92 protein-coding genes and 1 pseudogene are annotated in these 103,811 nt (G+C 68.1%); 38 read left to right on the top strand and 55 right to left on the bottom strand.

Annotated elements, in window-relative coordinates:
* On the top strand, positions 1–1,686 hold a 1,686-nt coding region (locus tag VGT00_11015), incomplete at its 5' end, for an ABC transporter substrate-binding protein (protein HEV8531937.1).
* A 269-nt stretch (positions 1,687–1,955) separates the two neighbouring features.
* On the opposite strand, the gene VGT00_11010 is transcribed toward VGT00_11015, so the two are convergent.
* Positions 1,956–4,310 (bottom strand): TIM-barrel domain-containing protein, encoded by a 2,355-nt coding sequence (locus VGT00_11010; protein HEV8531936.1) that lies wholly within the window; start codon positions 4,308–4,310, stop codon positions 1,956–1,958.
* Positions 4,311–4,415: 105 nt separating this feature from the next.
* On the opposite strand from VGT00_11010, the gene VGT00_11005 reads away from it, so the two are divergent.
* Positions 4,416–5,519 carry a heparan-alpha-glucosaminide N-acetyltransferase domain-containing protein gene (locus tag VGT00_11005; protein HEV8531935.1) on the top strand — a complete coding sequence of 368 codons (1,104 nt, stop codon included), beginning with the start codon at positions 4,416–4,418 and terminating at the stop codon, positions 5,517–5,519.
* 172 nt (positions 5,520–5,691) lie between these two features.
* On the opposite strand, the gene pssA is transcribed toward VGT00_11005, so the two are convergent.
* Positions 5,692–6,303 carry a CDP-diacylglycerol--serine O-phosphatidyltransferase gene (pssA, locus tag VGT00_11000; GenBank protein ID HEV8531934.1) on the bottom strand — a complete coding sequence of 204 codons (612 nt, stop codon included), beginning with the start codon at positions 6,301–6,303 and terminating at the stop codon, positions 5,692–5,694.
* Between the two features lie 146 nt (positions 6,304–6,449).
* Between pssA and VGT00_10995 the strand changes: the two genes are divergently transcribed.
* A complete protein-coding gene (locus VGT00_10995) occupies positions 6,450–7,115 on the top strand; it encodes a nitroreductase family protein (GenBank protein HEV8531933.1) in 666 nt (221 codons plus the stop codon).
* 10 nt (positions 7,116–7,125) lie between these two features.
* On the opposite strand, the gene VGT00_10990 is transcribed toward VGT00_10995, so the two are convergent.
* Entirely contained in the window at positions 7,126–8,565 is a 1,440-nt protein-coding gene (locus VGT00_10990) for a M20/M25/M40 family metallo-hydrolase (protein HEV8531932.1), read from the bottom strand.
* 222 nt (positions 8,566–8,787) lie between these two features.
* Between VGT00_10990 and VGT00_10985 the strand changes: the two genes are divergently transcribed.
* The 4 genes from VGT00_10985 (at position 8,788) to VGT00_10970 (ending at position 12,274) form a co-directional block, all read left to right on the top strand.
* Positions 8,788–9,525: a class I SAM-dependent methyltransferase gene (locus VGT00_10985; GenBank protein HEV8531931.1), complete on the top strand. Its 738-nt coding sequence runs from the start codon at positions 8,788–8,790 to the stop codon at positions 9,523–9,525.
* Between the two features lie 133 nt (positions 9,526–9,658).
* Positions 9,659–10,018, top strand: coding sequence for a hypothetical protein (locus VGT00_10980; GenBank protein ID HEV8531930.1), 360 nt, complete (start codon positions 9,659–9,661; stop codon positions 10,016–10,018).
* A gap of 190 nt (positions 10,019–10,208) precedes the next feature.
* Positions 10,209–11,252: a glycosyltransferase gene (locus VGT00_10975; protein HEV8531929.1), complete on the top strand. Its 1,044-nt coding sequence runs from the start codon at positions 10,209–10,211 to the stop codon at positions 11,250–11,252.
* A complete protein-coding gene (locus VGT00_10970) occupies positions 11,249–12,274 on the top strand; it encodes a glycosyltransferase (GenBank protein HEV8531928.1) in 1,026 nt (341 codons plus the stop codon). The genes VGT00_10975 and VGT00_10970 overlap by 4 nt, the downstream gene beginning before the upstream one ends.
* On the opposite strand, the gene dusB is transcribed toward VGT00_10970, so the two are convergent.
* A complete protein-coding gene (gene dusB, locus VGT00_10965; GenBank protein HEV8531927.1) occupies positions 12,271–13,248 on the bottom strand; it encodes a tRNA dihydrouridine synthase DusB in 978 nt (325 codons plus the stop codon). The genes VGT00_10970 and dusB overlap by 4 nt on opposite strands.
* A 346-nt stretch (positions 13,249–13,594) precedes the next feature.
* Positions 13,595–14,269, bottom strand: a complete 675-nt coding sequence (locus VGT00_10960; protein HEV8531926.1) for a hypothetical protein — start codon at positions 14,267–14,269, stop codon at positions 13,595–13,597.
* Between the two features lie 209 nt (positions 14,270–14,478).
* Here VGT00_10960 and VGT00_10955 point away from each other — a divergent pair, with 209 nt between their 5' ends.
* Positions 14,479–15,279, top strand: coding sequence for a fumarylacetoacetate hydrolase family protein (locus VGT00_10955; GenBank protein HEV8531925.1), 801 nt, complete (start codon positions 14,479–14,481; stop codon positions 15,277–15,279).
* 79 nt (positions 15,280–15,358) lie between these two features.
* A complete protein-coding gene (locus VGT00_10950) occupies positions 15,359–16,981 on the top strand; it encodes an NAD(P)/FAD-dependent oxidoreductase (GenBank protein ID HEV8531924.1) in 1,623 nt (540 codons plus the stop codon).
* A 60-nt stretch (positions 16,982–17,041) separates the two neighbouring features.
* On the opposite strand, the gene VGT00_10945 is transcribed toward VGT00_10950, so the two are convergent.
* Both VGT00_10945 and VGT00_10940 read right to left on the bottom strand, forming a co-directional pair.
* Positions 17,042–18,298: an MFS transporter gene (locus VGT00_10945; protein ID HEV8531923.1), complete on the bottom strand. Its 1,257-nt coding sequence runs from the start codon at positions 18,296–18,298 to the stop codon at positions 17,042–17,044.
* A complete protein-coding gene (locus VGT00_10940; protein ID HEV8531922.1) occupies positions 18,295–19,191 on the bottom strand; it encodes a polysaccharide deacetylase family protein in 897 nt (298 codons plus the stop codon). The genes VGT00_10945 and VGT00_10940 overlap by 4 nt, the downstream gene beginning before the upstream one ends.
* A 41-nt stretch (positions 19,192–19,232) precedes the next feature.
* Between VGT00_10940 and VGT00_10935 the strand changes: the two genes are divergently transcribed.
* Positions 19,233–19,634, top strand: a complete 402-nt coding sequence (locus VGT00_10935) for a RidA family protein (GenBank protein ID HEV8531921.1) — start codon at positions 19,233–19,235, stop codon at positions 19,632–19,634.
* 28 nt (positions 19,635–19,662) lie between these two features.
* Here the strand turns inward: VGT00_10935 and VGT00_10930 are convergent, their stop codons facing one another.
* Positions 19,663–21,063, bottom strand: a complete 1,401-nt coding sequence (locus tag VGT00_10930) for an adenylosuccinate lyase family protein (protein HEV8531920.1) — start codon at positions 21,061–21,063, stop codon at positions 19,663–19,665.
* Between the two features lie 117 nt (positions 21,064–21,180).
* On the opposite strand from VGT00_10930, the gene VGT00_10925 reads away from it, so the two are divergent.
* The 3 genes and pseudogenes from VGT00_10925 (at position 21,181) to VGT00_10915 (ending at position 22,864) form a co-directional block, all read left to right on the top strand.
* The gene (locus tag VGT00_10925) at positions 21,181–22,038 is read left to right on the top strand and encodes a TauD/TfdA family dioxygenase (GenBank protein ID HEV8531919.1); all 858 of its coding nucleotides are present in this window, start codon (positions 21,181–21,183) and stop codon (positions 22,036–22,038) included.
* A 215-nt stretch (positions 22,039–22,253) separates the two neighbouring features.
* Positions 22,254–22,442 (top strand): annotated as a pseudogene (locus VGT00_10920) (glutaredoxin family protein).
* Positions 22,439–22,864 (top strand): ferredoxin-thioredoxin reductase catalytic domain-containing protein, encoded by a 426-nt coding sequence (locus tag VGT00_10915; protein HEV8531918.1) that lies wholly within the window; start codon positions 22,439–22,441, stop codon positions 22,862–22,864. The pseudogene VGT00_10920 and the gene VGT00_10915 overlap by 4 nt, the downstream one beginning before the upstream one ends.
* A gap of 8 nt (positions 22,865–22,872) precedes the next feature.
* Here the strand turns inward: VGT00_10915 and VGT00_10910 are convergent, their stop codons facing one another.
* Positions 22,873–23,685, bottom strand: coding sequence for a phytanoyl-CoA dioxygenase family protein (locus VGT00_10910; GenBank protein ID HEV8531917.1), 813 nt, complete (start codon positions 23,683–23,685; stop codon positions 22,873–22,875).
* Between the two features lie 166 nt (positions 23,686–23,851).
* Between VGT00_10910 and VGT00_10905 the strand changes: the two genes are divergently transcribed.
* Complete coding sequence (locus tag VGT00_10905; GenBank protein HEV8531916.1) at positions 23,852–25,045, top strand: MFS transporter; 1,194 nt, start codon at positions 23,852–23,854, stop codon at positions 25,043–25,045.
* Here the strand turns inward: VGT00_10905 and VGT00_10900 are convergent.
* The 3 genes from VGT00_10900 to VGT00_10890 form a co-directional block, all read right to left on the bottom strand.
* Positions 25,035–25,895: a carbohydrate ABC transporter permease gene (locus tag VGT00_10900; protein ID HEV8531915.1), complete on the bottom strand. Its 861-nt coding sequence runs from the start codon at positions 25,893–25,895 to the stop codon at positions 25,035–25,037. The genes VGT00_10905 and VGT00_10900 overlap by 11 nt on opposite strands.
* Positions 25,888–26,820 carry a sugar ABC transporter permease gene (locus tag VGT00_10895; protein ID HEV8531914.1) on the bottom strand — a complete coding sequence of 311 codons (933 nt, stop codon included), beginning with the start codon at positions 26,818–26,820 and terminating at the stop codon, positions 25,888–25,890. The genes VGT00_10900 and VGT00_10895 overlap by 8 nt, the downstream gene beginning before the upstream one ends.
* A 71-nt stretch (positions 26,821–26,891) precedes the next feature.
* Positions 26,892–28,310 carry an extracellular solute-binding protein gene (locus tag VGT00_10890; protein ID HEV8531913.1) on the bottom strand — a complete coding sequence of 473 codons (1,419 nt, stop codon included), beginning with the start codon at positions 28,308–28,310 and terminating at the stop codon, positions 26,892–26,894.
* A 225-nt stretch (positions 28,311–28,535) separates the two neighbouring features.
* Between VGT00_10890 and VGT00_10885 the strand changes: the two genes are divergently transcribed.
* From VGT00_10885 to VGT00_10865, 5 genes are all read left to right on the top strand, one after another.
* Positions 28,536–29,504, top strand: a complete 969-nt coding sequence (locus VGT00_10885; protein HEV8531912.1) for an ABC transporter substrate-binding protein — start codon at positions 28,536–28,538, stop codon at positions 29,502–29,504.
* Between the two features lie 43 nt (positions 29,505–29,547).
* Entirely contained in the window at positions 29,548–30,402 is an 855-nt protein-coding gene (locus VGT00_10880; GenBank protein HEV8531911.1) for an N-formylglutamate amidohydrolase, read from the top strand.
* Positions 30,403–30,602: 200 nt separating this feature from the next.
* Positions 30,603–31,133 (top strand): mismatch-specific DNA-glycosylase, encoded by a 531-nt coding sequence (locus VGT00_10875; protein ID HEV8531910.1) that lies wholly within the window; start codon positions 30,603–30,605, stop codon positions 31,131–31,133.
* Between the two features lie 109 nt (positions 31,134–31,242).
* Positions 31,243–31,647 carry a secondary thiamine-phosphate synthase enzyme YjbQ gene (locus tag VGT00_10870; protein ID HEV8531909.1) on the top strand — a complete coding sequence of 135 codons (405 nt, stop codon included), beginning with the start codon at positions 31,243–31,245 and terminating at the stop codon, positions 31,645–31,647.
* Between the two features lie 3 nt (positions 31,648–31,650).
* A complete protein-coding gene (locus VGT00_10865; GenBank protein HEV8531908.1) occupies positions 31,651–32,412 on the top strand; it encodes an SDR family NAD(P)-dependent oxidoreductase in 762 nt (253 codons plus the stop codon).
* A 64-nt stretch (positions 32,413–32,476) separates the two neighbouring features.
* Here VGT00_10865 and VGT00_10860 read toward each other — a convergent pair whose 3' ends face one another.
* The 10 genes from VGT00_10860 to VGT00_10815 form a co-directional block, all read right to left on the bottom strand.
* On the bottom strand, positions 32,477–34,120 hold the full coding sequence (locus tag VGT00_10860) for an NAD(P)/FAD-dependent oxidoreductase (GenBank protein HEV8531907.1): 1,644 nt from the start codon (positions 34,118–34,120) through the stop codon (positions 32,477–32,479).
* 21 nt (positions 34,121–34,141) lie between these two features.
* Positions 34,142–34,987 (bottom strand): carbohydrate ABC transporter permease, encoded by an 846-nt coding sequence (locus VGT00_10855; protein ID HEV8531906.1) that lies wholly within the window; start codon positions 34,985–34,987, stop codon positions 34,142–34,144.
* A 2-nt stretch (positions 34,988–34,989) separates the two neighbouring features.
* Positions 34,990–35,976, bottom strand: coding sequence for a sugar ABC transporter permease (locus tag VGT00_10850; protein ID HEV8531905.1), 987 nt, complete (start codon positions 35,974–35,976; stop codon positions 34,990–34,992).
* Between the two features lie 15 nt (positions 35,977–35,991).
* The gene (locus VGT00_10845; GenBank protein ID HEV8531904.1) at positions 35,992–37,305 is read right to left on the bottom strand and encodes an extracellular solute-binding protein; all 1,314 of its coding nucleotides are present in this window, start codon (positions 37,303–37,305) and stop codon (positions 35,992–35,994) included.
* Between the two features lie 113 nt (positions 37,306–37,418).
* Complete coding sequence (locus VGT00_10840) at positions 37,419–37,703, bottom strand: EamA family transporter (GenBank protein ID HEV8531903.1); 285 nt, start codon at positions 37,701–37,703, stop codon at positions 37,419–37,421.
* Positions 37,700–38,935 (bottom strand): amidohydrolase family protein, encoded by a 1,236-nt coding sequence (locus tag VGT00_10835; protein ID HEV8531902.1) that lies wholly within the window; start codon positions 38,933–38,935, stop codon positions 37,700–37,702. Before VGT00_10835 ends, VGT00_10840 begins: the two co-directional genes overlap by 4 nt.
* Positions 38,936–38,962: 27 nt before the next feature.
* The gene (locus VGT00_10830; protein HEV8531901.1) at positions 38,963–40,489 is read right to left on the bottom strand and encodes an ABC transporter substrate-binding protein; all 1,527 of its coding nucleotides are present in this window, start codon (positions 40,487–40,489) and stop codon (positions 38,963–38,965) included.
* A gap of 27 nt (positions 40,490–40,516) precedes the next feature.
* Entirely contained in the window at positions 40,517–40,948 is a 432-nt protein-coding gene (locus tag VGT00_10825; GenBank protein HEV8531900.1) for a GNAT family N-acetyltransferase, read from the bottom strand.
* Between the two features lie 7 nt (positions 40,949–40,955).
* On the bottom strand, positions 40,956–41,783 hold the full coding sequence (locus tag VGT00_10820; GenBank protein ID HEV8531899.1) for an ABC transporter permease: 828 nt from the start codon (positions 41,781–41,783) through the stop codon (positions 40,956–40,958).
* Positions 41,780–42,706, bottom strand: coding sequence for an ABC transporter permease (locus tag VGT00_10815; GenBank protein ID HEV8531898.1), 927 nt, complete (start codon positions 42,704–42,706; stop codon positions 41,780–41,782). Before VGT00_10815 ends, VGT00_10820 begins: the two co-directional genes overlap by 4 nt.
* A gap of 219 nt (positions 42,707–42,925) precedes the next feature.
* Between VGT00_10815 and VGT00_10810 the strand changes: the two genes are divergently transcribed.
* Entirely contained in the window at positions 42,926–43,159 is a 234-nt protein-coding gene (locus tag VGT00_10810; protein ID HEV8531897.1) for a hypothetical protein, read from the top strand.
* Between the two features lie 569 nt (positions 43,160–43,728).
* Here the strand turns inward: VGT00_10810 and VGT00_10805 are convergent.
* From VGT00_10805 to VGT00_10760, 10 genes are all read right to left on the bottom strand, one after another.
* Positions 43,729–44,259 (bottom strand): GNAT family N-acetyltransferase, encoded by a 531-nt coding sequence (locus VGT00_10805; protein ID HEV8531896.1) that lies wholly within the window; start codon positions 44,257–44,259, stop codon positions 43,729–43,731.
* Complete coding sequence (locus VGT00_10800) at positions 44,246–44,797, bottom strand: DinB family protein (GenBank protein HEV8531895.1); 552 nt, start codon at positions 44,795–44,797, stop codon at positions 44,246–44,248. The genes VGT00_10805 and VGT00_10800 overlap by 14 nt, the downstream gene beginning before the upstream one ends.
* Positions 44,798–44,802: 5 nt before the next feature.
* Complete coding sequence (locus tag VGT00_10795) at positions 44,803–45,354, bottom strand: DinB family protein (protein HEV8531894.1); 552 nt, start codon at positions 45,352–45,354, stop codon at positions 44,803–44,805.
* Positions 45,355–45,363: 9 nt separating this feature from the next.
* Positions 45,364–45,867: a hypothetical protein gene (locus VGT00_10790; GenBank protein ID HEV8531893.1), complete on the bottom strand. Its 504-nt coding sequence runs from the start codon at positions 45,865–45,867 to the stop codon at positions 45,364–45,366.
* A 5-nt stretch (positions 45,868–45,872) separates the two neighbouring features.
* Positions 45,873–46,394: a class I SAM-dependent methyltransferase gene (locus tag VGT00_10785; protein HEV8531892.1), complete on the bottom strand. Its 522-nt coding sequence runs from the start codon at positions 46,392–46,394 to the stop codon at positions 45,873–45,875.
* A gap of 158 nt (positions 46,395–46,552) precedes the next feature.
* A complete protein-coding gene (locus VGT00_10780; GenBank protein HEV8531891.1) occupies positions 46,553–47,500 on the bottom strand; it encodes a hydroxymethylglutaryl-CoA lyase in 948 nt (315 codons plus the stop codon).
* Between the two features lie 9 nt (positions 47,501–47,509).
* The gene (locus VGT00_10775; protein HEV8531890.1) at positions 47,510–48,448 is read right to left on the bottom strand and encodes an MBL fold metallo-hydrolase; all 939 of its coding nucleotides are present in this window, start codon (positions 48,446–48,448) and stop codon (positions 47,510–47,512) included.
* Positions 48,449–48,659: 211 nt separating this feature from the next.
* A complete protein-coding gene (locus tag VGT00_10770; protein HEV8531889.1) occupies positions 48,660–49,823 on the bottom strand; it encodes an acyl-CoA dehydrogenase family protein in 1,164 nt (387 codons plus the stop codon).
* 108 nt (positions 49,824–49,931) lie between these two features.
* The gene (locus tag VGT00_10765) at positions 49,932–50,726 is read right to left on the bottom strand and encodes an enoyl-CoA hydratase-related protein (protein ID HEV8531888.1); all 795 of its coding nucleotides are present in this window, start codon (positions 50,724–50,726) and stop codon (positions 49,932–49,934) included.
* Positions 50,710–51,903, bottom strand: a complete 1,194-nt coding sequence (locus tag VGT00_10760; GenBank protein ID HEV8531887.1) for a CoA transferase — start codon at positions 51,901–51,903, stop codon at positions 50,710–50,712. The genes VGT00_10765 and VGT00_10760 overlap by 17 nt, the downstream gene beginning before the upstream one ends.
* 118 nt (positions 51,904–52,021) lie before the next feature.
* Here VGT00_10760 and VGT00_10755 point away from each other — a divergent pair, with 118 nt between their 5' ends.
* On the top strand, positions 52,022–54,313 hold the full coding sequence (locus tag VGT00_10755) for a DUF2339 domain-containing protein (GenBank protein ID HEV8531886.1): 2,292 nt from the start codon (positions 52,022–52,024) through the stop codon (positions 54,311–54,313).
* Positions 54,314–54,596: 283 nt separating this feature from the next.
* On the opposite strand, the gene VGT00_10750 is transcribed toward VGT00_10755, so the two are convergent.
* From VGT00_10750 to VGT00_10725, 6 genes are all read right to left on the bottom strand, one after another.
* On the bottom strand, positions 54,597–55,556 hold the full coding sequence (locus VGT00_10750; GenBank protein HEV8531885.1) for an oligopeptide/dipeptide ABC transporter ATP-binding protein: 960 nt from the start codon (positions 55,554–55,556) through the stop codon (positions 54,597–54,599).
* Between the two features lie 7 nt (positions 55,557–55,563).
* A complete protein-coding gene (locus VGT00_10745) occupies positions 55,564–56,550 on the bottom strand; it encodes an ABC transporter ATP-binding protein (GenBank protein ID HEV8531884.1) in 987 nt (328 codons plus the stop codon).
* A gap of 10 nt (positions 56,551–56,560) precedes the next feature.
* The gene (locus VGT00_10740; GenBank protein ID HEV8531883.1) at positions 56,561–57,496 is read right to left on the bottom strand and encodes an ABC transporter permease; all 936 of its coding nucleotides are present in this window, start codon (positions 57,494–57,496) and stop codon (positions 56,561–56,563) included.
* Entirely contained in the window at positions 57,483–58,406 is a 924-nt protein-coding gene (locus tag VGT00_10735; protein HEV8531882.1) for an ABC transporter permease, read from the bottom strand. The genes VGT00_10740 and VGT00_10735 overlap by 14 nt, the downstream gene beginning before the upstream one ends.
* A 120-nt stretch (positions 58,407–58,526) precedes the next feature.
* Complete coding sequence (locus VGT00_10730; GenBank protein HEV8531881.1) at positions 58,527–60,131, bottom strand: ABC transporter substrate-binding protein; 1,605 nt, start codon at positions 60,129–60,131, stop codon at positions 58,527–58,529.
* Between the two features lie 39 nt (positions 60,132–60,170).
* Entirely contained in the window at positions 60,171–61,775 is a 1,605-nt protein-coding gene (locus VGT00_10725) for an ABC transporter substrate-binding protein (protein HEV8531880.1), read from the bottom strand.
* A 434-nt stretch (positions 61,776–62,209) separates the two neighbouring features.
* Between VGT00_10725 and VGT00_10720 the strand changes: the two genes are divergently transcribed.
* From VGT00_10720 to VGT00_10710, 3 genes are all read left to right on the top strand, one after another.
* A complete protein-coding gene (locus tag VGT00_10720) occupies positions 62,210–63,922 on the top strand; it encodes an ABC transporter substrate-binding protein (protein ID HEV8531879.1) in 1,713 nt (570 codons plus the stop codon).
* Between the two features lie 29 nt (positions 63,923–63,951).
* Positions 63,952–64,956 (top strand): ABC transporter permease, encoded by a 1,005-nt coding sequence (locus VGT00_10715; GenBank protein ID HEV8531878.1) that lies wholly within the window; start codon positions 63,952–63,954, stop codon positions 64,954–64,956.
* A 116-nt stretch (positions 64,957–65,072) separates the two neighbouring features.
* Positions 65,073–65,978 carry an ABC transporter permease gene (locus VGT00_10710; GenBank protein ID HEV8531877.1) on the top strand — a complete coding sequence of 302 codons (906 nt, stop codon included), beginning with the start codon at positions 65,073–65,075 and terminating at the stop codon, positions 65,976–65,978.
* Positions 65,979–65,990: 12 nt separating this feature from the next.
* Here VGT00_10710 and VGT00_10705 read toward each other — a convergent pair whose 3' ends face one another.
* Positions 65,991–67,184 carry a cytochrome P450 gene (locus VGT00_10705; protein HEV8531876.1) on the bottom strand — a complete coding sequence of 398 codons (1,194 nt, stop codon included), beginning with the start codon at positions 67,182–67,184 and terminating at the stop codon, positions 65,991–65,993.
* Positions 67,185–67,580: 396 nt separating this feature from the next.
* On the opposite strand from VGT00_10705, the gene VGT00_10700 reads away from it, so the two are divergent.
* Together VGT00_10700 and VGT00_10695 are read left to right on the top strand one after the other, a co-directional pair.
* On the top strand, positions 67,581–68,471 hold the full coding sequence (locus tag VGT00_10700) for an ABC transporter substrate-binding protein (GenBank protein ID HEV8531875.1): 891 nt from the start codon (positions 67,581–67,583) through the stop codon (positions 68,469–68,471).
* 45 nt (positions 68,472–68,516) lie between these two features.
* Positions 68,517–69,710, top strand: a complete 1,194-nt coding sequence (locus VGT00_10695; protein HEV8531874.1) for a formyl-CoA transferase — start codon at positions 68,517–68,519, stop codon at positions 69,708–69,710.
* A 65-nt stretch (positions 69,711–69,775) separates the two neighbouring features.
* Here the strand turns inward: VGT00_10695 and VGT00_10690 are convergent, their stop codons facing one another.
* The 3 genes from VGT00_10690 to VGT00_10680 form a co-directional block, all read right to left on the bottom strand.
* A complete protein-coding gene (locus VGT00_10690) occupies positions 69,776–70,474 on the bottom strand; it encodes a haloacid dehalogenase type II (protein ID HEV8531873.1) in 699 nt (232 codons plus the stop codon).
* 112 nt (positions 70,475–70,586) lie between these two features.
* Positions 70,587–71,615, bottom strand: coding sequence for an alpha/beta hydrolase (locus VGT00_10685; protein ID HEV8531872.1), 1,029 nt, complete (start codon positions 71,613–71,615; stop codon positions 70,587–70,589).
* Positions 71,616–71,632: 17 nt separating this feature from the next.
* The gene (locus tag VGT00_10680; GenBank protein HEV8531871.1) at positions 71,633–71,941 is read right to left on the bottom strand and encodes a DUF962 domain-containing protein; all 309 of its coding nucleotides are present in this window, start codon (positions 71,939–71,941) and stop codon (positions 71,633–71,635) included.
* 50 nt (positions 71,942–71,991) lie between these two features.
* Here VGT00_10680 and VGT00_10675 point away from each other — a divergent pair, with 50 nt between their 5' ends.
* From VGT00_10675 to VGT00_10650, 6 genes are all read left to right on the top strand, one after another.
* Positions 71,992–73,263, top strand: coding sequence for a crosslink repair DNA glycosylase YcaQ family protein (locus VGT00_10675; GenBank protein HEV8531870.1), 1,272 nt, complete (start codon positions 71,992–71,994; stop codon positions 73,261–73,263).
* A gap of 144 nt (positions 73,264–73,407) precedes the next feature.
* On the top strand, positions 73,408–74,571 hold the full coding sequence (locus VGT00_10670) for a hypothetical protein (GenBank protein ID HEV8531869.1): 1,164 nt from the start codon (positions 73,408–73,410) through the stop codon (positions 74,569–74,571).
* Positions 74,572–74,609: 38 nt separating this feature from the next.
* Positions 74,610–74,954, top strand: coding sequence for a hypothetical protein (locus tag VGT00_10665; GenBank protein ID HEV8531868.1), 345 nt, complete (start codon positions 74,610–74,612; stop codon positions 74,952–74,954).
* A gap of 143 nt (positions 74,955–75,097) precedes the next feature.
* Positions 75,098–76,708, top strand: a complete 1,611-nt coding sequence (locus VGT00_10660) for an ABC transporter substrate-binding protein (GenBank protein HEV8531867.1) — start codon at positions 75,098–75,100, stop codon at positions 76,706–76,708.
* Positions 76,709–76,711: 3 nt separating this feature from the next.
* The gene (locus VGT00_10655; protein HEV8531866.1) at positions 76,712–77,659 is read left to right on the top strand and encodes an ABC transporter permease; all 948 of its coding nucleotides are present in this window, start codon (positions 76,712–76,714) and stop codon (positions 77,657–77,659) included.
* A gap of 25 nt (positions 77,660–77,684) precedes the next feature.
* Entirely contained in the window at positions 77,685–78,581 is an 897-nt protein-coding gene (locus tag VGT00_10650; GenBank protein HEV8531865.1) for an ABC transporter permease, read from the top strand.
* A 251-nt stretch (positions 78,582–78,832) separates the two neighbouring features.
* Here VGT00_10650 and VGT00_10645 read toward each other — a convergent pair whose 3' ends face one another.
* From VGT00_10645 to VGT00_10625, 5 genes are all read right to left on the bottom strand, one after another.
* On the bottom strand, positions 78,833–78,961 hold the full coding sequence (locus VGT00_10645; GenBank protein ID HEV8531864.1) for a hypothetical protein: 129 nt from the start codon (positions 78,959–78,961) through the stop codon (positions 78,833–78,835).
* Positions 78,962–79,362: 401 nt separating this feature from the next.
* Positions 79,363–80,115 carry an SGNH/GDSL hydrolase family protein gene (locus VGT00_10640; protein HEV8531863.1) on the bottom strand — a complete coding sequence of 251 codons (753 nt, stop codon included), beginning with the start codon at positions 80,113–80,115 and terminating at the stop codon, positions 79,363–79,365.
* Positions 80,112–80,864 carry a class I SAM-dependent methyltransferase gene (locus VGT00_10635; GenBank protein ID HEV8531862.1) on the bottom strand — a complete coding sequence of 251 codons (753 nt, stop codon included), beginning with the start codon at positions 80,862–80,864 and terminating at the stop codon, positions 80,112–80,114. Before VGT00_10635 ends, VGT00_10640 begins: the two co-directional genes overlap by 4 nt.
* Before the next feature lie 77 nt (positions 80,865–80,941).
* Positions 80,942–82,177 carry an LL-diaminopimelate aminotransferase gene (locus tag VGT00_10630; GenBank protein HEV8531861.1) on the bottom strand — a complete coding sequence of 412 codons (1,236 nt, stop codon included), beginning with the start codon at positions 82,175–82,177 and terminating at the stop codon, positions 80,942–80,944.
* A gap of 76 nt (positions 82,178–82,253) precedes the next feature.
* Positions 82,254–85,760: an adenylate/guanylate cyclase domain-containing protein gene (locus tag VGT00_10625; protein ID HEV8531860.1), complete on the bottom strand. Its 3,507-nt coding sequence runs from the start codon at positions 85,758–85,760 to the stop codon at positions 82,254–82,256.
* Between the two features lie 166 nt (positions 85,761–85,926).
* On the opposite strand from VGT00_10625, the gene VGT00_10620 reads away from it, so the two are divergent.
* On the top strand, positions 85,927–87,174 hold the full coding sequence (locus VGT00_10620) for an MFS transporter (GenBank protein HEV8531859.1): 1,248 nt from the start codon (positions 85,927–85,929) through the stop codon (positions 87,172–87,174).
* A gap of 106 nt (positions 87,175–87,280) precedes the next feature.
* A complete protein-coding gene (locus VGT00_10615; GenBank protein ID HEV8531858.1) occupies positions 87,281–88,156 on the top strand; it encodes an EamA family transporter in 876 nt (291 codons plus the stop codon).
* Positions 88,157–88,205: 49 nt separating this feature from the next.
* On the opposite strand, the gene VGT00_10610 is transcribed toward VGT00_10615, so the two are convergent.
* Entirely contained in the window at positions 88,206–90,593 is a 2,388-nt protein-coding gene (locus VGT00_10610; GenBank protein HEV8531857.1) for an ATP-binding protein, read from the bottom strand.
* The gene (locus VGT00_10605) at positions 90,590–91,402 is read right to left on the bottom strand and encodes a phosphate/phosphite/phosphonate ABC transporter substrate-binding protein (GenBank protein ID HEV8531856.1); all 813 of its coding nucleotides are present in this window, start codon (positions 91,400–91,402) and stop codon (positions 90,590–90,592) included. Before VGT00_10605 ends, VGT00_10610 begins: the two co-directional genes overlap by 4 nt.
* Positions 91,403–91,628: 226 nt before the next feature.
* Between VGT00_10605 and VGT00_10600 the strand changes: the two genes are divergently transcribed.
* Positions 91,629–92,267 carry a hypothetical protein gene (locus tag VGT00_10600; GenBank protein ID HEV8531855.1) on the top strand — a complete coding sequence of 213 codons (639 nt, stop codon included), beginning with the start codon at positions 91,629–91,631 and terminating at the stop codon, positions 92,265–92,267.
* A gap of 77 nt (positions 92,268–92,344) precedes the next feature.
* The gene (locus VGT00_10595; protein HEV8531854.1) at positions 92,345–93,052 is read left to right on the top strand and encodes a sulfite exporter TauE/SafE family protein; all 708 of its coding nucleotides are present in this window, start codon (positions 92,345–92,347) and stop codon (positions 93,050–93,052) included.
* Here the strand turns inward: VGT00_10595 and VGT00_10590 are convergent.
* From VGT00_10590 to VGT00_10580, 3 genes are read right to left on the bottom strand one after another with little or no spacing between them, the layout of a single operon-like run.
* A complete protein-coding gene (locus VGT00_10590) occupies positions 93,042–93,821 on the bottom strand; it encodes a DUF2459 domain-containing protein (GenBank protein HEV8531853.1) in 780 nt (259 codons plus the stop codon). The two genes, VGT00_10595 and VGT00_10590, sit on opposite strands and share 11 nt — an antisense overlap.
* On the bottom strand, positions 93,799–95,301 hold the full coding sequence (locus VGT00_10585; GenBank protein HEV8531852.1) for a YncE family protein: 1,503 nt from the start codon (positions 95,299–95,301) through the stop codon (positions 93,799–93,801). The genes VGT00_10590 and VGT00_10585 overlap by 23 nt, the downstream gene beginning before the upstream one ends.
* On the bottom strand, positions 95,298–95,960 hold the full coding sequence (locus VGT00_10580) for a hypothetical protein (GenBank protein HEV8531851.1): 663 nt from the start codon (positions 95,958–95,960) through the stop codon (positions 95,298–95,300). The genes VGT00_10585 and VGT00_10580 overlap by 4 nt, the downstream gene beginning before the upstream one ends.
* A 226-nt stretch (positions 95,961–96,186) precedes the next feature.
* On the opposite strand from VGT00_10580, the gene VGT00_10575 reads away from it, so the two are divergent.
* Positions 96,187–97,269, top strand: a complete 1,083-nt coding sequence (locus VGT00_10575) for a linear amide C-N hydrolase (protein ID HEV8531850.1) — start codon at positions 96,187–96,189, stop codon at positions 97,267–97,269.
* Between the two features lie 36 nt (positions 97,270–97,305).
* Here the strand turns inward: VGT00_10575 and VGT00_10570 are convergent, their stop codons facing one another.
* Together VGT00_10570 and VGT00_10565 are read right to left on the bottom strand one after the other, a co-directional pair.
* On the bottom strand, positions 97,306–98,466 hold the full coding sequence (locus VGT00_10570) for a phage tail sheath subtilisin-like domain-containing protein (GenBank protein HEV8531849.1): 1,161 nt from the start codon (positions 98,464–98,466) through the stop codon (positions 97,306–97,308).
* A 140-nt stretch (positions 98,467–98,606) separates the two neighbouring features.
* Entirely contained in the window at positions 98,607–100,982 is a 2,376-nt protein-coding gene (locus VGT00_10565) for a molybdopterin-dependent oxidoreductase (GenBank protein ID HEV8531848.1), read from the bottom strand.
* A gap of 343 nt (positions 100,983–101,325) precedes the next feature.
* Between VGT00_10565 and VGT00_10560 the strand changes: the two genes are divergently transcribed.
* The gene (locus VGT00_10560; protein HEV8531847.1) at positions 101,326–101,985 is read left to right on the top strand and encodes a peroxiredoxin-like family protein; all 660 of its coding nucleotides are present in this window, start codon (positions 101,326–101,328) and stop codon (positions 101,983–101,985) included.
* Between the two features lie 230 nt (positions 101,986–102,215).
* On the opposite strand, the gene VGT00_10555 is transcribed toward VGT00_10560, so the two are convergent.
* The gene (locus VGT00_10555; GenBank protein ID HEV8531846.1) at positions 102,216–103,556 is read right to left on the bottom strand and encodes a cytochrome P450; all 1,341 of its coding nucleotides are present in this window, start codon (positions 103,554–103,556) and stop codon (positions 102,216–102,218) included.
* Between the last annotated feature and the right edge of the window lie 255 nt (positions 103,557–103,811).

Here is a 103,811-nt window from a genome sequence, read left to right as displayed (position 1 = left end):
CGCGCCGCCCAGAACGACAAGCTGCTCTACTGGGATTACACGGGCACCAAGCTCGTGCCCAATATCGCCAGGGCCTGGGAGGTCAGCCCGGACGGAAAGATCACCACGCTGTCCCTCCGCCGCGGGATGAAGTGGAGCGACGGTCATCCCTTCACCGCCGATGACTTCGTCTTTTGGTTCCAGGACGTCTACAACAACAAGGATCTGGTTCCCACGCCGCTGTCGGTGATGACCATCGGCGGCAAGCCCATCGCCATCGAGAAGATCGACGCCACCACCATCCGGTTCGTCTCGCCCGAGCCGTACTACGCGCTGCCCACGGTGCTCGCATCGGTGTGGGGCATCGGCCACCATGCGCGATGGGGACGCTCCGCCCTCGGCGGGTTCGCGCCCGCCCACTACCTCAAGCAGTTCCATCCCAAGTACACCTCGAAGGATGATCTCGCGAAGAAGGTGACGGAGCTGAACTTCGACAGCTGGGTCACCATGTTCAAGAATCGCAACGACGCCTGTCGCAACGTCGACCTTCCCGTGGTGACGCCCTGGAAGACGACCTCTCCGCTGACCACGCCCACGTGGATCCTGGAGCGGAATCCCTACAGCGTGTGGGTCGACACCGACGGCAACCAGCTTCCCTATATCGACCGGATCCGGATGACGCTCGGGGAGAACCTGGAGGTGATCAACCTGCGAGCCATCGCGGGCGAGTACGATTCCCAGGCTCGGCACATCGACATCAGCAAGCTGCCCGTGCTCCTCGAGAACCAGAAGAAAGGGGGATACCGCGTCTACCTGGATCCCTCGGACCAGGGCGCCGATGTGGGGCTCTTCTGCAATCAGACCTACGAGAAGGACCCAGAGATCGCCAGGTGGCTCAGCAGCCGCGAGTTCCGGATCGCGCTGTCCCACGGCATCGACCGCGCGCAGATCAACGAGACCTTCCTCCTCGGGCTCGCCCAGACCGGCTCGGCTGCTCCCGGAGAGCGGACGCTCTACTACCCGGGTCCGGAGTACAAGACCCTGCACACCGGCTATGACGTCAAGAAGGCGAACGAGACGCTCGACAAGCTCGGGCTCAGCAAGAAGGACAGTGAAGGGTACCGCTTGCGGGCCGATGGCAAGGGCCGGCTGCGCCTGGCCCTGACCACGTACCTGGGCTTCCTTCCCTTCACGAAGATCGCCGAGATGATGACCGAGCAGTGGAAGAAGATCGGCATACGTGGCGAGGTCCAGGAGATGGAGCGCGGCGCGGCCACCAAGCGGGTGCAGACCAACGAGCACCAGATCTACTTCGAGACCCAGTGGGGCGCCGACAACATCTACGGGCACTTCCCGTTCGTCTTTCCCGCCGACGAGGGAAGCCCGATGGGGCCGCTCTACGGCCTCTGGTACTCGAGCGCGGGGGCCCAGGGAAAAACCCCGCCTGCGCGCATGCGGGAGCTGATGGACAAGTACCGCAAGTCATTCAGCGTCAAGGATCAGGAGCGGACGCGGATGGCCAAGGACGTGTGGAAGATCGCGCTGGACGAGATGTGGATGATCCCAATCGTATGCGGCTCACCCGCCTCACAAGGGGTGCGGGTCATCAAGACGAACATGGGCAATATCCCCGAGCGGCTCTGGAACAGCGCGGTCAGCGACAATCCGCACATCGCTCACACGGAGACCTGGTACTTCAAGTCCTAGTCACGGCTATCGGAGAAATCAACGCCACCCTCACCCAACCCTCTCCCTCTCCGAGGGAGAGGGATCTGTTTCAATCTCCACCATTGGAGCAGAGGGCGGGGTTACGGATCTGTTTGGATCCCCTCACCCTGCCCTCTCCTCACAGGGGAGAGGGATAGAGGATGCTGCAGCATCCCTCTCCCCCATTGGGGGAGAGGGCCGCAGTTCGAGCTGAGACGCTCGCTTCGAGCGACGAGGCGAGGGCTGAGTGGGTGAGGGGGCGATCCAGCCTACGTCACGGTGACGGCGAGGGTCGGCCGAAAGGGAGGACGGATGACAATGAACCCGTTTGGGTCTTCCCACCAAGCGGCGCTGTTTCCAGTCGGAGTTGACCCTCGCGGCAACACCCCGTGCCCCTCGACGGCCACCGCTCTCGCCCTGTCCATCCGCAGACGGATCAGATAGCGCCGGTTCGCCGGCACCACCGACCGATCCCCGACGGGTTCGCCGATTTTCAGCGTCACGTCCTTCGGGCCCGTCACGCATTCGAAGCGTGTGAGCGCGCGATGACCTTCGCGATAGGCATTCGACCGGCCATCGTCCTCGTAGAGCTCGAAGCTGGATGCGCCTTCCGGATAGACCAGCAGGGTGATCTCGTCGAGCGGCCGCTCACCCGTGTGCTGGACCACGGGCCCCAGCGGCACGATGGCCCCGGCGCGCACCAGGAGCGGCAGCCGGTCGAGCGGCGCATCGAGGGTGATGCCGCCCGGCCCTTCGTACCGCGCGCCGCTCCAGAAATCGTACCAGCCACCCGCGGGCAGATAGACGGGCCATGTCCGCGCGCCTTCGCGCGTGACAGGCGCCACCAGCAGGTCGTCGCCCCAGAGGAACTCGTGGCCAAGCTGCCAGACTCGGGGATCGTCCGGATAGTTTAGGACGAGCGGACGCATGAACGGGAGACCGAGCGTGTGCGCCTGCCATGCCAGCGTGTACGTGTACGGCAAGAGCCGGTAGCGAAGCTCCGCGTAGTCGCGGCAGATCTTTTCCACTTCCGCGCCGTGCGCCCACGGCACGTGCTCGCGCCACACCCAGCCGTGGGAGCGGAAGATGGGGCTGAAGGCGCCGAGCTGGAACCAGCGAGCATAGAGCTCGCCCGTCTCCGTCACCGGATGGAAGAAGCCGCCCACGTCCGTGCCCCAGTACGGCACGCCGGACAGGCCGGTATTGAGCCCCAGGGGAATCTGCGCATCGAGCGTCTCGAAGTCGTTGTTGATATCGCCCGACCAGCACGTCGCCCCGAATCGCTGCATCCCCGCCCCCCCCGAGCGGCAGAGCAGGAAGACGCGCTGGTCGGGCCGATCGGCCGCCTCTCCGACGGCGAAGGCCTCGTGGCGGAACCGGTCGTAGATGTTGTGGAGGAGCGTGCCCTCACCGGCGTGGAGCTTGGCCGTGGCGGGCGGTCCCTCGCCCCCGTCGAGCCACCAGCCCGCGACGCCGAGCTTGACCAGCTCGCGGTGGGCCGCCCACCACCAGGCGCCCACGGCCGGGTTCGAGAAGTCCAGGTAGCGCTGGCCCTCGCGATAGTTGGCGCTCCGCCGCGCGGTCTCGCTCGCTCGGCCATAGCCCTCGTCGAGCAGATACCCGTTGGCCTCGGCCTCGGCGAAGAGGGGCGACTGTTCGTGGAGCACGGGGTACTCGTGAGTGATGATCTCGAAGTGCTGCTGCCTCGCCTCGTCGATCAGCGCGGGCGGATCCCGCCAGAGCGACGGCTGAAAGCCGAGATGGCCCACGCCGCGGTTCCAGCCCTGGGCCTCGCCGTAGGTCGAGAGATAGATGAGGCCGTCGCAGGGAATTCGCTTCTCGCGAATCGTCCGCGGAAGCCGACGCAGCTCCTCGGTGTCGTCGAAGTGGCGGGTCGACTGGAGGAATCCCAGCGCCCAGCGGGGCGGGAGGGGCGGCCGGCCGAGCAGCTCGGCTACTTCGAACATGACTCCACGTAGGTCGCGGCCAATGAGGAAGTACCACACGAGCCGCCCGGCTTCGGCGGTGTAGGTGATCCGGACTCCGCCATCCGACCGGCCCACCGAGAGCATGGCATCGCTCGTATTGTCGAAGAAGAGCGCGTAGCCGCGATTGGACACCAGGAGCGGGATGCCCATGTCCGACCCCGGCCCGTGCCCGATATGCGTGTTCCAGAGCTGGCGGGCGATACCGAGCCGGTCGAGCTGCCGTCCGCCCTGGCCCAGGCCGTAGAAGTGCTGCTCGTCGGAGAACTCGAAGGAGGCGCGGAGGCGGCGGCGCGTGTCGCCCACCGATTCCGAGAGCATTCCGCCGTGCGCGGGTTCTCTCAGCAGCCACGCGCCCGCCGCGTCGAAGAGGGTGAGGCGCACCGGTCTCGTCGACGTCTCGACCTGGAGATGGGCCGTGGACAGACGGATGCGCTCGCCTTCGAGGATCTCGAAGGGCGAGCCGGCCCAGCTCCGCGGGCCGACGTACGAGGGACCGGCCACGTCCCGTTCATCGGCCAGCTCGATGCGGACGATGCGCGAGGTGCAGATGGTGACCGCCACGAGCGCGCCGTCATGGTAAAACCGGACGGTCGATCCGCTGCGCTCGAATCGTGATGGAACGGTACGGTCGGACATCCACTCTCCCGGGCAAGCTCGAGGTCAGTGAGCCGCGAGGCCGCATCATAGCAGACCGATGCCGCTCGATTGACCGCTCGGTGGCGATCTGGCACGATCGGCGCCATGTCATCCGCGGAACGACGCCCCCCCATCGCGAGCCGGCTCAGCTTCCTCGACGGCCTGCGTGGCGTCGCCATCATCCTCATGGTCGTCAATCACACGTCCCGCGACTGGATGGACGTGCCCATGGGGTGGGCCCGCTATCATCTCGTCTACGGCAGCCTCATCTGGCCGGCCTCCATCTTTCTCTTTCTCGTGGGCTTCTGCCTGCCCATCTCGTATCATCGCCGCGGAGAGAGCGAGGGTGTCCTGGGGGACCTGCGCAAGTACTTCCGGCGCGGAATCGGCATCATCGCCGCGGGGTATGTTCTCAATGTCATCATGCTGCCCCGTGGCCCCGTGCCGCCGGAGGAGCGATTCTGGCACGGCGGCGTGCTGCAGACGATCGGGCTCGGCATCATCGTGCTCGGACCGCTCGTGCCGGTGCTGCGCCGGCGCTGGGCGCGCTGGATGCTGCTGGCCCTGGCCGTGCTCATCTATCTCTCGTACGGCTGGTCACGCCCGACCCTCGCGCGCTGGAGCGCGGCTCATCCCGTCGTGGGCGTCATGCTCTTCGGCGATTTTCCGCCCTGGCCCTGGCTGAGCGCCGCGCTCATCGGGCTCGTGCTCGGCTGGGTGTGGCTCGAGGCGCGGGCCCGCGGCCCGAAGGCGGAGAAGCGATATTTCGCGACCGCGGCCGTGGTGGGACTGGTTTTCCTCCTGGCCTATGATGCGTGGGAGTTCTGGATGCCGACCAGTCCGCGCTTTGGTTTCCCGCGAGACTGGGCCCTGAACCACTACTGGACGCCGCGCGGGGTGACGACATTCCTCGTCATCGCGGGCGACGCGTGGCTGCTCGCCATCTGCTACTGGCTCATGGAGGTGCGCGGGTGGAAGCTGCCCTGGCTGGTCACGCTGGGTCAGACCGCGCTGGTGCTCTACTTCGTTCACCAGCTGATCGAGGAGACGCTCATCCATCGCGCCCTGGGGCTGCGGTTCAACAACTGGATCCTCTACTGGTCGGCGAATATCGCGCTCATCGTGCTCTGCGTCTACCTGGGCCGCCTCTGGCAGGCCGTGAAGCCTCGGCTGCGCACGATGGCCCCGCAGGCCACCGCCCAGCCATAGCTCGAACGATTCACAGGCCCGGGCGTGCGGCCTCGTTGCCCCCTCATCCTGCCCTCTCCCCCGATGGGGGAGAGGGATGTGTTTTGATCGCGCCCCCGGAGGGACAGACGATGTGTTTTGATCCCTCGGCCCCGGAGGGGGAGAGGGCAGGGTGAGGGGGGCGGCGAAAGGCTTAGGGCTTGGGAATTCGCAGCGTCTTGCTGATCATGAGCGCGCCGGAGACCAGGAAGAGAAGCGTGATGGCATGCCCGGTAACCCCGGCCAGCTCCATCGGATACAGATTGCCGCTGTAGAACGCCAGCATGAGCAGGCCGAGCGGCACCACGCTCGTGGGAATGGGCGTGCCCTCGAAGTATTCAACCTTGCCCTTCTCGTCCGAGAGGCTCTCCGCGGTCACGTTGTAGCGCGCCAGCCGGCTCAATCCGCACATGGCGAAGAAGAGCAGGATCAGCTGATCCACCCGGGTGTTGACCCCAGCGGCAAAGGCGATCGCGGCGGGCGCGACCCCGAACGAGATCACGTCGGCAAGGGAGTCCAGCTCGCGCCCCATGGGGGAGGCCGCGTGGCGCCAGCGGGCAATTCGCCCGTCGAGCACGTCGAAGATCAGGGCGAGGGGAACCAGCACGGCTCCCAGGTAGAGGTGGCGCGGGTCGTGCGTGCTCAGATACTTCATGGCCTGGAAGATCGCGCTGACGCCGCAGACGCCGTTCGCGATGGTGAAGAGATCAGCCAGGTGAAAGGAGCGGATCATCGAGAAGTGCTTGCGGGAAGAAGTGTCCGCCATGGTGCCCTCCTGACAGAACAAGTTACCAGTCCGAGGCCAAATCTTCCCGGTGTTCCTCGAGCGTCACGCGGCCTCGCTCACGGGCAAAGGCTCGGGTATGCTCGGGGCCCGACGGAGGGGACCACGCTGCGCTCGAGGAGGGACTGATGGAACTCTACGACGTGATGCGTACGACGTTTTCCGCGCGCGAGTTCACGGGCGACCCGCTTCCCGACGAGACGCTGGTGAGGATACTCGACCATGCGCGCTTTGCCCCCAGCGGCGGTAACCGCCAGGGGTGGAAGGTCGTCGTCGTCCGCGATCCCGACACCAAGCGCGCCCTGGCCGATCTGAGCGGCGTCGCCGCCAAGCGCTACACCGCCCAGGTGAAGAACGGCGAGAATCCGTGGAACACCATCGACCCGCCCGGTGTGGACGCCGCCACCATCGAGCGCACCCCTGCTCCCCCGCACCTGACGGAGTCGATCGCCAAGGCACCGGTGGTGCTCGTCATCGGTGTGGACCTCAAGGTCGTCGCCTCCACGGACCAGGAGCTGAAGCGCGTGGGCATCGTCAGCGGCGCGTCCATCTACCCCTTCGCCTGGAATGTCCTGATGGCCGCCCGCCACGAAGGCTTCGGGGGCACCATCACCACGCTGGCCGTCGCGCAGGAAGCCAAGATCCAGGAGCTGCTGGGCCTGCCCGCCCACGTCGCGGTGTGCACGGTCATGCCCCTCGGCCGCCCGGTGCGGCGCGTGACGAAGCTGAAGCGGAAGCCCGTGGGCGAGTTCGCGATGCGCGAGCGCTGGGGCGGGCCTTCGCTCGCCGGCTGACCGGCTCGGCCTACGTGCCTCGCCGCGCGCGGTAGTGCGCCGCGATCAGGTCGGCCACGCAGGCGGTGAGGCGCTGGGCGTAGGGCACGTGCAGGAACTCGTTGGGGCCGTGGGCATTGGAGCCGGGGCCGCCCGTTCCCGTGATGAAAAACTGCGCGCGCGGGAAGCGCTCACCCAGCATGGCCATGAACGGGATGGAGCCTCCCAGACCCTTGAACATGGCGGGAAGCTCGAAATAACGCTCGGACGTGGCCTGCACCGCTTCGAGCAGCCAGGGCTCGGTGGCCGGCGCGTCCCAGCCCGGCGACGGGGTGCCCGTCTCGCAGCGCACGCGAGCGCCATAGGGCGGATCGGCCTCGAGAATCTCCTTGAGCCGCCGGGCGGCCCGCGCGGCGTCCAGCGTGGGCGGGATGCGCAGGGAGAGTTTGAGGGAGGTCGAGGGGCGGAGCACATTGCCGCCGTCCTTGGGCGAGGGGAGGCCGGCGGCGCCGGTGATGGCGAGGGCGGGTTCCCAGGTGTTGGCGAGGAGGAGCGCCACGGGATCGTCCTGCGCGTAGCGCATGCCGTCAACGACGGGAAAGCGCTCGGCCATCTCTCCGGTGAGGACGCTGGCCACCGCCTTCGCCTCCGCGGCGCGGGCCGGCGGCACCTCGACGTGGAAATCCCGCGCGAGGGCGCCGGTGCGCTCGTCCTCGATCCGCGAAAGGAGCTGGCGCGCGATGCGGAAGCTCGAGGGCACGATGCCACTGGCCGCTCCGGAGTGCACGCCTTCCGTCAGAACTTCCACGGTGAGGAGCGCGCTGATCACGCCGCGCAGCGAGGTCGTGCCCCAGAGCTGGTCGTAGTTCCCGCACCCGGAGTCGAGACAGATCACGAGATCCGGCTCGCCGATCTTGGCCGCGCGGGCTTCCATGTAGGCGGGCAGATCGGGGCTGCCGCTCTCCTCGCTGGCCTCGATCAGCACGATGAGCCGCGCGTGCGGCGCGCCCGCCCGCTGCACGGCCTCGATGGCCGTGAGGGCGCAGAAGGCCGCGTAGCCGTCGTCCTGAGCCCCGCGGCCGTAGAGGCGATCGCCCCGCCGCACGGGCATCCAGGGCCCGAGGCCTTCGCCCCACCCGATCATCTCGGGCTGCTTGTCGCAGTGGCCGTAGAGCAGGATGGTCTCGGGCGACGTCCCCGGCACGTCCATCAGGATCACGGGCGTGCGGCCGGGGAGACGGACGGTCTCGATCGAGAGGCCTTCGATGGGCCGGCGCCGGCTCCACCCCTCGATGAGACCGACCGCCTTGTCGATGTGGCCGTGCGCGGACCAGTCGGGATCGAAGGCCGGCGACTTGGCGGGGATCTCGATGTAGCGGGTGAGCGCGGGAAGGACGTCCTCCTCCCAGCAGCGCTGAACAAAAGCCAGTGTCTCTCGGACGGGCAGCGGGCTCGTGGATGCAGGGCTCATGGTCGCCCACCGTAGCACCAGCCCGGGCGGCGTGCAACGCACGGCACTGGGCCAATTTGCTTCGCCATACTTCGTTGCGAGCGGGCCGGCAACCCCCAACGTACACCCACGTACGCCTCGGGCTGCCGGCCCGCTCGCGCCTCGTCTGGCTCGCAACTTGCCCCAGTGCCCGGCATTGACTTTGCCGCGGCGGCACCTGTATCAGGGACGGAGGGAGGCCTCGTGACCACCGACTACGATCCGATCGCCGAGCAGTACAAGCGCGCGAAGCTTCAGCCGTGGCGGACGTATGTCGAGTCGTTCAGTTTGATGAGCCTGCTGGGCGATCTCTCGGGCAAGTCCGTGGTCGACGTGGCTTGCGGCGACGGCTACTACACGAGGCGGCTTCGCGCCCACGGGGCGGCCAAAGTTCTCGGGGTCGATCTCTCGGGGCGGATGATCGAATTGGCCCGCGCCCAGGAGCAGGAGCATCGTCTCGGCATCGAGTATGAGGTGGGCGACGGCCGGGACCTCAGGCTGCCCACGAATCCAGACATCGTGGCGGCCGCCTACCTGCTCAACTATGCGCGGGATCGCGCCGAGCTGGGGGCCATGTGCGCGAGCATCTCGCGCTGCCTGCGCCCTGGCGGGCGCTTCGTCACGGTCAACCAGAACCCGGCTCTGGATTTTCGAGCGGCGCCCTCCTACCGCCCGTACGGCTTCGAGACGACCACGGTGGACGAGTGGTGCGAGGGCACGCCCATCACGTGGACTTTCTATCTGGAAGATGGACCGTTCTCGATCGAGAACTACCACCTCGAGGTGGCGACCCACGAGGACGCGCTCCGGTCAGCGGGGTTCCGCCAGATTCACTGGCATGCGCCGCGACTTTCGCCGGAGGGCGAGGCGGCCTTCGGCCGTGAGTTCTGGAAGATCTTGCTGGACCATTCTCCGATCACTTTTCTCGAATGCACGAAATGACGGCCGGGCCTGATTTTCGAGATGAGGGGCGGCCGAGCTGCCGCAGGCACGAGCGTGTGGCGGTGCGAGGTAAGCGCTGAAGGCGCGAGCCGAGGGCTGAGTGGATCGCGAGGGCTGAGAGGAGACGCTGACCGTGCTCGAGATCACGCTGGTCCTGCTCGCCGTGGTGTCGGTCGGGCTCGTCGGCGTGCTCGTCACCGTGGTGACGCCGCCCCTCATCACCGTGTTCGCCATGGCCATCATGTGTCTCGGGCTCGCCGTGGGCGTTCCCACAGGCTTCTGGTATCACGTGATCCTCTACCGTGTCGTCTCGCCGAAGATCTCGCTGCCGCGCCGGTGGTGGATGTCTCCCTCGGAGCTGCACGTCCATTTGACCGACGCGGAGCGCCGTCGGATCTACCGGTGGTACCGGATTGGCGGCGTGGGTTTCGTGCTCTCTGTCGTGGGCGGGTTGGCGGCCATAGCGGGCCTGCTTCTCGGCGCCAGGTCTTGAAGAAATGCCAGCGTAGTCGCTTCAAGACCGGCCGACGGAGAAATTTACAGTTTGCGCCGTCAGGCGGTTGACAGAGATGCAACTATCGGATTTCTTGTCACCTGCCCTTTGGCACACCCACTGCACTCCCATGACGTCTGATGTCGAAAGGCAGCGCGGCTCATGGCATCACCAAGCGCCGGAGGGCGCCGTGACTGACATCCGCACCACGGTCGTGGTCGTGCCCCGCGAGCAGTTTCGCGTGACCAGACCAGCGCTCGAGAGCATCTGTGCGCATACCGCGCTCCCCTACAAGCTCGTCTACGTGGACGGCGGCTCTCCGCCCTCCACTCGCCGATATCTCCAGGCCCGGTCCCGTCAACGCGGCTTCTCCCTGGTGCGGACGGACCACTACCTCTCGCCGACCGAAGCACGTGCCCTCGCCCTCCCGCACGTCGACACGGAGTACGTGTGCTTCATCGACAATGACGTGGTGGTGACGCCCGGCTGGCTCGACCGGCTCGTGGAATGCGCCGACGAGACGGAGGCCTGGGCCGTGGGCCCGCTGTATTGCAACGAGAACCCCGCGCTGGGGATCATCCACATGGCCGGGGGCCTCGCCCATATCCGCGAGAACAACGGACGGCGCGCGTTCTACGAGGAGCACCGCTTTCCTCAGCAGCTCGTCACGGAGGTGCAGGACCATCTGCGCCGTGAGCCGACCGAGCTGGTCGAGTATCATTGCATGCTGCTCAGGTCCGAGACGTTCGACAAGTTCGGCCACCAGGATCCGCGCTACCTGAGCTGCGCCGAGAGCCTGAACATCTGTCTCCAGCTCCGCGACGCGGGGTATCCGGTGTACCTCGAACCGGCCGCTCTGGTCTCGAATCAGCAGCCGCCCCCTTTCCTCTGGTCGGATCTGCCCTACTTTCTCCTCCGCTGGAGTGACGCGTGGAATCGGATCAGCCTCGCCTGCTTTCGTGAGCGATGGGACATCCCGGCGGACGACTGGTGGATCGGCGATCACTACCGATGGCTGACCGGTCACCGTCGGCTCGCCTGGGAGTGGGTCGCGAAAAAGACACAGAGGAGGCTGGGCTGGCGGCGCAGCGGCAAGCTGGCGAGCTTGATCGTCGAGTCGATCGGGCGGCGCGGGGTCCGCCGGGATCTTCGACGTCGGCCCGAGCTCCGGGCGTACGAGCGGAATGCGCCCAGCCCCCCGGTCACCAGGCCACGAACGGCAGGTCGGCCGTGACCCGGCCCGTCGCCATCTCCGTGATCGTGGCCACGCACAACCGCGCCCCTCTGCTCCGGGAAACTCTCGATGCCCTCCTCGCGCAGGCCACCCCCGCCGGGCTCGGCTGGGAGGTTCTCGTGGTGGACAATCGATCCACGGATGGAACCCGCGCGCTGGTGCAGGCCATGACCGCGCGGTCTCGAGGTCGTCTTCGTTACCTGTTCGCGCCGCGGTTGGGCAAGAGCCGGGCTCTGAATCTCGGAATCGAAGCGGCGCGCGGTGCGGTCATCGCGCTGACGGATGACGATGTGTCCCCCGCGGTAGACTGGGTGGCCACGGCGGCCGAGGTCCTCGATCGCTGGGCCGCCGACGGAGCCGGTGGCCGCATCCTCCCGCGATGGGAAGCAGCGCCGCCCTCCTGGCTGCTCGAGAGCGAGCGATTGCTCGACTATCTGGCCATCATGGAGTTCACCGAGCCGGAAATACTTCGGGTCGGAGGTGCCCGCTACCCGCAGGTCTGGGGCGCCAACATGGTCTTCCGGCGCGACGCGCTCCGGTCGCTCGGCGGCTTCGACACCATGCTGGGGCCCGTTGGCCGCAGGCGCTATTGCGAGGAAGACACCGATATCGTGCGGCGAATGCTCCGGCAGGGCCGGCGGATCGTCTACGATCCCTGGCTGACGGTCTCTCATCGAATCCCGCGAGCCCGTCTGCGCCGCGCCTATTTTCGTCGGGTGGTCTGGGACAAAGCTGAAGGTCAGGCCCTCGCCGGCGGTTCCCTGAGCGGGCCCCGCCTCTTCGGCGCCCCTCGCTGGCACTACCGGTGCGCTGGAGTCATGCTCCTCCGGTCGACTCTCCGCAGCATGGCCCGGCGACCCGGAGCCTTCGACAACGTGCTCGACAGCCTCGCTGCGTTGGGCGCCCTCGCGGGTCACTTCAAGCGCGCCTGGCAGGAGCGTCGAGGGCATGGCGCGAAGGAAGCAGCCTCCCGGACCTGGACGAGCCAGCAACGCGGAGAGCTCGTCGCGCCGGACGCCTAGACGACGGCCGGCGCGGCGGGACGGCGGACCGAGGCCTCCCAGTATTCCTGGAAGACCTCCCAGACCTCGGCGGGGCTCCGCGTCTGGAAGATACGCGCGCGGCAGTCCGTGGCGTGGGCGAGGCCTTCCGTGTACCAGGCCAGGTGCTTCTTCATCTGCGAGAAGGCGTGCCGCTCGCCCCCATGCTCCTGGATGAGGGCCATGTGGCGGCGAATGACGCGGTCCTTGTATGCGCGCTGCTCCTCCGCGGAGAGGGCATCGAAGCCCTCGTCGAAGATCCACGGGCTGCCGAGGGCGCCCCGGCCGATCATCACGGACTGGCAGCCCGTCTCCGCGACCATGCGCCGCGCTTCCGCCATGGAGTGAACGTCGCCATTGCCCGTCACGGGGATGCCCACGGCCTGCACGACCTCGCCGATGATGTCCCACGGCGCCTTGCCCGTGAAGCGCTGCGAGCGCGAGCGCGGGTGCACCGTGATGGCGTCGATGCCTTCCCCCTCGGCCATGCGGGCCACCTCGACGGCGTTCAGGTGCTCGTCGTCCCAGCCGCCGCGGATCTTGATGGTGAAGGGGACGGCGATGCTCTGGCGCATGGCGCGCAGCAGCCGCGCCGTGCCGAGCACGTCCTTCATGAGGGCGGCGCCTTTGCCCTTGCTCGTGATCTTGGGCATGGGGCAGCCCATGTTGAGGTCGACGATGTCGGCGCCCAGCTCCTCGCAGCAGAGGGCCGCGCGCACGAGGGCCTGCGGGTCCTTGCCCAGGAGCTGCATGGCCAGCGGGCGCTCCTGCGGGTAGTACTCCGCCATGTCGTGAGCGCGCGGGGTCTCCATGAGGAGCGAGAAGGCGTCCATCTCCTCCGTGGTGGTCAGTCCGCTGCCGCACTCCTTGGCGATGAGCCGAAACGGCGCATTGCTGATGGCGGCCATGGGCGCCAGGCGGCAGAGCTCGGAGATCTCGACGGGGCCGATCTTCATGAGGGAGCCGGGCTCAGGCCCGGACCACCAAATATACACTGCCCGCGACCGAATTGATCTCTGGTTGGGGCTCTGGCAGGGGTCAGCGATGTCAGAGGGGGTATCATGAGCAACGCTCGATGTCTTGATCTATCGCTCTAGGGTCAGCCAGGACGGCAAAAGCCAGAGCAACGGGTGGTTCCCGCAGGGATGAAGGTGGGCGGCACTTCATCCCGTGGGCTCCGCTCCCGTAGCCATCTCACTTCACGCAGACATCTTGCCCTCGACACGCGCGGCCGCGCGTCTCACCGTGTCGCCATCGCGGGCCGCGCTGGCCCGCGATGCGCGACAGAACGGGCACGCTGCTTTAGCGAGGCAGGGGCGGAGGCGGCGGAACGGTGGCGGCTCCCGTGGGGACCCACACCCAGTAGTACGGAGACGCGGCCGTGCCGTTACCCTGGAGCTGATACTGTCCCCCTGGATATGCCACGGTCTGGGTCACTGGACTCCCGGGCAGCGCCGGCGGGGCCGGCGCCGGTGAGACTGCCGCGCCCGTCGGGACCCATACCCAATAGTGCGGAGACGCGGCCGTGCCATTACCGTAGAGCTGGTACTGTCCCGCTGGATATGCCACGGTCTGCGTCACTGGGCTCCCGGGCAGTGCCGGCGGGACCGGTGGCGCCGAGACCACCGCGCCCGTGGGGACCCAGACCCAGTAGTACGGAGACGCGGCCGTGCCGCTTCCGTAGCGCTGGTACTGTCCCCCTGGATATGCCACGGTCTGCGTCACTGGACTCCCGGGCACTGGCGGCGGCTGCGGCGCCGTCGCCCCCGTCGGGATCCACACCCAGTAATAGGGAGACGCGGCCGTGCCGCCCCCGTAGAGTTTGTACTGTCCCCCTGGATACGCTACGGTCTGACTCGCTGGAACCACGGCGGTCCTTACCTCGGGTTCCGACGTGACACAGGCCCCGAGGAGACCGGAGATGAGGGCCAGGGATACCAGCCAACACGTGTTGATCCGGAAGATGCGTTGAGACATGGGTAGATTCCTCCTCACGAGGCAAATTGAGCATTCCTCGTGCCAGGGAAACTACCCTCAAAAGAGCGTCGGGACGAGCGATCCCCGCGTCAGGCCGATAGAGCCAGGGAAGCCACGACTCGTCATTGTCTCTTCTACCGAGTCATGGCTTCCGCAAGGAAGACGCTTCGACGCCGGCCCGTGAAACCTGACCGCAGCCCGGGGGACCAATGCTGACGTCTGCGACCGTCGATGCCGCCGCCCGCGAGTGCCTCGAGATGCATCGGACGCGCGCTCGCTACCGCCCCCTCGAGGCCACCCTTCGCGCGGCGCCGCTCGACGACGCCTATCGCATCCAGGATGCGCTCCACCGGCTCATGGCCGAGGCGGGGCGGGGCGAAATCGCCGGCTGGAAGATCGCCCTGACCTCGAAGGCCATGCAGCAGATGACCGGAGTAGACCAGCCTGCCGCCGGCGCCATCTTCTCGACGGTTGTGCACGCCTCGCCGGCGCGGATCGACCTCGCCGCCTATCACCACCTCGGCGTCGAGTTCGAGGTGGCGGTGCGCCTCGCCGACGATCTGCCGTCGAGCGGCGGGCCCTGGACGCGCGCGTCGGTGGCCGGCCGGGTTGCTGCCTGCCTGCCCGCCTTCGAGCTGGTGGAGGACGGGGGAGCCGACTACAAGACGCTCGACGCCTTCACCCTCGTGGCCCAGAACACCTGGAATGGCGGCGTGGTGCTCGGGGCGCCGGTGACGGCGTGGCGAGGAGTCGATCTCGAGAGCGCGGTGACGCGCGCTTGGCTCAACGACGAGGCGGCCGGCCAGGGCAAGACGGGCGACGCCCTCGGCCATCCCTTCGAAGCGGTGGCGTGGCTGGCCAACCTCATCAACCGGCGCGGCCGCATGCTTGGTCAAGGCATGATCGTGATGACGGGTAGCAGCATCACCACCAAGTTCCCCTCGCCGGGCGACCGCGTGCGCTTCGCCATCGACGGTCTCGGCGACGTGGCTCTCGAGGTGACACCCTAGCGGGCCGCCGCGGGCACAGACGCTCGGCCAGCGAACTCGTGTCGGATTGTAAGACCTGACCCGTCGGGAGGAGGAAGAGATGTCCGAGGTCCCGCAAGAGGAGAACGCAGCCCGCGCCTTCGACGCGGTCATCGTGGGGGCCGGGTTCGCGGGGCTCTACATGCTGCACCGGCTGCGCGGGCTCGGGCTCTCCGCGCGGGTGTACGAGGCGGGCCGCGGCATCGGCGGCACGTGGTTCTGGAACCGCTACCCGGGCGCTCGCTGCGACGTCGAGAGCATGGACTACTCGTACTCCTTCTCGGACGACCTCCAGCAGGAATGGAAGTGGACGGAGCGATACGCCTCCCAGCCGGAAATCCTGTCGTACATCAATCACGTGGCCGATCGCTTCGACCTGCGCCGCGACATTCAGCTCGAGACACGGGTGACCGCGGCGGTCTTCGACGAGGCCACGAATCGCTGGGCGATCCAGACCGACCGCGGCGACCGCGTGTCGGCGCAGTTCTGCATCATGGCCACGGGCTGCCTGTCCGACGCGCAGGTGCCAAAGATCAAGGGCCTCGAGACCTTCGAGGGCACGTGGTATCACACCGGGCATTGGCCGCACGAAGGGGTCGACTTCACCGGTCAGCGGGTCGGGGTCATCGGCACGGGTTCCTCCGCCATCCAGTCGATCCCCATCATCGCCAGGCAAGCGGCCCGGCTCTTCGTCTTCCAGCGGACCCCGAACTTCAGCATCCCGGCGCGGAACGCCCCCCTGGACTCGGAATACGAGCGTCGGGTGAAGTCGAACTATCCGGAATTCCGGCGCCAGGCCCGCGAATCGCGCGTGGGCTTCGTGGTCGAGCGCAACGAGCAGTCGGCCCTCGAGGTGTCGCCCGAAGAGCGACAGCGCGAGTACGAGAGTCGGTGGAGCCGCGGGGGCCTCGGCTTCAACGCCTCGTTTGCGGATCTCCTCACCGACAAGGCCGCCAACGACACCGCCGCCGAGTTCTTTCGAGCCAAGATCCAGGCCATTGTCCGCGACGCGGCCGTGGCCGAGCTCCTGTCGCCACGGGACTATCCCGTGGGCACCAAGCGTCTCTGCGTCGACACCAACTACTACGACACCTTCAACCGCGACAACGTCACCCTGGTCGACCTCCGGCGCGCACCCATCGAGGCGATCACCCCCCACGGCCTGCGGACGCGGGAGGCCGAGTACGCGCTGGACAGCCTCGTGTTCGCGACCGGGTTCGACGCCATGACGGGCGCCTTGCTGAGCATCGACATCCGCGGGCGGATGGGCAAGACGCTGCGCGAGAAATGGGCGGCCGGCCCCCGCACGTACCTGGGGGTGGCCACCGCCGGATTCCCGAATCTCTTCACCATCACCGGGCCCGGCAGCCCCTCCGTGCTGAGCAACATGATCGTCTCCATCGAGCAGCACGTCGACTGGATCGCCGACTGTCTCGTGTACCTTCGTGACCATGACCACGAAGCCATCGAGGCCAACCTCGAAGCGGAGGATGAGTGGGTCGCCCACGTCAACGAGGTGGGCCACGCCACCCTCTATCCCTTGGCCAGCTCCTGGTACATGGGGGCGAATGTCCCCGGCAAGCCGCGCATCTTCATGCCCTATGTCGGCGGAGTCGGCGCCTACAGACAAAAATGCGATGACGTCGCCGGCAAGGGCTACGAGGGATTCACCCTGATCGCATGATGAGTATCACCGCGCCGTGAGCGCCGGTCCCGACGCCCGCGGCCAGGGCCGACGAGCCCGTCAGTTCGTCGCCGAGGCGGTGGCGGCGCGCCAGATCCGTCGCGCGCCCTTGTCGATCTTGAGGGCGACGACCGAGGCGGCCACGAGGAGCCCGCAGGCCAGCGCGTAGGCCGCCCCGTAGCCGCCGGTCGTCTCGAAGACCGCACCCGCGAGCCAGGAGCCGAGGGCAGAGCCCGTCTGGTGCACGAGGAAGATCAGGCCGAAGACCGAGCTGACGGAGAAGCGTCCGTAGATGTCCGCGGTGAGGGCGGAGGTCATCGAGCCCGTCCCCGCCATGGTGATGCCGCCGAGGACCGCCACGACGAGAATCGCGGTCGGGTCGTCGCGGATGAGGAAGAAACCGGCAAAGATGAAGACGCGGCCGGCGTAGATGGCGGAGAGCACGGGACGGCGACCGAAGCGGTCGGACAGCGCGCCGAGCATCACCGTGAAGCCGATGCTCGAGCCGCCGAGGACGCCGAGCGCCCACGACGCGAACATGGGCGAGTACCCGTGATCGGTGAGCATGGGGATCCCGTGCGCGGAGAGCAGGCTCATGGAAAAGCCGCAGGTGAAGAACGAGCCGGCGAGCTGCCAGAAGGCCAGGGTCTGCAGCGCCTCGCCCGCGCCCACCCGCTCGGCGGCGACCGCGCCGGCCCCGACCTTTGGGATGACACCGTCAGGGCTGAGCCCGACCGACTCCGGAGAGTCCCGCACCACCCACAGGCAGAGGGGCAGCACGATCACGAGAATACCGGCCGCGATGATCATGTATGTCGTGCGCCAGCCGGTGGTGAGGATCAGCCAGGTCACCGCGGGCACGAGCAGGCTCATCCCGGTCATCGACGCGCTCCCGAGCACGGAGAGTGCGGTGCCCCGCCGCTTGCTGAACCACCGCGCCACCACCCCGGAGGCGATCACGGGCCCCGTCCCCGCCAAGCCGAGGGGCACCAGCACGCCGTAGACGGCGGCGAACTCCCAGAAGTCCCGCACCATGGCGGTCAGCACGAGGGAGATCACGAGCAACAGGGTGCCCGCCGAGCTGACGGCGCGCACGCTGAAGCGGTCGAGGGCCATGCCCGCGAGGGGCATGAAGACGCCGTAGAGGAAGAGGCTGAGGGCGATCACCGCGGAGAAGCTCGCGCGATCGAGGCCCAGATCGGCGACGATCGGCTTGAGGAACGGCCCCACCGCGTGGCGGACGCCTGTCGACATGAACGAGGTGACGGAAAAAGCCCCCACCACCCACCAGCCGTAGAAGATCTGACGCTCCCTCATGGCGCGCTCCCCGGGACGAGGCCGGCGGGCAGCGACTCGACGTGGGCGCAGATCTCGCGCGGGCGCGTCAGCCAGACGCGATCCCGGTGATCGAGAATGTGCTGGAGGGCCCGGCGGAGCCGGCGGATGCGGTACGGACGGCCGATGACGAACGGATGCAGCGAGATCGGGCACACCAGCGGCTGGCGCGCCGACTGCGCGAGCATCTCGTCGAACTGGTCGACGATCATGTCGGCGAACTCGTCCGCGGTGTATCGGTACCACACGATCCCGCGCGTGTCGTTCACCTCGATCGGATACGGCATGGCGAGGATGCGGCCCTTGCGCGTGCGGATCCAGATGGGCTGATCGTCCATGGTCCAGTCCATCACGTACCGATAGCCCGCCTCCTGGAGCAGGTCCATGGTGACCGAGCTGTTGGAGAGCCAGGGGCTCATCCAGCCGATGGGGCGGGCGCCTTCCTGCCCCTCGATGGTGGCGGTGACGCCCTCGATCAACGCGCGCTCCTCGTCCTCGGTTAGATGACCCTGCTCGTCGGAGTTGGTCACGCCGTGGCCCAGGATCTCGTCGCCCCGCGCGCGCAGCCGTCCGGGGACGTCCGGCGCCATCTCGTAGATCGCGGTGTTCATCTGGGCCTCGGCGGGAATCCCCAGCTCGTCGAGCAGCTCGAACAGACGCCAGATGCCCACGCGGTTGCCGTAGTCCCGCCAGCTGTAGATGCTGTGGCTCTGCGCCTGGTCCGGCGGCGCGATGGCCGCGCCCTTGCCCTCGCCGAAGCGGAAGGCCTCGATGTTGAGGGCGACGTAGACGGCGAGCCGGCGTCCGCCGGGCCAGGTATAGTCGGCTCGCGTGGTGATGTTCGAGTAGTCGTAGCGTCCGTGGGCCGGAAGCATTCCGCTATCATACGTCGAGATCGCAGCCAAGGAGAGAGCACATGAAACGCCAGAACATCCAGCCGGAGTCGCTCAGCAAGAGGGTGGTGGGCGGGCACGTCCTGTATTCCCACGTGGTGGTCGTGGAGGGCCGGAAGACGATCTTCGTGTCGGGCCAGCTCGCGCGGAATCCGGATGGTGAAGCGGTCGGTCGCGGCGACATGCGCGCGCAGATCCGCCAGGTGGGTGAGAACGTCAAGGCCGCGCTGGCCGCGGCCGGGGCCACGCTCGCCGACATCGTGAAGACCAATACCTACGTCACCGACATCGAGGAGTTCTTCCGGCACGTCGACGTCCGCATGGAGTACTTCGGGGCCATGCCGACGAGCACCACGGTGGAGGTACGGCGGCTCGCCCACCCCGATCTCCTCGTCGAGGTGGAGGTGATCGCCGTCGTCGATTGATGGGACGCCGGCGGGCGCCCGTGGTCCCTCAGGTGGTCTGGTTCCGACCGCTCTTCCGGCGCTCGATGGCGGCCGCGATCTCGCGTCCCATCACGGCCCCCCGCTCGGCGAAGTGGCGACAGAGCCCGGTGTATCGGGCCGGGTCGAGGAGCGCATCGACCTGGGAGGCGGTGAGACCGGCGCTCACGTGCGGATCTTCGGCGAGGGTCTCGCGGAACGGGCGCGCCTGGGTGACCGAGGCCTGCGCCGCGTCGTAGACGGCATCGTGGGCCCGCTGCCGCCCGATCTGTTTGCCGAGCTCGAGCATGAGCGCCTCGGCCATGATCAGGCCGCCCGACAGGTCGAGGTTCTCCCGCATCCGCTCGGGAAACACCTGCAGCCCGTCCAGCAGCACCACCAGCCGCTGCAGCATGTCGCCCGTGAGCTCGCAGGCCTGCACCAATGCCCGGCTCATCATGATGCTCGTGGTGCGGTCGGCCTCGTGCTCGGTCTGCATGGCTTCCAGGGCCAGGGGCACCAGGGCCCGGATCTGCGCCGCCGCGGCCATGATGTCCTGCGAGAGCTTCGGGTTGCGCTTCTGCGGCATGGTGCTGCTCCCCACCGTGCCGGGGGGCACCAGCTCCTCGAGCTCGCCGAACTCCTGCTTCATCAGGGTGTAGATCTCGCGCCCGATCTTGCTGCACGTGGAGGCGAGCAGGCCGAGCAACATCACGTACTCGGCCTGGTGGTCCCCGATGGTGCGGGCGGGCACGGTCATGGCGCGCATCCCGAGGCGGGTCGCCATCTTCTCCTGAGTGGCGAGACCGAGCTCACCCAGCGAGGCGAGCGTTCCCGCGCCGCCTCCCAGCATGGCCACGAACACGCGTCCTTCACAGCCGCAGAGCCGCTCCACGTGGCGGCCCAGCTCATCGATCCATACCGCTACCTTGAAGCCGAACGTCGCGGGCACCGCGTGCTGGCCGTGCGTGCGCCCCGGGAGGAGGACGTCCTTGGTACGCTCGGCCAGGTCGGCGAGCGTGGTCAGGATGGTCGCGAGCTGGCGAAGGAAGATGTCGTGGGCGCGCCGCACCTGGAGGAGCTGGGCGGTCTGCGTGACGTTCTGGGTCGTCGCCCCCCAGTGCACATACCCCCCGGCGTCGCCTTCGCAGGCGCGGTCCAGCTCCCAGACCAGGGGCACGAGCGGATGCCCGGTGCGGGCCAGGCCGGCTCGCACCGCTTCCAGATCGATGTACGACAGGTGCGCCTTGCGAGTGATCTCGCGGGCGGCGCCGTCCGGAATGATGCCCAGCTCGGCCTGCGCCTGGGCCAGGGCCGCCTCGACGTCGAGCCAGGACTGGAAGCGCGCGGCTTCCGTGAACAGCGCCCGCACCCCGGGGTCGTCGATCCGGAGAGATGTCGGCTCTTCTTGCATGAGAGCGATCTGTCGCACGGCGATCAGGGATTGTCAACGAGGCCGCTGCGGTCGGCGGCCCGCGCCCGCCTCTTGCCTACCTGTTGTCGGTCGGCGTAGCATCAAGGGACTCACGCGCCGGGAGGGAACCCATCCATGACCGATACGGCAACGATGGCAGTGCGACGGCTCTCTCCGGTGGCGGGCGGTGAAATCGCCGGTATCGACCTCTCAGAGCCACTGGGGTCCGTGTTGAAGGCCGCCATCGTGAGGGCCTTCCTCGAGCATTATGTGCTCGTCTTCCGCGACCAGCACCTCACCGCGGACCAGCAACACGCGCTCACCCTCCACTTCGGCCCCATCGAAGAGCACGTGGCCCGCCGGCCCGACGGGGCGCGGTCGCCGGTCGTGCACGTGGTTCAGAATCTCGACGAGAATGATCGCCCCACGTCGTCCCCGCGAGAAAGGGGCAACTACTTCTGGCACAGCGACAAGTCGTACCACGCCGCGCCCTCTCTCCTGACCATGCTGCACGCTCTCGAGCTGCCGCCCGTGGGCGGTGACACGCAGTTCGCGAACACGGCCATGGGCTACGCGGCGCTTCCGGAGGCGACCAAGCGTGAGATCGCCGACCTCAAGGTCGTGCACAGCTGGGAGGCGAGCCGGCGTAAGATCGGCGGCCGCCCGGCCACCGCGGAGGAGGCGCTCGAGCGGCCCCCGGTGACTCATCCGCTGGTGCGAACACACCCTGACACGGGGGTGAAGACGCTCTACCTCGGCCTGCACACCTCACACGTCGTGGGCATGGCGGAGGCGGAGGGCCGGGCCATCCTCGACCGACTCCTTGCCCACACGACGCAGCCGGCGTTCGTCTACGTCCACCAATGGCGGCGCGGTGACCTCGTGATCTGGGACAACCGCTGCCTCCTGCATCGAGCCGTGCGGAACTACGAGATGGACAAGCACCGCCGCATCCTGCAGCGCACGGTCGTCCGGGGATCGGTCCCGTTCTGAGCGGGGCGGGCGCGCGGGCCGCGGGCTGGCCCTGGGCTTGACCAGCCGCCCGCGCCAGTGCAGATTCGGCGTGGCCTGGTGGGATGGGCCGCATCTCCGCGAATCGGCAGGGGCGGCCCCGGCATCTCAAGAGGCAAAGACCGTTCCAGGAGGGTGAGGACCACATGGCGAGCGTGACCGTCTACACGAACATCGGCTGAGGCCCCTGTCATCGCGCGACAGAGTATCTGTCGCAGAAGGGGGTGGCATTCGTGGAGAAGAACGTGGGCCGGGACCCCCAGGCCCGCGAGGAGCTGATGGCGATCGGCATGACCTCGCTCCCCGTCATCATCATCGGCGAGACGCGGCTGGCCGGCTTCAACCCGGCCAAGATCGACGAAGCATTGGCGCAGGCCCAGGGATGAGCGAGCCGGTCAAGCCGTCGCAAGCCAACATCGACAAGATGTGGAACTACGCGCGCAAGTATGCGGAGAAGTCGGGCACCTCCCTGCACCCCGATGTCGAAGTCACCGAGACCGTGGTGGAGGGCCTCGCGCGCCACATCGAGCAGGTCGGGCGGCCCCTCTGCCCGTGCAACTTCTACCCCGACCCCCAAGCGGAAGCCAAGCTGCGCCGCTGGATCTGCGCCTGCGACGAGATGCAGAAGTGGAAGTACTGCCACTGCCTGCTCTTCGTGGCGCCGGACGGCCGGCCGATTACCGAGCACCTGCCCGAGGACCACGAAGGACGTGCCGCCTATGGGATCGTCAAGGACCCCCACCCCGACAAGGGGCGAGCCACGGCGCGTGTCCTCGAGCGGCAAAAGACCGAGGGCGCCAGCGAGTAGGCGGGTAGTCAGCCGTCGTAGAAAGACGGGTCGTGCAGGCCGAGAATCGAGCGCTGCCGCTCGTCGCGGGCCCGGGCGAGCGCCTCCGGGGCCACGTGGTTCACCTGGTCGGTCGTCCGCACACGCTGGGCAAGATCGCGCCGTCCATAGTGCACCTGCAGGAAGTACCGGCCGCGGCCCCCCGCAGCGGGAGTGCCGCGGTGCCACGCGTCGGAGACGAACAGGGCGACATCGCCGGCCCGCCCCACGAGAAGCACGGGAGGACGGCCATCGTAGGTCAGTGTCGGGTCGTTCTTCCGGCCGGCGGGGGCGAGTCGACCCGATCGATGGCTCCCCGGCACGATCGCGGTAGGTCCGTCGGCCTCGTCGCAGTCGAGGAGCAGCAGATGCGCACCGATGGCGAACACGGGATAGGGGATGCGCTCGTCCCACGCCACGCCTTCGGGCCGGGGGATGTGCGGGCCGGCGTCGCAGTGCCACGGGCCGCCGGCAAACTCCGGCCGATTGCGCCACGCGGTGTTGGCGATCACGTGGCAATCAGTGCCGAGCAGCGGCTCGATCACAGCAAGGATGCGCGGGTGCGCGAGGGCGGCCTGGGACAACGCGCTGCGGTTGAACATCTCATAGCGGAACTCGTCGGAGCGGCCACGCTCCGGAGGGTGCGACGCGAAGACGGAGTCGATCTCATCGCGTAGCGCCTGCACGTCGTCGGCCGCGAACACGTTTCGGATGACCGCGTACCCGTCGACTTCCAGTTGCCGGGTCTCCGGGGGCGCCTCGCCTTCGTACACGCCGAGATTTCTCGAGAGCCTTTGAATCATCGCCTTCTTTCCCCAAGACGTGTATGGCAAACGGATCGCGATCGAGTCTACCAAAGCGATCCGCGGGTAGCCTAGCAAAAGGCGGCGCGCTCATGATACTTACCAGCAGACGGTGACGCGCACGAGGAAGAGAACGAGAGCATCCGAGCGAGTCGGAGTCCGCGCCATGACGAACGCGCGCCTTCTCATGGCCTTCGCGGCCGTCGAGTTCATTCTCTTCCCGATCCCCATCATTACCCTCTTCTGGAAGGATCAGATCGGGATGTCGCTCACCGACATCATGATCCTCCAGGCCGCCTTCGGGATGTCGGTGGTGCTCTTCCAGTTCCCCTCGGGATACTTCGCCGATCGGGTCGGGTACCGCGCCTCGCTCCTCGTGGGCGCGGCGCTGCTGTTGGCGGGGTGGCTCGTCTACACGCGCGGCGCGACCTTCTGGGCCATCGCCGTCGCCGAGACCGTCCTCGGCGCGGCCAGCGCCTTCATGTCCGGGGCGGACCGCGCCCTCCTGTGGGTGTCGCTGGAGACGGCCGGCCGCCGCGACCAGTACACGCGCTGGGACGGCGCGGCCCGCGCCGTGTCGCAGACGGCGGAGGCGATGAGCGCGGCGGCCGGCGGGTGGCTGTACTCGATGGGCCCACGGTGGCCGTTCTGGCTCCAGGTGCCGAGCGCCGCCCTGGCCTTCGTCACCGCGGTCATGCTGCGCGAGACGCCACGCCGCCCGTCCACCGACCCGCGCTCTCACGCGCGGCGGGCCTTTCACATCCTCGGCTTCACGCTCTGGCACCACCGTCGGCTGCGCGCGGCCATGGCCCTCAGCGTCGCTCTGGGCCTCTCGACCTTCGTGGTGATCTGGCTGATCCAGCCCTACATGCAGGCGCGGGGCATCCCGCCCGCGTGGTTCGGCCCGCTGTGGGCGGGCGCGCACATCTGGCTCGCCGCGGTATCGCTGGCGAGCGGGCGGGTGGCCGGGGCGCTCGGCGTGCGCGCGAGCCTCTTCGGCTGCTGCCTTCTCGTTCTCGTCGGGTACGTCGGGCTCGCCCTGAGCCACGTCGCGTGGGGCATCGTCTTCTATCTCTGCTTCATGACCATCCGTGGCCTGCAGGGGCCCATCCTGGCCAACGTGATGCAGCAGGACGCTCCCGCGGAAGACCGGGCGAGCGTCCTGTCGATCGCCGCGCTGCTCTTCCGGCTGTCCTTCGTGATCGTGGGACCGCCCATCGGCGCGCTCGTCGATCGCGCAGGCATGGAAATCGCGCTCGGCGTGCTCGCGATCGTGCTCGGCGCCCTGGGGCTGCTGGCCTTCTCCGTGTTCTCTCGCGCTCACCGCCAGATGGACGCGGGGCCGACCATTATCCCTTGACGCCGCCCGCGCCCCAGCCCGCGATGAGATAGCGCTGGATGGCCACGAAGAACACGAGGGCGGGGATGGTGACCATGACCCCGGCGGCCATGATCAGCCCCCAGTCCACCACCGCCATGTGGAAGAAGTCGTTGATGCCGATGGCGAGGGTCTTGAGCTCGTCCTTGCCGATGAGCACGAGGGCGAACAGGAAGTCGTTCCAGGCCACGATGAAGGTGAAGATGGCCGTGGCGATGATGCCGGGGAGGGCGAGGGGCGCCACCACGTAGCAGAGGGCCTGCGCGCGATTGGCCCCGTCGATGAGGGCGGCGTGCTCCAGCTCCACGGGGATGGACTGGAAGAAGGCGCGGAGGATCCACAGCGCGTAGGGGAGGGCGAAGGAGATGTAGGTGAGGGCGAGGCCGAGGAGCGAGTTGACGAGGCCGAACTCGCGGGCGAGGAGGAAGAGGGGCACCAGCATGATGATGGGCGGGAACATGTAGGCGAGCAGGGTCACGCGGGCCACGAGGGTCCGGCCGGGGAACGCGTAGCGGGTCAGGCTGTAGGCGCCGATGACCCCGGCCGTGACCACGATGACGGTGGTGATGGCGGAGACGACGATGGTGTTCTGGAAGTATTTCCAGAAGTTCGTCTCGTAAAAGAGCTTCCGGTAGGCGCGCAGGTCCCACTCGTGCGGCCAGAAGGTGGGCGGGGAGGCGAGCAGCTCGTGGCTGACCTTCAGCGAGGAGACGAGCATCCAGTAGAGGGGAAAGGCGCAGAAGACGAATAGACCGATGCGGAGCGTCCACTCCGCGGCGGACGACACGGGCCGGCGGGATCTGCGACGACCGCGCGAGCTCCGCTCAGCCATCCGTCTCGTCCGCCTCGGGCGGGAAGGCCACGAAGTAGATGGTCACCGCCATGAGGAGCAGCGCGAGCATCACGTTCGACAGGGCCGCGCCCATCCCCGCCTGGTAGTAGGTGAAGGAGCGCTGATAGGTGAAGACAGGCAGCGTCCGGATGGCCTCCCCCGCGCCTCCGCCAAAGCCCAAGAGCCACGGCACGTCGAACTTGGTGAACATCCAGATCCCGCGCAGGAGCAGCACGATGAGCAGCACGTTGCGGAGCTGGGGGAGAGTGACGTGGACGAACTGCCGCAGCGCGGAAGCGCCGTCCACCCGCGCCGCGTCGTAGAGCTCGAGGGGGATGGTCTGCAGGCGGGCGAGCACGTTGACGAGGACGAAGGGGAAGAACGTCCACACCGAGAGCACGATGAGCACCCACATGATGGTGGAGTGGGTCAGCCACGCCTCCGGCATGCCGGGGATGCGCAGGGCGCTCAGGACATAGGGGATCACCCCGTAGAGATCGTTCATGAGCCAGCGCCACACGAAGACCGCGATCACCGTGGGGATCATGTAGGGGAAGAGGGCGACCCCGCGCAGGAAGTCGCAGCCGGCGAAGCGCCGGTGCAGGATGAGCGCCCCCGCCACCCCGACCACGATCTGCAGGGCCGTGCTCGCCACCGCGTAGACGGTGGCCAGCCAGACGCTGCGCCAGAAGTCGGGGTCGGCAAGAATGTGCGTGTAGTTGCCGAGGCCGACCCAGGCGCTGGTGGCGCGCAGCGAGTGCTTGGCGTAGAAGCCGAGCCAGACGTTGTAGCCGACGGGGAAGATGGTGAAGGCGAGGACGAGGGCGACGGACGGCAGGAGCAGCCCGATCCCGGTCAGAGCCTCTCGCCGGCGGCGCGAGACGCGACCCGGGACGGCTACGAGCGTGCCGGCGCGGACAGACATGACGATCACGGATGGAGCATCGGCGACCGTCGCGGAGACGGCCCACCGACGCTCCTGCTCCGCGCGTGCTCCTAGCTCTTGGCCTTCCCGATGATGTCGCGAGAGATCTTGTCGCTGGCTTCCTTGGCCGCCACCTTCGGATCCCGGCCTCGCTCCACCACGGCCATGACCATGTCGGCCAGGATGGGAGCGGCCGCCACGTCGCCGATCCACGGCACCAGCATGTCCTGGGGATTGCACACGAGGAGCGGGTGCGCGCGACCGATCTCCACCCACTTGAGCTGGGCGTCCAGCCAGGGCTTCCAGCGCTTGCGCTCGGGATGCCCCATGTAGGCGGGGTCCTGGAAGTCCTCCTTGAAGATCGAGAGGAGATGGACGGGGACGGAGTCGCAGTAGCGCCGGTAGTTCTCCTTCTTGAAGAAGAACTTGAGGAACTCCTTGGCCGCGGCTTTTTCCTCCTTCGGGGCATCCGCGTAGAAGACCCACGGCTCGTTGTCGAACTGGGTGAGGGGCGCCTTGCCCATGGGGCCGATGGTCTTCGGCCACATCTGGAAGATCTCGGGGTTGCGCTTGTCGGGCGGGGCGTACTGGTCGATGTAGCCGGCGGTGCGGCCCCACATGTAGACCTGCGCCGTCTTTCCCGTGGCCCAGGCGGAGAGCGTCTCCAGGTAGTCGTGCGACGCCCAGCCCGGCGGCAGGTACGGCTTGAGCTTCTTCCAGAACTCCAGCATGCCCAGGACCTGCGCGCTCTCCAGGGCGGGGTTGCCCTTGTCGTCGAAGAGGCTCCCGCCGTTGGAGCCCGCCCACATGTAGACGTCCTCGTTGACGAAGAACGGGATGCCCGCGAGGGAGACTCCGTAGTACTGGGGCGCCTTGTTGAGCTTGGGGAGGTCGCGCAGCCAGTCGTTCCACGTCTTCCAGCTCCTGGGGTCGACGCCCGTGCCCGCCAGGTAGTCGCCACGGCCGCCGAGGTTGTCGGCGCCCCAGGCGTGGGTGAAGCCCCAGTACTTGCCGTCGGGATACTTGAGCCACCTGAGCACCGACGGGAAGATGCGATCCTCCCCGATGGCCTTGACGAGGTCATCGACCGGCTCGATCAGTCCCTTGGCCCGGAACGAAGTCACCACGTAGGTCTGGGTGTGCGAGGCGGTGGGCGGGCTCTTGGCCGCCATGGACGCCTGGAGCTTGCGATCCATGTCGGCCCAGCCCATGCCCTCGGCCTGGATCTCGATGTCCTTGTGGAGCTTGTGAAAGTCCTCGACGATCGACTTCACGGCCGCGCGCGTGGCGGGGTTGGGCTCGGTGTCCCACATCGTCACGGTGATTTTCTTCTGCGCGCTGGCCGGCCGGGCGCTGCCCACGAGGGAGGCCGCGGCGGCCCCCGCCGTGGTGGCGGCAAGCCGCGCCAGAAACTCGCGCCGCCCCAGGATTCCCTCTCGATGCTCGGCCACCAGCTGCCGGAGAGCCGGATCGCTGTCCCAACGTCTCATGGTGATCTCCCTTTCAGGGTGCCCCATGGCCAGGAGCCCGATGCGGATGCGGTCGGTTTGTGAAGAACTGGGCCAGAGGCGCACGTCAGCCGGGCCCGGGGAGACTATAGTCCAGGCCGTGAGCGCCCTACAAGCCCCGGCCCGACTCCCCGCTCGCAAGTTGCGCAGGATCGACGGCTGGCGGAAAATCGCCGCTGTGCTCAGCCAGCACACGGCGGTGGCGGCATGACGATCATACGCCCTGCGTTCGCAGCTGCGCTCGCTCTCGGCCTCCTCACTGCGCCGCTCACCGCCGACGCGCAGCCAGAGAAGATCGGGCGGATCGGTTATCTCGGGCCTACTCCGTCGACTGGCGGTCTCCTCCAGGCGTTCCGGGAAGGGCTGCTCGAGCTGGGCTACATAGAACGAAAGAACATCGCCATCGAGTACCGCTATACAGCTTTGGCAGGGGATATAGATGAGCGGCTAGTCCGACTCAAGCCAGATGTTCTCGTCGTGTCGCTCACGGTGGCAGCCCTGGCGGCCAAGAACGCGACGACGACGATCCCCATCGTCATGGTGAACGTCGACGATCCGGTCGGGAGCGGCCTCATCACCAGCCTTGGCCGGCCGGGGGGCAACGTCACGGGGCTGTCCCGCCTCACTCCCGAGCTGGTCGGCAAGAACCTGGAGCTCTTGAAGGAAGCTGTCCCCAAGGCCGTCCGGGTAGCCGTTCTCTCGAATCCCAGGAATCCTCTGCACCCGGAACTGGTGAGGAACGCGAAGCGAGCCGCCGGGTCGCTGGGAGTGCAGCTCAGGATCGTGGAGGCGGGGGCACCGAAGGAGCTGGAGGGTGCCTTCTCCACCATGGCCGGAGAGCGCCTGAGCGCTTTGCTCGCGCTCAGCGACGGCATGTTCTACGTCAACCGGACACGAATCGCCGATCTCGCCCTCAGGAACCGCCTGCCATCGATGTTCGGCAGTGGCGACCATGCGAGGGCCGGCGGGCTCATGGCCTACGCGCCGAGGTCGGTGGACAACTACCGGCGCGCCGCGACCTACGTCGACAAGATTCTCAAGGGTGCCAAGCCCGCCGACCTGCCCGTCGAGCAACCCACCAAGTTCGAGCTGGTTATCAATCTCAAGACCGCGAAGGCACTGGGGCTGACGATTCCACCGTCGGTACTGCTGCGGGCGGATGAGGTGATCCAGTGATCTGCACATTGCGCGAGGGTGAACGGCGAGGGACAAGCTAGCCATGGAGCCATCGTTCCCCATCGTCAGGCATCCCTCGCCGGGGAAGGGCAACCCGGTGCTGGTGAGCGTGCCCCACTACGGAACGGAGCCGTTGCCCCACATCACCCGCGACGACTACAGCGAGCCCTGGTTCGAGACCTTCGCCTACGGATTCGCCGACACCTTCGTGGGCGATCTCTACGGCGAGCTGCACGAGCACGGAGCCACCGTGCTCGCCACGCCGTTCTCGCGCATGTTCGTCGACGTCAATCGCCGCCGCGACGACTTCGAGCACCACGACGGCGAGGTGCGCTCGCGGCGAGGGGTGGTGCGCACCCACACCATGCGGGACGTGCCCATCTTCACGCGCCCCCTCGGGCTCGCCGACGTCGAAGCGCGCCTGCAGGCCCTCTACGATCCCTACTACGCCGCCCTGGAGCATCTGCTCACCCAGCTCCGGCACGCCTACGGATACGCCATGCTCCTCGATGGCCACACGGGGAGCCCGCGCCGGATGAAGGACCATCAGGTGATCATCGGCACGCGCCACGACGCGACGTGCGCTCCGCAGCTCGCGGCGACTGTGGCCGAGATCTTCACGCGCCACGGCTTCGAGGTGCACGACAACGTCAGCGGCTATACAGGCGGCAACATCGTGGCCACCTTCGGGCAGCCCCAGACCCGACGTGTCCACGCGCTTCAGCTGGAAATCAACGCGTCGCTCTTGATGACGACCACCCGCGACGAGTTCATCGCCCAGGTGTCGCGGGGGGGAATTCCCGAGAAGGCCGAGGCGAACATCACCCGTGTCCGCCAGTGCCTCCGCGAGGTGCTGGCGGCCCTGCCCTCCGTGCTCGCGACCGTGCACGACTCCTAGCCTGGATTATGCGCGAACACCTGACCCCCTCACCCTGCCCTCTCCCCCAGTGGGGGAGAGGGATGAGAATAGAGAGAGCGGCGTGGTGAGAGCGTTCTCATCCCTCTCCCCCGCGGCGGGGGAGAGGGCAGGGTGAGGGGGCCGTACGAACGAGAGAATCTCCTTCATGAATCATCCAGTTTAGGTCCTGGGCCCGGCCCGTGAAGCGCCTCCCCGCTCGGCTTTGCGCGCGGCCGCGCATCCTTTTTGTCGGCATCAATCCGTCGCTCCGCTCCGCGGAAGTCGGCCACCACTTCGCCGGGCGGGGCAACCCGTTCTGGCGCCTGCTCTACACGGCAAAGCTGATCCCGAAAGCTTTCACCTACGAGGACGACGCGCGGCTGCCGTCGTGCGGTCTCGCCCTCACCAACATCGTTCCACGGCCGACCCGCGCGGCCTCCGAGCTCACACGGGACGAGTTCGAGGCGGGGCGCGGGCGGATCACGCGGGTCATTGCACGGATCCAGCCGGAGATAGTCGCCTTCGTCGGCGTCACCGTCTATCGCGCGTTCTTCGGGCCGCGCGTTCGCCCGGGCGCCGGACCGAAGCGGGAGCGGGTCGGCGACGCCCGGGTCTTCGTGCTCCCGAATCCGAGCGGCCTGAACGCCGCGTATCCTGGCTTTCGGGACAAGCTGGTCTGGTTCAAGCGGCTCAAGCGCTTTGCGGAGCGAGCGCGGGATCAGGCCCCTTGACCGGGCGGCTCCGAATGGCCATCCTCGATGTGGCGAGGAAGAGGGCGGAACCGTCACGGCATTCGCGGCCCACCCGAGGGACGCGTTCACCAGATCAGGAGGAAGGGGAATGACGACGACCATGCCCGCCACCATCGAGGTCCAGACGAAGTCAGCCAAGGAGGTCGTTGATATCACGGAGCGCGTCGAGGCGCTCATTAGCGGGGCCTCTGGCGGGAGCTGTCACCTGTTCCTGAAACACACGACGGCGGGCCTGATGGTGGTGACCAACGAGAGCGGCGTCCCCGAGGACATCATGGACATCCTCCAGACGCTGACGCCGCCGATCGCCTTTCGACATGACTCGCGGGCTCACGTGGCCGCGCATTTCCTCAGCGCCCTCGTTGGCCCAAGCGTTCATGTGCCGGTGCGAGACGGCAAGCTCGCGCGCGGCGAGTTCCAGCGGATCGTGCTTATGGAATTCGAGGGGCCGAGAAGGCGTGAGGTCGAGGTGCGCCTCCTGGCGGACGCGTGAGCCATGAATGACTTCTTGGGCTTGGACGGCAAGGTGGCCGTGGTGACGGGCGGGGCCAGCGGGCTCGGTCAGGCCGTGGCCCGCGGGCTCGTGCGCGAGGGCGCGCGAGTCGTGCTGGGCGACCTCGACACGGCGGGGCTCGAGCGGACGGCCGCCGAGCTCGGCGGGCAGGTCCGCGGGAAGCGCACGGACGTCACGCGACTCGGTGACATCGCCGCCCTCTTCGCGCTGTGCGACGAGGCGTTTGGGCCGGTGGAGATCCTGGTCACCTGCGCCGGCATCATCAGCTCGATGAACCTGGCCGAGATGACCGAGACGGAGTGGGATCGCGTGCTCGCCATCAATACCAAGGGGACATTCTTCTGCATCCAGGAGGCGGTCAAGCGGATGATCCCGCAGAAGCGCGGCCGTATCATCACCATCGGCTCGGACAGCGTGGCCCGGGGAGGCGGACGCATCGCCACCGCGGCCTACACGGCCTCGAAGGGCGCGGTGGTGGCGCTGACGCGGAACGTCGCCCGCGATCTGCTCGGGACGGGTATCGGCGTCAACTGCGTCAACCCCGGCCCCATCGACTCGCCCATGCACGCCCCCCTCACCGCGGAGCAGCGCGCGCGCGTCACCAGCAGCATTCCCCTCGGCTGGATGGCCAGGCCGGAGGAGATCGCCAACGGGGTGCTCTTCCTGGCCTCGGGCCGCGCGGCCAGCTTCATGTACGGAACCAACCTGAACATCGACGGCGGCACCCAGATGGGAGCGAGCTGAAGCCGATCCGAGCCTCTGGCAACCTGCGAGTTCTTCAGGAACCCGCTAGTGCAAAGGCTTGCTGTCAGATGGCGAGAGCTGACCCCCCGCCGAAGGGCCGCCGCGCTCGGAGGATCTCGCGCGCGGCGTTCCGGCCCGGCGCTCCCATGACGCCGCCCCCCGGGTGAGCGGCGGCGCCGCAGAGGTAGAGACCCTTCACCGGAGTGCGATAGCTCGCGTAGCCGGCCACGGGGCGGAACGAGAAGAGCTGGCCGGGCGTCATGGCGCCCTGGAAGATGTTGCCGCCCGTCAGATTGAACGTGCGCTCGAGATCGAGCGGCGAGAGCACCTGGCGGGCCAGCACCGAGCGGCGAAAGTTCGGCGCGTACTCGTCGAGCAGATCGAAGCACCGGTCCGCGAAGCGGTCGGCGATTTGGTCCCAGCTCGCCTCCCGCAGCGCGTAGGGCGCGTACTGCACGAAGATCGACATGAGGTGCCGGCCGGGCGGGGCCACCGTGGGATCTACCACCGACGGGATGGTGCACTCGAGGACCGGGCGCTCCGAGGGGCGGCCGTACTTGGCGTCGTCGTAGGCGCGCTCGATGTAGTCGAGACCGGGACAGACGTGGATGGTGCCCCGATGCTGTGGTCCCGCCCCGACGCCCGGACAGGCGCGGAAGCTTGGGAGCTCGGCGAGGGCCACGTTGATCTTCAGCGAGGCGCTCTCGTAGCTGATCCGGTCCACCGCCGCCACGAACTCCGCGGGCAGCGCATTCGGTTCCAGCAGACGGCGGAAGGTCACCCGAGCGTCTGCGTTGCTGGCCACAATGGGCGCGCGGTACTCGTTGCCGTTGACGAGTGCCACGCCTTCGACGCGACCGCCCCGGACCAGAATGCGGCCAACCTCGGCGTCGCAGCGGATCTCCACGCCGAGCCCGCGCGCGGCCCCGGCCAGGGCCTGGGTGAGCCCGCCCATGCCCCCCCGCACGTAGCCCCACACGCCGCGTTGGCCCCCCGTCTCGCCCATCACGTGATGAAGCAGCACGTAGCCCGTGCCGGCCATCGAGGGGCTCGCCATGGCCCCGATGATGGCGTCGGTGGCCAGGGTCGCCTTGAGCTCGTCGGACTCGAACCAGCGGTCGAGCACGACCCGCGCGGGGCCGGTGAGGATCTCGAGGGCTTCGGAGGCCGCCGCCCCGAGGCGGCCGAACGATCGGCCGAGCCTCAGGAGCGACCAGAGACCGCGCGCTCCGGGCCGCAGGACGTCCGGCGGCGTTGCCATGATCGTCGGTTCCACGAAGGCCGCCACGCGGTCGAGCATGGCCTGGTAGTGCGGGTAACGCTCGGCGTCGCGCGCGCTGAACTTCGAGATCTCCCGGCGGTTGAGGGCGGCATCCGATCCGAGCATGAGCGAGCGCCCGTCGGGAAGCGGCGTGAACGACGAGGGTTGCCGCGCGAGCACCTCGAAGCCGTACTCGGCGAGGCGCAGCTCGCGCACGATCTCCCCACGGAACAGGCTGTTGACGTAGGCGGCCGTCGAAACCTTGAAGCCGGGAAAGATTTCCTCGGTCACACAGGCCCCGCCGACCAGGTAACGCCGCTCGAGCACGAGCACCCGGAGCCCCGCGCGGGCCAGGTAGCACGCTGTCACCAGACCGTTGTGACCCGCGCCGACGACGATCGCGTGGTAGCCTGCGCCCTCCGCCGACCACTTCCGGTTGGGCGCCACCTACGGCCCTCGTTCCGCGGTTTACCCCTTGACGGCGCCGGTGAGGGCCGTGACGTAGTGCTCGACGAAGAAGGAGTAGACGAGGGCGACGGGGATCGAGCCGAGGAGGGCGCCGGCCATGAGCGGCCCCCAGTAGAAGACGTCACCGCGCACCAGCTCGGTGAAGACCCCGATGGGGATCGTCTTCTGCTGGGGAGAGGAGAGGAAGACGAGGGCGTAGAGGAACTCGTTCCAGGACAGGGTGAAGGCGAAGATCCCCGCCGAGAGGATCCCGGGAACGGCGAGCGGGAAGGTGATGCGGATCATGGCCTGAATCCGGCTCGCCCCGTCGATCCGCGCGCAGTCTTCGATCTCTCGAGGAATGGTCTTGAAGTACCCCATCAAGAGCCAGGTGCAGAACGGGATCAGGAAGGTCGGGTAGGTAAGGATCACGGCCCAGGGCGTGTCGCCGATCCCGAAGGTCTGGACCACGTCGCCCAGCGGGATGAAGAGCAGCGTGGGCGGCACCAGGTAGGTGACGAAGATCAGCGTCCCGAGGGGCGCGGCCCAGCGGAACTCCAGGCGCGCCAGGGCGTAGCCGGCGAGCAGGCCACAGAAGAGCGAGATCCCCGTCGACACCGTCGCGATGAAAATGGTGTTCCAGGCCCAGCGAGCGAACATGGTCAGCGCGAACAGGTCCTGAAAGTGCTTGAAGGTCGGGTGGAGGGTGAAGAAGGGATTCATCTGCACGTTGTACAGCTCATTGTCGGGCCGAACGGAGGTGATCACCATCCAGTAGAACGGGAACAGCGTCGCCCCGACCATCAGCCCCAGAGGGACGTAGAAGGTGGCCGCGCGCTTGAGAGGGCTCCCGTACCGGACGGCCATGGTCAGTCGCTCCGCCGGATGTACCAGAGCTGGAACACGATGACGGCGAGGAGGAAGGGGAAGAGGGAGAGCGAGATCGAGGCGCCCTGCCCGAGCTTGGCCGCCCGCATGGCGATCTCGTAGGCGTACGTCCCGAACACATGCGTGCTGCTATAGGGTCCGCCGCGGGTGAGGACGTAGATGAGCTGGAAGTCGGCGAAGGTCGCGATCATCGAGAAGAGGACGACCACGAGCATGATCGGCTTGATCAGGGGAAGGGTGACCCGCCAGTACCTCTGCCAGGCGTTGGCCCCGTCGATCTCCGCCGCCTCGTGCAGGTCGGGGTTGACGGTCTGGAGACCGGCCAGGAGGGTGATGGCGAAGAACGGCATGCCTCGCCAGACGTTCACCGCGATGAGACAGCCCATGGCCAGCGTGCCGTCGCCCAGCCACAGGATCCGCTTCGAGATCAGCCCCGCGTTCATGAGCATCCAGTTGAACACGCTGAACGTCGCGTCGAACATCCACTGCCAGGCGAGCGTGCTCAGAACGGTGGGGACAATCCAGGGGAGAAGCATGGACGCCCGCACGATCCGCTTGAACCGGAAGTGGTGGTTCAGGAGCAGCGCGGCCAGCATGCCCAGGGCCAGCTTGAGGGCGGTGGCGATGAAGGTGTAGACGAACGTGTTCTGGAACGCGCGGAGAAAGATCGAGTCGTTCAGGTTCACGCGGAAATTCTCGAGCCCGACGAAGGCGCCGGGTCGCCCGACCACCTTGTCGCTGACCGCCAGCCAGATGCCGAGGACGAACGGGTAGGCGATGAAGAGGGTCAGGATCGTGAGGGTGGGCGCGAGGAGGACGACGGCCAGGATGTCCTGTCGCTCGAGGAGCTGGCCCAGCCGCCTCGGGCGACGGAACCCCGGGACCGACACGGCCACGGGCGCAGGGATGGCGACCGCGGTCGGTCTCGCGCTTTCCGCCAGGATCGGCTCGATGCGTTGGTCAGCCATGGCGCTCCCACGCCACTACGCGTAGGCCTTCTTCAACTCCCCTTCGGCCCACTTCACCGCGTCCTCGGGCTTCATGCCCTTGATGGCCTGGGCGTACATGTCCACGAGGATGTACTTGACGAGAGCCTCGGACGCCTTACGGCTGGGCGCCCCGGGGTAGCCGGGCCAGCGACCGAACTTGGAGGCCTCCTTGAAGGGGACGAGCTTGGGGTCCCGCTCCCACAGGGGATGCTTCTCCCAGTAAGGGGTCGGGCCGACGACGTAGCCGTCGTTTGCCGCCATCCACTTGTCGTACTGCGGCCGGTCCATGAACCAGCGCAGGAACTCCTTCGCCGCCTGCTGGTTCTTGGAGTACTTCATGATGGCGCGCCCCTGGCCGCCGATGCTGTAGAAGCGTCCCCCCGGCCCCTTCGGCATGTGACCATGGTTGGTGACCTTGGCGATGTCGGGGAACTGCCGCTTGGCCACGAAGTAGATGCTCGCCCCGTTGATCGTGGCCGAGATCGTCCCGGCCAGGTAGGCGCGGTTATTGCTGCTGTCGTCCCAGGCTAGGCCCCCCTCGTCGAGGCAGTCCTTCCAGAAGGCGACGGTGAACTTCACGGCCTCGAGCGTCTCCTTGCTGTTGATGACGACCTTCCCGCTCTGGTCGACCTCGGCGCCCCCGAAGCCCCAGGTCACCGAGTAGGCCCAGTTGTTGGGATCGCCCAGGCTGTGGCCGAAGGCCTGGCCCATGGGCCGGTTCTTCTTCTTGAGCTCGATCCCGACCTTGCGGAGCTCGTCCCAGGTGTCCGGCCACTTGCCGGCGCCGGCTTCCTTGAACCAGTCCTCGCGGTACGCCCAGGTCGAGGGCACGGAGCAGAGCGGCACCGCCTTCCAGCGATTGCCGACGACGCTGACCTTCTTGTTGTGCTCGTAGTAGGCGCCGTCCCGCTGGGCGATCTCCTCGGCCACGTCGTCCACGTCGGCGAGGCCGTCGGCGTAGAGGTGCGGCCAGTTGGAGATCATCATGATGATGTCCGGTCCGGCCTTGGTCTCGATGGCCGAGGTGATCCGGGGATTCAGGTCGTTCATGTTGATCTGATCGACGGTGACGTCGACCCCGGCCAGCTTCCCGAACTCCGCCGCGAGCCGCTTGAACTCGACGTCGGAGGCCGGAACGAAGCTCACCCACTCCAGGATGCTGAGCTTTGTCCCCTTCGGGAAGCTGGGCGCCTTCTGGGCGCCGACGATGGCCGGGATCCCGCCGGTGACGGCGGCCCCTGTCGCCGCGCCGGCCACCCTCAGAAACGCCCGCCGCTCGATGCTCCCCTGACCCTCATGCATTGCCATGGATGGCTCCCTGCGCCCCGGATCATCCGGTAGCGCGCCGCGCCGTTGCGGTCCGAGCGACAAGGTGTGTCCCCAATTGGGGACCACGCCCGAACTCCACGAGAGATAGGAGATCACAGCACCGCCTTGTTGGCCATGTCAAGGGCCTTGTGCTCACGTTGTGCTTCAGTCGAGCATCCTGACCAGAGCTCATCATCCCGGATCCGGGCTCGGGCCCGCTCCGCGCGCGTCAGCACCGCGTAGGGGAGATAGAAGCCCCCGGCGATCAGGAAGCGCAGCCAGGTCAGGGTGAGGGGATCGATCTCGCGCAGGACGATCTTGGCCATGATGGAGTTCGACGCCCAGAGCAGGATGACGAGCAGGAGGACGGCGGCGGCGGCGCCCGAGGCCGACCTCACAGAGTGTGCTTGTACGCCTGGCCGCCCTTCATGATGAGGTGAAGGTTCTCCTGGTTCTGGAACACGCGCAGGTCCTTGAGCGGGTTGCCCTTGACCACGATGAGGTCGGCATATTTCCCGGGCTCCACGGAGCCGATCTGGCTCTCCATGCGGAAGATCTCCGCATTCACCCGCGTGGCCGAGAGCAAGACCTCCATGGGCTTCATCACCTGGCCCTTGAGCTCGAGCTCCGTGGTGCGGTGGGCCTGCATGTCGCCGAGCAGATCCGAGCCCGAGCCGATCTTGCAGCCGGCCTTGTAGGCGTAAGTCAGTCCCTCCACGCTCTTCTCGCGGGCCATGTTGATCTTCTGGATCTGGTGCTCGCCGATGCCGTAGCTCTTGCCCTCGCGCCAGATGGCCTCGTAAGTGACCATGGTCGGCACCAGGAAGGCCCCCGCCTTCTTGATCTCCTGCGCGGCCTGAGCATCGATCAGGTTGCCGTGCTCGATGCAGCGGACCCCCGCCTTGACGGCGGCGCGCACCGCCTTGCCGGAGTAGGCATGGGCCAGCACGTACTTGCCCACCGCCTCCGCCTCCTCGACGGCCGCGCGCATCTCCTCGATGGTGTACTGCGTGGTGTCGAGCTCGTCGCCCGGGGACATGGCGCCGCCCGAGGCCATGATCTTGACCTGGTCGACGTCGTGACGCAGGTTCTCCCGGGCGGCCTTGCGGACTTGATCCGGGCCGTCGGCGATGAGCCCGATCATGCCCGTGCAGCAGTCGATGGGCTCGTGCCACTCCGCGCGTCGTCGCTTGTCGCCATGCCCGCCCGTCTGCGAGAGGTACTGGCCCGAGATGAGCATGCGCGGACCCGGATGAATGCCTTGGGCTACCGCCTCGCGAAAGCCGTAGTCGGCCCCGCCCGCATCCCGCACCGTGGTGAAGCCCTGCAGGAGCGCCTGCTCCATGCGACGGATGGCCTTGGCCACCACCAGGCTCGGGGGCAGGAAGCGGTGCTGGTCCGTGATATTGCCCTCGACGGCGCACACGTGAACGTGCGCGTCGGTCAAGCCGGGCATGAGCGTCCGACCCTTGAGGTCGAGCGTGGTGACCTTGCCCTTCAAGGGGCCGACCTTGCCCGAGCGGATGACGTCCTTGATCCGCTCGCCCTCGATGACGACGGCGGCGCCGTCGGCGGGCTCCTTGCCCGTGCAGTCGATCAGGAAAGCGTTCCGCAGCACCGTGATGGCCATGAGCCTATCTCCTCTTGACCCGTCTCCTTACTTCTTCGCGACCCTCGCCTCGAACATCCACACCTTCTCGTCGGCCCGGGGCTGCCACTCCACCCAGTTGGCCACGCCGTAGAGGTCGTGCTGCTGCCAGAGGAAGACCCACGGCACCTCGGCGGCGACGAGCTGCTGGAGCTCGGCCCAGGCAGCCAGGCGCTTCTGCGGGTCCACGATGGTGACGGCGGTCTGGATCTTGTCCTCCAGCGCCTTGTTGCCGCCATAGGACGAGTAGGTCATGGAGCCCTGGAAGAGCTGCTCGATGGTGTTCTGGGCGTCCAGGGCCGGACCCCAGCCGAGGAAGAACATGTCCCCGGTCGTCCGGTTCTTGATCTTGTCGAGATGCGTCCCCCACTCGTTGACCACGACGTTGACGGTGATGCCGAGCCGGCCGAGCTGGGCGGCGATGGCCTGGGAGATGTCCTTGTCGAGTGGGTAGCGCCCCGAAGGCGTGTCCAGGGTGAGGGTCAGCGTCTTCGGGTCGATGCCGGCCTCCTTGAAGAGAGCCTGAGCCTGCTTGGGATCGTACTTGAGGCACGGGACCTTGGGCGAGTAGTCGACGTTGATGGGCGAGAGCGGCCCGCACAGCTTGCTCGCGCGTCCCCGCAGCACGTTCTGGATCAGCTCGTCCACGTTCACGGCCTGCGCGATGGCCTTGCGCACTTTCAGGTCCTGCATCGGACCCTGCTTGAGATTGACGAGGGCCAGGTAATTGATGCGCGAGGAGACGGTGGCCCGCACCGTCGCCTTGCCGCTGGCGTTGACGAGGTCCACGGCGTGCGGGGGCACGTCCTTCATGATGTCGATCTCTCCGGCCAGAAGGGCGGCCAGGCGCGCGCTGAACTCGGGGATGAAGCGGAAGGTAATTTTCTTGAACTCGGGCTTGCCCTTCCAGTAGTCGTCGTTGCGCGTCACCACCAGCTTCTCGTCGCGCACCCACTGCGAGAACTTGAAGGGCCCGGTGCCCACGGGCTTGGCGAGCAGACCCGGGGCACCCTGCTCCTTGAGGGCCTTGGCCGGCATCATGAGGACATCGCCGAGAGAGATGCGGTCGATGAGCCCGGGCCATGGCTTCTCCGTGATGAAGCGGACCGTGTGAGGGTCCACGACCTGAACCTCCTTCAGGAGGGTCCAGCGCGGGAGATAGTGCGACTTGATGTTCGGATCCTTCAGGTAGGCGACGGTCGCCTTCACGCACTCGGCGGTGAACTCCTCGCCGTTGTGGAACTTCACGCCCTTGCGCAACGAGAACTCCCACGTGGTGTTGTCCACCACCTTCCACGACGTGGCCAGCATGGGGATGGGCTTGTAGCTCTTCGGATCGCGGTCGACGAGCCGGTCGTACATGTGCTCGACCATGTTGTTGGTCGTCCAGTCCACGATGGTGTTGGGCAGGAGCGTCCGAGGCTCCGCGGCGAAGGCCACGATGACTTCTTCAGCTTTCATTCGATCCTGGGCGAGGGCCGGCGTGGCCGCGGCCAGGAGAGCGAGCCCGGCGGCAAACAAATTCAGGAATAGCACTTGCGCATCCTCCTTGTGACTGTGGCTCTAGAACGTCTTCACGTATCGCGTCATCGTGGGGTCGTGCCGGTAGCCGGCGCGCTCGAGCGCGTTCCAGAAGCCGACCGCCCATGGGTGATCGTGCTCGACCAGGGCCGTGATTCGGCGCACACCCAGGTCTGCGAGTGCCGTGTCCACCTCGCGCATGAGGGCGGCGGCGATACCTCGGCGCCGATACTCCGGCAGCACCGCGAGCCGATAGATATTACCGCGCCAGCCGTCCCAGCCGCCGATCACCGTGCCGACCACGTGGCCGTCGACCTCCGCCAGGAGGAGCATGGCCTGCGGCTGGCCCAGGAGGCGCGCCAGATCTTCCGACGTATCGGTCAGCTTCGGCGTGGCGCCGGCCTGGATCCAGAGCTCGAGCACGATCTCGATGTCCTCGCGCCGGCCTCTTCTGAAGGTGGCGACGTCCGCCATCGCGGTGCTAGACCCGGAACTTCGGATCGAGGACGTCACGGAGCCAGTCGCCCACCAGGTTGACGCCGAGCGCGGTCAGGGCCAGGGCGGCCCCGGGAAAGGCGGCCAGCCACCAGGCGATGTAGAGAAAGTCGCGGCTCTCCGACAGCATGCTCCCCCAGGCCGGCGTGGGCGGCTGCACCCCGAATCCAAGGAACGAGATGGCGGCCTCCGCCACGATGAATTGCGAGAACTGCAAGCTCGCCACGATGATGATGGACGGCGCGACGTTGGGGAGGATGTGGCGGAACAGGATGCGCGCCCGGCTCGTGCCGAGGGCGGCCGCGGCCTGGACGAAATCGCGCTGTTTCACCGACAGGACCTCCCCGCGGACGACGCGAGCATACACGACCCAGCCCGCCGCTGACAAACTGATGATGATGTTGCGCAGGCCCAGGCCCACGATGGCATTGATGGTCAGAGCGAGCAGGATGAACGGGAAGGAGAGCTGGACATCACAGAACCGCATGAGGACCTGGCCCGACCAGCCGCCGAAGAAACCCGCGAGGAGTCCCAGGAGCCCGCCCACGATGGCCGTCACCAGCACCGTGCAGAGGCCGATGAAGAGCGCCACGCGGGCGCCGTAGAGCACGCGCGAGAGCGTGTCACGCCCGAGCTGATCGGTGCCCAGGGGATGCCCGGGGGTGCCCGGCGGACGCAGTCCCTGGGTCATGTCGCCGATGAAGGGATTGTGCGGAGCCAGGATCGGCGCGGCGAGCGCGGCCAGCACCGCGAGGGCGGCCAGGACCAGTCCAATGACGCCAAGGCCGTTCCGCCTGATCGCGGCGGCGCTCATGCCGTGACTTCGCGCCGTGTACGCGGGTCCAACCAACCGTAGAGCAGATCAACCACGAGATTAATCAAAGTATAGGTGACGGAGAAAACGAAGACGGCCGCGAGCACGACGGGGAAGTCGCGATTGAGGAGCGCCTGCACGGTGAGTCGCCCGAGCCCGGGCCAGGCGAAGATGGTCTCCGTGATGACGGCGCCGCCCAGGAGCTGGCCCGTCTCGAGACCGGCCAGCGTCACGATGGGAATGGCGGCGTTCTTCAGCGCGTGCTTGGCGATCACGATCCGCTCGGCCAGACCTTTCGCGCGCGCCGTCAGCACGAACTCGGCGCCGAGAATATCGAGGACGGACGAGCGCGTGAGCCGCGCCATGCGCGCGGCATAGAAGGAGGCGAGGACGATGCACGGCATGACGAAGTGTGTGGGCCCACCCATGCCGCCCGTGGGCAGCCAGTGGAGACGCACGGAAAAGAGATAGATCAGCATGAGCCCGAGCCAGAACCCGGGAATGGCCTGTCCCAGCACCGCGCCGCCCATCCCGAGATAGTCCACCAGGGTGCCGCGATGCGTGGCCGACAGGATGCCGATGGGAATGGAGAGGGAAAAGGCGAGGACAAGGGCGGCCAGTCCCAGCTCGAGGGTAGCGGGCAGCCTTTCCAGGACGAGGCTCATGGCATCGCGTCGGTAGCGCAGCGACTCGCCGAAATCGCCTCGGACGGCTCCCGAGAGGAAGCGGCCGTACTGCACGGGCAGCGGATCGTTGAAGCCGAGGCGCTGGCGGAATTCGTTGATGTCCTTGGCCTGGATGTCCATGGGAAGAAAAAGGAGGACGGGGTCGCCGCTCAGCCGCACCAGGAAGAAGACGGCGGTCAGCGAGAGGAAGACCACGAGCGCGGTCTGAGCGAGCCGCGAGACGAGATACGCGCGCACGCGAGGAGTGTACCCGATGTAGCCGAGCCATGGATCGTTGACCTTGAGCGGGCGGATCCCACCTCTGCATACGGATTTGACGCATGACCACTATATATGGTCATATGACCTCTAATCATGGTCTCAACGACCTCGAGTCCATTCGGGAGCGCCACGCGTACGCGCGTGCTTTTGACCCTCTCACTGCTTGGCGAGAGTTATCCGCGGGAGCTTGCACGCGTGCTCGACGCCCCCCTGTCCGGCGTGCAGAAGGCATTGGAGAGCCTCGAACTAGACGGGATCGTCGCGGGGCGGCTCGTGGGGCGAACCCGGGTATTCCAGCTGGATCCCCGGTATTTCGCCCGGGATCCTCTGAAACTCTTTCTGCGCCGTCTTACGGAGCCTGAACTGAAGCTTCAACAGCGCGTCGCGGCTCTTCGACGTCGGCCGCGCCGCACCGGCAAACCCCTGTGACGCTGTCGGAACGATCAAGCCTCGGTGCCGTCGCCGCCGCTGCTTCGGGCGCCCTTCGGCGTCGAGGCATCCCTGCGGTCTTGACGGGGGGCGCCTGCGCTGCTCTCTACGCGGCGGGCGCCTATCATTCGAAAGACCTGGATTTCATCGTGATTGGCCCTTCCACGCGGGCAGAGATGGACTTCGCGATGGCGTCGATCGGCTTCCGCCGAAGACAGGACCGATATGTTCACGCGCGCGCTCGCTTCTACATCGAATTCCCGCGTGGACCGCTTGCCATCGGAGGCGAGTATCGCATTCGTCCGGTGGTGCGGTCCACGTTGCACGGTCGCATTCGGATGCTCTCTGCGACGGACTCGTGCCGGGACCGTCTCGCTGCCTTCTATCACTGGCGAGATCGCCAAAGCCTGACGGTTGCGGCCTGGATCGCGGCTCGGAACCGCGTGAATCTCGGAACGCTCCGGCGGTGGAGCGCCGCTGAGGGAGCGACGGAGGCATTCGAGGAATTCCTAGCCGAGATGAGCCGGATCCGGCGGCATATGACTACCCGGCGCCCACGCCGGTGACGCCTAGAGAAGCTTGTAGTAGAAGGCGGTCGTGTGGAGCGTGCCGTCAGCGCTGCGCGCGTAGCGCGGGATCGTTCCGCCGAGCTGCCAGCCCAATTTACGGTAGAGCCGCTCGGATGGGTCGCCCTGGCGAGTGTCGAGGACCAGGGTCGTCCGCCCAAGACGGCGCGCTTCGGTCTCCGCGGCTTCCATGAGCGCGCGCCCGATGCCCTGCTGTCGCGCCCTCCGGTGGACCATGAGCCTGATCACCTCGGCGCGATGGCGGCCATTGACCTGCCCCGCCAGATCGAGCTGCACGGTACCGATGATGTCTCCGGGGCCGCGCGCGATCCAGAGGCGCCGGCCGCCGCCGCGGAGCGCCCCGGCCACGCTGTCCCAGTACGTGCCCGCTTCCGTCTCGGCGAGGGGAGGCAGGAAGCCGACCGAGGCGCCGCCATCCACCACGTCGCGGAGCAGGGCGACGAGAGCAGCTCGGCAGGACGGCAGCTGCGCCTCCGTGAGCGGCTCGACCCGGTGACCCTCAGGCCCGGCCATCGATCGCGCGCGTGAGCTGATCGAGGTGATTGTCGTCGTGCCCGGCGAGGCTCGCCGCCCAGTCCCCGAGAGTCAACCGACCGAGCCGGAGGTGGATGCCGCCCCGGAGCCACTGCGCGTCGGTAAGCGACTCCAGGAGGACAACGGTCTCCGTGCGCTGACGCCGGAAGGCGGTGAGCGCCTGGTTCGGATCACTCCGCGCGTACTGGCGCTCCTCGGCCCATCGATCGGGGTCGAGAGGGTGCCCTACCCGGCCGCCGATGCCCCAGACCGCGAGGGCGGCGGGTTGGGCACTGAACGTCAGGATCTGCGGCTCGTCCAGGGCGAGGATGGTGTGGAAGCGGATCCGGAACAGCTCTTCCACGTCGCGAAGATGACAGATGATCTCCGTGGGCGACCATTGCCGCTCCGCCGGCCGCCTCCCGAGGGCGGCATCGGATTTGCCCGCAATCGCCGTCGCGAGCTCGTCAGGCGTCCGCCGGAGCCGTTCCATGCGCAGCCCGATCGACATCGCCTGGTACTCCGCCCTGGTGGGCACGCCGATCAGGCCCTCCCGTCGAGAGCGCGCCCCAGCTGATCGAGGTGATTGTCATCGTGGCCGGCCATGCCCGCCGTCCATTCTTCGAACGTCACGCGACCATGAGCCGGATGAATGCTCCCCCGCTTCCATTGCTCGGAGGTGAGCGAGTGGAGCAGGGCCAGCACCTCGCGCCGCCTGCGGCCGAAGGCGGCCAGGGCCTGGCGCGCGTCGGAGCGGGAGTACTGGCGGTCGTCTACCCACCGGCGGGGATCGAGGGGGAAGGGCACCTCGCCGGCTATACCCCAGCGCGCGGGATCGCCGGGCGGAGCTCCCACGACGAAGACGGCGGGGTCTTCCATCACGAGCATGGTGTGAAAGCGGAGGATGCAGAGCTCCTCGATGTCGCGAAGATGGCAGATGATCTCCGTGGCCGACCAGTTCGTCGCGCCGGGGCGCCGGGAGAGCTGGGCGGCGCTTCGCTCGCGGATCGCCCCCGCGAGCTCGTCAGCGGTGCCGGCCAGGCGCGCGAGCCGCCGCTCGAGCGGCAGGCGCAGATAGTCCTCTCGCGTGGGCATCGCGGCCGCTTAGGGCCGGAACTCCTGCTCGAGGATCTCGCTGATGAAGCGGTCGAGGGACACGGGATAGAAGCGGATGCTCGGGGCCCTGATGACGCCGGTATTGATGACCTCGCGCATGGCCAGCTCGTCGAGGGCCCGCTCGATCTGGGCCTGGGGGTTGCGCTCGAGCCGCTTGATCGACAGGTCCTCGCTCTCCAGGGTCACCTGGTGGCGCGAGGAGTAGGCGAAGGAGAAGATGCGGGCCACCAGCGCCTCGTCCATGAGCCCATCGTCGTGGAAGAGCTCGCCATAGGTCTGCCCGGCCCGTCCCGGGGCCAGCACGAGGCGCGGGGAGACCCTGATCTTGCCGCGGATCTCCACGGCGCGGCTCGGCTGATCCTCCTGAGGGCCGACGAGGATGTAGGGCAGGATGTGGTAGCCGGCGATGATGCCCGCCACAGGCTTGCGCAGGATCTCCGTCTCGTCGAAGAGATGCTTGAGGAACTCGGGGTCGTGTTTCTCGCCGAACATGTCGGCTACCCGCGGTACGTCGAGACTTCCATGCAGTCGAAGCCGAAATCGAGCTCCCGGCTCGCGTACGCGCCGTTGCGGACGTGGGTCAGGTAGGGCATGACTTCGCGGCGGTAGACCCCGGTATTGTCGGCGATCACCAGCGCGTTCTTGACGAGCCGCGGCTCGAGGGCCTTGAGGTAGTCGAGGTAGTCCTCCTTCTTGGCGTCGATGAGCACGAAGTCGACGGGCCCGCGCAGGAAGGGCAGGACGCGGAGGGCGTCGCCCACCACGACCTTGACGCGGCCCTTGAGCCCCGCGTGATCGGCATTGGACTGGGCGAGGCTCGCGAGGAAGGGATTCTGCTCGACGCAGGTGAGATGCCCGCCGCGCGCCATATTGGCCGCGATGAGAATGGCCGAGTAGCCGAAGAGCGAGCCCACCTCGATGCCGTGCGTGGGCTTGTGCCGGGCCAGGAGCCGCCGGATGACGCGACCCTTCTCCTTGCCGATCACCGGGATGTGCCACTCGGTGACGGCGCGGTCCATCAGCCTCAACATTTTCTGAGCGCGCTTGTTCACGAACCGACCCCCTCACCCTCCCCCCCTCCCCCACTGGGGGAGAGGGATACTAAGAATCGAGGAGGGCTTCCCAAAAAATCCCTCTCCCATCATGGGGAGAGGGCAGGGTGAGGGGTGGTCGAGGGTCATCTGGTGGCCAGGCGCTCCTTCACGCCGTCGGGAAGGGGATAGCGCCGGCTCCACGCGCCCGCCTTGACGATCTGGCCGGGCAGCACGCGTCCGACGATCTCCTGCACCCGCTTCGACACGCCGATGAGCGCGTCGAGATCGATGCCCGTCTCCACGCCCATGGCCCAGAGGCAGTGCACGAGGTCCTCGGTGCAGACATTGCCCGAGGCCCCCGGCGCGAAGGGACAGCCGCCCAGGCCGCCGATGGAGCCGTCGAAGTGGGTCACGCCGATCTCCATGGCGGCCAGGATGTTCGGGATGGCCATGGCGCGCGTGTCGTGGGTGTGCAGCGTCCACTCGACGCCGGGGAAGCGCGGCATCAGGTGCTCGAGCACGCGCCCGACCTGCGCGGGGTTCGCCATGCCCGTGGTGTCGGCGAGGCCGATGCCCTTGGCCCCCATCTCCACGAGGCGCGCGACCACGGACTCGAGCTGGGCCACGGGCACGTCGCCCTCGAAGGGACAGCCGAAGGAGCAGGAGATGCCGGAGTAGACGGGCTTGCCCGCGCGATGGGCCACTTCCGCGGTGGCCTTGAGCTTGACGAGCGACTCGGCGATCGACATGTTGACGTTGGCGAGATTGTGGCTCTCGCTCGCCGAGACCACTGTGTGGATGTCGTCCACCCCCGCGTCGACCGCGCGCACGGCGCCCTTGTCATTGGGGACCAGCGCGGAGTAGCGCGTCCCCGGCCGCCGAGCGATTCCCGCCATCACGGCTTCGGCGTCCTTGAGCTGGGGCACGGCCTTGGGTGAGACGAACGAGGTCACCTCGATGCGCGGCAGGCCGGTGGCCGCGAGCTTGTTCACGACCTCGATCTTGGCCTCGGTGGGAATGAAGTCGGGCTCGATCTGGAACCCGTCTCGCGTCCCCACCTCGCAGATCGTCACGCGCTTGGGAAGTTTCATGGCGTCTCCTCAGGCCCCGAAGGTGAACGTGCTTCCCACCGAGCTTACCACCAGCTCCTTGGGCAGGTGCACGGCCATCTGGATGACGGCTTCGAGCCCCGTGCAGTGCTGGGGGATCAGGTAGTCCATGCCCAGGTCGCGGAAGGCGTCCACCACCTGGGTGATGCGCTCGCCCGTGAGTCCCGAGAGGTGGAAGCCCCCGATGACGGCATGGACCTTGGGAACGCCCGAGACCTTGACGGCGTGCCGGCAGATGCCGACGATGCCGCGGTGGGAGCACGAGGTGACGACCACGAGACCCCGGTTCCTGACGTTGGCGATGAGGGCCTGCTCGCCGATGAAGGTGTCCTGGACGACCTGGCCGTCGCGCTCCACCTTGAGCGAGGGAGGAATGACCTCGAAGGGTACCGTCTCGTGCATCTCCCCGCTCAGGAGCACGCCCTCCGGCAGTACCGTCGGCTTCTCGACCACGCGCACCTCGAGATCGTAACGCTCCAGCTCGTCGCGATCGAGCCGGCCGATATACACACGCTCATTGTTCCGCTCGTGGTAGCGCGGCAGGAAGTGGTCGCGGCCGCCGTAGAAGACGACGTCATTCCTCATCCGCCGGCGATAGGTCTTGAGGAAGCTGCCGAGGCCGCCGTAGTGGTCCATGTGCCCGTGACTCAGGGCCACCGCGTCTACCATCCCCGCCTCGAGCCCCAGCTCGAGGAAGTTGTGCGTGTAGCTCTCGCCCGTGAGCCCGAAATCGAAGGCGATGCGCCGGCTCTTGCCGCCGCGCTCCACCTCGACCCAGTGGCCCAGGCCGTGCTCGGCCCTCAAGGTGGGCATGCGGCGTGCCTGGGCGTGGGTGAAGCGCTTGGCGATCCGGTCGTCGGCGCGCAGGTTGTCGATGAAGTTGTCCACCACCGTGGTGACGGACAGCCGATCGACTTCAGGCAGGCTCACGGCCACCCCCTCACCCTACCCTCTCCCCCAATGGGGGAGAGGGATGAGAACAGTCGTGTCACGCTGCAGTTTTCCTTTCGGATCCCTCTCCCCCATTGGGGGAGAGGGCCGCAGTTCGAGCCGAGACGCTGCCGACGAGCTGTAGGCGAGGAGAGCGGCGAGGGGAGGGCTGAGTTGCTGAGGGGGAGACGGAGCTCGCGCATCGTCTCGGCTAGTAGGAGCGGGGCATGCCGAGGACGTGCTCCCCGACGTAGGCCATGATCAGGTTGTTGTTGATGGGGGCCGCGCGGTAGAGGCGCGACTCGCGGAACTTGCGCTCGATGTCGTATTCCTCCGCGAAGCCATAGCCGCCGTGGCAGTCGATGCACGCGTTGCCCGCCTCGATGGCCGCCTCCGAGGCGAGGTACTTGGCCATGTTCGCCTCCGGCCCGCACGGGATGTCCGCATCGAAGAGCTTGGCGGCCTTGGTGCGCATGAGGTCGGCGGCCTCGATGGCCATGTGCGCCTTGGCGATGGGGAACTGGACGCCCTGGTTGGCCCCGATGGGTTTGCCGAAGATGACGCGCTGGCTCGAGTAAGCCACGGCTTTCTCGATGAACCACCGCGCGTCGCCCAGCGAGTCTGAGGCCACGAGGATGCGCTCGGCGTTCATGCCGTCGAGGATGTAGGAGAAGCCGTGCCCCTCCTGGCCGATGAGGCTGTCGGCGGGGATCTCCAGGTTGTCGAAGAAGAGCGCGTTGGTCGAGTGGTTCATCATCATCCGGAGGGGCCGCACGTCGAGGCCCTTGCCCTTCGCCTCGCGGATGTCGATGAGAAAGACGCTGAGCCCATCCGTCTTCTTCTTCACCTGATCCACGGGCGTGGTCCGGGCGAGCAGGAGCATGAGGTCGGACTGGAGCACGCGGGAGATGAACATCTTCTGGCCATTGACCACGTAGCGATCGCCCTTCTTGGTCGCCGTGGTCTGCAGCTTCGTCGTGTCCGATCCTGCGTTCGGCTCGGTGACCCCGAAGGCCTGCAAGCGCAGCTCGCCCGTGGCGATCTTCGGCAGGTACTGCCGCTTCTGCTGCTCGGAGCCATGGCGCAGCACCGTGCCCATGATGTACATCTGCGCGTGGCAGGCGCCGCCGTTGCCCCCCGAGCGGTTGATCTCTTCCAGGATGAGGGCCGCCTCCATGACGCCGAGGCCCGCCCCGCCGTACTCCTGCGGGATCAGCACGGCCAGGTACCCGGCCTTGGTCAGATCGTTGATGAACGCGTCCGGGTACTCGCGCTTGGCGTCCAGCTCGCGCCAGTATTCGCCCGTGTACTGCTTGCAGAGGTCGTAGACCGCCGTCTTGAGGGCCTTCTGATCGTCGGTCAGCGCGAAGCTCATGTCTTTCATTTGAACCCCTCACTATCTCAGCCCTCGCCTCGCCGCTCCGCGACTCAGCTCGAACTGCGGCCCTCTCCCCGGAGGGGAGAGGGATATTAGATAAGTCCGCTACTTGCCTTTGAAGTTGGGTTTTCGCTTCTCGTTGAACGCGCGCACACCCTCGAGCCTGTCGTCGGTGGTGACGGTGACATTGTAGGCCTCGATGGCCAGGGCCATGCCCGTCTCGAGGTCGGTCTCGCTCCCCCAGCTCACGGCCTTCTTGGCCTGGCGGACGGCGATGGGACCGTTGTCGGCGATGACCTGGGCGATCTCCAGGGCCTTGGTCCGTGCCTGGCCGGCGGGCACGAGATGATTCACGAGGCCGATGGCCTTGGCCTCGGCCGCGGGCACGCGGCGCCCCGTGAAGATCATCTCCTTGGCGAGCGGCGCGCCGATGATGCGCGGGAGCAATTGCGTCCCCCCGATGCCGGGAAAGATCCCGCGCGTCACCTCGGGCACCGCGAAGACGGCCGTCTCCGAGGCCACGATGAAATCGGAGAGCACGGCCAGCTCGCAGCCGCCGCCCATGGCAAAGCCTTCGACGGCGGCGATCACCGGTATGGGGCAGTGGAGCACCTTGGCCGCGGCCGCCTCGAAGATGGCGTGCTGAGCGCGCCAGGTCTCTTCGGTCATGCCCTCGCGCTCTTTCAAGTCACCGCCCACGCAGAAGGCCTTGAGGCCTGCGCCCGTGAAGACCACGCAGCGCGCGGCCTTGTCCCACGGGAAGCCCTCGAAGCACCGCAACAGGTCTTCGCCCATGGCCGTGTTCATGGCGTTGAGCGCCTCGGGCCGGTTGAGCTCGACGGTGACCACGTAGCCATCGGGCGAGGCCGAGACGTTGATCGTCTTATAGCTGGACGACATGGCGCTCCACCAGCGACCGGATGGCCGCCTCGTCATAGCCGAGAGTGCCGAGCACCTCGGCCGTGTGCTCGCCGAGCAGCGGCGGCACGCGGGTCACGCCTGGCCGCTCGCCGTCCCAGCGTATGGGCAGCCCGACCGTCCGGTAGTCCGGCAGCCGGGGATGCTTGGCGGAGATGAGCATGCCGCTCGCTTCCGTCTGGGGCTCGGCGGCGACACGATCGAGCGTGAGGATGGGCGCGCACGGGACGCCGGCACCCTGGAGCCGCGCGAGGACATCGGCGCTCGAGAGCTCGCGCGTGATCCGTGAGAGGGCCTCGAGGAGCTCGCCGCGATGCGCGACGCGCGCGGGATTGTCGGCGAAGCGCGCGTCGCGCGGCAGCTCGGGGGCGCCGAGCGCCGCCGCCGCCTTGACGAAGAGCGCGTCGGAGGCCGCGGCGATCATGACCCAGGCATCACGGGTCGGGAAGGCCTCGTAGGGGCAGATCATCGCGGTGCCGGAGCCCTGGGGCTGCGGGATCTCGCCGTTGGCGAAGTAGTGCGTCATCTGAAAAGTGGTCCAGGCCAGGGCCGTCTCGAAGAGCGCCGTCGTCACGTTGGCGCCGCGGCCCGTGCGCTCGCGCTCGCGCAAGGCGCCCAGGATGGCGATGGCTGCCCACATGCCCGTGCCCATGTCCACGAGGGAGACGGGCACGCGCGCGGGCGGCTGGCCCGCATGGCCATTGACGGACATGATGCCGCCATAGGCTTGCATGAGCGGGTCGTACCCGGGCCGGTCGCTGAGCGGGCCATCCGTGCCGAAGGCCGTGATCGAGCAATAGACGAGGCGCGGATTGAGGGCGTGCGCGCGCTCCCAGCCAAGCCCCAGCTCCTCGATGGCCCCCGCGCGCAGCGACTGCACGAGGACGTCGGCGCGACCGATGAGCCGCTCGAGGATGGCCCGGCCCTCGGGAGCCTTCATGTCTACCGCGAGGCTCCGCTTGCTGCGATTGAAGCTCATGAAGGTGGCGCTCTCCTCGCCCCAGAAGGGCGGCGCCCAGGCCCGCGCGTCATCGCCGCGCCCGGGACGCTCGACCTTGATCACGTCCGCGCCCATATCGCCCAGGATCTGGGTGCAGGTGGGGCCGGCCACGTTCTGGGTGAGGTCGGCGACGAGGAGACGGGCGAGGGGAGCGTCCATAGGGTCTCCGATTATAGCCCGTTGCGGGGAAGGACTGAGGAGCCGAAACGCTGCCGGCGCCTAACGGCGAGAGGGAAAGCTCCCAGCCTCTGTGACTTCTGGTGTAGGCTCCTCGCAGATGGCGTTACTGGCCCTCTTCGTGGCGGTTGGCGCTCTGGCCGTGTCCCTCAAAGTGCTACGCGAGTACCGGCCCCGCCCGGGTCAGCCAACGCCGGCGGAGCGCATCGCGGCCCTCGAGGAAAGGATCCGTGACCTCCTCTATCGGGTCTGGACCCTCGAGCAGCGGGGACAGCCTCAGCCTCCGCCGGCGGTCCCGTCAGCTCCATCAGCCTTCGAGCCCGTAGCGCCCGCCCCGTTCGCTCCCGAGCCTGCGCCTGTAAGCGCCGAGGCCGCGGCGGCCACCTCCACACGCGAGGCGATCGCGCATGCCGCTCCGCCACCCGAGCCTCCGCCGGTGCCGCGGCTCGATCTCGAGCAGCGGATCGGCGCGCGCTGGACCACCTGGATCGGCGTGGTCGCCATTCTCTTCGCCGCGTCGTTCGCGGTGAAGTGGTCCATCGAGAACAACCTGATCGGCCCTCGGGCGAGGCTCGGCCTGGGGCTCGCCGCGGGCATCGTGTCGTTGCTGGCCGGTCTGGTGCTCCACCGCAGGCGGGATGTCCCTTATCTCTCCGAGGGGCTCTCGGGCCTGGGTCTCGGGCTCTGCTACCTCTCTCTCTACGCGGGCTATGCCTACTACGAGCTCTTGCGCGTGGGGGCGGCTTTCGGGCTCATGTTCGTGGTCACCGTGCTGGGTACAATGGTGGCGGTGATCTCGGAGCGCCAGGTGACGGCGGTGCTCGCGCTGCTGGGCGGGCTCCTGACTCCCGTGCTGCTCGCGAGCGTAGCGCCCAACGAGCGCGTGCTCATGGGCTATCTCGTCGTGCTCGACTTCCTCGTCCTGGCCATTGCCCGCTTCCGCACCTGGCGCGCGCTGAACCGTCTGGCCTGGGCGGGCACCGTGCTCTTGCTGGCCCCGACCTTCATGCGCCAGCCCGAGGCGGAGACCCCGGTGGTGCGTCTGGCCCTTCTCACCGCGCTCTTCGTCCTCTTCCTCGTGACGCCGCTGGCCCGCGAGTGGAGCCAGGGGCGACGCCTCCGCGAGGTGGATCTCGTCATCGTCGCCGGCACGGCCGCGGGCTATTTCTGGGCGGTCTACGTGACCCTCGACGCGTGGCGTCCCCTCCTGGAGGCCCCGGCCGCCATGGCCCTTGCCATCGTGTACACGCTCGCCGCCGGTTTCTACCGTCGCCGCGTGCCCGACGACGAAGCGACCGTGGGCGTGCTCATTGGGGTGGCGTGCGTCTTCGTGACGCTCGCCATCCCGCTTGCTCTCAAGGGGCCGTGGATCACCCTGGCCTGGGCGGCGGAGGGCGCCGTCCTGCTGTGGCTCGCCCCGCGCGTGGCCACGCCCGTGGCCGCCTGGGGCGGCACGGCCGCCCTCTTCCTGGCCGCTTTGCGCGTGCTGGTCGGCGATACGTGGGCCTCTCCGAACTGGCCGCCGGTGTGGAACGCGACCTTCCTCGCCCATCTGCTGACCGTCGCCGCCACCCTCGTGGCGGGACAGCTTGCCCTGGCGCTCCGTCCAGGCCAGCTCTTCACCATGAAGCCGGAGACGCTGCGGAGCCTGCTGTGGATCCTCGCCTCCCAGACGCTCTCGGTGCTGCTGTGGCGGGAGCCGCCCGGACTCTGGCCCGCTGGACTCCTGGCCGCCCAGGTGCTGGTGCTGGGCGCGCTGTCACGCCTCATCGCCTCGCCCACCTTCGCGGTCGCGGTGCCGCTGGCCGCGGTGATGCTGCTGGCGCGCGTGCTGGGCGCGGACGACAGCATGGCCAAGAGCGCGGCGGAGGACCTGGTGAACCGCTACCTCGTCATGCGTATCGTCGCCTGTGCCGTCATCGGACTGTCGGGGCGATGGCTCGCGGGCTCCGGCGCTTCCCTGTACGCCGGCACGGTGGGCCGTACCGTCTCGGGCACGGCGGGCGTGGTCCTGCTCTTCGTGCTGAGCCAGGGCTGGACGCGTTATCAGAACGCGCTCGTGCAAGAGGCGAAGCCGGGGGCCCGGCGCGCTCTCCGGACCGAGATACGCTGGAAGACGCAGGTGGGCCTCTCCGTGCTCTGGACGCTGTACGCGGCCGTGGTGCTCGCCTGGGGCTTCGTTCGCCGCTCCGCGCCCATGCGCTATGCCGCGCTCGGACTCTTGGGCCTGACGATCTTCAAGGTCTTCGTGGTCGATCTCGCCTCGATCAAGACGCTCTACCGGATGCTCTCCTTCCTCCTGCTCGGTGTCGTCCTCCTCCTCGTCGGATTCCTGTACCAGAAGATCAGTCGCACGGCTTCTTCCGTCGATGCGGACGCGAACAGGAGATGATCGGCGCCGTCGGTGAGCCATGCCGATCAGGATGAAGCCCTTCGGGGAGTCGCTAGCCCGGATTATGCGCGAACACCTAACCCCCTCACCCTGCCCTCTCCCCCACTGGGGGAGAGGGACCAGAATGAAGAGAGCCGCATGGCGAGAGTGTTCTCATCCCTCTCCCCCGCCGCGGGGGAGAGGGCCGCACTTCGAGCTGAGCGGCGCTGCCGCGAGGCGAGGGCTGAGTAAATCAGGGGGCCGTACGACGAGAGAGTCTCCTTCAGGAATAGTCCAGGCCAGCTCAGTACAGGTGGCACGCGGCGAAGCGGCCGGGCTTGATCTCCCGCCATTCCGGCTCCTGGCTCTCGCACTGGGGCATGGCCCGGGGACAGCGGGGGTGAAAGCGGCACCCGGGGGGTGGATTCGCCGGATTGGGCACTTCGCCCGCCAGGATGATCCGCTCCCGCCGCGCCGAGGGATGGAGGGGAAGGGCCGCGGACAGAAGCGCCTGCGTGTAGGGATGCAGCGGCTCGGTGTAGACGGCGTCGCACTCCCCCGTTTCGACGACCTTGCCCGCGTACATGACGGCGAGGCGGGTCGAGAGGTACCGCGCGGCCGCCAGATCGTGGGAGATCATGACGTAGGCGAGCCCCAGCCGCCCCTGCAGCCGCTTCAGGAGATTGAGGATCTGCGCGCGGATGGAGACGTCGAGGGCGGACACCGGCTCGTCCAGGACGATGAGCTTGGGATACGTCACGAGCGCCCGGGCGATGGCGATGCGCTGGCGCTGGCCGCCGCTGAACTCGTGCGGGTAGAGGGTGGCGCTGTCGCGCCTGAGCCCGACCAGCTCCAGGATCTCTCTCACGCGCTCGCCCACCTCGGCGCGGGTCGCGCCATTGTCGGAAGGCAGCGGCTCGGACACGATGTGCTCGACCCGCATCCGGGGATTCAAGGAGCTGTACGGATCCTGAAACACCGCCTGCACTGAGCGGCGATAGCGCGCGAAGTCCTGGCGGGTGAAGGCGCGGACGTCCTTGCCCTCGAAGAGCAGCGCACCGTCGGTGGCGCGCTCCAGGAGCAGGAAGAGCTTGGCCAGGGTGGTCTTGCCGGATCCCGACTCCCCGACGATGCCGAGCGTCTCGCCCTCGGCCACCTGCACGCTCACCCCGTCCACCGCCTTGATCCATCCGCGTGCTCTGCCCACGTGGAAGCTGCTCGTGGCCGGGAAATGCTTCTTGAGCCCGATGGCTTGCAGGATCATCGCGGTCTCAGGCGTGAGCGCCGGCGGCCACCCAGCAGTGCGCCGTATGGCCACTGGCCAGGGGCACGCTCGGCGGGTACGCCTCCTCGCAGATGGGCAGCCGCTCGGGGCACCGCGGCGCGAAGGGGCAGCCGGGAGGCAGCCGCGCCAGGTCAGGGGGCTGCCCGCCGATCTCGACGAGCTCGTGGCGGGTCAGCTCCACATCGGGAAGGCAGCGCAGGAGGGCCCGGGTATAGGGATGCCCCGGGTTGTCGAAGACCTGGAGCGTGCTCCCCATCTCCACGATCCTCCCGGCGTACATCACGGCCACCCGATCGGCATGGGCGGCCACGATGCCGAAATCGTGGGTGACCAGGATGACGGCCACGCCGGTCGAGCGCTGCACCTCCTTGAGCAGCTCGAGATACTGGGCCTGGATGGTCACGTCGAGCGCGGTGGTGGGCTCGTCCGCGATGAGGAGGCGCGGTTCGCACGACATGGCGATGGCGCTCGACACGCGTTGCCGCATCCCGCCGCTCAGCTGGTGCTGGTAGTGCCGGAGCCTTGTCTCGACACCCGGAATGCGCAGTCGTGAGAGCGCGTCCAGCACCCGCTCGCGCAGCGAGGGGCCGCGCAGGCCCTGATGGAGGCGCACGACCTCGCTCACCTGGCCGCCAATGGTCAGGGCGGGATTGAGGGAGGTCATGGGGTCCTGGAGCACCATGGCGATCTGCTTTCCCCTCACGCGCCGCATCTCGGCGGGGCTTTTCTCCAGCAGGTCTTCTCCCTGGAACAGGACGCGGCCTCCGACGACCCGGCCGGCCGGCTCGGGGACCAGCCGCACGAGGGAGAGGCAGGTCACGGACTTCCCGGATCCCGACTCCCCGACGAGAGCGAGGGTTTCCCCGGCCTCGAGGGTGAAGCTGACCCCGTCCACCGCCTTGGTGATCCCACGACGGGTGAAGAAGTACGTCTTGAGATCTTCCACCACCAGCAACGGTGGCGACTCCCGCATGCGGCCCGGCCTATCCTCCATCCCCGCCCCCCGCTGCGCCCCGGGCGGGAGCTTCCCCGGCCGCGTGGCCCACCGGCTCCATACCCGGGGCGTCGAGCAGGGGGGCTCGACTGCCGAGCTGCCGCAGCTTGGGGTCGAGGTGGTCGCGGAGCCAGTCCCCCATCAGGTTGACGGCCAGGACGATCAAGAGCATGGCCAGGCCCGGGAAGAGCGAGATCCACCACGCGGTAGCCAGGAACCCGCGGCCATCGGCGATCATCAGTCCCCAGGCGGGATTGGGCGGCGGCACTCCGACGCCCAGGAAGCTCAGGGTGCCCTCCAGCAGAATCACGTAGCCCACCTGAAGGGTGGTGATCACCAGCAGGGTGGGCACCACGTTGGGGAAGATGTGCCGCGACATGATCCACCAGCTCGAGCGTCCGGCCACCACGGCCAGCGCGACGAAATCCTGCTGCTTGATCCCCAGCGTCTCTCCGCGTATCTGCCGCGCGAAACGCGGCCACAGGAGGAGCGAGATCACCAGGATGACGTTGCCAAAGCTCGGCTCGGACACCGCCACCAGCACCACCGCGATGAGGACGATGGGCAACGAGAGCCCGATATCGGTCAGCCGCATGAGGAAGGCATCGGTGAAGCCCCCCCGATACCCGGCGAGCAGGCCCAGCCCCGTGCCCACCGTGCCCGCCACACAGATGGCGATGAGGGAAACGGTGAGGGAGATCCGGCTGCCGTAGATGATCCGGCTCAATACGTCGCGCCCGAAGCGATCAGTCCCCAGCGGATGCTCCCAGGTGCCCCGCTCCATCCAGACGGGAGGAATCAATTTTCTGGTGATGTCGCCTTCCGTGGGGCTATGGGGCGCGAGGTAGGCCGCGAACGCCGCCGTGAGGACCAGCGCGGCCAGGACGATCCCGGGGAACCACGGGAGCTGTCTACCCGCCAGCATGACGGATCCTCGGGTTGAGGTAGCTGTAGAGGATGTCCACGAGAAGATTCCCCGTGAGATAGAGAGAGCTCAGCACGAGGACCCCGGCCTGCACGATAGGATAGTCACGCGTGGTGATGCTCTCGAGAATCAATCGCCCCAGTCCCGGCCAGGCGAACACCGTCTCCGTGACCACGGCGCCCCCGAGGAATTGCACAAAGAGCATGACGGCGAAGGTGACGACGGGCAGGAGGGCGTTCTTCAGGCCGTGCTTCCAGAGCACCACCTGCTCGTGCAGTCCCTTGAGCCGGGCGAACTTGATGTAATCGGATCCCAGCACCTCGAGCATGCTGGAGCGCGTCAGGCGCAGGATGGCCGCGGAGGTGAAATAGCCCAGCGTGAAGGCCGGGAGGATCAGGTGCCGGATATCACCCCGCCCGCCCGCCGGCAGCACTCCCAGCACGACGCCGAAGAACAGGATCAACATGAGCCCGAGCCAGAACGTGGGCATGGATTGCCCGAGCACGGCGAACACCCGCGCCGCGCTGTCCGCGATCCCTCCCCGCCGCACCGCGGAATACATGCCGAGCGGGATGCCGATGAGAACGCTCAGGAACATCGCCACGAACCCCAGCTCGACGGTGGCGGGCAGGCGTTCCCAGATGTGCTCGGTCACCGGCCTCCGCGTGAGCACGGAGTTGCCGAAGTCACCCGAGGCGAGGTTCCTCACATAGATGCCGTACTGGACGAGCAGCGGCTTGTCGAGCCCGAGATGACGCGTCAGGATCTCCTGGTCGCGCTCGGTGGCGTTGACGTCGAGCAGCAAGGGGATGGGACTGCCCGACAGTCGCGTCAGGGCGAACACGATGCTGATCACCACGAGCATGCTCAGCAGCGTCTGCAGGATACGGCCCGCCAGGAACCGCCACATATGAACGGGAGGGGGACTACGCCCCCCTCCCGAACCTCCCCCCGGGTGGCGCCGGCGAAGCCGGCGCTCGAACAGCAGCGATTCGGACCCACTCCCAGGACATCCGGGGACCCCGCCGCATTACCGCGCGGTCCGGGTGAGGAGCTCCCAGTTGTGGAAGCCCATGTGGCCGGGGATGAGCGGCCATTCCCCCACCTTCGGTCCCACGCCGGCGATCGCGTGGGTCGCCCCGATGGCGACGGCGGGAAGGTACTCGTAGAGCCACGGCCCAAGCTCCTCGCGCATGATCCGCGTCCGCGCCGCGGCGCTCGGCTCGGAGCCCAGGCGCTCGATGAGCGCATCCAGCTTGGGATGCTCCACGAGCAGATGTACGGCCGACTTCGTCTGGGCGATGCGCGCGAAAAGCTCCCAGGGCTCCGGCGCGATGAGGGGCCCGGCATAGGCCAGGGCCACCCCGGAATACGCCCGCGCGCGGAAATCCGCCGAGAACACGGCCCGGTCCACGGGCCGACGCTTGACCTTGAGGCCCACCTTCTCCCAGTAAGTGGCCACGGCCTCGCCCACATCGGGGAGGTATCCTCTCCCCGGCCAGGCGGTGAGATTCATCGTGATCTCGAAGCCATTGGGATAGCCCGCCTCGGCGAGCAACGCTTTCGCTCTGGCCGGGTCATAGGGAAGCGGCTTCAGCAAGGCCTCCGAAGTCCACGGATCCGTCGGATAGTAGTTCACCGTGCCCACCGGGGTCCCGAGCCCGCCCAGCACCCGCTGGAAGATGGCTTTCTTGTCCACGGCCAGATTGAGGGCCAGGCGCACCTTGCGAGCACGCTCGGCATCGGGCAACGCCCAGGGCACCTTGGGATCGTATGTCGGCTTCGTGGGCCACTGTCCCCCGAGAATCACCCACACCGCGGCCACGTTGGGCATCGTGATCGTTCGCATGCCCACCTTGGTCAGCTCCTCCACGTACTCTCCGCCGATCTCGATGACATCAGCGCCACCCGCGCGGAGCATGGCCATGCGGGTGGCCGGCTCCGGCACCTTCAAGAACACGAGCCGCTTGAAATGGGGCACGGCTCGCCAGTGGTTCTCCACCGCCTCGTAGACGATGCGGTCGCCGCGGACGTGCTCCGCGAGTCTCCAGGGACCCGTGCCGACGGGCTGGCGCTCCGCCCCGTCCTCCCCGGCGGTGTCGATATGCTTCTTGGACTGGATATAGGCCACGGAGGCGAAGAGCCCGTGGGTCACCCGGTTGCCGAAGGTCACGAACGGCTTCTCGAAGCGCAGGCTGATGGTGTGCGGACCCTCGATCTCCATGCTCTTGATCTGCCGGAACTCCGGCGCCAGCGAGTTCGCCGAGCCTTCCCGCGCAATCGAAGCGAACGAGAACTTGACGTCCTCGGCGGTGAACTCCGACCCGTTGTGGAAGCGGACGCCCTTGCGAAGATGGAACTTCCAGGTCCGCCCCCCGTCGAGCACCTCCCACCGTTCGGCCAACATGGGGATGAGGTTGCCCTTGGTGTCTCGATTCAACAGGTTTTCCCACAGCGGCTTGAGGACAATGTCCTCGGCGCCCACATAGAGGTGCGGCAACCAGCGCTCGTTGCCGAAGGTGGCCACCGCGACCGTGAGCGTCCCCTCCGGCCGAGCGGCTTCGGCCCGCGGCATGGCCAGAGCCCACAGGAGGGCCGTCGCGATCGACACGATGACAGAGAACCGCTGCTTCATGATTGTTCCTCCTCCGGCACAGGCCTGTGGGCCTCGGGGCTACCGGGCGGCGGCCCGGGTCACGTACTCCCAGTTGTGAAACCCCATGTGGCCGGGGATCAGGGGCCATTCGCCGACCTTCGGCCCGACCCCCACGATGGCATGGGCGGCGCCGATGGCGACGCCGGGAATGTAGTCCTGGAGCCAGGGGCCCAGCTCGTCCCGCATGATGCGCACTCGCTCCTTGTAGTTGGCCTCGGTGGCCAGACGGTCGACGAACTCGTCGAGCTTGGGATGCTCGACGAACAGGTTCAGGGCGGCCTTGGTATGGCCGCCGCGGATCAGGATCTCCCAGGGCTCTGGGCCCACGAGCGGCGCGGCATAGGCCAGCGTCACTCCCGAGTACGCCCGGGCCCGGAAGTCTGCGGCGAACACTGCGCGGTCGACGGGCCGCCGCTTCACCTTGATGCCGACCTTCTCCCAGTACGTGGCGACGGCTTCTCCGACATCCGGGAGATAGCCCCGTCCGGGCCAGGCCGTGAGGTTCATGGTCACCTCGAAGCCCTTGGGATAGCCCACCTCCGCCAGCAGCACCTTCGCCTTCGCCGGATCATAGGGATAGGGCTTCTTCAACGCGTCGGTCGCCCACGCGTCAGAGGGATACGTGAGCCAGGAGCCCACCACGCTTCCCAGGCCGCCCAGCATTCGCTCCATGATGGCTTGCTTGTCCACCGCCAGGTTGAGCGCTAGCCGCACCTTGCGGGCCCGCTCGGCGTCGGGCTGCGCCCAGGGCACGTTGCGGTCATAGGTGGCCTTGGTGGGCCATTGCCCGCCCAGGATGACGTAGACCCAGGAGACATTGGGCATGACGATCGTCCGCACCCCGACCCTCTTCAGCTCCTCCACGTACTCTCCGCCGATCTCGATGACGTCCACGCTGCCCGCTCGCAGCATGGCCATGCGGGTGGCCGGCTCCGGCACCTTCACGAACACCAGGCGCTTGAAGTGGGGCACCGTCCGCCAGTGGTTCTCCACCGCCTCGTAGACGATCCGGTCGCCGCGGACGTGCTCCACGAACTTCCAGGGACCCGTGGCCACCGGCTGCCGCTCCGCCCCCTGCTCTCCGGCGCTCTCGACGTGGCGCTTGGACTGGATGAAGGCCACCGACGCGAACAACCCCTGGGTGACCTTGTTGCCGAAGGCCACGGAGGCCTTGTCGAACCGCACGGTGATGGTATAGGGGTCCTCGATCTCCATGCTCTTGATCAGGCGGAACTCCGGGGCCAGCGAGTTGGCGGAGCCGTCCTTGGCGATTGTGGCGAAGGTGAACTTGACGTCCTCCGCCGTGACCTCGCCCCGGCCCCCGTGGAACTGGACCCCTTTGCGCAGGTGGAACGTCCAGGTGCGGCCGCCATCCGAGACCTTCCAGCGCTCCGCCAGCATGGGGATCAGCTCGCCCGTCTTGGGGTCGCGGGTGAGGAGATTCTCGTACATAGGCTTGAGCACCACGTCCTCGGCGCCCACATAGAGGTGGGGCAGCCAGCGCTCATTGCCGAAGGTGGCGACGGCCACCGTCAGCGTGCCCTCGGGCCGGGCCGCTTCCCCGGGCGTCCCCCATAGGAGGGCCGTCACCATCACCACCACGAGCCCGAGCCGCTGTCTCATGCACACTCTCCCTTGCCTGCCAAGGTCATACATGCGGTGAACCCGCTTTCGAGGATCTGAGAGGACTCGGGATATGGACCAAGCACACTCCCCTGGGTCTTGGACTTTGCCCGCAGGCTTCGAGGAGGGCCGATGGAGCCGCCCCGAAAATGGGCGGCCTGGAGGCCGCGGGCGGTCCGCTCGCTCGACGCGGCGGATGCTATCAGGGGCCGAACGGCCGTGTCAACAAGCGCTCCAATCAGGGCGTCTTCTGCAGCCTTCCACTTCTCAACGCCGAGGCCCCGGCTTTCGTTTCCAGTCCCCTTGTAGCCGCCCCCCGCCTCGACTATCCTTGACGCCACCCAGAACCCCGGGGGACCTTCCAGGCTCGGCGGCTCCGGCGTCGGCCGTCGGTCCCTCAACAGGGCGGGCGCTCTGCGCGCGCCCGAGGTCGCATGATCGACTCGTTGATCCTGGTCACGCCAACTGTCACGATCGCGGCCTTCCGCGACCGCCACACCACTGCCTTGCGCCCGGAAAGGGAGAAGCCCATGTCCAGCCATGTCCGGTCACGGCTCTCGCTCGCACTGGTCGTTGCCCTCGCCGTCCTCACGGCCTTCACGCTGGGCGTCCTGGTGGGGCCGCCCGCCGCGGAGGCCCAGAAGAAGAAGGTGCTCAACATCGCGGCCAAGGAGCCCGACACGCTCGACCCGCACATGAGCATCCTCGGGCAGAGCCAGGCCATCGCTCGCTTCATGCACCGGGGCCTCACGCGCTTCGCCATCAGGGACGGCAAGGTCACCACGGCCGAGGTGGACCCGGACCTGGCCGAGAGCTGGACGCTCTCTCCCGAGGGGACGATCTGGACGTTCAAGCTCAAGAAGGGCGTGCAGTTCCACAAGGGCTTCGGCGAGCTGACGGCCGAGGACGTCAAGTTCAGCTTCGAGCGCCAGATCAGCCGGGCGCCCGGCACGCGGTTCGGGGTGAACCTCGAGGTGATCAAGTCCATCGAGGTCGTCGACCCCCACACCGTGCAGATCGCTCTCAAGTCCTTCGACCCCATCTTCCTCCTGCGCATGGTGGGCTACCAGCAGGGGTACATCGTGTCGAAAAAGGCCGCCGAGAAGTACGGAGAGCAGTTCAAGTGGAACCCCGTCGGCACGGGCCCCTTCTACTTCGACCGGCACTCGCCGCGCGAGAAGGTGGTCCTCAAGGCCTTCGACAAGTACCACCTCGGCCGGCCCTCGATCGATGAGGTGAACTATTTCGACGTGCCGGAGGACTCCACCAAGCTGATCGGCCTCGAGAAGGGCACGTTCGACCTGCTCTATCCCGAGGCGGTCACCGCGGACTTCGCCGACCAGGTCAAGAAAATGGGCGCCGTCATCGACAAGCGCGGCCCGGGCACGCAAGAGCGCTTCTACATCAACATGACCGCGAAGCCCTTCGACGACATCCGCGTGCGCAAGGCGTTCATGCACGCCATCGACCGCAAGGCCATCAAGGAGACCATGTACCCCGGCGGCCTGGCCCGGGTGGCTCCGAGCTGCGTGCCGCCCGGCTACTTCGGCCACATTCCCATGAACTTCCCGGAGCACAACCCGGCGCTGGCCAAGAAGCTGCTGGCCGAGGCGGGCCACCCCAACGGCTTCACGATCAAGAACTACTTCATCAGCAAGTCCTTCTTCTATCCCAAGGTGCTCACCCTGGCCCAGGAGCAGCTCAAGCAGGTGGGCATCATCGTCGAGCTGCAGGTGGTCGAGCACGCGACCTTCCACGAGAACATCCGGAAGAACCTGAATCCGTTCGTCCTGTACGGGGGCACGCGACTCCCCGACGCCGACCCCTGGCTGTCGCTGTTCTTCGACTCCAAGGAGATCCCCGATCCAGCCACCGGGAACAAGGGCACCAATTTCGCCCACTACCGCGCCATTGACGACCTGCTCGCCGCGGGACGGGTGGAGCGCGACGTGAAGAAACGCGCCGCGATCTACGCCGAGGCGCAGAAGCGCATCGAGCGCGACCTGGTGTGCCTGCCCATCAGCGATCTGGCGGGCCAGTGGGCGCGCAATCCCAAGCGGGTGAGCACGCCGTTCGATCCCGAGTACGGTGAGTTCTCGCTCCACTACAGCTACAACTACCCCGAGATGCTCAAGGTCCTCAACTAGGAGCTCAGCGGAGGACGCAGGGTTAGGCCATGTTCAAGTACGTGCTGCGCCGAGTGCTGGTCGCGGTCCCCATGCTGCTCGGGGCCATGAGCATCGTCTTCTTTGCCATGCGCATCCTGCCCGGTGACCCGTGCGTGGCCATGATGGGCGACCAGGCCACCACCGAGGCTCTCGCCGACTGCACCAAGAACCTCGGGCTGAACCGGCCTCTGGCCGTGCAATACATCGACTACCTGTGGCGGTCGGTTCAGTTCGACTTCGGCAACTCTCTACGGCAGGGCTACCCCGTCAACGAGTACATCGGCCGCATGTTCCCTCACACCTTCGTCCTGGTCATGGCCAGCGCCATCGTGGCCGCCCTCATCGGCGTTCCTATCGGGATCGTCTCCGCCCTCAAGCGCCGCAACCCGCTCGTCGACTATCCGCTGCGCATCTTCGCCCTCCTGGGCCTCTCCATGCCGGTCTTCTGGCTGGGGATCCTGCTCCTGATCTTCTTCTCGCTCCGCCTGAATCTCTTCCCGCTGATCGGCGGCGGCGACCTGGACGGCGTCCTTGCCATGATCCGCTCGGGTGAATTCATTTCCCATCCCGCGGACTTCCTGGCCGCGGTGGGGGACGTGCTTCACCACCTGGCGCTGCCCGCCCTGGCCCTCGGATTCACGCTGGCCGCCACGGTGAGCCGGCTGTCGCGCTCGGCCATGCTGGAGGTGATCAGCCAGGACTACATCCGGACCGCTCGCGCCAAGGGCCAGATCGAGCGCGTGGTCGTCTACAAGCACGCGCTGCGCAACATGATGATGCCGCTCCTCACCATCGTCGGGATCTTCGTCGCCATCGCGCTCACGGGCACGGTGCTCACCGAGACGGTCTTCACGCGTCCCGGCCTGGGCAAGATGCTGGTTGACTCCATCAACGCTCGCGACTATCCCCTGGCCCAGGGGGCGATCACCGTCTTCACCATGATCATCATCTGTGTCAACCTGGTCATCGACATGCTGTATGCCATCGTCGACCCCCGGGTCGCCTACCGCTAGGAGCCTGCCGAAGACATGCGTTGGTCACTTGGTTCCTTCGAGCGCCGGCTTCGCCGGCGCAACCGGATCCTGGGGGAGGCTCGGAGGGGGCCGTCGCGGCCCCCTTCGATGGGCTAATGGCCATCGTTCGCGGGGCAGATCCAGCCGACCTCACCCTCGCTCGAGCGGGGGACGAGAGCCGGGACGCCGCGCGCGGCCGCTACCTGCGCCGCTGGCTCCCCATCGGCATCGGGACGCTCATGGCCGTGGCCATGGTCGTGGTGGCGGCCGCCGCTCCTCTCCTTGCCCCCATGAGTCCGTCCGCTCAGTTTTCCGACGCCGTGCTCAAGGGCCCGGGCACCGTCGAGCGCCACCTGCTGGGGACGGACGAGTTCGGACGGGACATCTTGAGCCGCATCATCTGGGGGGCGCGCGTCTCGCTCGAGGTCGGCCTCGCCTCGGTGATCTTCAGCTTCGTGCTGGGGGTGCCCCTGGGCATCGTCGCCGGGTTCCGCGGGGGCCGGGTCGAGACCTTGATCATGCGGGCCTCAGACATGCTGATGGCGTTTCCCACGCTGCTCCTGGCCCTGATCATCGTGGCGGCGCTGGGCGGCACGCTGGTCAACGAGATCCTGGCCATCGGCATGGCCCTGACGCCGAACTTCGTCCGGCTCGCGCGGAGTCTCGCCCTGACGATTCGAGAGCAGGACTACATCATGGCCGCGCGGGCCCTGGGCAGCGGCCAGCTCCGGGTCATGGCCCGCCACGTCTTCCCCAACGCCCTCTACGCGCTGGTGGTCGTGGCCACGCTCTACATCGCCACGGCCATCCGCACGGAGGCGAGCCTGTCCTTCCTCGGGCTCGGCATCCCGCCGCCCACCCCGAGCTGGGGAAATATCCTGAGCGAGGGCCGCCAGTACATCAAGTGCTGCCCGTGGATCACCACGTTCTCCGGGGTGGCCATCATGCTGGCGGTGCTGGCCTTCAACCTGGTGGGCGACGCCCTCCGCGATCTGCTCGATCCCCGGCTCCGGGGCGAGTGACACTCCCGCCGATCAGAAGCTGACGGGGAGCGCCTTCAAGCCCCGCAGAGTCAGGCTCTGACGGTACTCTGGCTTGTCTGTAGCGAGGGCGAGCCTGGGCAGCCTCTGCACGAGCGCGCTGATGGCGATCTGGCCCTCCACGCGCGCGAGGGGGGCGCCCAGGCAGAAGTGGATCCCCCAGCCGAAGGCGAGGTGGCGATTGTCGGCGCGCGTGAGGTCGAGGCGGTCCGGCTCGGCGAACTGGGTCGGATCTCGGTCCGCCGCTCCGATGAAGGGCAGCACCAGCTCCCCCTTGCTGATTTTCCGGCCGGCGATGGTGACATCGGCGCTCGGGATGCGCGCCGTTCGCTGCACGGGGCCGTCGTAACGCAAGAGCTCCTCCACCGCGCTTCCGATGATCTCGGGGCGCTCGCGCAGCCGGCGGAGCTCGGCGGGATGGCGCAGGAGGGCGAGGGTGCCGTTGCCGATCAGGTTGACGGTGGTCTCGTGGCCGGCCACGAGCAGGAGGATGCAGGTGGCGAGCAGCTCTTCCTCGCTCAGCTTGTCGCCCGCTTCCTCGGCGGCGATGAGAGCCGAGAGCAGATCGCCGCGGGGGGAGGCGCGGCGCTCGGCGATGAGCCCGCGGAAGTACTCGGCGAGGGCGCGCCGTGACGCCATGCTGCGCTGGGCCACCTCCGAGTCCACGGGGAGAAGGATGGCGTCGAGCCCTCGCGCGATGTCGAGCCCCCACCCCTTGAATCGCTCGTGATCCTCGACGGGGACCCCGAGCATCTCGCAGATGACGATGACGGGGAGCGGGTAGGCGAACTGTTCCATCAGATCCATCGAGCTCTCGCCCTCCACGCGCGCGAGGAGCCCGTCGACGATCTCCTGGATATGCGGGCGAAGCTCTTCCACCACGCGCGGCGTGAACGCCTTGCTCACGAGGCTGCGCAGGCGGGTATGGTCCGGCGGGTCGCGGTCCAGCATGGAGAGCCCGACCCCCGGCGGAACCGCCACCCCGAAGCGCGCGGCCACGAAGGCGGCCAGGGGCTCCTTGGCCAGGACCGAGTCGCGCAGGACGGTGGCCACGTCCTCGTATCGCGTGAGAACCCAGAAGCCGCGTGGACTCTGGTGAACGGGGTCCTCGGCGCGCAGACGCGCGTACACCGGATAGGGATCGCCCACGAACTCTGGATCCATCGGATCGAAGACAAGGCCACTCATCGGGCAACCATTGTACTCGAACGGACGGCGCGCGGGGCCGTACTGGGTCGATTTGCTTCGCCAGATCAATTCAGCCCTCACCTCGCGACGGAGCCGCTCAGCTCGAAATGCCACGTTCTCGGTCGCCAGCGACGCTCAACGTACATACAGGTACGCCTCGCGCCGCTGGCTCCCTCGGGCGTGGTCATTCGAGCTGAGGGGCGCAGCCCCGAGGCGAGGGCTGAGTTGATCTGGCTCGCAACTAGACCCAGTACCGGGCCGTATCCTACGGATGTCGCGGCTTCGCGGTGATAGTCTCCGGGGGGATGCTGTCTTGACTCCGGTGATCGAGGGCGCGATCCTACCGCTGTCGATCCGACAACCAGCGCCGCATGTCGAGCATACCGGGAGGTGTCCTTGAGTGACCAGATCAGCATACAGTTCACGCGCTTTTCCGCTTTCTACTCGCCGCTGATCGCCACGGTCGCGGGCGGCTTCCTGAAGGCCGAGGGATTCGAGCCGAAGCACTCGGTGGCTCCGCCCGGCAAGTCGGCCATCGAGGGGCTCGTGAACGGGACGGTGCAGGTGGCCCAGTCGGCGCCCTCGCAGGGCTTTGGCCCGCTCGAAAAGGGCCAGCGGCCGCCCGTCGTGCATTTCGCCCAGATCAACGAGAAAGACGGCTTCTTCCTCACCGGACGCGCCGCCGATCCGGCCTTCACCTGGGACAAGCTCAAGGGCACGCGGGTGCTCGTCGACCACGGCGGCCAGCCCCTGGCCATGTTCAAGTACGCGTGTCATCGCCGCGGCCTCGACTTCGCGGCGATCACGGCCGTCGATCTCCCCAGCGGGCAGATGGATCAGGCGTTCCGGAAGGGCGACGGCGACTACATCCACCAGCAGGGCCCCGCGCCCCAGCAGCTCGAGCACGATGGCGTGGGCCATGTCGTCGCCTCGGTAGGCGAGGCCATCGGCCCGGTGGCGTTCTCGAGCCTGGCCGCCACGCGGGAATGGCTGGGCACGGAGGCGGCGAAGCGCTTCATGCGCGCCTATCGGGCGGCGCGGGCCTGGCTCATCGAGACGCCGGCGCCGAAGGTTGCCGAGGCCGAGGCCTCGTTTTTCCCGGAGATCGACCGAGCTGTGCTCACCTCGACCATCGCGTACTACCAGAAGCTCGGCTGCTGGACGCCCCACGTCGAGATCACGCGCCCGGCCTTCGAGGTCGCCCTCGATGTCTTCCACTACTCCAGGCTCATTACCAAGCGGCACCCGTACGAGGCCGTGGTCGCGGCGCCGCCGGATGCTCGCTGATCCTCGGTCTTCTCAAGCGCCCCCGTCTCTCCGAGGGGCCGGCCGATGACTCAGGCCCTCTCGGGGATCCGGGTCGTCGACCTCACGAACAATCAGGCGGGGCCCTCGTGCGGCCAGATGCTGGCGTGGCTGGGGGCCGACGTGGTCAAGGTCGAAGAGCCGGAGCGGGGCGACCCCGCGCGCCACACCCATCGGGATCGGGCGGACTCCGACAGCCTCTTCTTCCTCTCGTTCAACGCCAACAAGCGAAGCCTCCCCCTCAACCTGAAGCATCCCCGCGGCAAGGAGATCTTTCGAGCTCTCTTGAAGACGGCCGACGTGCTCCTCGAGAACTTCGGCCCGGGTGTCCTCGATCGCCTCGGCTTCGGCTATCCCGCCGCGAAGGCGATCAATCCGCGCCTCGTCTATGCCAGCATCAAGGGCTTCGGGTCGTACGGCCCGTACCGCGACTACAAGAGCTATGAGCCGATCGCCCAGGCCATGGGTGGAGGCATGAGCGTCACGGGCTTTCCCGACGGTCCGCCCACGTATGTCTGGCCGTCCATCGGGGATTCCGGCACGGGCATGCACTGCGTGATCGGGATTCTCGCCGCGCTCATGCAGCGCCACGCGACCGGGGAGGGCCAGCAGGTCGAGGTCTCCATGCAGGACGTGGTGGTGAACCTCATCCGGGTGAGCCTCCGCGATCACCAGCGCCACGGCGGGCCGGCGCCGCGGACGGGCAATCAGCTCGGGATCAGCGTGCCGGGGACGACGTACCGCTGCCATCCCGGCGGGCCCAATGACTACGTCTTCATCTTCACCCAGCAGCAGATGTGGCATCCGCTCCTGCGCGCCATCGGACGCGACGATCTCGTCGGAGACGCGCGCTACGAGACGGCGGAGGCTCGCTGGCAGCGCAAGGACGAGGTCAATGCCCTCGTGGAAGGGTGGACATCGGAGCGCTCCAAGCACGACGTCATGAAGGTGCTGGCCGGCGCCGGGGTTCCCTGCGGGGCCTGTCTGGACACCGGCGAGGTGCTGAGCGATCCGCATCTCCTCGCCCGGGACATGATCGTCGAGGTGGAGCACCCCGTGCGCGGCCGCTACGTCACCGCGGGCAATCCCATCAAGCTCTCAGCTTCGAAGACGGTGATCGCCATGGCTCCGCTCCTCGGCCAGCACCGCGGCGAGATCTTGAAGGAACTGGGCTACGACGAGGCCGAGATCAAGGCCCTCGAGGCCGACGGGGCGACCTGATTCAGTTGAGATCATCGAAGCTCGACGCCTGCGCCGCACGAGCGATAGAGGCAGCAGACGCACCCCTACGCCGTTTCCGTCATTCGCACTAGTGTCGCCAAGTCTCGTACCTCCAAGTCCGGCCGGGCGTGGGCCGGGGGAGTGGCACCGGAGCCAGACTTACCATGGCGCCGGTTGACCCAGACGGTCTCCAGACCGAGTTGCTTGGCCGGCACGTGGTCGTGAAAGAGACTCTGGGCGACGTGGAGGACTTGGCCTTTCGGCAGGCCGATGCGCGCCAGGGCCTGCTCGAAGTTATTGGGCGATGGCTTATAGCTCCCGACCTGTTGAGCCGTGACGATCCAGTCGAAGACAACGCCGAGTCTCTCATTCGTGCGGGCAAAAAGGTCATCGTCAACGTTGGAGATGATGGCGAGCCGAAACCGGCGCTTCAGCGCCGCCAGGGCCGCCGGTGTATCGGCGAAGGGCGGCCAGTCCCCGACCGAATCGGCGAACCTAGCCTCTTCGGGTTTGGACGGAACGAAGCCGAGACGCTCGCCCAGGCGACGGAGAACCATCATCAGTAGCTGGCGATACGGAGTGTACGAACCTTGCTCGGCGGTAGACTCCAGCTCACTGTAGAGCGTCAATAGGTGCTCGGCATCGAGCATCGTGCCGTGGTCTGCCAAGATCGGCTGCAGAGCAGCGAGGAGGCCGCTCTCCCAGTCGATCAAGGTCCCGTAGCAGTCGAAGGTCAGCACTCGCTTGGTCGTGAAATCGATCATTCCCCGATCCCCTTCGCCGGGCGAAGCCTGTTCTCTTGACGCGAGGTCGTCAGCCAGGCTCAGTGAAGGAGGGCCCGAAGGTCGGCGACCACGCCAGTCGATCCCAATATCTTCAGACGGTCCACAGCTCCGGGAGCTGGACGGCCAGCCATTTGGCGAGGGCGGCATTGACGGCCACGGGCTTTTCCTGCGCCATCCAGTGCCCGGACGGCACGATCACCTCGGTCAGGTTCCGGCAATCCTGCCGCATGGGCTCGGCCAGACGGGACGCCACCGTCTCGCACGTGTAGTCGTACTCCCCGTGGAGAAACAGAACCGGCAAGCGCAGGATGCCGCCGTTCACGGCTTTGCTCGCGAACTCGAGGTTGCGCGCGTGATTCATGTACCAGGAATCCGGCCCGAAGAAGCCGTTGCCCTCGAGCGCGGCCACGTACTTGTGAAAATCCTCTGCCGTCAGCACATCGGTGTCCATGGGCACCTCAGGCGCTTGACCGGTGCCCCCGAACCAGCCGCCGTCTCGACGCACAAGCGCGGTGCGGGACGGCTTGCCTTTGCCGCTGGCGCTCCCCTTTCTGAACAGGGACTTGACGGTATTGGGGACATTGGCCTCGAAGGCCGCCCGCGCCTTGTCGAAGCTCTCCTCGTAGAAGAGCTGATACTCCCACTGCCCCGCGGGAAATTGCCCTTCCGGATAGACGGCGCGGTCGACGAGAGGGACGAGGATCTGCGGGGCAAAGCCCCGCGCGAAATAGGGCACACAGAGGTTGGCCACCCCGAAGCATCTCTCGGGATGATGGCTGGCCAGGCTCCAGACCACCGGGCTCCCCCAATCATGGCCAACCCACACGGCTTTCTCCCGGCCCAGCGTGTCGAGGAGCTCGATCATGTCCGCGACGGTGTGCTCCAGGGCATAGTCCTCGTGACGCGCATACACCCTCGATCGCCCATAGCCCCGCATGTCCGGCGCGATGGTCCGGAACCCGAGACTGGCAAAGCAGGGGAGCTGGTGCCGCCAGCTGAGCGAGAGCTCCGGCCACCCGTGAACGAACACGATCAGCGGGCCATCCTGGGCGCCGCAGGCCAGATAGAACGTCCGGTGTCTGTTGGTCTTCAGGATGTGCTCGACGACCGGGAACGTCATGAGGGGGGCCGGCGCGGTCAGAAGGCGACGCGGCCGCGGAGCATGTCGGCGAACATGCGGAAGTCGCCGGCCAGACTGTAGAGCGGATACTGGAAGGTCGCGGGCCGGTTCCGCTCCACCGCGAAATGGGCGACCCAGGCGAAGCCGTAGCCGAACACGGGCAGCAGCACGAGGAAGCGCCACCGCTGGGCGATGAGCGCGTAGCCGAGGGTGAGGAGGACGAGGAGCGTGCCCGCGAAGTGCAGGCGCCGGGTGCCGCTCTTGCTGTGCTCGGTGAGATAGAAGGGATAGAACTCGCGGAACGAGCGGTATTCCGTGCCGGCCATGGCCGTATCGTACCGCAGGTCTCACGGCCGCGGTGGTACTCTCGGTCGGGATGCCAGGCCTCACCGTTCCGCTGCGCGCGGTCACCACGCTGTTCCTCCAGCGCCAGCACCTCGCGCGACCGCGCGCGGCCACCCTCACCGCGAAGCGACTCGGGCGCTTCGTCGAGGACGTGGGTGGCCTCCAGATGGATTCGATCAACGTGCTGGATCGCGCCCACTACCTCACGGTGTGGAGCCGCTTCGGCCCCTACGATCGCGCGCGGCTCGACCGGCTCGTCTATCGTCGGCGGCTCCTCTTCGAATACTGGGCCCACGCCGCCTGCCTGGTGCCCACCACCATGCTGCCCTGGTGGCGGCGCGCCATGCTCGACTACCGCCTCCGCCACACGGGCTGGTCCAAGTGGCTTCGCCGCAACGCCGCCATGCTCGAGCGGGTGAAAGCGACCGTGCTCGCCAATGGCCCGATGGCCAACGCCGATTTCGAGGGCCGGCGCCCCGCGGGGCCCGGCGGATGGTGGAGGTGGCGGCCCGTTCAGCACGCGCTGCACTACCTGTGGATGACCGGGGCCCTGACTGTCCATTCGCGGCGGCACTTCCAGAAACGCTTCGATCTATTCGAGCGTGCGATTCCCGGTGCGCTCGGCGGCGAGCCGATCTCGTCCGAGGACTTCCAGCGCTGGCACGTGGAGCGCTCGCTGCACGCCATGGGCGCGGCGACGGAGCTGGACATGACCCACTATCTGACCTTCCCGCGCTTCGGGCCGGGGCCTCGCCGCGCCGCCCTCCGCGCGCTGATCGAGCGCGGCGAGGTGACAGAGCTCGAGGTCGAAGGACGGTCCGGCCGCTGGTTCGCCCTCACCCGCGATCTCTCGGCTCTCGCCCGGGCGCGCCGGGCGTCCGCGCCATCGCGCGGGACGACCCTGCTCTCGCCCTTCGACTCGATGCTGTGGTATCGCGACCGGGTGACGCGTCTGTTCGGATTCGACTACCGCATCGAGGTCTACACCCCCGGCCACAAGCGCGTGCACGGCTACTACACGCTGCCCATCCTCCATCACGGCCATCTCATCGGCCGCGTCGACGCCAAGAGCCATCGCGCCGAGGGCCGGCTGGAGATCCGGCACGTGCACTTCGAGCCGTGGTTCGTGGCAGGGAAGACGCCGCCGGCCGGTGGGGATGGCCTGGATCAAGACGAGGCGCTGAGTGGGCTGGGGGAGGCCTTCGCCGCCCTGGGCACCTTTGTGGGCGCGCGCGAGGTGGTGCTCCGGCGCGTGACGCCCTCACGCTTGCGAAAGGCGCTGAGGCACGCCAGCTTCGCATGAGCGGCTGTCCGTGACTGGTAGCTTGATTGTTACGGTGATCCCCGGCTACATCGTTTCGATTAGATCGAGCAGGGAGGGACCCAGATGGCTCGACGGCGCCAGGGCTCGGCGGGACGCTCACGGACGCAGAGAGGCGCACGTACGTTGCGGCCGATCGCCGGCCCGGCGGCCTTCAGAGACGTCAAGGAACCGAATCACGTCCTCTCTCAGGCGGCCACGCTGTTGCTGATCGGCGCGCACCTGCGCGGCGATACGGCGGCGGTCGAGGCGCGAGCCCAAGCGTCTGGCCGGCTGCTGCATCCGGTTGCGCGGCGCACGCTCCGGGCGATTCCTTCGAGCGATCTGCGCCAGCTGGGATTTCCGCGTCTCCCGGCGGGTGCGCCTCGCCTTCAACCCGAAACGCTCCAGCGCGTGGCCGGGGTGAGATTTGCGGCCGCGCCGGGGCCGACCCCGTCCCGCGGCGAAGCGCGCACGGCCACGGCCGCGCTGCGGCGCACGGCCAGCGCATTCTATCGAGACACCAGCCACGAGACCGCCGGCGCCCTCGTGGAAGTGGCTCTGCGCCACCCGCACGAGCTGGTCCGCGTGGCCGCGGCGGCCTCGTACTTTCCGGTCGCGGCCGACCCCTCGCGCGCGCTGGCCATCCTCGCGCGCGGCGTCCGCAGCCGCGATCCGCTGACGCGCGAGGTGGCGGCGACCGCGCTCGCGCGGGTCGATCCGCGCCATTCCGTGCTCGCCCGGCTGCTCGAGCCCAGGCGGCGGCGCTCGACGCGGCGACGATCCCGCACGAGCCTGCTCGTGCACGGGACGTGGGCCCGCACCGCCGCATGGTGGCAGCCGCCCAACGGGGATTTCTGGCAATACGTTCACACCGACGTCGATCCGAACCTGTACGGCGCCCAGGACCGCTTCGACTGGTCGGGCGGCTACAGCGTCGCCGCGCGCGCCCTGGGCGGGGCCCGGCTCCGCACCTGGGTCCAGCAGCACAACCTTGCCGGGCTCGACCTCTTCGCCCACAGCCACGGCGGCAGCGTGTCGATGGTGGCCAACCACGCGGGGATGCAGGTCGGCCGCATGATCCTGTTGAGCTGCCCCGTGCACTGGCCGCAGTACACGCCCGCGTTCAATCTGCTGAACCGGGTCATCTCGATCCGCGTGCATCTCGACCTGGTCATCCTCGCCGACGGCGGGGGCCAGAGATTCTACGATCCGCGCATCGAGGAGCACGTGCTGCCCCTCTGGTTCGACCACTCCCTGTCCCACGACCCGGCCACCTGGCGGCAGTACGACGTGCGGGCTTGGCTCTGATCATCAGGAATCAGGCGCCCGCGCGCTAGGATGGCCGCATGGGGCCGTTGACCTTCGTCCGGCTCTACGCGCTCAAATCACTCTGGACGGCCACCGGGTGTCGCTCGGCCGGCCGCGGGTTGGTCAGGGCCCTCGGCTCGACGGACGAAGGCGAACGAACCGTCGCCGGCATGCTTCTCGTTCAGGGCGGCAAGCGCGCGGAGCCTCTCGTGGCCGAGGCCATCCGACGGCGCGAGCATCTGCCCATGGTCCTGCTCATCGCCGCCGATATCGGTGCCTCGAGTCTCCAGCCGGATATGCGTCGCCTCACGACAGATTCTGATCCCGACGTCGCCCGCGCCGCCCACGACGCCCTCGAGATCCTCGCTGCCCAGCAGCGTTAGAAGCCTGCCGGGCGGCGTCATGGCGCTTGACAACGAGTGCCGTTTGACGAAGATGGTGGGACCTTTCCCGCGCTTTGTTCCCGACATTGATCCGTGACCCTTGGGCGCCGTCCTGCGGCCGAGGGGGAGCGAGGAGGCGCGCCATGGTCCGACGAGGTCTCGTCACGGGGTTCTGCCTGCTCCTGCTGACCCTGATTGCCGCCGTGCCCCCGGTCGCCGCTCAGGCGGCCAAGCGCGGCGGCGTCCTCCGGATGGCCGAGCGGGAAGCGCCCAACCTCGATCCCCATCTCTCGGTGAGCTTCCTCACCCACTGCTACGTGAGCATGGCCTATAGCCAGCTCGTGCGTTTCGCCTACGGTCCCGAGCAGAAGCACGCCTCCGACTTCACGATCGTGCCCGACCTCGCCGAGCGCTGGGAGTACAAGAATCCCACCACCCTCGTCTTCTACCTGCGCAAGGGCGTGAAGTTCCACAACAAGCCGCCCGTGAACGGTCGCGAGGTCACGGCCGACGATGTCAAGTACTCCCTCGAGCGTTTCATGGCCAAGTCGGGCTTCCGCGCCCGGCTCGAGCCCGTGCAGGCCATCGAGGTGGTCGACAAGTACACCGTGCGCCTCACCCTCAAGGAGCCGTTCGCGCCGCTCCTCAACCATCTGGCCAATCCCGTCTACACGGCCATCCTCCCGCGCGAGGCGGAGGCCAAGTTCAAGGACTTCAATCACCCCGACGCCGTCATCGGCACCGGGCCCTTCGTCTTCAAGTCGTACGACAAGGGCGTGCGCGTGGTGTGGGAGCGGAACCCCGACTACTTCGTGAAGGGCCTGCCACATCTGGACGGTGTCGTGCTCGAGATCACGCCGGACGCCTCGGCCCGGGTGTCCCTCCTGCGCGCGGGCCGCGTGGAGATGATGCAGATCTTCGGCTGGTCGAGCGTGGAGGAGGGGAAGTCCCTCCAGCAGACGAACCCCGAGCTGGTCCTGATCCCGCAGCAGGTGATGTCGCAGGGGATCATCTATTTCCGGACGGACCAGCCGCCCTTCAACGATGTCCGCGTGCGCCGCGCCGTCTCCCTGGCCATCGACCGCAAGGGGTGGAACGAGGCCCTGCTCTACGGCGAGGGGTGCACCGACGCGGGCCCCGTGCCCTGCGCCATGAAGGAGTGGAAGCTCGAGGCGGCGAGCCAGGATCCGGCCAAGGCGAAGTATCTCGTGGGCTACGACCCCGCCGAGGCCAAGCGCCTCCTCGCGCAGGCCGGCTTCGCCAAGGGCTTCTCCACGCCGGCCTTCCACTGGCCGGGTTACACGCCGCCCTGGCGCAACTACTACGAGATGACCGCCGACAACTTGGGCAAGATCGGCATCCAGGTCGATCTCAAGCCGGAGGAGTACGGGAAGTACATCTCCACCACCTACCTTGGCAAGTTCGAGAAGATGGCCATCGGGCCCGTCACCCCGTTCACCGAGGTGGACGACTGGCTCTACGGGGCCTTCTACCCCGAGCAGCCGAACAACCGGAGCAACGTGGTCGACGTCGACCTCAACAAGATGCTGGCGGCCCAGCGCCGGGAGCTCGACCCGAAGAAGCGCAAGATCATCGTCGACGACATCCAGCGCTACCTCGCCGACAAGGCGTACTACGTGTACTTGCCCAACGCGCCCCAGTACCAGACCCACCCGCCGTACGTGAAGGGCTTCAAGCATCACGACGGCTACGGGATGGGCTACAAGCTCATGTTCACCTGGCTCGACAAGTAGCTCGTGAAGCGGTACGTCCTCCGCCGGGCGGCCCTCGCCGTCCCCACGCTGTTTCTGGTGAGCATCATCGTCTTCGCGATGATGCGCCTCATGCCCGGCGACGTGGCGACCCGGATGGTGGAAGGGCACGCCTACGCGCCCACCCTCGAGGCCCTGCGGAAGGACCTCGGGCTCGACCGTCCCATCCACGTCCAGTATCTCGACTGGATCGGGGGCATCCTGCTGCGCGGCGACTTCGGCCACTCCTACTGGACGCGGCAGCCCATCTGGGACGAGTTCGCGCGGCGCTTTCCCGTGACCCTCGAGCTGGCCGCCCTCACCATCCTGATCTCGGTGGTCATCGGCATCGTGGTGGGGATCGTGTCGGCGGTGCGCCAGGACACCGTGGCCGACTACGCGGGCCGCGTGCTCGCCATCCTGGCGCTGTCCGTGCCGTACTTCGGACTGGCCGTGCTGGTGGTGGTGCTCCCGTCCATCTGGTTCCGGTGGACGCCCGTGTGGACCTATGTCCCTTTCAGCCGGGACCCCATCGCCAATCTCCAGATCATGCTGGTGCCCGCGCTCGTCTTCGGGGTCACGCGGGCCGGACCCATCATGCGGATCATGCGCTCGGCCCTCCTCGACGTGCTCCGCCAGGACTACATCCGCACCGCCTGGTCCAAGGGGCTCGGCGAGCGGACCGTGGTCCTCCGCCACGCCCTCAAGAACGCGATGATCCCCGTCATCACCCTCGTCGGGCTCCAGACCCCGCTCTACATCGGCGGATCGGTCATCGTCGAGTCGATCTTCCGTCTGCCCGGGGTGGGGCTCTTCTTCTTCGAGGCCCTCACCCGTCTGGACTATCCCGTCGTGCAGTCCGTGAACCTCATGGTGGCCGCCATAGTGGTGGGACTCAACCTGCTCATCGATCTCACTTATGCCTTCCTGGACCCCCGCATCCGATACCACTAGGTCCCGCGGGTCCGCGGCGGTGGCCGTGGAGCCGGGGGGCGCCGCCGTCAACCTGCGACGGCTCCCGCGAACCCGCGCGTGGTACACCGACGTCTGGATCCAGCTCGTGCGCCACAAGCCGCTCGGCACGCTCGGCGCGGTGATCGTGATCGTCATGCTGGGGGGGGCGGTGCTCGCCGACGTGATCACCCCCTACGGGTTCGCGGAGACGAACCTGCGCGAGCGCTTCGCGCCGATCAGCCGCGAGCACTGGCTGGGCGCCGATCCGCTCGGCCGGGATCTGCTCACGCGCTTGCTCTACGGGGCGCGGGTGTCGCTCTACGTGGGGTTCGGCGCCGTCAGCCTCGGCTGCCTCATCGCCACCTTCGTCGGTATCGGCTCCGCCTACTTCGGCGGGCGGGTGGACCTGCTCCTCCAGCGGGCGGTGGACGCCTGGATGGCCTTCCCGCCCCTCTTGCTTCTCATGTCCATCATGTCGCTGGTGGGGCCAGGGGCGTGGAACATCACGATCGTGCTGGGAACGGCCTTCGGGATCCAGAACTCGCGGATCGTCCGGAGCATGGCGCTCTCGATCAAGGAGAACACCTACATCGAGGGCGCCCGCGCCGCGGGAGCCGGCCATGTCCGGATCACCGCCGGACACATCCTGCCGAACGTGCTGCCGACGATCATCGTGGTGGCCACGACCGGCCTCTCCACGGTGATCCTCACCGAGGCGAGCCTGTCCTTCCTCGGGCTCGGGGTGCCGCCGCCCTATCCGACCTGGGGCGGGATGCTCTCCCTCGCCGGCCTCGACCACATGTACCGCGCGCCCGGGCTCGCCATCTGGCCCGCGGTGGCTCTCTCGCTCGCCGTCTTCGGGTTCAACATGCTGGGCGACGCGCTACGAGACTTGCTCGATCCTCGCCTCAAGGGCGGGTAGTTACCGGGGCCAGTAGTTACCGAGTTACGGGCCAGTTACGGGGCCAGGTCTTGCAATGCGACGGTGGGTAGCGGCAGAGCGTTTCTTCGCGCGCACACGTTGCGTTTCCCGGGCCGTCACACGAACGCGCAGACCGCCCAAGTCGCTCGGCTCACTGATCCCCCCGCCGCTGCTGCGGAGAGCGGATCAGATCATTCAGTGAGGGCTCACTTCTTCTTCTCTAGGTCCGGCCGCTGGTCTAGGCGGCCCGCTCAGAGCCGGGGAAACAGCAGTTCGACGAGCCCCCCGCTCGGCTCCGCCACCTTGAGAAAGAACACGGTGAGGCAGACCGCGAGGGCCAGCATGAGAGCTACGATGGCAGTGTCGCAGTAGTCGTCCATGCCATCATCTCCTCCCTGGGCAGCCTGTACGTGCAGTCCTCGCACTCCCACTGGCCGAGCCCCCGTAGCCAGCGGACGACCGAATAGCGTAGGCATCGCGGACAATAGACGAAGTCATGTTCCATGGCCCTTTCTCCTCATGGGCTCGGGATCGAGCCAGATCTTCTGCATCTGGTCGGAGGCATCTTCCGTGCCACCTCTGGGAAATCCAGGTTGCATCGGTAGTTGTGCCGGCGAGCCGGCAGCGTGGAGCAAAGTTGGGCGATCCGACTCGGTAAAGCTGACCGGGGGCGGGCGGCAGGGGTCGGACTGGTATCTCGCGACTGTCGGGTGCGCGGGCGCGCGAGGCAGTAGTTGGAACATGCTGGGCGACGCGCTGCGAGACTGGCTCGATCCGCGCCTCAAGGGCGGGTAGGGACACTCGGCGGGCGCAGGATCCGCGCCTCGATCCCGGCCCACATCAGTTCGGCCCAGCGCGCGTAGCCCTCATCCGAGGGATGGTAGCGGTCGGCCCCGATGAGCTCGGGGCGGCCCGGCACCTCCCGCTGGCTCGCGGCGTAGAGGTCCACGACTTCCGCTCCATTCGCGCGCGCCTGACGAATCAGGATCTCGTTGAAGGCGACCACGCGCTGGGGCACCAGCGCCTCGATCTCCTTGCCCCTGAAGCGAGGCGTGACGGTGAGATCGGGGATGAGATTGACCACCACGACGGCGGTCGTCCGGTGGGTCAGCGTCCGGAGGATCGCCTCGACGTCGCGGGCGTAGCTCTCGAGATCTCGTCCTTGGGTGATGTCGTTGGGGCCGACGGAGAGCGTGACGAGATCGGGCTGGAGCTCCAGGGCCCGCGGGAGCTGGCGACGCAGTACCCCGGCGGCCGTGGCGCCCCCGACCCCGAGGTTGATCAGCCGCGCCTGGGGATAGACGGCGAGGAGCCGCTCGTGGAGCCGGCCCACGTAGTGGCGAGGGGGAGCGCTGGCCCCGACACCCTCCACCGTGCTGTCGCCCAGCGCCACGTAGAGGATCGATGCCGCCGGCTCGGCGGGAAGCAGGCGCAGGGTGCCCGGAGCGAACTCGCGGGGTGGCGCGCTCGCCACGCACCCTGCGACGACGGCCGCCGCGGTGAGAGCGATCAGCCGGCACCGGCAGCGCTTCACGTCTTTCGGGCGCGAACGAGCAGACAGAAGGGCCGCCGCCGCTCATGGACCCACTCCGGCCGCCGGTTCAGCTGCGCCTCATCGGGGACGGGCTCCACCACCCGCTCGATCGAGAGCCCCGCGTCGATCAGCACGTTGAGCAGGGTGGCCAATGTGCGGTGGTACTTCTGTACGCCGTCCTTGAACCAGTGCTCCTCGCGCAGACCCTCCTCGGCGTAGGCGTCCACCGCCCAGTGCAAGGGTTGTCCCGTCGCGTCCCGCACCCAGCCCTCGGTGGAGGCACGAGTGAGATAGACCGGGTGCTCGGTCGAGTAGACGAGGATGCCCCCGGGGCGGAGCCAGCGCGCGATGCGCTGGATGAGCCCACGGTAGTCCGAGACGTAGTGGATGGCCATGGAGCTCACGACGAGGTCGAAGCGATCGGGCGCGAAGGTGGCCTGCTCGATCGCCTCGTGCACGTAAGTCAGGTGGGGATGGCTGCGCTCGGCCCTGGCCAACCCGAGCATCCGCTCGGAGATGTCGACGCCGATCACCTCCGAGGCGCCTCGCTCCGCGAGATGGTGCGCGAGCTGGCCGGCCCCACACCCGAGGTCGAGAACGTGGCGTCCCGCGACGTCGGGGAGGAGGGTCATGAAGCTCGGATGCTCGAACGCCTTCGTCCAGCCGGCGCCGAACCGCTCCAGCCGCGAGTAGCCCGCGAAGAAGTCGGGATCGTCGTAGGTGTTCTGAGGCGGCGGGTCGGCGGTCACCTTGGTTTCGCTCTCATCTCGAAGTCCTTCGGGCGCGGAGGTAGGCGCCGAGGGCGGGATCGGGCATGTCGCCGGAGCTATCCGCGCAGGCGGGCCGCGATGCGCTCGACCGCCTCGGCACTCTGCGCGCGGGAGCCGAAGGCCGTGACGCGGAAGTAGCCCTCGCCGCTCGGGCCGAAGCCGGATCCGGGCACGCCGATCACCTGGGCTTCGGCGAGGAGGCGATCGAAAAAATCCCACGACGACACGCCGGCCGGCGTGCGGATCCAGATGTACGGCGCATTGCGCCCGCCGTACACGGTGAGACCAGCCGCTTCCAGGCCCGCGCGGATGATGCGGGCGTTCTCCATGTAGTGGTCGATCAGGGCTCGGACCTGTTCCTGGCCCTCCGGCGTGTAGACGGCCGCGGCGGCGCGCTGAATGACATACGGCGGACCGTTCGACTTCGTCGACTGTCTGCGGAGCCAGAGCTGGTTCAGGCTCACGCCACGGCCCTCGGCCGTCCGCCCCTGCGCCTCGCGCGGCACGACCGTGTAGGCCATCCGCAAGCCGGTGAATCCGGCGCTCTTCGAGAAGCTGCGGGATTCGATGGCCACCTCGCGCGCCCCCTCGATCTCGTAGATCGAGCGCGGGATCTCGGAGTCCCGGATGTACGCCTCGTAGGCGGCGTCGTAGACGATCACCGCCTCGTGCGCGCGGGCATAGTCGACCCAGCGCCCGAGGGCCGCGCGCGTCATCACCGCGCCCGTCGGATTGTTCGGGTAGCAGAGGTAGATCAGGTCGACGTGCCGATCGGGCAACGCCGGCTGGAAGTCGTTCTCCGCGGTGCACGGCAGATACACGAAGTCGGCATAGCGCCCCGTGCTGTCGGCCGGACGCGATCGGCCGGCCATCACGTTGGCGTCCGCGTACACCGGGTAGGCGGGGTCCATCAGGGCCACCACGGAGTCCTGCGCGAACAGCTCCTGGATGTTCGCGGCGTCGCTCTTGCCGCCGTCACTCACGAAGATCTCGTCGGCCCCGAGCTTGACGTCACGTGCGCCGAAGTCGTGCGCGGCGATCGCGGCGCGGAGGAACTCGTAGCCCACGTAGGGGCCATAGCCCTTGAGCGTCTTGGCGCTCGCCTGCTCGTGGACGGCCACCTCCAGGGCCTGGACCACCGCCGGGGGAAGGGGCAGGGTGACGTCGCCGATCCCCAGGTCGATCAGCCGCGCATCGGGGTGCGCCTCGCGATAGGCCTGGCTCCGCCGCTTGACCTCAGCGAAGAGATAGCTCGCCTGGAGGTTCAGGAAGGCCTCGTTGATCCTGGCCACGCACGGGCTCCTTTCGTCGGGAGTGCGTCCGGAGTATACGCGATGGCGCCGACGGTGAGGTCTCGCAGGCCGCTCCTCAGTCGAAGGGGGAGGCGTCGAAGACGCCGCGGATCAGCGGGCCGTCGGTGAGCCCAGAGAGCAGACGCGCGTCCCGCACCCCGCCCCGGAGCCCCTCGATGGTCCGGCGAGCCGCCGCGAGAGATTCGGCCGCCGCATCACGCCGGCCCGTGGCGGCATGGAGTCGCGCCAGGGCCAGCTCCGTCTTCCAGATCTGGTTGGGATGCGCGATGGCGCGGGCGATTTCGACCGACTCCCGCAACGCGCGCTCGGCGTCGTCCCACCGCCGGTCCCGGCGCGCGACGTCGCCGAGGAGCCGCAGGGCCCGCGCGACGTACTTGAGCGACCGGGTCGGCCGCGACCCCGCCAGCGAACGCTCGGCGAACTCGACGGCCCGCCGATGGTCGCCGCGGGCCAGCCAGTACTCGCCGAGGCTCGCGTGGAGGTGCAGCGTATAGCGCCACTTCATCCACTCGTGGGTCTTGGGGTCTTCGGCGATGCGTCGCGCCTCGTCGAACTTCTCGCCGGCCAGCGTGAGGTCACCCTTGGCCAGGAAGGCGTCACCGAGGTTGACGGTGCAGAAGGTGTACATCTCGACGCCGAAGGCGTGGCGGATGTCGCGGGCGAACGCGGCCGCCCGACCTGTCACATCGATCCCGCGCTCGATGTCGTCGCACTCGATGTGCAGCCAGCCGAGGGTGTTCATCATCCGAGGCATGAAGCCGCGGTCGCCGATCCGTTCGGCCACCGCGATGCCTTCCTCGAGGTCACCCAGGGCGCCGTCCCAGTCGCCGATCGACGTCGACGTCAGTCCGCGCGTCCACAGGCTGCGCAGATAGAGGACGAGCAAGCCATGGTCGCGCGCGAGGCGGACCGCCTCGTCGGCGCCGGCGTGCGCGCGCCCGTAGTCGCCGCGCCAGCCGTGGAAGACGCCATGCATCTGCAGGGTGAGGATCTCGCGCGCCGGATCGCGCGCGATGCGGCTGACGCGAAGCGCCTCGTCGAACTCCGAGCCCGCCTTGTCGTGCCGGCCGCTCAGGGCATTCACGTAGGCCATGGTGAGGTAGCCGCCACCCACCGCGGCGGGGACGTCGGCGGCGCCGCCGACTTCGATGGCGCGGCGCGCATAGTCGCTGGCCGCGTCGAAGTCCTGCGCCCACATGGTGGCGAAGCTCGTCCACGCCAGCGCCGACGCCGCGGCCGCCCGATCGCCCGCGCCCTCGGCGAGGGCGAGCCATCGCTCCCCCTCGGCCCGGCCCTGGTTGAAGTCGCCGAGGAAAAACGCGTGGGACGATTTCGCCTGGTGGATGGCCATGCGGGCGGCGGCGGGCAGGGCGCCCCCGAGGCGATCGGCGACGCCCAGCGCCTGGTCGTACAAGGCCAGCGCGTCACGCAGCGCGAAGGCCGCCGCCGCCTTCTCTCCGGCCTTCAGCAGGTAGTCGAAGGCGCGCCGCCAGTCTTCCGCGAGGGAGAAATGATGGGCGAGGACCTCGTAGTGCTCGGTGAGACGGTCGGCGTAGAGCGCTTCGATGGCGGCGCCGATCAGACCATGCAGCTCGCGACGGCGCTGGACGAGCAACGAGCGATAGGCGACGTCCTGGGTGAGGGCGTGCTTGAAGCGGTAGGCGACCTCGGGGAACACGCCCGTCTCGTAGATCAGCTCCACGGCCCGCAGCTCGCGCAGGAGCGTGTCGCTCCGGCCGCGGACCTCGCTCAGGCGCTCGACGAGGCGCTGCGTGAAATCGCGCCCGATGACGGAGGCGGTCTGCAACGTCCGCTTCGGGGCCTCCTCCAGCCGGTCGATGCGCGCCATGATCACGTCGTGGATCGTGTCGGGGATGACGACGTCGTCGAGCCGCGCGGTGAGCACGAAGCGGCCGTTCTCGACGCGGATCGCCCCCGCCTCGCGCAGCGAGCGCACGACCTCCTCGACATAGAACGGATTGCCTTCGGCCTTGGCGGCGATGGCGCTCCGGAGCGTGTCGGGTAACGCGTCGCTCGCGAGGATGGCCGCGGCCATGCGGGCGCTCTCGGGCTCCGACAGCGGCGCCGGCACGATCCGCGTGTGATACGTGCGCTCCCCGAAGGGTTGCGCGTAGCCGGGGCGGTAGGTGAAGATCAGGAGCACCGGGCTCGCGGGCACGCTGTCGCCGAGCACGGCCAGGAACTCCTCGGTCGCCCGATCGATCCAGTGGAGGTCCTCGATCACCACGATCTGCGGCCGCCCTTCGGCCGCGCGCAGGATCATTCTGCGGAGCGCCTCGAAGATGCCGCCGCGGCGCTCGCGCGGATCGAGCGCGGTGATGGCGGCGTCGGCCGCCCCGGGCGAGAGAAGATAGAGCAGGTAGGGCGCCGCCGCGCGCACGTCGTCGCCGATGGCCGCCACGGCGCCCTCGACCTTCGTCACCGCGACATCCTCGGCATCACGCTCGTCGATGCCCACCCATCGCTTGAGAAGGTCGACGAGCGGATGAAAGGCCGTGGCGCGGCCGAAGGAGAGGCAATGCCCTTCGCGCCAGTCGGCCTCGCTCGCGCGCCCGCGGAACTCGTAGAGCAGGCGCGACTTGCCGATCCCCGGCTCCCCGACGACGAACACGACCTGCCCGTGCCCGGCGCGGGTCCGGGCGAGGGCGGCCTCGAGCGCCTCGAGCTCTCGCCCGCGTCCGACGAGCGGCGTGAGCCCGCGCTGGGCACCGGCATCGAGCCTCGTCCGGCCTTCGCGCGCGGCCTCGACGATCCACGCGCGGATGGGCTCCGCCTTGCCGCGCACGGACAGCTCACCGAGCGACCGGGTGTCGAAGTAGTCGGCGACGAGACGGTACGTGGTTTCGCCGATCACGATGTGTCCGGGCTCGGCACCCTGCTGCAAGCGCGCGGCGACGTTGGTCGTGTCCCCGACCGCCGTATAGTCCATCCGGAGGTCGTTGCCGATGCTCCCGACGACGACCAGCCCGCTGTTGAGGCCCTGGCGCACCTTGAAGCTCAGGGCGCGCTCGCGCTCCAGGTCGCGTCGATAATCCTCGAGGGCGCGCGCGATGCCGAGGGCGGCCCGCACGGCCCGTTGCGCATGGTCCTCGTGAGCGATGGGCGCGCCGAAGAGCGCCATGATGCCGTCACCGAGGAACTGGTTCACGGTGCCTTCGTACCGATGGACCTCGGCCAGCATGAGCTCGAAGGCGCGCGTCATCAGCGCGTGCACGTCCTCGGGGTCGAGCCGCGCCGAGAGCGCGGTGAAGTCGGAGACGTCCACGAAGAGGACGGTGACCTGCTTGCGCTCGCCCTCGAGGGCGGCCTTCGAGGTGAGGATGCGCTCGGCGAGATGCTTGGGGGTGTACGTCGCCGGGCTCGCGAATTCCGCGGTGACCGCCGCGCCCGTGAGCGAGGCCTGCCCACACTGAGGACAGAAGCGGGCGTCGAGGGGAAGCTCCGCGCCGCACGCCGGGCACGCGGGAACGAGGCGCGCGCCACAGCCCGCGCAGAACCGCGATCCCGCAGGACTCTGCTGCCCGCACCCGGCGCACTTCATGCGTGCATCATGAAAGCCGACCCTCCGGGTATGATGTCCCCCACTGCTGCCAAGATTTAGCCAGTTCTGGAGGCAACGATCAAGTCACTCAGTCACGGCGGCTCCGTCGTACGGCAACCCACCGCCGCGGAGTATCGTCCCCCTAGGCAACGCCACGAGCCCGCGCATGCGTGAGCGCTTCACGGGCCTGTGGCGCGATCGCGAGTTCCTGAAGTACTGGACCGCCTCCGCCATCTCCGACGTCGGCTCGCAGATTACCGCCCTGGTGCTCCCGCTGATCGGGGCCCTCACGCTCGCTGCCTCGCCGTGGGAGATGGGCGTGCTCACCGCGGCGGGCAGCGCGCCCGCCCTGCTCGTCGGGCTCTTCGCGGGCGTGTGGGTCGACCGGCTGCGGCGGCGGCCCGTGTTGATCGCGACTGACGTGAGTCGGGCCGCCCTCCTGCTCCTGATTCCGCTCGCCAGCGTGCTGGGCGTGCTGGGCATCGAGCTGCTCTGCGCCGTTGCCTTTCTCGTCGGCGCCCTCGGCCTGCTCTTCGACGTCGCGCATCTTGCCTTCCTGCCCTCGCTGATTGGCCGCGACCAGCTCGTCGACGGCAACAGCAAGCTCGAGGTCACGGCGGCGGGCGCGCAGGTGGTCGGCCCGAGCCTCGGCGGCGCCCTGGTAGGGCTCCTCGGCGCCGCCTTCGCCGTCGTGCTCGACGCGCTGTCCCTGCTCGCGTCGGCATGGCTGATCACGTGGACGCGCGCCAGCGAGCCGGCACCGACGCGCGCGGTCGACCGTGCCGGCGTGTGGGCCGAGATCCTCGAGGGGCTGCGCGTGGTCCTTGCCCATCCGCTGCTGCGCGCGCTGGTGGCGTGCTCGGCCACCATGACGCTCTTCGGCCGCATGTTCCTGGCCGTCTACGTCCTCTACATGGCGCGGGACCTGGGGCTCGGCCCCGTCGGCATCGGCCTGGTCCTGGCCACCGGCGGCATCGGCTCGCTGGCCGGCGCCATCGTCGCGGGCCCGCTGGGGCGTCGCTGGGGTCCTGGTCCCGCGATGATCGCCGCGCAGCTCTGCTTCGGCCTGACCGGCCTGCTCGTGCCCCTCGCGGTGCTCGTGCCGCGTATCGCCATCCCGATGCTGGTCGCGTCGGAATTCGGCCAGTGGATGGCGGTCATCGTCTACTGGGTACACGCGGTGAGCGTGCGTCAGGCCATCATGCCCGACCGGCTCCAGGGACGCGTCAACGCCACCATCCGCTTCATGGCGGGCGGGGCGCAGCCGATCGGCGCCCTGATCGGCGGCGCCGTCGGCGCGCTGATCGGCCTGCCCCTCACCCTCGTGGTCGCCGAGCTCGGGTGTCTGCTCGCCGTGGTCTGGCTCGTCGTCTCCCCGGTGCGCCACTTGCGCGCCGTGCCCGCGCTCCTCTGAGTGGGGGGCCCCGACATGGCTCCCGCCACGCCCCGGACGCTCGGAAGCGCCCCGGCAGAGCCGTGGCGCTCCTCGATACCGCGACTCGTTCACGGGCTCTGAGTCGATGACCGCCCCCGCGATCGTTCCCGCGCTGGCCCTCGCCGCCGCCGTGCTCTCCGCGGCGGCGACGATCTTCGTCCGTCAGGGCCTCCGCCGCAGCGATCCTTACACCGGCGTCTGGATCAACATGATCGTCGGCGCCGTGGGCCTGTGGATCTGCGTGATCGGCACGGGCGGGATCGGAAAAGTGTCTCTGCGCAGCCTGCTCCTGTTCGCCTCCGCGGGGCTGATCGGAACGGTCGGGGGTCGCCTCACCCGCTTCCTCGCCATCGAGAAGGTGGGCGCCGCCGTCGCCGCCGCCGTGGGGAACCTGACGCCGCTGATCGCGTCGTTGCTCGCCATCCTGCTGCTCGGGGAGCGCGTGACCCTGCCGATCCTCGCCGGCACGGTCGTCATCGTGGTGGGGACCGTCCTGCTCTCGACGAGCGGGCAGCGTCTCGGCTTCCGCCCGTGGCAGATCGTGCTGCCCCTCACCTCCGCCACCTGCTTCGGGATCGTCGCGATCATCCGGAAAGTCGCCCTGGGCGAGATGGGCCCGGTCCTCGGGACTGCGATCAACGTGACGACGGCGATGATCGCGTTCAGCACGCTGATGCTGGCGAGCGGCCACCATGGCCTCCGCAAGTGTCGCGGCCGGACGCTCGTTTACTTCGTCGCGGCCGGCATCACGGAGAACGCGGGGGTCTTCCTGACCATCGTCGCTCTGGGTTTCGGCGCGGTCAGCGTCGTCATGCCGCTCGCGTCGTCGACGCCGATCTTCGTGCTCCTCTTCACCCCGTTCTTCCTCCGCGGGGTGGAGATTCTCACCGCCCGGGTCGCCGTGGGGACAGTGCTCATCGTCCTCGGGGTCTACTTGATCACGGCGCTGTCGGGGCGCTAGCCGCCTCGCGGCGGGGCGCGATCAGCAGGTAGACCGCCGGGAGCACCGCTTACGCGGAGTTGCCCGCGGTCGCGAGGTCGAGCGTCTCGCGGACGCGCTGGACGAGGGCGGCGGGCGTGAAGGGCTTCTGCAGGAACGCGGTGCCCGCGCCGAGCGCGCCGTGGCGGATGACCGCGTCGTCGGTGTAACCCGACATGTAGAGCACGCTGAGGTCGGGCCGGAGCGGACCCAGGCGTTCGGCCAGCTCGCGGCCGCTCATCCGGGGCATGACCACGTCCGTGAGGAGGAGATCGATCGGGCCCTGGTGCCGCTCGCAGAGCAACAGAGCCTCGGGGCCGTTGCGCGCCTCGAGCACGGTGTAGCCGCTGGCCCGGAGGATGTCGCGCGCCAGCTCGCGCACGCCCTCCTCGTCCTCCACGAGCAGAATGATCTCGGTGCCGCCCGCGGCCGCGGCCGGCCGCGCGCCTCGATCCACCGTGGTAGCCGCGGCATCGAGCCGGGGCAGGTAGATCCGGAACGTCGTGCCCTGGTCCGGCTCGCTGTCCACCTCGATGTACCCGCCGCTCTGCTTGACGATGCCGTAGACGGTGGCCAGGCCCAGTCCGGTACCCTTTCCCTGCTCCTTGGTGGTGAAGAACGGTTCGAAAATGTGCGCCTGGATCTCGCGCGGGATACCGCTGCCGGTATCGGTGACGGCGAGCATGACATGAGGACCGGGCCGCGCCCCGACGTGCCGGCGCACGTACTCGTCGTCGAGCTCCACGTTCGCGGTCTCGAGGATGAGGCGGCCGCCCTGGGGCATGGCGTCGCGCGCGTTGACGGCCAGGTTCATCACCACCTGCTCGATCTGGCCGCGGTCGGCCTTCACGCGTCCGAGCCCCGGGGTCGGCGTGGTCAGGAGCGCGATGTCCTCACCGATGAGCCGCCCCAGCATGTCCTTCAGGTCCGTGGTCACCTCGCTCAGATCGAGGACGACTGGCTCGAGCACCTGCTTGCGGCCGAAGGCAAGGAGCTGGCGCGTCAGGTCCGCGGCACGGCCGGCGGTGCGGTGGATCAGCTCGATGCCGCGGTGCATCGGATTCTCGGGCTTCAGCTGGTGCAGCAGGATCTCGGCGCGCCCGAGGATGACGGTCAGGAGGTTGTTGAAGTCGTGAGCGACGCCGCCCGCGAGCCGGCCGATGGCGTCCATCTTCTGAGCCTGCTCGAGCTGGCCCTGGGTCTCGGCCAGCTCGTCGTAGGCGCGGCGGGACTCGAGCAGCAATCGGCGGTTCTCGACCGTGATCGCCGCGTGGGAGGCGAAGGCCGTGGCGATGGCCATGTCCTCCGGTGAGAATCCCTCCTCCCGCTTGGTCTGGAAGCTGAGGACGCCGACTACCCGGTCTCCGATCTTGGCGGGTACCCCCAGGAACCCGCGGGCGCCGAAGCGGCGCATCTCCTTCGCGTGCTCGGGGAGCACGCGGGGATCGTTGGCGGGATCCCGCACCAAGAGCGGGCGTCCGGAGGCGGCCACGGTCCCGGCCAGGCTACTGCCGATCCTGAGACGCGGTGTCACCATGTAGTCGCTGTGCCCCACCGTTCCGGCGATGACCAGATCCTCGCCGTCCACGAGGCGGAAGCCCGCCCAGTCGGTGTTGACAAGACGCCCGCACGCCTCCGCGATGCGCCCGAGGAGGGAGTCGAGCTCCTGCATCCGCGACAGGTCGCCGCTGATCTCGACGAGGCTTTCCAGCCGGGCCTCACGGGTGCGTGCCTCGTGCAGCGCCTGCTCGAGGCTGGCCGCCATCGAGTTGAAGGCGCGCACGGTGGGCGCCATCTCGCTGAGCCTGGTCTCCGGCATCCGGGCGGTGAGGTCTCCGCTGCCGAGCCGGGCCGCGCTCTCAGCGAGGGCGCGCACCGGCCGCAGGCCGACGAGCAGGATCACGTGGATCAGGCCGAGCAGGGTCACCAGGAGCACGCCGGTCACCGCGATCATGGTGCGGATCTCGGTCCAGAGGTCGCTTTCCAGGCTCTGCACCGAAGGAGTCACCGCGAGCACGCCGTAGACCACGGGCGGCGCCGCGATCGCGACCCGATGCTCCTCGAGCGTCACCGGAACCAGGTGCTTGACCCAGCGAGGGGCCCCGGATCGCTTCAGATTGTCGGGAGAGGCGTCGAAGATAAGCCGGCGGCCGTCGCTCTCGTAGAGGGCCACGCGGCTCCACACCGATTCCGCGTTCAGGCTCCGCAGCGTCTGCTCGGCCCGCGCCAGATCGCCGACCACCAGCGAGTCGAGAAGCAGGGGAGCCGCCGCCGTTCCGAGCCGCTCCGTCTGCTCGCTCAGCCTCGTCCGGGCCGCGGTGCTGCGATCGTGCAGGTTGAGGGCGAGGCCGCTCAGCGTGACGGCGACGATCGCGACGCTCGAGAAGCCCAGCAGAAGCGTACGGAGGCTGGATTTCACTGGCCGACGAGTCGGTAGACGCGCCGGACGCCGTCGTAGTCGCGGTCGCCGGCCGCCTCGAACCCCTTGGACTTGGCGAGGGTCAGGACGGAAGCCGCGCTGGGATCGCTGCTCATTCCGAGCAGGGCGCGGCGCACGCGCTCGACGGTGGCGGCGGGCACCCGGGGATGCGCGATCACCGCCAAGTCGGGGAAGCCCTCGGACACGTAGATCTCGCGGAACTGCACGTGCTCGCGCTCCGCGTACTGGCTGAGAAAGCGGGAGTTGGCCGCACCCGCCTCGACGCGTCTGGCCTTGACTTGGGCCAGGGTGCCTTCCTGGTTGCCGCCGAACACCTGCTCGACGCGGACCCCCGCCCGCTTCAGGGCCACGAGCGGGACGGCGTAGGCCACGAAGGCATCGGTGGAGGGGAAGGATACGCGCTTGCCTTCCAGCTGGTGCAGGTGGTGGATCGGGCTGTCCGCGGGCACCGCGATGACCGCCCGGATCGGCTCTCCCGCCCAGCGGGCGATCACCTTGAAGCCGAGGATGTCGAACTCCGATTGAAAATTGTGATTGGTGAACACGAAGTCGAAGTCGCCGCGGGCCATCATCGCGTTGGTTTCCTGCACTGTGCGGCCCATCCTGAGCTGGAGCGGCACGCCGCTCACCATGCCCGCGTAGTGGAGGATAGGGTTCCACCGCTCCGCAGTGAGAGCCGGGCTCTGCTGATTCAGCACGCCGAACGCCAACGGCGCCTGCTGAGCGGCGGCGGTCCACGGCTGCAGCAGCACCGCCAGGACGACGAGGAGTTTCGCCGGGTGTCTCATGATTTTGGGGGTTACATCCATTCCAGTGGCGTGCCAAGTGGCGATTCTGTAAGTGATTGAAAATCAATGCGCAAAATATCGTGTGTTCGAGAAGGGTCCCACCCTCGGCCAAGGGGTGTCACCAGGGGGACGGAATTCGTCATAAGCCGCGCCAATCGGCCCGGAAAAGATCAGGGTTTTCGCGCCCTGGATCTTGGCCTGTCTCTTGCCCTGTCCTTGGACAGCCATGGGCAAGATCTGGACGCTCGGAGGGCTGTTGGTGCTGATGACCGTGACCGTGCATGCGGCGTTCGAGGTTTCCTTGGGCGCGACCCCAGGATCGTGGTCCGAGCTCATGGACATCTCGGTCGCGATGAACCGGGTCGATTCCACCGAGCGTCCGGCGCTCATGATCTGTCTCGTCGACGCTTCCGGCCGGATTCAGTGTCATCACAAGACCGGTGTCCTGGTCTGGGCTGTGAATGCGCAGGGTCATGCGGTGTGCCCCGGCGCTGATCGGCGCATCCACACGCAGTGCGATGGGTCCTCCTCATGCAGGTTCGCGGGCGTGGCGGCGCCGGCCGAGTCCTTCGGGCTCCTCGTCCTCCGCCTCGTGCCTCCGGTGTTCGGCGCGCCCCGCCACGACGTGCTGGACGCCGCCGTGTTCACTCCCTCCACCGATGATGACGAGGTTCAGGAGAGCCGGCAAATTCAGGCGGCGCTCCAGGGGCTGGCCCGGTGCATCGCGCCGTCCGGTGGCCGCATCGCGGAGCGCCAGCCGGCTCGGATCCTCACGCGTCAGGCCTGCGAGCGCGCCGCTTGCCGGCTGGGCGAGTCCAGCGTGACGTTGTCCCCCGGTCCGTCACGAACCGCCCAGCAGCCCTGACCGCAACCGGGCGCCATCGCCCGGCCTGACCCCGACGTTCGGCCCGGTCTCGTGCTATACGGGAGACCTTGGACACCGTGGTCTACTCCGGGCTGGTCCTGTTCCTGGCCTACTTCGTCCGGGGCATGGCGGGATTCGGCTCAGGCCTCATCGCGGTTCCACTCCTGAGCTTCGTCTCGCCCGTCACCTCCGTCGTGCCGCTGGTCGTCTCGCTGGACTATCTCGGCTCAGCCAGCCAGGGGATCAAGAACCTGCGCCAGATCGCGTGGAAGGAGCAGCTCGCCCTCGTCCCGTTCATGCTCGTGGGCGTGGGGCTCGGGCTGTACCTGCTCCGCGCCGTCTCGACGGCGGCGCTGGCCCGGGCGCTCGGGGCGTTCGTTATCTTCTATGCGATGTACCAGGTGCTCCCGCTCCCCGCGCTGCGCGGCTCGCGTCTCTTCGCGACCGGGTGCGGGCTACTGGGCGGCCTCGTCGGGACGCTGTTCGGGAGCGGGGGCCCCTTCTATGTCATCTACCTGAACCTACGTAATCTCGAGAAGGCCCCCTTCCGCGCGACCTTCGCGTCGAACTTCCTGATCGACGGCGGCATCCGGCTCATCGCCTACGCCATCCTGGGCCTGTTCCGCTGGGAGACGCTCGTATCCATGGCCGGCGCCCTTCCGATCGTGGCGGCCGGACTCTTCCTGGGCGGCCGCATCCAAACCCGCTTCTCGCAGCGCGCCTTCGTCTGGCTCATCAGCGCATTGCTCATCGGCAGTGGCGCCGGCCTGCTCTTCAAGGGCTGAGTCCGCGGCATGGAGCCTGGCAGCGACAGGCGTGTCGCTCAGTGCTGTCGGCGGTGACATCCCTCCGCGGCGCGCTGCCGCGGACGACGCGTCCGAACCTGCGTGCCTCGTCCATGAGGCTGCCCGCCGTGATCGTCTCCGCCGCATCGATCGGACAACCGGCGACGGCGAGCGCCCGGGCCGTCCAGTTGTTGGAGTTGTCCTGGAGCCGGTACTGGCCGGTGGCCCGATAGAATGCGCCGTGGCCGTAGAGGCTGGGCGCCACCACGACGGGGCGGCCGGAGGCGTCCCGGGCGTAGGTTGCGTGAATGAAGCGGCCCAGGTCCTCGAGGCCCCGACGCGACAGCGGGACCTCGATGATCTTCGATCGGTCGAAGAACTCAGCAGGCGGCGCGTCGAAGGCAGCGAGGTGGAGCACGCTCCCCTTCGAGCTGAACGCCGCCTTCAGGGCGAGCCCGATGGTGCCTCGAGCGGCCGGGTAGTAGTCGGCGTCTCCCCATCCGACCTCGAGGTACCGGAAGCCGCTGAACTCCGCGCTCTCCGGCCAGATCGCCGGCGAGACCTCCTGCCGCTCCACGGCGATGCCGACGTGCCATCCGTGGTTGACCAGGTAGACGAATGCTCCGGATCGGGGAGTCTCCGGCGGCGCGACGGGCGGCGGCGGCGCACACCCGGCGGCGAAAGCGATCAGGAGCAGGCCGGCCAGACCCCTCACGACGCGCGTCGGGTTGAGCGCCGCCTTGCCGTCAGGGCAGATCGATGCGCGCAACCGTGCCGCTCCGGCGGTTGCCCACCCACACGGCGCCTTCGCCGATGGTGATCCACACCGGTCCCTTGCCCACGGGAAGCGGCTTGCCGGCCACGGTGTTCGAGCGGGGATCGATTCTCCACACACTGCCGGACGAGAAGTTGCTCACCCACACACCGGCGGGGTTCACTGCTACCCCTCCGAGGACGCCGTCGACGGGGATGCGCGCCGACACCGTGTTGCTCCGCGGATCGATGCGCGCTACGACGGCGGCGGTGCCCTCGCCCCCCGCGACCCAGACCGCGTCTTCTCCGACGGCCACCCCATGCAACGGAACACCCAGCGGAATTCGCGCCGCGATCCGATGGGTCACGGGATCGATACGGACGAGGGAGTGTTCATGGCGGACGGCGACCCAGATGGCGCCGGGCCCTTCGGCGAGGCCGCCCGGCCACTTGCCCACGCGGACCGTCGCCACCCCCTGGTTCGACCGGGGATCGATCCGCGTCACGGTCTCGCCCTCGAAGTTCGCCACCCACACGCCCGTGGCGCCCGCGGCCACCTGTCGCGGCTCGGTGCCCACGGCAACGGTGGCGATCACCCTGTTCGTGACGGGATCGATCCTCGACACGGTGTTGGAGCCGCGGTTGGTCACCCACAGGGCGCCGTGTCCGAAGGCCATGCCCGCGGGCTGACGCCCGACGGCGATCGGCTCGCCGGCCGGCTCGTTCGTCCCGACGTCGATGCGGCGGACGGCGTCGGCGCCCATCTGCGCCACCCAGGCGGCGCCGGCACCCGCGGCCACGCCGGCCGGCTCGTTCCCAATGGGGATGATCGACGCCGCGATCGGGCGCTCGGCCGTGAAGCGCAGGCTCCTGAAGAACGACTCCGCTTCGGCGTCGAAGGCAAGCGGTGGCAGCCCGCGGAGATAGCGCTCGCTGTAGCTCAGGTCCACCGCGTAACGTGGCCATCGCGGATGGAGGCAGCGCACACCGCGCGCGCTGAGGATGAAGACGGAGCCGGGAAAGCGCGGCACCTGCTCGTCCTCCGTCGACAGCGCGTAGCGGACGCATGTGGCGCCGAGCGCGGGCTCGACCTCGGCCGAGGAGGTGAGCAGACGATGCCGCGCGCTGAGGCGCTGGCCGGGCAGGACCCTGGACTGCTCGCTCCAGCGCTGCAGCTCCGACGCGCTGCGCGGACCGGTGTCTCGCAGATCCCACAGCATCGCGATGGCCACCACCGTGCGCGACTCGGCCGGCGTACTGGGCGGCGTGTCCCGGACGAGCTTGCCGAGGACGAGGACCTGGTTGTCCTCGGCGGCCTCGGGCGGGGCGACAAACCAGTTGGGGCCGCGGGGCGGCAGCACGGAGAAGCCGTCGAACACGAAGGGCTGATCGAGATCGACCACCGGGATGAGCGGAGTGGCGGCGGGGAGAGGGACCGCGCAGCCCGCCAGGGCCACGCAGCCCACCATGACCACGAGGCGGCCGAACGCGCTCACGGCGCCATCGCTCCACGGAGGGTCGGCGCGCGCACGGCCTCCTCGAACCAGTCGAGGGCCCGGCAGTACGCGCGCCCGAGCGTGCGCTCCGAGTCGCTCGTCAGGAAGTAGGCGACGCGCATCTCATCGTCTCCCTCGAAGTAGTCCTTCCAGACGACGGTGGCGTCACGAGTGAGCGCCGCGTGGAATGCCGCGCGCGCCCGGATCGTTCCCTTCATATCGGTCAATTGGCCTGGGACACCCTTGACGTCCAGCCCGGCGATGGCCGTGTCGAGGACGGCGGAGGCGGCCTGCGCGTCCTCCGTCAGCGTGAAGCCGTTGCGCAAGAGAATCCGTTTGACGTCGGTGGCGAGCACGTCGTTGGCCGAGCCGGCCAGGACGATCGGCGTCTCCCGCCCCGGCAGGGTGCCCCACGTGAACAACTCTCCGACGACCGCCGGCCGACCGGGATCGGAACCACCGCGAACCATCAGCCGCGCCGGCGACACCACCGCCTCCGGGGGGCCGGGGGCAGCGCTCGGCGTCTCGCAGCGGAGCTGCAGGCTCGGCTTGCGTCCCGCCAACTTCGCGCCCAGGCGATCGCGAGCCGCTTCGCCGAACGCCGAGCAGCCGTACGTGACGAGGGCGATGAACGTGATGATGGTGGAGCCTGATCTCATGGGCACCCACTCGGCAATCGAGGGGCCCACAGAAAAGCACCCGGACCGTCCGAACGCAAGGGCCGGGTGGACGTCGCGAGCGCCCGCCGTCGGTCATCGTGAGCACGATCTTGCCGACCTGTGTGTCGCTCAGCATGTACGCGTTGTTCGTCCCATTCTCGTTGACAAGGTGATCGCGTAGACGGATCCTTAGCGCCAATCGAAGGCACCCACGGGGGATCTCACGATGATTCACCTCAAGCCCCGCACCATGACCAGGCGTCACCTCTTCACAGTCGCCGGGCTCGGCGTCGCCGCGCTGGTCGCCACGCCTGCGCTGTCCTGCACCACCGTCTGTCTCCTTGACAAGGAGAGGGTCGTCGTCGCGTACAACTATGACTTCCATCCGCCCGAAGGGCTGGTCCTGGTCAACAAGCGCGGTACGAGCAAGATCAGCTCGCTCCGGACTCAGGGGGCGACCTGGGCCGCCACGTACGGCAGCGTTACGTTCAATCAGTTCGGCCGCGACAACCCGATGACCGGCATCAACGAGAAAGGCCTGATGGTCTCCCAGATGTGGCTGGACGAGACCAGGTACCCTCCCGCTGACCCTCGCCCGGTGATCGGTGTGCTCGAGTGGATCCAGTACAACCTGGACCGGCACGCCAGTGTCGCGGAGCTCCTGGCCAACGCCGAGACCGTGCGGCCGGCGAGCCGGCAGGCGCCGCTCCACTATCTCGTCGCGGATGCCACCGGTGATGCGGCGTCGGTCGAGTTCCTCGACGGTAGGCTCGTCGTCCATCGTGGCTCGGCCATGCCGGTCAGGGCGCTGGCCAACTCGACCTACGCCGACTCGGTCGCCGCCTTCGAAAGGGCCAAGAGCAAAGGCGAGGTGCCCACCTCCGTATCTTCGCTCGATCGGTTCGTGCGCGCCGCCATGCTGGCGGGCGGCGGCAACGCCGACCCGATCGCCCGTGGCTTCGAGATCCTTGCCTCGGTCGCGCAACCGAACTTCACGCGCTGGAGCATCGTCTACGACCTCCGCGCCGGCGAGGTCCATTTCAGAACCGAGGGCAATCGGGCGATCCGGCGTGTCGCCTTGGCCGGTTTCGACTTCTCCTGCGGCACACCGGTCAAGATGCTCGACGTGACCGCCGGAGGCGCCGGTGACGTGGGCGCCGAGTTTGTCGACTACCGCCTGGCCGCCAATCTCGCCCTCATCGAGTCAGCCTTCACGAAGACGCCGTTCCTGCGGGAGGTCCCGGCCGCGGCGAGAGACGCGCTGGCCGCGCATCCCGGGACGACGTCGTCGTGCGCCGCGCCAAACTGAACGCCTCCGCGCAGGCGAGGAGACGATGGAGCTCTCTTAGGGTCGGCACGGCTCCCGGCGATCAGCGGTCCATTGCCCGATGCGGAAGATGACGAACTCCGCCGGCCGCACCACCGCGACGCCGACGACGCAGATGAGCCGCCCCTGGTCAAGGTCGCCCGGTGTCATCGTCGAGCGGTCGCACTGCACGAAGAAGGCTTCTTCCGGCCTGCGGCCGGGCAAGCTGCCGGATCGCCACTCGCTCGTCAGAAAGTTCTCCACCGTTCGCCTGATCTTGGCCCAGAGCGGCTCGGCGTTCGGCTCGAAGACGGTCCATTGCGTGCCCCTGTCGATCGACGCCTCCAGATAGATGAAGTAGCGGCGGGTGTTGACGTACTTCCATTCTGGGTCTGCGCTCAACGTTCGCGCGGCCCAGACCCGGAAGTCGCGCGGCCCGAAGGCACGGATGCAGTTGATGGACTCCCCGTTGAGCACCGCCTGCTCCGCCTTGGTGACGTTGTGGTCGAGTCCAACGGCCAGCTTGACCATCTCGTTCGCGGGCGCCTTGCCCACGCCGCGGGCGAGATCGCCCCGCGCGTAGATGCCGGCGACGAAGCCGCTCGGGGGCAGGGACAGTTCGCGGCTGCTCTTGGGGTTCTTCACGCGCACCCACGGGTAATACAGCGCGGCCTTCGCGGAGGTGAAGGTCGCGCGGATGGCCCGGACGTAGTCGATCGACGGCCCGGGGCCTGAGTCCAGGACGGCGAATCGGTACCGCATCCGCTCCGCGTGCTCGATCAGCGCCTTGGCGATGGCCGTTCCCGTTCTGCCGTCCTCATGCCAGAAGGTCGACCCGGGTGCCGCGACGATCGAGATCTCCCCGATGGTTTCGAAGCACTTCAACGCGTTCTCGCAGTCGCGGGCCTGCCAGCGGGGAACGCGCGCGACGTGGAGACGACGTCCGCCTTCCTTGAAGAAGGCGCGCGCGGCATGCCACGTGTAGTTCGGGCTGACGGTGCCGCCCTCGAGCCGAAGTCTGCGGCCGCTTCCATACGTCCGCTCGAAGGCTGTGAGGCTGGTGACGAGGGTCGCCCTCTTGATGGGGCCCTTGGAGCAAGGGCCGATGATTCCGGTCGTGCCGGTCGGCACCCCTTCGATCGGCTTCGGCTGGATCGACATCTCCTCGAGGAAAACGCCCGGCGCGAGATATTCCGGCATCGGTGCCTCCTCAGGCCTGTAGCGACGCTGCGCGAGAGCGCGTAGGCAACATAGCGTCCGTTCTCAGTCACGGCCGGCGTGGGCCGATAGCTTCGGGGGGCCTTAGCAGAGGCCGAGGTTGACGAGCGCGCCCTCGAGGCTCATGAATCTCCTCGGCGGATCTGGCAGAGGGAGGAGCGCAGAGCGACCGTCCCGCTGATCGGATCGGCGGTATCGGGATCGATCAGGTTGTTGTAGTTGGAGCTGGCCGGGCCGTCGGCGTCGTAGCCACCCAGTCCGAGCGGCTCGCAGGCCTGCCACCAGCCGAACTGGGAGCAGACCACCTCCGGAGCCAAGCTCGGGTTGAGCCGCGCCCGCGCCCGCATGGTGGCCTGCGGCGTCTCGACCACCACCCAGTCGCCCCCGGCGATGCCGCGCGCCTGCGCGGCCTCGGGATGCATCTCGACGAGCGGGTCCGGGCTGTGGCGGCGCAGGCGCGGCAGGCTCCGGTGCTGGCTGTGGCAGAACTGCACGACCTTGGCGGTGGTGAGGCGCAGGGGAAAGCGACCGGCCAGGTCGGGCCGGCTCACCGGGCTCGCCGCCGGCTCCACGTAGTCGGGCAGCGGCGCCTGTCCGTGCTCGAGCAGCTGCGCGGAGAAGATCTCCACCCGCCGGCTCGGCGTGGCGAACCCGGCGGGGCCATCGGCGCCGGTGGCGGCATAGCGCTTGTACCGCGCCGCGATCGGCACGCGCACGCCGCCCGGGCTCGCACGCAGCTGCTCCAGCGTGACGCCGGTGGGCTCCAGCGCGAAGCGGTGCCCTGCGTCCTCGTTGCCGCCGAAGAACTGCGCGTCCAGGCCCAGGCGCTTGGCCAGCTCGCAGACGATCCAGGTGTCCGAGCGCGCCTCGCCCTGCGGCGCCACGACCGGCCGGCGAAGCTGGACGAAGTTCTCGCCGTCCTGCGTGGGACCGAAGCCCACGCGCAGGCCCTCGCGCTCCCAGGCCGAGGATACCGGCAGTACCACGTCGGCCAGCGCGGCGGTGGGGGTCAGGAAGAGATCCGCGTAGACGAGGAAGTCGAGGCTCGCGAGCGCGGCGCGTGCCGTCGCGGCTCCCGGCGCCGAGAGGAGCAAGTTCGACCCGAAGCCGACCATGCCGCGGACCGGGTAGGGCGTGCCGTGGAGCATGGCGCGGTACACGTCGGCCGCGGTGGCCCAGCCCTGGCGCGCCGGGCCCAGCGGCCGCTCGGCGAGCCCGATGGCCTTCGCGCGCTGGGCCTCCGGCAGCAGCGACAGCGGGGCGAGGTCGTTGACGGGCGGGCGGCTCGGTCTCACGTTGCCGCCCGGCGCGTCGAAGCAGCCGGTGAGGGCGTAGAGCAGCGAGAGCGCCCGGACCGTCTGGGTCGCGTTGGTATGCTGCTCGAGCCCGGTCCAGTGAAAGTACGACACCGGGCGTCGCTCCCAGAGGATCCGTGCCGTCTCGACAATCTGGCCGGCGGGCACGCCGGTGATGTGGGTGACGCGCTCGGGTGGATACTGCCGGCAGAGCGCGGCGTAGGCCTCGAACGCCGGCGCGCAAGAGACGGGGCCCGACCGGGTGGGGCAGGTCACCGTGCCGGAGAGCAACGGGTCCCCGACGCGCTCCGTGAACCGGCCGGCGGCCGGATCATATGGGACCGGCCGCCCGGCCGCTCGATCCCACGCCACGTGGTGCGCGGGATGGCCGCCGGCGGAGAGATCGCCCGCGATGAGCAGCCGGCCCGTGTCCTGGCGCACGAGCAACGGGCCGTTGGTCCAGTCACGAATGAACTCGCGATCGTACCAGCCCTCGGCGAGCATGACGCCCGCCAGTCCGAGCGCGAGCGCGCCATCGGTGCCCGGCCGGACGCGCAGCCACTGATCGGCCTTGGCCGCGGGCCCCGCGCGCCGCGGATCCACCACGACGAGCGCGGCGCCGCGCGCCGTCGCCTCCGCTACCGCGGTGGCCTGGGCCAGATAGGCGGTCGAGGGGTTGTGGCCCCACAGGAGCAGGCAGCCAGCGCGATCGAAGTCGGGGGTGCCGATGTCGACGCCGAAGGTGAACGCGGTCGCGTAGTCGCGGTGCCAGGCGCACAGCTCCTCAGCCCAGACCATGTTCGGGCTGCCGAAGGTGCGGATCAGACGATGGATCCAGAGGAACCCGTCGGACACCGCGGTGCCGGACGGCGTCGTCACGGAGAACGCGACCGCCTCGGGCCCATACCGTTCGGCGATCGCGCGCATGCGCTCCGCGGTGAAGGAGAGCGCCTCGTCCCAGCCGATCCGCGTCCAGCCGGCGTCGGGGTCGGACTTCGGCCGCGTGCGCCGCATGGGGTAGAGCAGCCGGTCGGGGGCGTAGACCAGTTCAGGCGCCGCGCGGCCCTTCACGCAGAGGCTCTCGCCGGTCGGGTGCGAGGGATCGGGCTCGACGGCTACCAGTCGGCCGTTCTCCACCACCGAGACGCAGCCGCAGCGGGAGCGGCAGAGCGCGCAGAATCCCGGGATGCGCTCGGTGGTCATTGGGTCACCGCGCCCATATTCATTCCCGTCTCGTGAGGGATCCATCCATGGAGCTGCGCTCCTCGCCCCCAGAAGATACACGATCAGGACGTCGACGAGTGGCGAAGAGCGTAGGAGGCAACATAACGTCCCTTTCTCCTCACGGCCGGGCCGATGGAGGAGCATCCAGAGGCCGCCCCGCGCTGCGGGCAGTCTTGAGAGACCTCCGAAGTGCTATGGTTGGCAGGAGTGGCCGAGCGCTACCTGGCGAAGGCGCAGGAGGTCTGCGAGCGAGTCGGGCTCGAGCCGGACCCGCTCATGGTACTACCATTTCTCTGCTGAGACGTACACGAAGGAGTCCCACATGACGATTGCTGAATCGCGCCCGCCAGTTTCGCCGGGCGAGCCGGCGCCCGACTTTACTCTCCCCGCCGTGGACAGAAAAGAGACCGTGTCGCTGGCGGACTATCGGGGCCGGAGCCCCGTGTTCCTCGCTCTGCTCATCGGGCTGTGGTGCCCCTTCTGCCGGCGGCAGATCGCGCAGATGGGGGCGACCGAGGGCAAGCTCAAGGCGCTCGGGGTGGAGTCGCTCGGGATCGTGGCCACCCCGCCGGAGAACGCCCGGCTCTACTTCAAGTTCCGCCCGACCCGTCTGCGCCTGGCCGCCGACCCGGAGCTGGCCACGCACCGCGCGTACGGCCTGCCCAAGCCGGCCCCGACCCCGGAGATGATGAAGGAGATGGCGTCGGTACGGATCAATCCCACCGGCGAGTTCCCCGAGCCTCTGCCAATCGCGGAGGCCGCCGCGGCCGTCGGGAAATTCGACGGCTACACGAACAACGAGACCGACCAGGCAGACCTCCAGCGACAGTGGCCCCAGCTCAAGGGCCAGTTCCTGGTCGATCGGGACGGCATCGTCCGGTGGGCCAACATCGAATGCGCGACCGAGGGCCTGGCCGGGGTCGGGAAATTCCCCTCCGAGGAGGAGATCCTCACCGTTGCGCGCGCCCTGCCGCGCCGCTGAGCGCCGCGCTCACGCAGTGCGCGTCTTGAAGTAGGAGCTCTTCAGCACGATCTTGTCGTGCTCGAACGTGAAGAGGTCGCAGCCGTTGACCGCGGCGTCGCGCCCGGCTTCAGCGGCGCCCGCTGGCCAAGAGCATGTCGACCTCCATGACGAACCGTTCTCTCACGGCGAACCCTCCCGGGCGCCGGCGCACCTCGGCGCGGATGCTCTCTCGCGCGTCCGGCGGAAGCTCACAGTGGGCGGGTGACCACCATGCGAATACCCGGCTCCGGGCGAAGCGTGACGTATGGTGTGGGGGTGACATACTGGCCGGGGACGAGGGCGAGGCGGTAGCGCTGGGCGATCGTGGCGAGGATGAGGACGGCTTCCATCGTGGCGAACGCGTTGCCGATGCACTGGCGCGGCCCGCCGCCGAACGGGAAATAGGCGTAGCGCGGGAGCGAGCGGGCCCGCTCGTCGGCCCAGCGCTCGGGGCGGAATGTCTCGGGCTCGTCGAACCAGCGGGCGTCGCGATGCACGATCCACGTGGGCATGACGACGATGACGTTCCGCGCGACGGGATAGCCGGCCACCTGGGTGGGCCTTGCCGCCTGTCGTCCCATCACGTACGCCGGCGGGTAGAGCCGCATGGACTCGGTCACGACCCTCTCCGTGTACGTGAGTCTCGGCACGTCGGCCAGGGCCGGGGCACGACCGCCCAGGACAGCGCGCAGCTCCTCGGTGAGCCGCGCCTCGACCTGCGGGTGCTGGGCGAGGAGGTACCAGGTCCACGATAGAGCGACCGCGGTGGTCTCGTGCCCCGCCATAAAGAGGGTCATGGCCTCGTCGCGGACCTGCCGGTCGGTCATCCCCGTGCCGTCGTCGGCATCCTGAGTGTGCAGGAGGATGGAGAGCAGGTCGCCGCGGTCCTCCCCGCTCGATCGACGCGCGGCGATCATGGCGTAGATGACCTGATCGAGGCGCCGGATCGCCCGGGCTGATCTCAGATTGGCCGGCGTGGGCACCCAGTCCGGAAGCAGCCGGAAGCTCCGCAGGCGGGCGCCGAAATGCTCCGCGAGCGCGTTCGCCGCGTGGCCAACGGCGCCGGTCTGGTCGGAGACGTCGGCATCGAAGAGAGTCTTGGCGACGATCTCCAGGGTCAGCGCCATCATCTCGGCGTGAATGTCGACGACCTGGCTGTCTTTCCAGTCGGCCAGGCGGCGCTCGGTGTAGGTCGTCATGATCTCGCCGTAGCCGGCGAGGCGCTGGCGGTGGAACGCGGGCTGAACGAGCCGGCGCTGGCGAAGCCAGGTACTGCCCTCGGAGAGCAGGAGGCCCTCGCCGAGCAGGGGTCGAAGCAGGCGGGCGCCGGGACTCTTCACGAAGTCCCGGCTTCTCGTCACCAGCACTTCCTCGATGGCCTCCGGATGGTAGAGCAGAAGCGCGCGGCGGGGCCCGAAACGTATCGGCACGACGTCGCCGTAGTCGTGCGCACAGGAAGCGTAGAAGGCAAGCTGATCACGTTGAAAGTCACCGAGGCTTCCGAGGAGGAGGTGTCCCTTCGGACCCCGCGGCAGCGTCCTGATGCTCATTCGGCGGTTTCCCGACCAGCGCTGATTCTAGTCCCGGGTTGCCCGAAGCGCTACGAGCGTCGGGCAGGAGTGTAGGTCAGTCATCTACAGAAGGTTCAGAACTGCATAGTGCCCGTTTGACGCCGCCTATGTCGACAGCGCCCGGCAAAGCTCAAGAGCGCGTACCAATCTTATTTTTTCATGAGAAGTTCAAGCCCATCGGCGCATGCTCGGGCTACAGCATAGCCAGCCTTTTCTTGCCCGGGCATCTTGTCC

It is taken from the genome of Candidatus Methylomirabilota bacterium, assembly GCA_036002485.1.
Lineage (GTDB): Bacteria > Methylomirabilota > Methylomirabilia > Rokubacteriales > CSP1-6 > AR37.
This window is presented reverse-complemented; position numbering and strand designations above follow the sequence as displayed.

Coding starts and splice junctions, on each gene's coding strand:
- VGT00_10895 (HEV8531914.1), bottom strand. CDS start 26,820: ATGTCTGTCCGCGCCGGCACGCTCGTAGCCGTCCCGGGTCGCGTCTCG.
- VGT00_10960 (HEV8531926.1), bottom strand. CDS start 14,269: ATGTCTCAACGCATCTTCCGGATCAACACGTGTTGGCTGGTATCCCTG.
- VGT00_10760 (HEV8531887.1), bottom strand. CDS start 51,903: ATGGACGCTCCCCTCGCCCGTCTCCTCGTCGCCGACCTCACCCAGAAC.
- VGT00_10645 (HEV8531864.1), bottom strand. CDS start 78,961: ATGGACGACTACTGCGACACTGCCATCGTAGCTCTCATGCTGGCCCTC.
- VGT00_10925 (HEV8531919.1), top strand. CDS start 21,181: ATGACCGATACGGCAACGATGGCAGTGCGACGGCTCTCTCCGGTGGCG.
- VGT00_10950 (HEV8531924.1), top strand. CDS start 15,359: ATGTCCGAGGTCCCGCAAGAGGAGAACGCAGCCCGCGCCTTCGACGCG.
- VGT00_10745 (HEV8531884.1), bottom strand. CDS start 56,550: ATGCGGGAGTCGCCACCGTTGCTGGTGGTGGAAGATCTCAAGACGTAC.
- VGT00_10820 (HEV8531899.1), bottom strand. CDS start 41,783: ATGAGCGCCGCCGCGATCAGGCGGAACGGCCTTGGCGTCATTGGACTG.
- VGT00_10600 (HEV8531855.1), top strand. CDS start 91,629: ATGGGCAAGATCTGGACGCTCGGAGGGCTGTTGGTGCTGATGACCGTG.
- VGT00_10855 (HEV8531906.1), bottom strand. CDS start 34,987: ATGGCCGTCCGGTACGGGAGCCCTCTCAAGCGCGCGGCCACCTTCTAC.
- VGT00_10695 (HEV8531874.1), top strand. CDS start 68,517: ATGACTCAGGCCCTCTCGGGGATCCGGGTCGTCGACCTCACGAACAAT.
- VGT00_10740 (HEV8531883.1), bottom strand. CDS start 57,496: ATGCTGGCGGGTAGACAGCTCCCGTGGTTCCCCGGGATCGTCCTGGCC.
- VGT00_10615 (HEV8531858.1), top strand. CDS start 87,281: ATGACCGCCCCCGCGATCGTTCCCGCGCTGGCCCTCGCCGCCGCCGTG.
- VGT00_10935 (HEV8531921.1), top strand. CDS start 19,233: ATGAAACGCCAGAACATCCAGCCGGAGTCGCTCAGCAAGAGGGTGGTG.
- VGT00_10725 (HEV8531880.1), bottom strand. CDS start 61,775: ATGAGACAGCGGCTCGGGCTCGTGGTGGTGATGGTGACGGCCCTCCTA.
- VGT00_10560 (HEV8531847.1), top strand. CDS start 101,326: ATGACGATTGCTGAATCGCGCCCGCCAGTTTCGCCGGGCGAGCCGGCG.
- VGT00_10995 (HEV8531933.1), top strand. CDS start 6,450: ATGGAACTCTACGACGTGATGCGTACGACGTTTTCCGCGCGCGAGTTC.
- VGT00_10910 (HEV8531917.1), bottom strand. CDS start 23,685: ATGATTCAAAGGCTCTCGAGAAATCTCGGCGTGTACGAAGGCGAGGCG.
- VGT00_10580 (HEV8531851.1), bottom strand. CDS start 95,960: ATGAGATCAGGCTCCACCATCATCACGTTCATCGCCCTCGTCACGTAC.
- VGT00_10665 (HEV8531868.1), top strand. CDS start 74,610: ATGGGGCCGTTGACCTTCGTCCGGCTCTACGCGCTCAAATCACTCTGG.
- VGT00_10625 (HEV8531860.1), bottom strand. CDS start 85,760: ATGAAGTGCGCCGGGTGCGGGCAGCAGAGTCCTGCGGGATCGCGGTTC.
- VGT00_10805 (HEV8531896.1), bottom strand. CDS start 44,259: ATGGCCGGGCCTGAGGGTCACCGGGTCGAGCCGCTCACGGAGGCGCAG.
- VGT00_10690 (HEV8531873.1), bottom strand. CDS start 70,474: ATGATCGATTTCACGACCAAGCGAGTGCTGACCTTCGACTGCTACGGG.
- VGT00_10865 (HEV8531908.1), top strand. CDS start 31,651: ATGAATGACTTCTTGGGCTTGGACGGCAAGGTGGCCGTGGTGACGGGC.
- VGT00_10845 (HEV8531904.1), bottom strand. CDS start 37,305: ATGGCAATGCATGAGGGTCAGGGGAGCATCGAGCGGCGGGCGTTTCTG.
- VGT00_10750 (HEV8531885.1), bottom strand. CDS start 55,556: ATGATCCTGCAAGCCATCGGGCTCAAGAAGCATTTCCCGGCCACGAGC.
- VGT00_10825 (HEV8531900.1), bottom strand. CDS start 40,948: ATGGCGGACGTCGCCACCTTCAGAAGAGGCCGGCGCGAGGACATCGAG.
- VGT00_10955 (HEV8531925.1), top strand. CDS start 14,479: ATGCTGACGTCTGCGACCGTCGATGCCGCCGCCCGCGAGTGCCTCGAG.
- VGT00_10770 (HEV8531889.1), bottom strand. CDS start 49,823: ATGAGCTTCGCGCTGACCGACGATCAGAAGGCCCTCAAGACGGCGGTC.
- VGT00_10790 (HEV8531893.1), bottom strand. CDS start 45,867: ATGTTCGGCGAGAAACACGACCCCGAGTTCCTCAAGCATCTCTTCGAC.
- VGT00_10675 (HEV8531870.1), top strand. CDS start 71,992: ATGCCAGGCCTCACCGTTCCGCTGCGCGCGGTCACCACGCTGTTCCTC.
- VGT00_10565 (HEV8531848.1), bottom strand. CDS start 100,982: ATGACCACCGAGCGCATCCCGGGATTCTGCGCGCTCTGCCGCTCCCGC.
- VGT00_10720 (HEV8531879.1), top strand. CDS start 62,210: ATGATCGACTCGTTGATCCTGGTCACGCCAACTGTCACGATCGCGGCC.
- VGT00_10755 (HEV8531886.1), top strand. CDS start 52,022: ATGGCGTTACTGGCCCTCTTCGTGGCGGTTGGCGCTCTGGCCGTGTCC.
- VGT00_10605 (HEV8531856.1), bottom strand. CDS start 91,402: ATGAGACACCCGGCGAAACTCCTCGTCGTCCTGGCGGTGCTGCTGCAG.
- VGT00_10835 (HEV8531902.1), bottom strand. CDS start 38,935: ATGGCCATCACGGTGCTGCGGAACGCTTTCCTGATCGACTGCACGGGC.
- VGT00_10780 (HEV8531891.1), bottom strand. CDS start 47,500: ATGAAACTTCCCAAGCGCGTGACGATCTGCGAGGTGGGGACGCGAGAC.
- VGT00_11010 (HEV8531936.1), bottom strand. CDS start 4,310: ATGTCCGACCGTACCGTTCCATCACGATTCGAGCGCAGCGGATCGACC.
- VGT00_10620 (HEV8531859.1), top strand. CDS start 85,927: ATGCGTGAGCGCTTCACGGGCCTGTGGCGCGATCGCGAGTTCCTGAAG.
- VGT00_10870 (HEV8531909.1), top strand. CDS start 31,243: ATGACGACGACCATGCCCGCCACCATCGAGGTCCAGACGAAGTCAGCC.
- VGT00_10555 (HEV8531846.1), bottom strand. CDS start 103,556: ATGAGCATCAGGACGCTGCCGCGGGGTCCGAAGGGACACCTCCTCCTC.
- VGT00_10715 (HEV8531878.1), top strand. CDS start 63,952: ATGTTCAAGTACGTGCTGCGCCGAGTGCTGGTCGCGGTCCCCATGCTG.
- VGT00_10575 (HEV8531850.1), top strand. CDS start 96,187: ATGATTCACCTCAAGCCCCGCACCATGACCAGGCGTCACCTCTTCACA.
- VGT00_10785 (HEV8531892.1), bottom strand. CDS start 46,394: ATGGACCGCGCCGTCACCGAGTGGCACATCCCGGTGATCGGCAAGGAG.
- dusB (HEV8531927.1), bottom strand. CDS start 13,248: ATGAAGATCGGCCCCGTCGAGATCTCCGAGCTCTGCCGCCTGGCGCCC.
- VGT00_10905 (HEV8531916.1), top strand. CDS start 23,852: ATGACGAACGCGCGCCTTCTCATGGCCTTCGCGGCCGTCGAGTTCATT.
- VGT00_10705 (HEV8531876.1), bottom strand. CDS start 67,184: ATGAGTGGCCTTGTCTTCGATCCGATGGATCCAGAGTTCGTGGGCGAT.
- VGT00_10885 (HEV8531912.1), top strand. CDS start 28,536: ATGACGATCATACGCCCTGCGTTCGCAGCTGCGCTCGCTCTCGGCCTC.
- VGT00_10795 (HEV8531894.1), bottom strand. CDS start 45,354: ATGCCCACGCGAGAGGACTATCTGCGCCTGCCGCTCGAGCGGCGGCTC.
- VGT00_10710 (HEV8531877.1), top strand. CDS start 65,073: ATGGCCATCGTTCGCGGGGCAGATCCAGCCGACCTCACCCTCGCTCGA.
- VGT00_10685 (HEV8531872.1), bottom strand. CDS start 71,615: ATGACGTTCCCGGTCGTCGAGCACATCCTGAAGACCAACAGACACCGG.
- VGT00_10990 (HEV8531932.1), bottom strand. CDS start 8,565: ATGAGCCCTGCATCCACGAGCCCGCTGCCCGTCCGAGAGACACTGGCT.
- VGT00_10890 (HEV8531913.1), bottom strand. CDS start 28,310: ATGAGACGTTGGGACAGCGATCCGGCTCTCCGGCAGCTGGTGGCCGAG.
- VGT00_10900 (HEV8531915.1), bottom strand. CDS start 25,895: ATGGCTGAGCGGAGCTCGCGCGGTCGTCGCAGATCCCGCCGGCCCGTG.
- VGT00_10660 (HEV8531867.1), top strand. CDS start 75,098: ATGGTCCGACGAGGTCTCGTCACGGGGTTCTGCCTGCTCCTGCTGACC.
- pssA (HEV8531934.1), bottom strand. CDS start 6,303: ATGGCGGACACTTCTTCCCGCAAGCACTTCTCGATGATCCGCTCCTTT.
- VGT00_10945 (HEV8531923.1), bottom strand. CDS start 18,298: ATGAGGGAGCGTCAGATCTTCTACGGCTGGTGGGTGGTGGGGGCTTTT.
- VGT00_11005 (HEV8531935.1), top strand. CDS start 4,416: ATGTCATCCGCGGAACGACGCCCCCCCATCGCGAGCCGGCTCAGCTTC.
- VGT00_10940 (HEV8531922.1), bottom strand. CDS start 19,191: ATGCTTCCGGCCCACGGACGCTACGACTACTCGAACATCACCACGCGA.
- VGT00_10735 (HEV8531882.1), bottom strand. CDS start 58,406: ATGTGGCGGTTCCTGGCGGGCCGTATCCTGCAGACGCTGCTGAGCATG.
- VGT00_10765 (HEV8531888.1), bottom strand. CDS start 50,726: ATGTCGTCCAGCTATAAGACGATCAACGTCTCGGCCTCGCCCGATGGC.
- VGT00_10570 (HEV8531849.1), bottom strand. CDS start 98,466: ATGCCGGAATATCTCGCGCCGGGCGTTTTCCTCGAGGAGATGTCGATC.
- VGT00_10880 (HEV8531911.1), top strand. CDS start 29,548: ATGGAGCCATCGTTCCCCATCGTCAGGCATCCCTCGCCGGGGAAGGGC.
- VGT00_10680 (HEV8531871.1), bottom strand. CDS start 71,941: ATGGCCGGCACGGAATACCGCTCGTTCCGCGAGTTCTATCCCTTCTAT.
- VGT00_10915 (HEV8531918.1), top strand. CDS start 22,439: ATGAGCGAGCCGGTCAAGCCGTCGCAAGCCAACATCGACAAGATGTGG.
- VGT00_10850 (HEV8531905.1), bottom strand. CDS start 35,976: ATGGCTGACCAACGCATCGAGCCGATCCTGGCGGAAAGCGCGAGACCG.
- VGT00_10730 (HEV8531881.1), bottom strand. CDS start 60,131: ATGAAGCAGCGGTTCTCTGTCATCGTGTCGATCGCGACGGCCCTCCTG.